This window comes from Agrobacterium sp. 16-172Ci (assembly GCF_053522725.1).
Window position 1 is genome coordinate 1 of record NZ_JBNWBW010000005.1, and the last position, 115343, is coordinate 115343.

Annotated in this window: 100 protein-coding genes and 2 pseudogenes (1 of these 102 running past the window's edge); 31 read left to right on the forward strand and 71 right to left on the reverse strand. The window is 59.2% G+C overall.

The window, feature by feature from the left end:
• Positions 1 to 224: 224 nt before the first annotated feature.
• From ACQZ40_RS07470 to ACQZ40_RS07520, 11 genes are all read right to left on the reverse strand, one after another.
• Entirely contained in the window at positions 225 to 1352 is a 1128-nt protein-coding gene (locus tag ACQZ40_RS07470; protein ID WP_080857916.1) for a Gfo/Idh/MocA family protein, read from the reverse strand.
• Between the two features lie 235 nt (positions 1353 to 1587).
• Positions 1588 to 2400, reverse strand: a complete 813-nt coding sequence (iolB, locus tag ACQZ40_RS07475) for a 5-deoxy-glucuronate isomerase (protein WP_080857918.1) — start codon at positions 2398 to 2400, stop codon at positions 1588 to 1590.
• Between the two features lie 190 nt (positions 2401 to 2590).
• A complete protein-coding gene (gene iolE, locus ACQZ40_RS07480) occupies positions 2591 to 3499 on the reverse strand; it encodes a myo-inosose-2 dehydratase (protein WP_080857919.1) in 909 nt (302 codons plus the stop codon).
• Between the two features lies 1 nt (position 3500).
• Positions 3501 to 5327 (reverse strand): 3D-(3,5/4)-trihydroxycyclohexane-1,2-dione acylhydrolase (decyclizing), encoded by a 1827-nt coding sequence (iolD, locus tag ACQZ40_RS07485; protein ID WP_448747679.1) that lies wholly within the window; start codon positions 5325 to 5327, stop codon positions 3501 to 3503.
• Entirely contained in the window at positions 5324 to 7240 is a 1917-nt protein-coding gene (locus ACQZ40_RS07490) for a bifunctional 5-dehydro-2-deoxygluconokinase/5-dehydro-2-deoxyphosphogluconate aldolase (RefSeq protein ID WP_448747680.1), read from the reverse strand. Before ACQZ40_RS07490 ends, iolD begins: the two co-directional genes overlap by 4 nt.
• A gap of 208 nt (positions 7241 to 7448) precedes the next feature.
• A complete protein-coding gene (locus tag ACQZ40_RS07495) occupies positions 7449 to 8264 on the reverse strand; it encodes a MurR/RpiR family transcriptional regulator (RefSeq protein WP_142845203.1) in 816 nt (271 codons plus the stop codon).
• A 273-nt stretch (positions 8265 to 8537) separates the two neighbouring features.
• Positions 8538 to 9254, reverse strand: a complete 717-nt coding sequence (locus ACQZ40_RS07500) for an ABC transporter ATP-binding protein (RefSeq protein WP_020809642.1) — start codon at positions 9252 to 9254, stop codon at positions 8538 to 8540.
• Positions 9235 to 9999 carry an ABC transporter ATP-binding protein gene (locus ACQZ40_RS07505; protein WP_338808803.1) on the reverse strand — a complete coding sequence of 255 codons (765 nt, stop codon included), beginning with the start codon at positions 9997 to 9999 and terminating at the stop codon, positions 9235 to 9237. The genes ACQZ40_RS07500 and ACQZ40_RS07505 overlap by 20 nt, the downstream gene beginning before the upstream one ends.
• Positions 9996 to 11003 (reverse strand): branched-chain amino acid ABC transporter permease, encoded by a 1008-nt coding sequence (locus tag ACQZ40_RS07510; protein WP_448747681.1) that lies wholly within the window; start codon positions 11001 to 11003, stop codon positions 9996 to 9998. Before ACQZ40_RS07510 ends, ACQZ40_RS07505 begins: the two co-directional genes overlap by 4 nt.
• A 1-nt stretch (position 11004) precedes the next feature.
• Positions 11005 to 11868, reverse strand: coding sequence for a branched-chain amino acid ABC transporter permease (locus ACQZ40_RS07515; protein ID WP_065655352.1), 864 nt, complete (start codon positions 11866 to 11868; stop codon positions 11005 to 11007).
• 90 nt (positions 11869 to 11958) lie between these two features.
• Positions 11959 to 13131, reverse strand: coding sequence for an ABC transporter substrate-binding protein (locus ACQZ40_RS07520; RefSeq protein ID WP_448747682.1), 1173 nt, complete (start codon positions 13129 to 13131; stop codon positions 11959 to 11961).
• A 377-nt stretch (positions 13132 to 13508) separates the two neighbouring features.
• Between ACQZ40_RS07520 and ACQZ40_RS07525 the strand changes: the two genes are divergently transcribed.
• On the forward strand, positions 13509 to 13880 hold the full coding sequence (locus ACQZ40_RS07525; protein WP_174040501.1) for a hypothetical protein: 372 nt from the start codon (positions 13509 to 13511) through the stop codon (positions 13878 to 13880).
• A gap of 27 nt (positions 13881 to 13907) precedes the next feature.
• Here the strand turns inward: ACQZ40_RS07525 and ACQZ40_RS07530 are convergent, their stop codons facing one another.
• From ACQZ40_RS07530 to ACQZ40_RS07560, 7 genes are all read right to left on the reverse strand, one after another.
• Positions 13908 to 15641, reverse strand: coding sequence for a M14 family metallopeptidase (locus ACQZ40_RS07530; RefSeq protein WP_448747683.1), 1734 nt, complete (start codon positions 15639 to 15641; stop codon positions 13908 to 13910).
• 5 nt (positions 15642 to 15646) lie between these two features.
• Positions 15647 to 16495 carry an ABC transporter permease gene (locus ACQZ40_RS07535; protein ID WP_020811984.1) on the reverse strand — a complete coding sequence of 283 codons (849 nt, stop codon included), beginning with the start codon at positions 16493 to 16495 and terminating at the stop codon, positions 15647 to 15649.
• A gap of 6 nt (positions 16496 to 16501) precedes the next feature.
• Positions 16502 to 17425 (reverse strand): ABC transporter permease, encoded by a 924-nt coding sequence (locus tag ACQZ40_RS07540; RefSeq protein ID WP_448747684.1) that lies wholly within the window; start codon positions 17423 to 17425, stop codon positions 16502 to 16504.
• A 75-nt stretch (positions 17426 to 17500) separates the two neighbouring features.
• Positions 17501 to 19036: an ABC transporter substrate-binding protein gene (locus ACQZ40_RS07545; protein ID WP_433822792.1), complete on the reverse strand. Its 1536-nt coding sequence runs from the start codon at positions 19034 to 19036 to the stop codon at positions 17501 to 17503.
• Positions 19037 to 19077: 41 nt separating this feature from the next.
• Entirely contained in the window at positions 19078 to 20898 is a 1821-nt protein-coding gene (locus ACQZ40_RS07550; RefSeq protein ID WP_448747685.1) for an ABC transporter ATP-binding protein, read from the reverse strand.
• On the reverse strand, positions 20895 to 21065 hold the full coding sequence (locus ACQZ40_RS07555; protein ID WP_448747686.1) for a hypothetical protein: 171 nt from the start codon (positions 21063 to 21065) through the stop codon (positions 20895 to 20897). The genes ACQZ40_RS07550 and ACQZ40_RS07555 overlap by 4 nt, the downstream gene beginning before the upstream one ends.
• Positions 21066 to 21540: 475 nt before the next feature.
• Positions 21541 to 23442: a bifunctional sugar phosphate isomerase/epimerase/4-hydroxyphenylpyruvate dioxygenase family protein gene (locus ACQZ40_RS07560; RefSeq protein WP_174046438.1), complete on the reverse strand. Its 1902-nt coding sequence runs from the start codon at positions 23440 to 23442 to the stop codon at positions 21541 to 21543.
• Between the two features lie 124 nt (positions 23443 to 23566).
• Here ACQZ40_RS07560 and ACQZ40_RS07565 point away from each other — a divergent pair, with 124 nt between their 5' ends.
• Positions 23567 to 24259, forward strand: a complete 693-nt coding sequence (locus ACQZ40_RS07565; RefSeq protein WP_448747687.1) for a TetR family transcriptional regulator — start codon at positions 23567 to 23569, stop codon at positions 24257 to 24259.
• On the opposite strand, the gene aroQ is transcribed toward ACQZ40_RS07565, so the two are convergent.
• From aroQ to pcaD, 11 genes are all read right to left on the reverse strand, one after another.
• Positions 24234 to 24677 (reverse strand): type II 3-dehydroquinate dehydratase, encoded by a 444-nt coding sequence (aroQ, locus tag ACQZ40_RS07570; protein ID WP_125146046.1) that lies wholly within the window; start codon positions 24675 to 24677, stop codon positions 24234 to 24236. The genes ACQZ40_RS07565 and aroQ overlap by 26 nt on opposite strands.
• Positions 24674 to 25543 carry a shikimate dehydrogenase gene (locus ACQZ40_RS07575; RefSeq protein WP_142845197.1) on the reverse strand — a complete coding sequence of 290 codons (870 nt, stop codon included), beginning with the start codon at positions 25541 to 25543 and terminating at the stop codon, positions 24674 to 24676. The genes aroQ and ACQZ40_RS07575 overlap by 4 nt, the downstream gene beginning before the upstream one ends.
• Positions 25544 to 25615: 72 nt before the next feature.
• Positions 25616 to 26374 carry an amino acid ABC transporter ATP-binding protein gene (locus ACQZ40_RS07580; RefSeq protein WP_078053225.1) on the reverse strand — a complete coding sequence of 253 codons (759 nt, stop codon included), beginning with the start codon at positions 26372 to 26374 and terminating at the stop codon, positions 25616 to 25618.
• A 204-nt stretch (positions 26375 to 26578) separates the two neighbouring features.
• Positions 26579 to 27418, reverse strand: a complete 840-nt coding sequence (locus ACQZ40_RS07585; protein ID WP_078053175.1) for a transporter substrate-binding domain-containing protein — start codon at positions 27416 to 27418, stop codon at positions 26579 to 26581.
• A gap of 41 nt (positions 27419 to 27459) precedes the next feature.
• Positions 27460 to 28110: an amino acid ABC transporter permease gene (locus ACQZ40_RS07590; RefSeq protein ID WP_035262651.1), complete on the reverse strand. Its 651-nt coding sequence runs from the start codon at positions 28108 to 28110 to the stop codon at positions 27460 to 27462.
• A 10-nt stretch (positions 28111 to 28120) separates the two neighbouring features.
• Positions 28121 to 28789, reverse strand: coding sequence for an amino acid ABC transporter permease (locus tag ACQZ40_RS07595; protein ID WP_059758436.1), 669 nt, complete (start codon positions 28787 to 28789; stop codon positions 28121 to 28123).
• A 369-nt stretch (positions 28790 to 29158) separates the two neighbouring features.
• Positions 29159 to 30220 carry a 3-carboxy-cis,cis-muconate cycloisomerase gene (locus tag ACQZ40_RS07600; RefSeq protein ID WP_448747688.1) on the reverse strand — a complete coding sequence of 354 codons (1062 nt, stop codon included), beginning with the start codon at positions 30218 to 30220 and terminating at the stop codon, positions 29159 to 29161.
• A 32-nt stretch (positions 30221 to 30252) separates the two neighbouring features.
• On the reverse strand, positions 30253 to 30873 hold the full coding sequence (pcaG, locus tag ACQZ40_RS07605; RefSeq protein ID WP_065655341.1) for a protocatechuate 3,4-dioxygenase subunit alpha: 621 nt from the start codon (positions 30871 to 30873) through the stop codon (positions 30253 to 30255).
• A gap of 2 nt (positions 30874 to 30875) precedes the next feature.
• A complete protein-coding gene (pcaH, locus tag ACQZ40_RS07610) occupies positions 30876 to 31616 on the reverse strand; it encodes a protocatechuate 3,4-dioxygenase subunit beta (RefSeq protein WP_448747689.1) in 741 nt (246 codons plus the stop codon).
• On the reverse strand, positions 31613 to 32032 hold the full coding sequence (gene pcaC, locus ACQZ40_RS07615) for a 4-carboxymuconolactone decarboxylase (RefSeq protein WP_065655339.1): 420 nt from the start codon (positions 32030 to 32032) through the stop codon (positions 31613 to 31615). The genes pcaH and pcaC overlap by 4 nt, the downstream gene beginning before the upstream one ends.
• A gap of 3 nt (positions 32033 to 32035) precedes the next feature.
• Positions 32036 to 32833, reverse strand: a complete 798-nt coding sequence (pcaD, locus tag ACQZ40_RS07620; RefSeq protein WP_220319375.1) for a 3-oxoadipate enol-lactonase — start codon at positions 32831 to 32833, stop codon at positions 32036 to 32038.
• A 94-nt stretch (positions 32834 to 32927) separates the two neighbouring features.
• Between pcaD and pcaQ the strand changes: the two genes are divergently transcribed.
• The gene (pcaQ, locus tag ACQZ40_RS07625; protein WP_065655337.1) at positions 32928 to 33869 is read left to right on the forward strand and encodes a pca operon transcription factor PcaQ; all 942 of its coding nucleotides are present in this window, start codon (positions 32928 to 32930) and stop codon (positions 33867 to 33869) included.
• A 198-nt stretch (positions 33870 to 34067) separates the two neighbouring features.
• On the opposite strand, the gene pobA is transcribed toward pcaQ, so the two are convergent.
• Positions 34068 to 35240, reverse strand: coding sequence for a 4-hydroxybenzoate 3-monooxygenase (gene pobA / locus ACQZ40_RS07630; RefSeq protein WP_448747690.1), 1173 nt, complete (start codon positions 35238 to 35240; stop codon positions 34068 to 34070).
• Positions 35241 to 35357: 117 nt separating this feature from the next.
• On the opposite strand from pobA, the gene ACQZ40_RS07635 reads away from it, so the two are divergent.
• Complete coding sequence (locus ACQZ40_RS07635; RefSeq protein WP_448747691.1) at positions 35358 to 36281, forward strand: helix-turn-helix domain-containing protein; 924 nt, start codon at positions 35358 to 35360, stop codon at positions 36279 to 36281.
• Here the strand turns inward: ACQZ40_RS07635 and ACQZ40_RS07640 are convergent.
• Positions 36251 to 37012 (reverse strand): IclR family transcriptional regulator, encoded by a 762-nt coding sequence (locus ACQZ40_RS07640; protein ID WP_220319371.1) that lies wholly within the window; start codon positions 37010 to 37012, stop codon positions 36251 to 36253. The genes ACQZ40_RS07635 and ACQZ40_RS07640 overlap by 31 nt on opposite strands.
• Before the next feature lie 136 nt (positions 37013 to 37148).
• Here ACQZ40_RS07640 and ACQZ40_RS07645 point away from each other — a divergent pair, with 136 nt between their 5' ends.
• From ACQZ40_RS07645 to ACQZ40_RS07690, 10 genes are all read left to right on the forward strand, one after another.
• Positions 37149 to 37856, forward strand: a complete 708-nt coding sequence (locus tag ACQZ40_RS07645) for a 3-oxoacid CoA-transferase subunit A (RefSeq protein ID WP_262530911.1) — start codon at positions 37149 to 37151, stop codon at positions 37854 to 37856.
• Positions 37853 to 38548 carry a CoA transferase subunit B gene (locus ACQZ40_RS07650; protein ID WP_059758412.1) on the forward strand — a complete coding sequence of 232 codons (696 nt, stop codon included), beginning with the start codon at positions 37853 to 37855 and terminating at the stop codon, positions 38546 to 38548. The genes ACQZ40_RS07645 and ACQZ40_RS07650 overlap by 4 nt, the downstream gene beginning before the upstream one ends.
• Positions 38549 to 38558: 10 nt before the next feature.
• The gene (gene pcaF / locus ACQZ40_RS07655; RefSeq protein ID WP_448747692.1) at positions 38559 to 39764 is read left to right on the forward strand and encodes a 3-oxoadipyl-CoA thiolase; all 1206 of its coding nucleotides are present in this window, start codon (positions 38559 to 38561) and stop codon (positions 39762 to 39764) included.
• Between the two features lie 400 nt (positions 39765 to 40164).
• Positions 40165 to 41193, forward strand: a complete 1029-nt coding sequence (locus ACQZ40_RS07660; RefSeq protein WP_448747693.1) for a LacI family DNA-binding transcriptional regulator — start codon at positions 40165 to 40167, stop codon at positions 41191 to 41193.
• A gap of 279 nt (positions 41194 to 41472) precedes the next feature.
• Positions 41473 to 42414 (forward strand): sugar ABC transporter substrate-binding protein, encoded by a 942-nt coding sequence (locus ACQZ40_RS07665; RefSeq protein ID WP_080857939.1) that lies wholly within the window; start codon positions 41473 to 41475, stop codon positions 42412 to 42414.
• Between the two features lie 136 nt (positions 42415 to 42550).
• The gene (locus tag ACQZ40_RS07670) at positions 42551 to 43459 is read left to right on the forward strand and encodes a sugar ABC transporter substrate-binding protein (protein WP_448747748.1); all 909 of its coding nucleotides are present in this window, start codon (positions 42551 to 42553) and stop codon (positions 43457 to 43459) included.
• A 46-nt stretch (positions 43460 to 43505) separates the two neighbouring features.
• A complete protein-coding gene (locus ACQZ40_RS07675) occupies positions 43506 to 44402 on the forward strand; it encodes a sugar phosphate isomerase/epimerase family protein (RefSeq protein ID WP_078053164.1) in 897 nt (298 codons plus the stop codon).
• 10 nt (positions 44403 to 44412) lie between these two features.
• Positions 44413 to 45423, forward strand: a complete 1011-nt coding sequence (locus ACQZ40_RS07680; protein WP_020808847.1) for a Gfo/Idh/MocA family protein — start codon at positions 44413 to 44415, stop codon at positions 45421 to 45423.
• A gap of 8 nt (positions 45424 to 45431) precedes the next feature.
• Positions 45432 to 46217 carry a TIM barrel protein gene (locus tag ACQZ40_RS07685; protein ID WP_448747694.1) on the forward strand — a complete coding sequence of 262 codons (786 nt, stop codon included), beginning with the start codon at positions 45432 to 45434 and terminating at the stop codon, positions 46215 to 46217.
• Between the two features lie 206 nt (positions 46218 to 46423).
• A complete protein-coding gene (locus tag ACQZ40_RS07690; RefSeq protein ID WP_020808845.1) occupies positions 46424 to 47470 on the forward strand; it encodes a LacI family DNA-binding transcriptional regulator in 1047 nt (348 codons plus the stop codon).
• 9 nt (positions 47471 to 47479) lie between these two features.
• Here ACQZ40_RS07690 and ACQZ40_RS07695 read toward each other — a convergent pair whose 3' ends face one another.
• Genes ACQZ40_RS07695 through ACQZ40_RS07720 form a run of 6 tightly spaced genes read right to left on the reverse strand, consistent with a single transcriptional unit; the run spans position 47480 to position 55623 of the window.
• Complete coding sequence (locus tag ACQZ40_RS07695) at positions 47480 to 48529, reverse strand: carbohydrate ABC transporter permease (RefSeq protein WP_448747695.1); 1050 nt, start codon at positions 48527 to 48529, stop codon at positions 47480 to 47482.
• Between the two features lie 2 nt (positions 48530 to 48531).
• A complete protein-coding gene (locus tag ACQZ40_RS07700; protein ID WP_020808843.1) occupies positions 48532 to 49527 on the reverse strand; it encodes a carbohydrate ABC transporter permease in 996 nt (331 codons plus the stop codon).
• A gap of 1 nt (position 49528) precedes the next feature.
• Positions 49529 to 50635, reverse strand: a complete 1107-nt coding sequence (locus ACQZ40_RS07705) for an ABC transporter ATP-binding protein (protein ID WP_448747696.1) — start codon at positions 50633 to 50635, stop codon at positions 49529 to 49531.
• A complete protein-coding gene (pglB, locus tag ACQZ40_RS07710; protein ID WP_448747697.1) occupies positions 50635 to 51987 on the reverse strand; it encodes a polygalacturonase PglB in 1353 nt (450 codons plus the stop codon). Before pglB ends, ACQZ40_RS07705 begins: the two co-directional genes overlap by 1 nt.
• Positions 51988 to 51992: 5 nt before the next feature.
• Entirely contained in the window at positions 51993 to 53087 is a 1095-nt protein-coding gene (gene bglB, locus ACQZ40_RS07715; protein WP_065655324.1) for a beta-galactosidase BglB, read from the reverse strand.
• A gap of 13 nt (positions 53088 to 53100) precedes the next feature.
• On the reverse strand, positions 53101 to 55623 hold the full coding sequence (locus ACQZ40_RS07720) for a hypothetical protein (RefSeq protein WP_448747698.1): 2523 nt from the start codon (positions 55621 to 55623) through the stop codon (positions 53101 to 53103).
• Between the two features lie 194 nt (positions 55624 to 55817).
• On the opposite strand from ACQZ40_RS07720, the gene ACQZ40_RS07725 reads away from it, so the two are divergent.
• Both ACQZ40_RS07725 and ACQZ40_RS07730 read left to right on the forward strand, forming a co-directional pair.
• On the forward strand, positions 55818 to 57098 hold the full coding sequence (locus tag ACQZ40_RS07725) for an ABC transporter substrate-binding protein (RefSeq protein ID WP_031233411.1): 1281 nt from the start codon (positions 55818 to 55820) through the stop codon (positions 57096 to 57098).
• Positions 57099 to 57351: 253 nt separating this feature from the next.
• Positions 57352 to 59334 carry a phosphatase PAP2 family protein gene (locus ACQZ40_RS07730; protein WP_448747699.1) on the forward strand — a complete coding sequence of 661 codons (1983 nt, stop codon included), beginning with the start codon at positions 57352 to 57354 and terminating at the stop codon, positions 59332 to 59334.
• Between the two features lie 56 nt (positions 59335 to 59390).
• On the opposite strand, the gene ACQZ40_RS07735 is transcribed toward ACQZ40_RS07730, so the two are convergent.
• The 5 genes from ACQZ40_RS07735 to ACQZ40_RS07755 all read right to left on the reverse strand — a co-directional run bounded on the left by ACQZ40_RS07735 (position 59391) and on the right by ACQZ40_RS07755 (position 66057).
• Positions 59391 to 60614, reverse strand: a complete 1224-nt coding sequence (locus ACQZ40_RS07735; RefSeq protein ID WP_174046411.1) for an MFS transporter — start codon at positions 60612 to 60614, stop codon at positions 59391 to 59393.
• Positions 60614 to 63043, reverse strand: a complete 2430-nt coding sequence (locus ACQZ40_RS07740) for a TonB-dependent siderophore receptor (RefSeq protein WP_448747700.1) — start codon at positions 63041 to 63043, stop codon at positions 60614 to 60616. Before ACQZ40_RS07740 ends, ACQZ40_RS07735 begins: the two co-directional genes overlap by 1 nt.
• A 108-nt stretch (positions 63044 to 63151) precedes the next feature.
• Positions 63152 to 64120: a FecR family protein gene (locus ACQZ40_RS07745; RefSeq protein WP_174000572.1), complete on the reverse strand. Its 969-nt coding sequence runs from the start codon at positions 64118 to 64120 to the stop codon at positions 63152 to 63154.
• Between the two features lie 84 nt (positions 64121 to 64204).
• The gene (locus ACQZ40_RS07750; RefSeq protein WP_020808834.1) at positions 64205 to 64711 is read right to left on the reverse strand and encodes a sigma-70 family RNA polymerase sigma factor; all 507 of its coding nucleotides are present in this window, start codon (positions 64709 to 64711) and stop codon (positions 64205 to 64207) included.
• Positions 64712 to 64908: 197 nt separating this feature from the next.
• Positions 64909 to 66057, reverse strand: coding sequence for an ROK family protein (locus tag ACQZ40_RS07755; RefSeq protein ID WP_448747701.1), 1149 nt, complete (start codon positions 66055 to 66057; stop codon positions 64909 to 64911).
• Positions 66058 to 66269: 212 nt separating this feature from the next.
• Here ACQZ40_RS07755 and ACQZ40_RS07760 point away from each other — a divergent pair, with 212 nt between their 5' ends.
• Positions 66270 to 67166 (forward strand): glycerophosphodiester phosphodiesterase family protein, encoded by an 897-nt coding sequence (locus ACQZ40_RS07760; protein WP_448747702.1) that lies wholly within the window; start codon positions 66270 to 66272, stop codon positions 67164 to 67166.
• Between the two features lie 133 nt (positions 67167 to 67299).
• Here ACQZ40_RS07760 and ACQZ40_RS07765 read toward each other — a convergent pair.
• Positions 67300 to 67467 (reverse strand): annotated as a pseudogene (locus ACQZ40_RS07765) (short-chain dehydrogenase/reductase); the annotation flags it as partial.
• Between ACQZ40_RS07765 and ACQZ40_RS07770 the strand changes: the two are divergent.
• Positions 67466 to 67696: pseudogene (locus ACQZ40_RS07770) on the forward strand (helix-turn-helix transcriptional regulator); the annotation flags it as partial. The pseudogenes ACQZ40_RS07765 and ACQZ40_RS07770 sit on opposite strands and share 2 nt — an antisense overlap.
• A gap of 59 nt (positions 67697 to 67755) precedes the next feature.
• Here ACQZ40_RS07770 and ACQZ40_RS07775 read toward each other — a convergent pair.
• From ACQZ40_RS07775 to ACQZ40_RS07785, 3 genes are all read right to left on the reverse strand, one after another.
• Positions 67756 to 68325, reverse strand: a complete 570-nt coding sequence (locus ACQZ40_RS07775) for a flavin reductase family protein (RefSeq protein WP_448747703.1) — start codon at positions 68323 to 68325, stop codon at positions 67756 to 67758.
• Between the two features lie 11 nt (positions 68326 to 68336).
• Entirely contained in the window at positions 68337 to 68672 is a 336-nt protein-coding gene (gene fdxA, locus ACQZ40_RS07780) for a ferredoxin FdxA (protein WP_065655313.1), read from the reverse strand.
• Positions 68673 to 68776: 104 nt separating this feature from the next.
• A complete protein-coding gene (locus tag ACQZ40_RS07785) occupies positions 68777 to 69376 on the reverse strand; it encodes a superoxide dismutase (RefSeq protein WP_448747704.1) in 600 nt (199 codons plus the stop codon).
• Between the two features lie 293 nt (positions 69377 to 69669).
• On the opposite strand from ACQZ40_RS07785, the gene ACQZ40_RS07790 reads away from it, so the two are divergent.
• Positions 69670 to 70029 (forward strand): VOC family protein, encoded by a 360-nt coding sequence (locus tag ACQZ40_RS07790; protein WP_078053147.1) that lies wholly within the window; start codon positions 69670 to 69672, stop codon positions 70027 to 70029.
• Positions 70030 to 70249: 220 nt separating this feature from the next.
• On the opposite strand, the gene ACQZ40_RS07795 is transcribed toward ACQZ40_RS07790, so the two are convergent.
• Positions 70250 to 71317 carry a linear amide C-N hydrolase gene (locus ACQZ40_RS07795; RefSeq protein WP_065655310.1) on the reverse strand — a complete coding sequence of 356 codons (1068 nt, stop codon included), beginning with the start codon at positions 71315 to 71317 and terminating at the stop codon, positions 70250 to 70252.
• Positions 71318 to 71456: 139 nt separating this feature from the next.
• Between ACQZ40_RS07795 and ACQZ40_RS07800 the strand changes: the two genes are divergently transcribed.
• Together ACQZ40_RS07800 and ACQZ40_RS07805 are read left to right on the forward strand one after the other, a co-directional pair.
• Entirely contained in the window at positions 71457 to 72257 is an 801-nt protein-coding gene (locus tag ACQZ40_RS07800; RefSeq protein ID WP_443406454.1) for a hypothetical protein, read from the forward strand.
• 80 nt (positions 72258 to 72337) lie between these two features.
• Positions 72338 to 73288: a bile acid:sodium symporter family protein gene (locus tag ACQZ40_RS07805; RefSeq protein ID WP_006697363.1), complete on the forward strand. Its 951-nt coding sequence runs from the start codon at positions 72338 to 72340 to the stop codon at positions 73286 to 73288.
• Between the two features lie 49 nt (positions 73289 to 73337).
• Here ACQZ40_RS07805 and ACQZ40_RS07810 read toward each other — a convergent pair whose 3' ends face one another.
• Positions 73338 to 74393, reverse strand: coding sequence for an aldo/keto reductase (locus ACQZ40_RS07810; protein ID WP_448747705.1), 1056 nt, complete (start codon positions 74391 to 74393; stop codon positions 73338 to 73340).
• A gap of 185 nt (positions 74394 to 74578) precedes the next feature.
• Here ACQZ40_RS07810 and ACQZ40_RS07815 point away from each other — a divergent pair, with 185 nt between their 5' ends.
• The gene (locus ACQZ40_RS07815) at positions 74579 to 75484 is read left to right on the forward strand and encodes a LysR family transcriptional regulator (RefSeq protein WP_448747706.1); all 906 of its coding nucleotides are present in this window, start codon (positions 74579 to 74581) and stop codon (positions 75482 to 75484) included.
• 81 nt (positions 75485 to 75565) lie between these two features.
• Here ACQZ40_RS07815 and ACQZ40_RS07820 read toward each other — a convergent pair whose 3' ends face one another.
• Both ACQZ40_RS07820 and ACQZ40_RS07825 read right to left on the reverse strand, forming a co-directional pair.
• On the reverse strand, positions 75566 to 76348 hold the full coding sequence (locus ACQZ40_RS07820; protein WP_448747707.1) for a 2-keto-4-pentenoate hydratase: 783 nt from the start codon (positions 76346 to 76348) through the stop codon (positions 75566 to 75568).
• A gap of 352 nt (positions 76349 to 76700) precedes the next feature.
• Entirely contained in the window at positions 76701 to 78464 is a 1764-nt protein-coding gene (locus ACQZ40_RS07825; protein ID WP_443406457.1) for an ABC transporter ATP-binding protein, read from the reverse strand.
• Positions 78465 to 78846: 382 nt separating this feature from the next.
• Between ACQZ40_RS07825 and ACQZ40_RS07830 the strand changes: the two genes are divergently transcribed.
• A complete protein-coding gene (locus ACQZ40_RS07830) occupies positions 78847 to 79968 on the forward strand; it encodes an FkbM family methyltransferase (protein ID WP_443406458.1) in 1122 nt (373 codons plus the stop codon).
• Positions 79969 to 80223: 255 nt separating this feature from the next.
• On the opposite strand, the gene ACQZ40_RS07835 is transcribed toward ACQZ40_RS07830, so the two are convergent.
• From ACQZ40_RS07835 to ACQZ40_RS07845, 3 genes are read right to left on the reverse strand one after another with little or no spacing between them, the layout of a single operon-like run.
• Entirely contained in the window at positions 80224 to 81369 is a 1146-nt protein-coding gene (locus ACQZ40_RS07835; RefSeq protein ID WP_443406459.1) for a DegT/DnrJ/EryC1/StrS family aminotransferase, read from the reverse strand.
• 58 nt (positions 81370 to 81427) lie between these two features.
• On the reverse strand, positions 81428 to 82510 hold the full coding sequence (locus ACQZ40_RS07840; protein ID WP_443406460.1) for a Gfo/Idh/MocA family protein: 1083 nt from the start codon (positions 82508 to 82510) through the stop codon (positions 81428 to 81430).
• Positions 82511 to 82551: 41 nt separating this feature from the next.
• Positions 82552 to 83778: a hypothetical protein gene (locus ACQZ40_RS07845; RefSeq protein ID WP_443406461.1), complete on the reverse strand. Its 1227-nt coding sequence runs from the start codon at positions 83776 to 83778 to the stop codon at positions 82552 to 82554.
• A gap of 397 nt (positions 83779 to 84175) precedes the next feature.
• On the opposite strand from ACQZ40_RS07845, the gene ACQZ40_RS07850 reads away from it, so the two are divergent.
• Complete coding sequence (locus ACQZ40_RS07850; protein ID WP_448747708.1) at positions 84176 to 85315, forward strand: ATP-grasp domain-containing protein; 1140 nt, start codon at positions 84176 to 84178, stop codon at positions 85313 to 85315.
• 52 nt (positions 85316 to 85367) lie between these two features.
• On the opposite strand, the gene ACQZ40_RS07855 is transcribed toward ACQZ40_RS07850, so the two are convergent.
• Complete coding sequence (locus ACQZ40_RS07855) at positions 85368 to 86312, reverse strand: FkbM family methyltransferase (RefSeq protein WP_448747709.1); 945 nt, start codon at positions 86310 to 86312, stop codon at positions 85368 to 85370.
• A 315-nt stretch (positions 86313 to 86627) separates the two neighbouring features.
• Between ACQZ40_RS07855 and ACQZ40_RS07860 the strand changes: the two genes are divergently transcribed.
• On the forward strand, positions 86628 to 87524 hold the full coding sequence (locus tag ACQZ40_RS07860) for an FkbM family methyltransferase (RefSeq protein WP_448747710.1): 897 nt from the start codon (positions 86628 to 86630) through the stop codon (positions 87522 to 87524).
• A gap of 101 nt (positions 87525 to 87625) precedes the next feature.
• Here the strand turns inward: ACQZ40_RS07860 and ACQZ40_RS07865 are convergent, their stop codons facing one another.
• The 12 genes from ACQZ40_RS07865 to ACQZ40_RS07920 form a co-directional block, all read right to left on the reverse strand.
• Positions 87626 to 89485, reverse strand: coding sequence for a rhamnan synthesis F family protein (locus tag ACQZ40_RS07865; RefSeq protein ID WP_448747711.1), 1860 nt, complete (start codon positions 89483 to 89485; stop codon positions 87626 to 87628).
• Positions 89482 to 90327 (reverse strand): glycosyltransferase family 2 protein, encoded by an 846-nt coding sequence (locus ACQZ40_RS07870; RefSeq protein WP_448747712.1) that lies wholly within the window; start codon positions 90325 to 90327, stop codon positions 89482 to 89484. Before ACQZ40_RS07870 ends, ACQZ40_RS07865 begins: the two co-directional genes overlap by 4 nt.
• A gap of 2 nt (positions 90328 to 90329) precedes the next feature.
• On the reverse strand, positions 90330 to 91595 hold the full coding sequence (locus ACQZ40_RS07875; RefSeq protein ID WP_448747713.1) for a rhamnan synthesis F family protein: 1266 nt from the start codon (positions 91593 to 91595) through the stop codon (positions 90330 to 90332).
• A 180-nt stretch (positions 91596 to 91775) separates the two neighbouring features.
• Positions 91776 to 92642, reverse strand: a complete 867-nt coding sequence (gene rfbA / locus ACQZ40_RS07880) for a glucose-1-phosphate thymidylyltransferase RfbA (RefSeq protein WP_443406468.1) — start codon at positions 92640 to 92642, stop codon at positions 91776 to 91778.
• Positions 92639 to 93532 (reverse strand): dTDP-4-dehydrorhamnose reductase, encoded by an 894-nt coding sequence (gene rfbD / locus ACQZ40_RS07885; protein WP_448747714.1) that lies wholly within the window; start codon positions 93530 to 93532, stop codon positions 92639 to 92641. The genes rfbA and rfbD overlap by 4 nt, the downstream gene beginning before the upstream one ends.
• 4 nt (positions 93533 to 93536) lie before the next feature.
• Positions 93537 to 94592, reverse strand: coding sequence for a dTDP-glucose 4,6-dehydratase (gene rfbB / locus ACQZ40_RS07890; RefSeq protein ID WP_448747715.1), 1056 nt, complete (start codon positions 94590 to 94592; stop codon positions 93537 to 93539).
• Positions 94593 to 94594: 2 nt separating this feature from the next.
• On the reverse strand, positions 94595 to 95164 hold the full coding sequence (gene rfbC, locus ACQZ40_RS07895) for a dTDP-4-dehydrorhamnose 3,5-epimerase (protein ID WP_174037814.1): 570 nt from the start codon (positions 95162 to 95164) through the stop codon (positions 94595 to 94597).
• A gap of 184 nt (positions 95165 to 95348) precedes the next feature.
• Positions 95349 to 96245: a MurR/RpiR family transcriptional regulator gene (locus tag ACQZ40_RS07900; RefSeq protein WP_448747749.1), complete on the reverse strand. Its 897-nt coding sequence runs from the start codon at positions 96243 to 96245 to the stop codon at positions 95349 to 95351.
• Between the two features lie 97 nt (positions 96246 to 96342).
• Positions 96343 to 97305 (reverse strand): ABC transporter substrate-binding protein, encoded by a 963-nt coding sequence (locus ACQZ40_RS07905; RefSeq protein WP_448747716.1) that lies wholly within the window; start codon positions 97303 to 97305, stop codon positions 96343 to 96345.
• Between the two features lie 7 nt (positions 97306 to 97312).
• Positions 97313 to 98353 carry a FecCD family ABC transporter permease gene (locus ACQZ40_RS07910; protein ID WP_448747717.1) on the reverse strand — a complete coding sequence of 347 codons (1041 nt, stop codon included), beginning with the start codon at positions 98351 to 98353 and terminating at the stop codon, positions 97313 to 97315.
• A complete protein-coding gene (locus ACQZ40_RS07915) occupies positions 98350 to 99393 on the reverse strand; it encodes a FecCD family ABC transporter permease (protein ID WP_448747718.1) in 1044 nt (347 codons plus the stop codon). The genes ACQZ40_RS07910 and ACQZ40_RS07915 overlap by 4 nt, the downstream gene beginning before the upstream one ends.
• Positions 99390 to 100202 carry an ABC transporter ATP-binding protein gene (locus ACQZ40_RS07920; protein WP_448747719.1) on the reverse strand — a complete coding sequence of 271 codons (813 nt, stop codon included), beginning with the start codon at positions 100200 to 100202 and terminating at the stop codon, positions 99390 to 99392. Before ACQZ40_RS07920 ends, ACQZ40_RS07915 begins: the two co-directional genes overlap by 4 nt.
• A 282-nt stretch (positions 100203 to 100484) precedes the next feature.
• On the opposite strand from ACQZ40_RS07920, the gene ACQZ40_RS07925 reads away from it, so the two are divergent.
• Complete coding sequence (locus ACQZ40_RS07925; protein WP_448747720.1) at positions 100485 to 102656, forward strand: TonB-dependent siderophore receptor; 2172 nt, start codon at positions 100485 to 100487, stop codon at positions 102654 to 102656.
• Between the two features lie 38 nt (positions 102657 to 102694).
• On the opposite strand, the gene ACQZ40_RS07930 is transcribed toward ACQZ40_RS07925, so the two are convergent.
• The 5 genes from ACQZ40_RS07930 to ACQZ40_RS07950 form a co-directional block, all read right to left on the reverse strand.
• Positions 102695 to 104761, reverse strand: a complete 2067-nt coding sequence (locus ACQZ40_RS07930) for an ATP-dependent helicase (RefSeq protein ID WP_448747721.1) — start codon at positions 104759 to 104761, stop codon at positions 102695 to 102697.
• 325 nt (positions 104762 to 105086) lie between these two features.
• Positions 105087 to 105824 (reverse strand): ABC transporter ATP-binding protein, encoded by a 738-nt coding sequence (locus tag ACQZ40_RS07935; RefSeq protein ID WP_020809290.1) that lies wholly within the window; start codon positions 105822 to 105824, stop codon positions 105087 to 105089.
• Entirely contained in the window at positions 105821 to 106666 is an 846-nt protein-coding gene (locus ACQZ40_RS07940; protein WP_448747722.1) for an ABC transporter ATP-binding protein, read from the reverse strand. Before ACQZ40_RS07940 ends, ACQZ40_RS07935 begins: the two co-directional genes overlap by 4 nt.
• The gene (locus ACQZ40_RS07945; protein ID WP_080818987.1) at positions 106653 to 107552 is read right to left on the reverse strand and encodes an ABC transporter permease; all 900 of its coding nucleotides are present in this window, start codon (positions 107550 to 107552) and stop codon (positions 106653 to 106655) included. Before ACQZ40_RS07945 ends, ACQZ40_RS07940 begins: the two co-directional genes overlap by 14 nt.
• Complete coding sequence (locus ACQZ40_RS07950) at positions 107549 to 108577, reverse strand: ABC transporter permease (protein WP_003521789.1); 1029 nt, start codon at positions 108575 to 108577, stop codon at positions 107549 to 107551. Before ACQZ40_RS07950 ends, ACQZ40_RS07945 begins: the two co-directional genes overlap by 4 nt.
• A gap of 206 nt (positions 108578 to 108783) precedes the next feature.
• On the opposite strand from ACQZ40_RS07950, the gene ACQZ40_RS07955 reads away from it, so the two are divergent.
• The 5 genes from ACQZ40_RS07955 to ACQZ40_RS07975 all read left to right on the forward strand — a co-directional run.
• Positions 108784 to 109497 carry a FadR/GntR family transcriptional regulator gene (locus tag ACQZ40_RS07955; protein WP_003521787.1) on the forward strand — a complete coding sequence of 238 codons (714 nt, stop codon included), beginning with the start codon at positions 108784 to 108786 and terminating at the stop codon, positions 109495 to 109497.
• Positions 109498 to 109564: 67 nt separating this feature from the next.
• The gene (locus tag ACQZ40_RS07960) at positions 109565 to 110545 is read left to right on the forward strand and encodes a mannonate dehydratase (protein ID WP_080858007.1); all 981 of its coding nucleotides are present in this window, start codon (positions 109565 to 109567) and stop codon (positions 110543 to 110545) included.
• A gap of 126 nt (positions 110546 to 110671) precedes the next feature.
• On the forward strand, positions 110672 to 112210 hold the full coding sequence (locus ACQZ40_RS07965; protein ID WP_448747750.1) for an ABC transporter substrate-binding protein: 1539 nt from the start codon (positions 110672 to 110674) through the stop codon (positions 112208 to 112210).
• A gap of 279 nt (positions 112211 to 112489) precedes the next feature.
• Positions 112490 to 113593, forward strand: a complete 1104-nt coding sequence (locus ACQZ40_RS07970; RefSeq protein ID WP_448747751.1) for a hypothetical protein — start codon at positions 112490 to 112492, stop codon at positions 113591 to 113593.
• Positions 113594 to 113782: 189 nt separating this feature from the next.
• Positions 113783 to 115343, forward strand: partial view of a bifunctional diguanylate cyclase/phosphodiesterase gene (locus tag ACQZ40_RS07975; RefSeq protein ID WP_338808851.1) — the 5' portion only. The gene runs 779 nt beyond the window's last position; only the first 1561 of its 2340 coding nucleotides appear in the window; the start codon lies at positions 113783 to 113785; its stop codon lies off the right edge, out of view.

A 115343-nucleotide genomic window follows, 5' to 3' on the forward strand; every position in this document is an offset into this window, starting at 1 on the left:
AAACTAGCCATCGTCGCAACAATCCGGAAGCTCGTCACTATCCTCAACGCCATCGCAAGGACAGATCCAGCATTTGCTTGATCATCCACGGTTGCTTGATCCGGGTCCAGCATGATCAAGTCTTTGATCGCGAAATACTCCTCTCACGGCGCAGACGCGCCGTGGCTGGATACCGGCTCAAGGCCGGTATGACGGAGGAGACGTTTTCGCCCTTTGTGGGCGTTCTATTCCGCAATCTCCGCGCTTCCCACCCATCGCCCTTCGGCAAACGACCGGGCCATGGCATGAATGCTGCGCTCGATCTTCAGCCCTTCCTCGAAATCGATGATATGGGCCTTTTTCCCCTCGATTGCCGCGATCAGTTCCCGGCATTCGATCACCTTCAGATCGTTGAAGCCGAGGCCGTGGCCGGGGGCGGGGATGAAGCGGTCGTAGGGCTTGTGGTGCGGTGCGGTGAGAATTGTTCTGAAACCCTGCTCTTCCGGGCGTCCATCCGTGGTGTAGAGCTGGAACTCGTTCATCCGCTCCTGATCGAACAGGATCGAGCCGGTGGAACCATAAATCTGGATGGCGATGCGGCCCTTGCGGCCCCAGGCGGAACGGTTGGCAATGAGCACGGCGGAAATGCCGCCTTCGAGCTTCAGCAGCACGCTGGCGAGGTCATGTGTTTCGACGGCGCGTTCGCCACCGCCGGCAAGCGGCCGGGTTTCATAAGGCTTCACCATGTCGGTGATGGCGCTTTCGGCATGGCCGAAGAGGGCGAAGAGCAGGGACAGAGGGTGCACGGCAAAATCGTCCAGCGCGCCGTAACCGGAGGAAGATTCGCTCTTCCAGTAGAAGGGCTGGGTGGCATCCGCCATGAAGTCCTCGTCCATTTCGGCGCGGACGTGATAGACCCTGCCGATGGCGCCTTCGTCGATCAGACGGCGGATATGGCGGATGACGGGGTTCTGAATATAGTTGTAACCCATCGCTGCCGCCTTGCCGGAGCGGCGGGCCGCATCGCGCATCTTCACCGCGTCAGCAAAAGCGGGCGCCATCGGCTTTTCACACCAGACATGTTTGCCGGCCTCAAGGGCGGCAATGGCCATTTCCGGGTGGAAGGCGTTGGGCGTGGTGACCGAGATCACGTCGATCTCGGGGTCGGAAAGCAGGTCGCGCCAGTTGCCCGTCGAACGGGTAAAACCGAACTCGGCGGCTTTCTTCGCGGCAAGCTCGGGGTTAACTTCCGCGAGCGTCACGAGGCGGGGGCGTTCCACATCGCCGAAGACGCTGGTGACGTTGTTCCACGCCAGCGCGTGGCATTTGCCCATGTAACCGGTGCCGATAAGGCCCACGCCAAGAGCGGCCATGCTATTCTCCTCCCGAAATTATTTGAATTAATTCAATTGTTTGGATGCGTTGGTTCAGCTCCAACGCAGAGTCGAGACGTACCTCCGCAGACCCCTCATTCCTGTGCTTGTCACAGGAATCCAACCGACGCGCGTCGCGCGACGGAAAGACTCTTTTCAGCCCAAGGACTTGGGCTGGCTGGATCCCTGTGACAAGCACAGGGATGAGGAGGCGGCGGTGTTTGCCTGAAATGCCTTACGGATTATCCCGCTTGAAAATCCAGTCGTGATCCGGGTGGTTCTTGAAGCGCCATTTGCGCATCGGCCCCGCCATCACGTTCAGATAATACATCTCATAACCATAGGGCGCGCCGCAGGGGTGGTGGCCTTTGGGCACCAGCACGACATCGCCGTCCGACACCGCCATGGTCTCATCCAGCGAACCGTCTTCGGTGAAGACGCGCTGGAAGCCGAAACCCTGCGCCGGGTTGAGGCGATGATAATAGGTCTCCTCCAGATAGGTCATATCGGGATAGTTATCCTCATCATGCCGGTGCGGCGGATAGGATGACCAGTTGCCCGACGGCGTGAAGACCTCCGTTACCAGCAGGCTGTCGGCCACATCGCGCTCTTCCATGGCGATGGGGAAGATGTAACGCGTATTGGCGCCCTTGCCACGCTCGGTGAGCTGCACGCCATTGGGGCCGATCTGCTGCGCCTCGCGGCTGCCTTTTTCGCCGGGTGCGGTGCAGACGCCGATGGTGCAATCCGTTGTGGCGGTCAGCGACCATTCGGAGCCGGCCGGAACATAAACGCAATGCGGCGGCTTGCGCTCGAACACATTCATGCGGTCGCCGAGTTCACCGAAGTCCTTACCGCCTGCGGAAATCGTCGCCTTGCCTTCCACCAGCACGAGGATGACTTCCGTATCGCCGGTGTTTTCCGCCGCCGTCTCGCCCGGCTTCAGGCGGTAGAGGCCGAAACCGACATAACCCCAATCCGCGCTTTGGGGCGTGATATCGTGCACCTTGCCGCTGGTCGCGACCGGCTTGCGCAGAAGTGAGGTCATGGTGGTTTTCCTTTTTGGTCAGTCGTTCGTCGGTTCTTGCCGTCTCGTCACCCCGGCCTTGAGCCGGGGTCCAGCCGACGCGCGTCTGCGCGGCGGGGACAACTCTTTTCAGCCCAAGGACTTGGGCTGGCTGGATATCGGCTCAAGGCCGGTATGACGGGCGGGGTATGCCGCCCGTTATCGGTTCAGCTCAAGCAGCCTGAGCCTTGTCCAGCCCTGCCTCGCGCGCAAAAGCCTTCAGCGATTTCAGCCCGAGGCTCTGATATTCGAACGGGTTGCGCACGTCGGGGTCCTGCTCGGCCTCGATCACCAGCCAGCCGCTGTAACCATGCTCGGCCGCCACCTTCAGCACCGGCGGAAAGTTCACGCCGCCTTCGCTGTCGCCGGGAACGGTGAACACGCCGCGGCGCACGCCTTCGAGGAAGGAGAGCCGCTCACCCCGAACCTGATCGGCAATGGCAGGGCGCACATTCTTGGCATGGATATGGCCGACACGACCCATGTATTTCTGCGCAACGCGCACAGGATCGCCGCCGCCGAACAGGCAATGGCCGGTATCGAGCAGGAGATGCGTCTTCGGGCCGGTGTGCTTCATCAGGAGATCGATTTCCTCTTCGCTCTCGACCACCGTTCCCATGTGGTGGTGATAAACGAGGGTGATACCCTGTTCTGCGGCAAAGGCGGCCAGGGCCTCGACGCCCGCGCCGAATTTCGCCCAGTCCCCGGCCGCAAGGCGCGGACGGTCGACCAGCGCCTTGTTGTCATCGCCATGGATGGCGTTGGAGGTCTCGCAGACGATGATGACCTTCGAGCCCATGGCTTTCAGCAGGTCAAGCGCCGGCTGCATCGCCTTCTTTTCGGATTCGATGTCGTCGGTCAGAAGGTTCAGCGAATGCCAGCCGGAGACGAAGGAGAGGCCGCGCGGCGAAAGCACGCCCTTCAGGCCTTCCGCCTCAGTCGGGAACTTGTGGCCCTTCTCGATGCCGTCAAAACCGATCTTGGCGGTTTCATCGAGGCATTGTTCGAGGCTGATATGCGCGCCCAGCGTGCGGTCGTCGTCGTTGGACCAGGCAATCGGGTTGGTTCCGTAACGGATCATCTTACTGTCTTTCCTTGACATGGTTTTCATAACGGACGCGGGCCGGGCCGATTTCGGCGCGGTCGGAAACTTCAGGCACCGCGACATCCCACCAGTGACCGCCGGCCTGCGGCGTCGGGTAAGGGTCGGTATCGATAACGATGACGGTGGTGCGGCTGGAGGCACGGGCTGCCGCAAGCGCCTCTTCCAGCTCGGTAATGGTGGAAACCTTGCGCGCATCCGCCCCCATCGAGCCTGCATGGGCCACGAAATCGATGGCGATCGGGTTGACGTTGGTGTGGGCGTAGAGATTGTTGAACTCCGCGCCGCCGGTTTCCATCTGCAGCCGGTTGATGCAGCCGTAACCGCGATTGTCGGTGATGACGAGCGTGATCTTCACGCCCATGGCAACCGAGGTCGCAAGCTCGGAATTCATCATCATGTAGGAACCGTCGCCGACCATGACGATCACGTCGCGGTCCGGTTCCGCCATCTTGATGCCGAGGCCGCCGGCCACTTCATAACCCATGCAGGAGAAGCCGTATTCCATGTGATAGGAGAGCGGCAGCTTGGATTTCCACAGCTGGTGAAGCTCGCCCGGCATGGTGCCGGCCGCGCACATGACGACGGTATTGTCGCGCGACTGGCGCTGCACCGCGCCGATGACCTGCATGTCGGTGGGCAGGCTGTTGGCGTTGTCTTCGCCCGGCGCTGCCGTATCGGCATCGGCCTTTTTAAACCATGCAGCCTTGAGACCGGCATCCGGCGCGGCAAAACGGTGGCTGCCGAGTGCTGCGGAGAGTTTCTCAAGCCCGATCTTCGCATCCGCCGTCAGGCTGATCGCATCGTGCTTGGCGCTGTCATAGGGCTGAACGTTAAGCGCCAGGATTTTGCGGTTCGGGTTCTTGAACAGCGCCCAGGAGCCGGTGGTGAAATCCTGAAAACGGGTGCCGACACCGAAGACAAGATCGGCCTTTTCGCTGATGATATTGGCGCTCTCCGCTCCGGTCACGCCAACGGGGCCGAAATTCAGATCATGGTCCCAGGCGAGGGCCGATTTACCGGCCTGCGTTTCGACGACGGGAATGGAATGGGTTTCGGCAAAGCGCTTCAGCGTTTCGGTTGCGCCGGCAAAATGCACGCCGCCGCCAGCAACGATGATCGGGTTCTTCGCCGCCTTGAGCGCAGCGACGGCCTCTTCGAATTCCACCACATCCGGCTCGGGGCGGCGCTGGCGCCAGACACGCTTTTCGAAGAAGCTGACAGGGTAATCATAGGCCTCCGCCTGCACATCCTGGCAGAAGGCGAGCGTGACGGGGCCGCAATCGGCAGGGTCCGTCATGGTGCGCATGGCGCGGGGAAGGGCTGTCAGCAATTGTTCCGGCCGCATGATGCGGTCGAAATAACGGCTGACGGGGCGGAAGCAGTCATTCACCGTCATCGTGCCATCGCCGAAATCTTCGAGCTGCTGCAAGACCGGATCGGGCCCACGATTGGCGAAGACGTCGCCGGGGATCAACAGCACGGGAAGGCGGTTGACATGGGCAAGGGCGGCGGCCGTCACCATGTTTGCCGCACCCGGGCCGATGGAGGAGGTGACCGCCATGGCGCGGCGGCGGCGCAGCTGCTTCGAATAGGCGATGGCCGCATGGGCCATGGATTGCTCGTTCTGGCCGCGATAGGTCGGCAGTTCGTCGCGGATACCATAAAGCGCCTCGCCGATGCCGGCGACATTGCCATGGCCGAAAATGGCCCACATGCCGGCGATGTAGGTTTCGCCATGTTCATTCATCTGCGCTGCCAGGTAACGAACCATGGCCTGCGCAGCCGTCAATCTGATTGTCTTCACGCTGCCTCTCCCTTTTTGGCGCGCGCCTCATCCCAAATGCGGCACAGGCTGGTATAGCGCTGCGCCATATCCCTGACCGCTTCCTCATCGGTCATCTTGCCACCGAGCCAGCTGCGGGCGGCATCCGCGAAAATCGTGCGGCCAACGGCGAAACCTTTGACCAGATCGAAACCGGCGGCAAGGCGGAAGCTCTCCTCTAGTTCGCTTTGCGGCGCGTCGAGACCGAGAACGACGATGCCCCGCACGTAAGGATCGTTGCGGTGCACGGCGTCGCAGGCGTTTTTCCACGCAGCACGGGTCTTCATCGGCTCCAGCTTCCACCAGTCGGGATAGACCCCGATCTCGTAAAAGCGCTCGATGATGCGGGCGGCGGTCAAATCGTCGGTCGGGCCGACCTTGGAGGGAATGACCTCCAGCAGCATTTCCAGCCGGTTGCGGCGTGTCGCCTGGAACAGGCGCATGACCGTCTCTTCCTGCGCGGCGCGCATCTCATCCGTATCGTCGGGATGATAGAAACACAGAACCTTGACGACATTTTCAAGCGGCCATTCAGAAAGACCGCCGAAATCCTTGCCGAGATCGGGTTCCAGCGTCAGCGGGCGCGAGCCCGGCCACTCCACGGGACGGCCGATCCAGAGGCCCGAGCCGCTGGCGGCAAACAGGGCGTCACGTCCGAGACGGCCATCGCAGAGAATGCCGTAACCCGGCCTGTCGCCGGCAACATGCTGTGCGGCCTGAAGGCAGAGTTTCTTGAAAGCGCCGATCTGCTCGTGCTTGACGCCAAGCTCGTCGGCGATGGCTTCCAGCTGCATGCGGTGATCGAAGGCGAAGACGCGCATCGTGTCCCAGTCGCCCTTGCGGTTGGTCGACCAATGCACCTGCTCCAGCGCCTCGTCCTTGCGAAGCGCCTTGTTGCGAATGCCTGCCTTGAAGAAATATTGCAGCTCTTCCCAGCTTGGATAGGCGGGCGTGCAGCCATGGCGGGAGACGGCGAAGGCGCCGCAGGCATTGGCATATTTCAGCGTCGTCGGCCAGTCTTCGCCGCGCAGCCAGCCGCGGAACAGCCCAGCCATGAAGCCATCGCCGGCCCCTAGAACATTGAAGACCTCGATCGGGAAACCCTCGCCAGTCTCGCCATCGTCGAGGCTGGCAGGAATGTCGCCGGCGAAAACCGAAGCACCCATCGGGCCGCGCTTGCATACCAGCGTCGCATTCGAGACCTTGCGCACGGCGTTCAGCGCGGTCAGCGTATCGGTGGAGCCGCCGGCAATGTGGAATTCCTCTTCCGTGCCGACGATCAGGTCGAAGAGATGCAGGGTGGATTGCAGCTTGGCGGTGACCTTCTGCGATTCGACGAAACGGCTCTCGCCATCGCCGTGGCCGGCCACACCCCAGAGATTGGGGCGGTAATCGATATCGAGCGCGGTCTTTGCGCCATTTTCGCGGGCGAGTTTCAGCGCCTTCAGCACGGCCGCTTCCGTCTTCGGATGCGACAGATGCGTGCCGGTGGCGCAGACGCAGCCTGCCTCGGCAATGAAGGCGGGATCGATATCGTCTTCGCTGAGCGCCATGTCGGCGCAGTTTTCGCGATAGAAGATCAGCGGGAACTGGTTCTGGTCGCGAATGCCGAGCAGCACCAGCGCGGTCAGCCGCTCCGGGTCCGTCTTCACACCGCGCACATCGACGCCTTCGCGCACCAGCTGTTCGCGGATAAAGCGGCCCATATGCTCATCGCCGACACGGGTGATGACGGCGCTGTTGAGCCCGAGGCGTGCAGCGCCGGCTGCGATATTGGTGGGAGAGCCGCCGATATATTTGGCAAAGGAGGCCATGTCCTCCAGACGGCCGCCGACCTGCGAACCGTACAGATCGACAGACGAGCGCCCGATCGTGATGAGATCAAGTTTTTTCAAAAGGTTCCTCCTTAGCACCGCACCTCGGTACGGTCTGCCTCACATGTCTGGAGCGGCATTCAGGCGACGATCGCCCGCATCTTTCGCCATCCCGCTCCGATGAGCCTCCTCCGCTCATTTTCGTTCGTCACGAGACGGACGATTATGGAATGCCCGTTTCATGGATTTGGATCATAAATTCTATTTTTTCCGTTTTCAATAAAAATATTCAGGCTGTTTTGCGCGTTCCCACAGCCACGGCCAGCGTAATGGCCAGACAGAGCGTGGCGGAAAGCGAGCGGAACGCGCCGAAATCGATCTCGGTGACGGTCAGCAGCGTCGCGCCGGATTTGCGCAGCGGATTGACGGCGGAATCGGAGAGCGCCACGACCGGAATACCGTTGGCGCGGGCGTTTTCCGCCAGCTCCAGCGTTTCTGCGGAATAGGGGGAAAAGGTGATCGCGATCAGCGCGTCGTCACGGGAAATGGCGCTGATATTGCCGAGCCCGCCGACCGCACTGTGCAGAACCGCCGGCACCTTCATCTTCTCGAAGGCGTAAGCGAGATAGCTGGCAATGGGGAAGGACCGCCGCAGACCGATGATATGCACGGTGCGCGCCTTCGCCAGCGCCGAAACCGCCTCGTCAAGCTGGCGGGTATCGACCGATTTCAGCAGCATTTCCAGCGAGGAACGGCCGGCCTCCACGAATTCGGCAAGCAGGCTGGAAGCGCTTTCATCGCCCTTCTCCCGCAGATGGTCGAGTCGCGTGGCATAATCCGGCCAGCCGCCGACGTAGGAATCACGGAACAGCCGCTGCATTTCCGAAAAGCCGGAAAAACCCATGATCTGGCAAAAACGCATGAAGGCCGAGGGCTGCACGCCGGCCCCTTCCGCCATTTCGGCGACGGTGGAAACGGCGATGCGATCCTGATTGGAAGCGACATAATCGGCGCATTGCCGCAATCGTTTCGGCAAACCCTCCGCGACCTGGAGCAGCCGCTCCTCAAAAGCCTTTACGGATTCTGGCGCCTCGATTGCCGTCATTGTCGTTCCTTTGTGCAGACTGAAATCGTGTGCACTTTAACTGCAGTGGAATTTTTATTCCATTGGGTTTTTTGAGGAAGAGCAAATGAGACGGCGGGCGCTTTGTGTGATCGGTCACCCTCCGTCATTCCGGCCTTGAGCCGGAATCCAGCCGGCGCGCGTCTGCGCGGCGCGAAGTGTCTTTTCACCCCAAGGACTTGGGGTGGCTGGATACCGGCTCAAGGCCGGTATGACGAGATTATATATGTGAACGCGCAACGGCGATGCGTTGGCTCAATGCAGCCCGCCAACCCCAAGATGCGTATCGATAATATCCGGGTTCTCCGCAAGGTCGCTCGACGGCCCTTCCCAGACGATGCGGCCGCGTTCCATGATGATGGCGTGGTCGGCGAAGTCGATGGCCATCTGGATGCGCTGTTCGACGAGGAGGATGGTCATTTCGCCCGATTGCGCCAGTTTGGAGAAGGCGGCCATCAGCTCCTCGCAGATGACGGGGGCGAGGCCTTCGAGCGGCTCGTCGAGAAGCAGCACGCGCGGTTGGCCGAGAATCGTGCGGGCGGTGGAGAGCATCTGCTGTTCGCCGCCCGAAAGTTGCGAGCCGAGATTGCGGCGGCGCTCTTTCAGGCGCGGAAACAGCGTGTAGGCTTCCTCGATGGCCGATTTCGGCCGGGTCTTGAGACCGACGAAGAGATTTTCCTCGACGGTGAGGGTGGGAAACACATCCCGCGTCTGCGGCACGTAGCCGAGGCCGGCTTTGGCGCGGGCGGCGCTCGGAAGGGCGGCGATGTCCTGCCCGCCGATGCGGATATCGCCGGCGAAGCGTTTCGTCTGGCCGGCCAGCGTGGCGAAGAGGCTGGTCTTGCCGACGCCGTTGCGGCCGAGAACCGCGAAACGCGAGCCCGACGGCACGGAAAGCGACAGGCCCTCGATGACGCGGGTAGGGCCATAACCGGCGGTGAGGTTGACGATTTCAAGCGGCGCTGCGGGCATCGGCGTAACTTCCCAGATAGGCTTGGCGGACTTCCGCATTGCTGGTGACGTCTTCAGGTGAACCGTCGAAGATGACGGCGCCTGCGGCGAGTACCACCACACGTTTGGCGAAACGGAAGACCAGATCCATGTCGTGCTCGATCATCAGGATCGCGAGATCGGCCGGCAGCCGGTCGAGCGCCTGTTCGATGCGCGCGGTTTCCGTGGAAGGCACGCCGGCGGCCGGTTCGTCGAGCAGCAGGATTTTAGGGCGAAGCGCCATGGCAAGCGCGATCTCGATCAGCCGCTGCTGGCCATAGGCGATTTCACGCACCCTTGTTTCGGCAAGCCCAAGAAGGCCGAGCGTGCCGAGAATGTCGCGGGCTTCGCTCATCACCGCAGGCATGGCGCGGTAACGGCCGAAAATTCGGCCCGTCCTGCCTTCGCGCTGGAGAATGGCGAGCGCCACATGTTCCTCCGGCGTCATGTCCTGAAACAGCCGCGTGACCTGGAAGGAGCGCACAAGGCCGCGCTTCACCCGCTGGCTGGCGCTGAGGCCGGTCACGTCCTCGCCGGCGATGCGCACCGTGCCGGCCGAGGGCTTGATATTGCCGGTGACGAGATTGACGAAGGTGGTCTTGCCGGCGCCATTGGGGCCGATCAGCACCGTGCGGTCCCCCGGCGAAAGCGACAGCGAGACATTGTTGGTGACGACGAGGCCGCCGAAATTTTTCTTGAGGCCGGAGACTTCGAAAATGGCGCTCATTTGCGACCTCCACGGATGCGCGCAATGATCTGCTCACCCGCGCCATAAAGCCCGCGCGGCGCAAAAAGCACGACGGCAATCAGCAGCAGGCCGACAATGGTGAGCCAGTGGAACGGATTGGCGGCGGAAACGACATCCTCGAACCACATGAAGGTGACGGCGCCGATCAGCGCGCCGTAAAGCGAACCCGCGCCGCCGAGCACCAGCATGACCAGCGCTTCGGCCGAAAGCGTGAAGCTGAGGCTATCGAGACCGACGACCTGGGTGGAGATGGCGTTGAGCGCACCGCCAATGCCGGCGACGACGCCCGATATGACGAACATCTTCAAAATCGTGCCGTTGACGGCGCCGCCCATGGCCTGAATGCGGATGCTGTCCTGCTTGACGCCGCGGCACAACATGCCGAAGGGCGAATTGACCACGACCCTGAGGCCGAGGAAGACGACGAGCAGCAGACAGACGCCGTAAATATAGGCGGTGCGGCCGAAAAGGTCGAATTCGAAGGTGCCGAACAGGGCGTCCGGGGAAACGCCGGCAAGACCGTCGCTGCCGCCCGTCCAGCCCGATGCCTTGTTGGCCGCCTCATGAAACAGGTGGATGACGGCGATGGAAAGAACGAGCTGCGGCAGGCCGTGGGCGCGCAAGAGAACCGTGCCGGAGACCAGCCCGGCAACGCCGCCCGCGCCTGCGCCGATCACGGTCATCAGCAGCGGATCGGTAATCTCGAAATGGGCGGCGGCGATGCCGGCGGCATAGGCGCCTGCGCCGAACAGCGCGGCGTGGCCGAGCGTGGCGACGCCGCAATAGCCGGTAACGAGATCGATCGACAGCACGAGAAGCGCGATGGCGATGATACGGGTCAGAAGCGCCAGATTATCCGGAAACAGGTAATAACCGGCAATGGCGGCGATAATGATGAGGAGCGGCCCCGCAAGCGCGCGCAGCGGCGAGCGCGCCTTCGGGATTTCTGCCGTTTCAGTCACGTCGTTCATGAGCACCGCCATCTCATTTCGCCCTTCCGAGAAGGCCGCGCGGGAACAGCGTGATGATCACGATGACCGCCAGGTAAAAGAAGAATTCGCCATATTCGGGCGCGAGATACCGCCCGGTCGTATCGATGGCGCCGAGCAGCAGGCAGGCGATCAGTGCGCCGGGAATGGAGCCCGCGCCACCGACCGAGACCACCACGAGGAAGGTCACCATATAACGCAGCGCATAATAGGGTTCGACCGGCAGCAATTCCGCGCCGATGACGCCGCCCATGGCGGCAAGGCCGACGGCGATGGCGAAACTGACGGCATAGATGACCTCGGTGCGAACGCCGAGTGCGGCCGCCATGGCGGCGTTATCGACAGCAGCGCGCAGCTTGATGCCGAAGGCGGTCTTTTCGAAGGTGAACCACAATGCACCGGCAACGGCCAGACCGCAGGCAATGGCGAAGATGCGGTGGGTGGCGATGGTGCGGAAGCCGAGATCGGTGGGGCCGGCCAGCTGCTGCGGCAGCGGAATGGTCTTCAGCGTCGGGCCGAAGACGAAATTGGCGATGCCGATGATGCAAAACGTGATGCCGATGGTCATCAGCACCTGTGTCAGCTCCGGCGCGCCATAGATGCGGCGATAGAGAAAACGCTCAAGCGGAATGGCGATGACGATGGTGCCGACAATGGCGACGAGGATCGCCAGGGCATAACCGAGGCCGAGGCCATGGGCGGCATAGGAGGCGAGATAACCGCCGATCATGGCGAAGGCGCCATGCGCCAGATTGACCACCCGCATCAGCCCCATCGTCACCGAAAGGCCGATGGAGATGATGAACAGGACCATGCCATAGGCGAGCGCATCGACAAGGATGCTGAAGACCGTCTGCATGCTGAAAAATTCCTCCCGGTGCTGCAATGCCCATCCGGGCCCGAGACGGGCCGCTATTGGCGGCCCGACAACGTCTTTTAAAAGCTGCCGTTACTTCGCGGCGGCGAGGCCCGGATCGCCCTGTTTTTCGAAGGTCTGGACTTCCTTGTTGTAATAATTGCCGTCATCGCCCTTGGCCACTTCGCGCAGATAGATGTTCTGCGTGATGTGGCGGCTTTCCGGATCGATGCTGACAGGGCCGCGCGGGCTTGTCCAGGAAAGACCCTTCACCGCGTTCACCGCCTTTTCCGCATCCTGTTTGCCGCCGGTAGCCTCGATCATCTTGCTGATGACATACATACCGTCAAAAGCGCCGACGGAAGGGAAGGAGAGCTCCTTCGGATTGCCGATCGCCTTGGCGGCCGCTTCCACGAAGGTCTTGTTCTCAGGGGAATCATGCGAGACGGCGTAATGGAAGGTCGTCTGCATGCCGAGCGCGGCTTCCCCGAGCGCCGGCAGGTCGGATTCCTGCGTCAGATCGCCCGGCGCGAAGAGCTTGACGCCTGCGGATTTCAGGCCGTTATCGTTGAAGGCCTTGACGAAGCCGAGCGTGGTCGGGCCTGACGGCAGGAAAGCGAAGACGCCTTGCGCGCCGGAATCCTTCACGCGCTGCATGATCGGGCTGAAATCATTGGTGGAAAGCGGCATGCGGATGCTTTCGACAACCTCGCCGCCGGCGGCGTTGAAGGCCGCCTTGAAGGCGTTTTCGGCATCGACGCCCGGGCCATAATCGCTGACCAGCGAGATGACCTTCTTCACGCCGCCATCAAAGGCCACCTTGGCGATGGGGGTGGAGGTCTGCCAGGTGGTGAACGAGGTGCGCACCACATAGGGGCTCTTGGTCACGATGGCCGAAGTGGCGGCATTCATGATGACCATCGGCACATTGCCCTGCTTCAGCAAAGGCGTGACGGCCATGGCGTCGGGGGTGAAATAGAAGCCGGCGAGATATTGTACGCCTTCCTTCACCACCAGTTCCTGCGCCAGCGCCTTGGATTGCGCCGGATCGGCCTGCGGCACATCGCGATAGACGACCTCTACCGTATCGTCGCCGACCTTGTTGCCGTGCAACGCGAACCAGGCATCGATGCCGGCCTTGAAGTTCTTGCCCTGCAGCGCGAAGGGGCCGGAGAACGGACCGACCACGCCCACCTTGATTGTATCGGCATAAGCGGCAGTACTGAAGCAGATGGCCGCGATGGCGGCGGTGATCCGTAATTTCATGATTTCCTCCCAATTGATCCGTGGCTCCCATCCACCGATCCAGACTGCCAGATTGATGAGTGCGGTGGCCAAAGTAAAATGAAATAAGGGGGGTGATAAATAACCTGACGGTTATCAATACCCGTCTCGCCGGGTTTGTCTCATGTAAGATCGCACAATAGTGATCATCCCGTGATTCTCAATGTATAGCGCCGCCGCAGCCATCACGACCGGTGTTTTCGCGGCACGTGGTATCGAAATGCTTCGTCATGAAAACCAGCTTTTGTGACATGTTTCGAAAATGACGGTCATACCCGCGCAAGCCTCGTGCCTTAACCAGTTCTAAGGGGATTGTTTGTAGCCTCGCGAAGCATATTGTGAACTTTATTTGGTGTCTGATGGGCGAATATCAAAATAGAGTTGTTGAGTTGATGCGAGATCGCCTTGGCGAAAGTATACTCAACAATAAGATCGAGCGCCGCGAAGCATTTCTTCGCAAGGCGCTGGCGCTGTATCACGTCATGGGCGGAGACGCGCAAGGCATGCACGCTGCGGTGGAGGATGTGATCAACCTGCAAAAGCCGAGTGTCGATGTCGCTATTGGCGACGTGATGCATGAACTGGCAGCAATCGGTCACGTCGCCGATCTCGATATTATTCAGGCCGGGTACAACAAGCTTGATGCCGCTAATCTGCATATTCTAAGCAAGGGCAAGAGGCTTTTGCAGAAGCAGCGGGACCAAAAACTCGCGAGCACGGCGGGAAAATAGGCCGCCCACCGAGGGCGGCCCGCAATATCAGGCCACTTCCCCGACGAGAATCTCCTGCCAGGCATCATAGGCGGAGAGAACCGTTTCCATCTGTGCGGTGTGGCCGGTGATGAAGTCGTTGCCGTAGATCGTCTCGTCGGGGTATTCGGTGATCAGCGTCATCGGCACGGTGTGGCGGTCGTCGACGGAAGACAGGCACGGGAAGCCGTTGATGATGCGGAAACCGGTTTCGCCGGCGTGGATTTCATAAAGAGCGATCTGTCGGTTGTTGTAGTCGAGCAGGCCGGGAATGGCGCCGAGATGGCGGGTCACCCGGTCGAGCAGGGCTTCGGCCTGCCTTTCCCAGTCCGCATGGTGGCGGATCATGAGGAAGAACCCTTTCGGCAGCGTCCACATGGCGAAATTGCGCGGTACATAGCCGGAAAGCGGCCGGGTCCATTCATGGGATGGATAACCGTGCAGGTTCACATGCAGGCTGGCGCCGCTCATTTCCTGCGCCTTGAAACGGATTGCCTTCTCGTTGAGATGGACACCCGAATTCTCCCGCGTGCGATATTCGAGATCGTCGCCGAGCGCCGTGTAACGCGCCGCGTGATGCATGTGGCGCGGATTGTCGGCTCTCAGCCGTTGATGCAGGGCGTAACCGTCCGGATTTTCCAGCGGCGAAATGGTGAAATGTGCGCCCCTGCGCTCGGCAAGTTTACGGGCAGCGCGGATCGCGCCGACGATGCCTGTGGTCTCGTTGGGATGCTGGCCGCCGCTGATCATCACCGCGGCATCGCTGCCGGTGACATAACGGGCGGCAAGAATACGGCCGGAACGGGAGCGGGCCTCGAAGGCCTCGCCGCCGATTTCTTCAAGCAGCTTCGCGAGCTGGCCTGCCGCGACCGGTTCGCTGGCCGTATCGATCGGCTGCTCACGGCCATCGAGAAAGGCGGTGGTGAGCGTGCGGGCTTCGATGCGGACGGAGACTTCACCTTGGCTTTTGACAATTTCCGGCACGATCTGGCCGGGCTTCAGGCCCCGGTCACCCAGCGGCCGGCCGGATTTCTTCTGGAAGAATTCTAGCAGCGAGAAATAGAAATCCTCATGCAGGGCTTCGCGCAGGCTGACGACCTCATCGCCGAGGGCAAGTGGCAAATCTTCGGCCGGATGCGCAACGCGGATGTTCAGTTCCTCGAAATAGGGCTCTTCATCGCCCCAGCCATGGTTGGCGACGGCATGGATCGCCGCTTCGAAAAGCCGTTCGTAATCCGTCTCCAGCCGCTCACCCACAGCATCGCCGGCAAGCCGGAACCAGCCCGTGGGTGAAACATTGGTTTCGCCGACGATATCCGTGTGCACCCGGTTTGGCGCCGGAATCTTCAGGGTTTCCTTCTTGCCGTTGCGGCTCAGGGTAACATCATAATGGAAGGCGTCGTCTTTTCGGGCGACGAAGTCGATCTTCGCATCGCCCACCAGCGCGGCCAGCGGATAGGCTTCCAGCCGGAAACGATTGGCGGGGGCGTTTGCGTGTACGGGGTAACGCACCTCGATGGTGTCGACGCCATCCAGATTGATCTCTTCCATAAAGGTGAAGAGAAGCGGTTTGTAGGCGCTGCGGATGCGGGCGCTGACGCCTTTTTTCTTCAGCCGGTTTTCGGCTTCGCGGCGGCTTTTGGCATCATCGAAGCTCCATGCCTCGAAGGACTGGCCGGGTTCGGCATTGGCGAGAAGCGCATCCAGCGTGCGTTCGAAAGTCTGGTCGAAAATCTGGCTCATCGCTGTTACCTCGAGGTTCTGCCGGTGGGGTCGAGGCTATCGCGCAGCCAGTCGCCGAGAAGGTTGAGGCCAAGCACCGTCAGAAGGATGGCAAGACCCGGGAAGACGCTGACCCACCATGCGGTCTGCAGATAGGTACGCCCATCCGCCAGCATGCCGCCCCAGCTCGGAATCGTCGGATCGACGCCGAGACCGAGGAAGGTGAGGCTGCTTTCAAGCAGGATGTTGTTGGCGACATTGAGCGTCATCAGCACGATGACCGGGCCGATAAGGTTCGGCAGCAGGTGCTGAAGAATGATGCGCCAGTCTTTCACGCCGATGGCGCGGGCGGAAAGGATGAATTCCCGCTCCCGCAGCGTCAGCACCGAGCCGCGCACGAGGCGGGCATATTGCACCCATTGCGAGACGATCAGGAGGATGATGGTGTTGGTGAGGCTGCCGCCGACAATGGCGATGAAGGTGATGGCGAGCAGAATGAAGGGCATGGCGAGCTGGATATCGGCAAAGCGCATGACCAGCATATCCCAGAAGCCGCGATAATAACCCGCCACCAGTCCGACCGCGACGCCGAAGATGACCGCGCCGATAACCGAGGTGAAACCGACAAGCAGCGAAATCTTGCCGCCGGCGACGACACGGGCGAGCACGTCACGACCCAGCGGATCGGTGCCGAGCGGATGGGCGGCATTGGCGAAGGGCTTGGCAAGGCGCGCCATCAGGTCGATCTTGTCAGCCCCGCCCGGAAACAGCACGTCGGAAAAGACGACGGCAAGGCAGATGACTGTCGTGAGGAACGCGCCGAGGACGAATTCTAGATTGGTGAAGCGCGCGAGACGCGAGGTTTTGGCAGCCATCGTCACTTACTCCGTGCGGATGCGCGGATCGACAAGCCCATAGGCGATATCGACCAGAAGGTTGATGCCGACGATCATCAGCGACAGCACGGTGATGACGGCCTGAAGCACGGAATAATCGCGCGCGCCGACCGCATCGAAAGCCAGCGTGCCGAGGCCCGGCCAGTTGAAGACGCGTTCGATGACGACGATGCCGCCGAGCAGCCCACCAAATTGCAGGCCGAAATAGGTGATGAGCGGAATGGCGCAGTTGCGCAGCGCGTGTTTGTAGAGAACCTTGTTTTCGCTGAGGCCCTTGGCGCGCGCTACCATGATATATTGCGAGCGCAGCGTATCGAGCATTGCGGTGCGCACCAGGCGCACATTGGTGGCGGTGAGGATGACGCCCATCGTCACGGCGGGCATGATGTAGCTGGCAAAGCCACCCATGCCGCTTGGCGGCAGCCAGCCGAGCGTGATGGAGAACAACAGCACCAGCATGGTTGCCAGCCAGAAATTAGGGAAGGACAGGCCGACGAGCGAAAAGATGCGGATCACCTGATCGGCCGTCTTGCCGCGCGAGGTCGCCGCCTTGATGCCGAGCGGAATGGAAAGGGCAATCGACACCGCCATAGAGATGAAGGCGAGAAGCAGCGTTGCGGGCAGGGCATCGGCAATGAGGCGCGAGACCGGCGTGCTGCCGGTGAAGCTGCGGCCGAAATCGAGCGTCACGAGGCCCTTCAGGAAGCTGAAATATTGCACGAAGAACGGCCGGTCGGTGCCGAGCGCCGCACGGATGCGCGCCAGATCATCTTCCGTCATGCTGCCGCCGCCCTGGAACATGGTGACGGCGGGGTCACCCGTCAGGCGGATGGCGAAAGAAACGAGAAGGGTGATGGCTATGACGACAAAAATCGCCTGCAGCAATCGCTTGATGAGGAAACCGGCCACGTTTTTTACCTTGAAGAGAAGTTCTGCCTTGCCCGCGCGTGGCGGGCAAGGCGACTTATGAGAGGATTAACCAGCTTATTCGACGGTGACGTCGGTCAGCTTCAGGCGGTTGTCCGGCGGTGCGACGAAACCCTTGACCCGCTTGTTGATGCCGTAAATGGCATTGGTGTTGTAAAGCGGAATTTCCAGCGCGCGTTCGGCGGTATAGCTGCCGATTTCCTTGAGGATCTTTTCGCGCGCGGCACGGTCGGTCAGCGGACGCTGGGATTCCAGCAGCTTGTCCAGCTTCTCGTCCTTGTCATAGGGGTTCCACTTTTCACCCGAGTGATACATGGAATAGGCCGTGTTGTCGTAATCGAAGGTCCAGCCGCCCCATTTCTGCTGGAACATCGCGCCGGTCTTGCCCTGCGGTATGATGTCGTTCAGCAGCACGTTGGTTTCATAGGGCTTGATGGTGGCGGTGATGCCGACCATGGAGAGGTAGCTGGAAATAACCTGCGCCACTTCGTTCATCGTCGCGTCATTACCGCGGATATCGATCTGCAACGCCGCACCCGGCTTGACACCGGCTTCCGCGAGCAGCTTCTTGGCTCCTTCCGGATCGTAGGGCAGCGGCTTCAGTTCCGGGTCGTAACCGAAGGACAGCGCGCTCTGGAAGCTCGCGATTTCCGATGCCTGACCGGCGAGGATCGACTTGACGATGGTGCCGCGGTCGACCGCCATGATGATGGCCTTGCGCACCTTCGGATCGGCGGTGATGCCATCACGAGTGTTGAAACGCAGCGCATCGACCGTCGGGCCGGGAACGCTGACGATCTCAAGCTTGGAATCGCCTTGGATAACCGGGATCATGCCAATCGGGATGGTGGGCGGAATGACGAGATCGACGCGGCCTGCCTGCAATTCGGCAACGGCGGTCGCCGGCTCGGCGATGAAGCGATATTCAAGCTCGGAAAGTTTTGGCGCGCCGCCCCAATAATCCGGGTTGGCTTCGAGCTTGATATTGGTCTTCGGCGCGTAGGAAACGAATTTGAATGCGCCGGTGCCGACGGGGTTGAGGTTGAAATTGTCCTCGCCCTTTTCCTGAATATATTTCGGCGGAACGATCATGCCGCCATAACCGGCAAGCTTGGTCAGCAGCACAGGATCCGGCGCCTTCAGCTTCATGTCGACGGTGTAATCGTCGATGACATCGACGCTTTCGATGGCGACGTAGTTGGAACGCTGCGGGCCCTTGGCACCCTGTTCGCCGAGAAGGCGCTCGAAGGTGAACTTGACGGCGGCGGCGTTGAAGGGCTCGCCATTGTGGAACTTGACGTTCTGGCGCAGCTTGAAACGGATGCGCTTGCCCTCATCCAGCTCTTCCCAGGATTCGGCGAGGCCGGGCACGACCTTCAGGTCCGGGCCGCGATAGGTGAGGCCATCGAAGATGTTGGTGGCGACGGCCGCCCATTGCACGAGGAAGGTGTCGATCGGATCCCAGCTGCCCGGATCCTGTGGGCTGGAAATGGTCATCTTGCCGGCGGCAAGAGCCGGTGCGGCGGTCAAGGCCGTTGCGGCCATGGCAAGCGCGACGAACGTTGTCGTCATCCCCTTCTTGATTATTGTCATCTACCTGTTCCTCTTCAGATGGTTGTGGTTCTGGTTGTTATTCAGGCGCTCTTCGCGATGAAGTGGCCCGGATTGATTTCCTCATGGGCGAGAATGGCCGGCTCATCGCCGACACGGCGCACGGGATTGGGTATTTCTCCTTCGATCATCGCGATGCGGCGCTCGATGGTCGGATCGGCCACCGGCACGGCCGAAAGCAGGCGGCGGGTATAATCATGCGTCGGCGTTTCGAAGACCTGCCGGCGGCTGCCCATTTCCATGATCTGGCCAAGATAAAGCACGGCGACGCGGTGGCTCATCTTTTCCACCACCGCCATGTCATGGCTGATGAAGAGATAGGCGAGCCCGCGTTCGGCCTGCAAATCCATGAACAGATTGATGATCTGCGCCTGAATGGAGACGTCGAGCGCCGACAGCGCCTCGTCCGCGATGATGAGCTTCGGATCGGAAGCGAGCGCGCGGGCAATGCAGACACGCTGGCGCTGGCCACCGGAAAACTCGTGCGGATACCGCGCGGCGTGCTCGGAGGAGAGGCCCACACGCTCCAGCAATTCATCCACCCGTCGCTTTACGGCCTTCTGATCATTGATCAAACCATGGGTGTTGATCGGCTCGGCAATCGAAAAACCGACCGTCTTGCGCGGATCGAGCGAGGCGAAGGGGTCCTGGAAGATATATTGCACTTCCTGGCGCATGCGGAAACGCTCCGCCGCCGACATCTCAGAATAGCTGCGACCATTGAAGGCAATTTCGCCCGAGATGGCCGTCTGCAATTGCTGGATGGTGCGGCCGATGGTGGATTTACCGGAACCGGATTCGCCCACCAGCGCCAGCGTTTCGCCGGCGTGAATATCGAAGCTCACCTTCTGCACGGCGCTGAGGCGGTGCGTCGCCTTGCCGAACAGGTTCTTGCGGATATCGAAGCGGACAAACAGGTCCTTGACCGACAAAAGCGGCTTCGCGTCGTATTTCGCGGTGTTTTGCACGCGCTCCTCGCCGACCACGACCGGCTGGCCGTCCTGCAACACGGTGAGCGGCAGGCGCTTGGGAAACTCTTCGCCTTCCATGCTGCCGAGGCGCGGAACGGCGGAAAGCAGGGTGCGCGTGTAAGGGTGCTGCGGATTGGCGAAGATATCTTTTACAGGACCTTCCTCCACCTTCTTGCCCTTCCACATGACGACCACGTCATCGGCCATTTCCGCCACCACGCCCATATCATGGGTGATGAAGACCATGCCCATGCCGAGCTTCTTTTGCAGGTCGCGCATGATGTTGAGGATCTGCGCCTGAATGGTCACGTCGAGCGCCGTTGTCGGTTCGTCTGCAATGAGAAGCTTCGGCCGACAGGCGAGCGCCATGGCGATCATCACGCGCTGGCGCATGCCGCCGGAAAGCTGGTGCGGATACCGCTTCAGAAGCTCGGCGGCATCGGGCAGGCGCACCATTTCGAGCAGCGTCTGTGCTTCTGCCATCGCTGCCTGCTTGCTCATCTTCTCATGCAGGACAAGCACTTCGCAGATCTGGTCGCCGATGGTGAAGACCGGGTTGAGCGAGGTCATCGGCTCCTGGAAGATCATGGCGATCTCCTTGCCGCGGATCGCGCGCATCTCTTTCTGAGACGCCTTCAGCAAGTCCTTGCCTTCAAACAGGATTTTGCCGGTGGGGTAGGTCGCGCCCATCATGTCGGCAAGGCGCATGGTGGAAAGCGAGGTGACCGATTTTCCCGAACCGGATTCGCCGACGACCGCGACAGTGCGGCCCGGCTCGACGCTGAAGGAGATATCGTCCACGACGCGGCTATTGCCGAACTCGACGCTCAGGCCTTCGACCGAGAGGAGGGCTTTTGCGGGTGCGGCAGTCATGTCAGCGTCTCCGGCGTGGCCTGCGCGGCAAAGTGGGCGCGGCCATGTGAAAGTGAGGAAGGGGCAAATGTCTCAGGCAGGCGCGTGCTGGGCGACGCCACGGGCAGGTACGGGGATTTCGCGAAGAACTGCATGTCTTCAGGCCGCTTTGCCAGCGGAACGCGCATTGGCCGTCGCCCGCGGACACGGCACATTCGATGTCACCGAAGCGCCGCAGGCAACCTCATCGGTACCGGCCGGATGATTTGCGTCGGCCGCAGATTCGACGATGCGCATGTAACTCTAATTCCCCACCCTTGTTTTGCTTAAAAAGCTAACAAAACCGAACAATCATGTCCAGAGTGTTGAACAATTTTTGTGTACTGCTCTACAAATACGCAATGTGCATTTTAATTTGGCGCTTATTCGTCCGGGATGGGACCAAACAGCGAGCAGTGGTTCGTTGCACTCACCTCCCTCATCTCTGTGCTTGTCACAGAGATCCAGTCAGCCCAAGTCTTTCGGTTGAAAAGATTCTTCCCGCCGCGCAGACGCGCATCGGCTGGATCCCTGTGACAAGCACAGGGATGAGGAGGGGGAAGGTGGCGGCAGGCTGAAAGGAGCACCCTCTTAGCTCAATGCCACCCGGTTTCATGCAGGCTGTTATTCCTTCGGCATGCCGACCGGCGGCGCAAGCCGTCTTTGTGCGGCAATGCGGAAGGGAGCGTTCATTGCGCCATAACCGCCATAGGCTCCGCGCCTTTCGATGATTTCGAAGAAGAAACCCTCGCCGAAGGTGCGGCTGTAGATCTGGAAATATTCGCCATTGTCGTCGCGGTCATAAAGAATGCTCGCGGCCCGGAGCGCATCGGAAAACTCCGGCTCCAGCCCGAAACGGGCTTCCAGATCGTCGTAATAATTGCGCGAGATCGGCAGGGCGTGGAAACCGCGCGCCTGCAGGGCTTTTGCTGTGGCGAAGATATCGTCGGTGGCAAACGCGATGTGCTGGATGCTGGTGCCGAAGCCCTCGGCCAGAAATTTGCCGGCGAAAGTCTTGCGATTGTCCGCACCGTTCATGGTCAGACGGAAATGCGGCGAGGGCACGCTTTCAATCGCCTGGCTGCGCACCAGCCCGCCCGGATCGACCACATCGACCATCGGTGTGCGCCGCGTCGCAAACAGCGAGGTGTAGAATAAAAGCCAGGTCAGCATTTCATCGTAATGCGTTGTTTGCGCAAGATGATCGATCCGCCTGAGGCCGGCGTCGCCTTCCGGCGTTCGGCCTTCCGTCGGCACGAATTCATTGTCCCAGATGGCGGAAAGCTCTGGTGAACCGTCAAGGAAATAGATGACGCCGTTGCCCACGCCCTGAATGGCGGGAACGGCGACTTCGCCTGACTTGCGCGGTTCGGCGAAGGTGGGCGCGCCGAGCGCTTCCGCTCGGGCAAGGGCCGCCCCGGCATCATCCACCTTCAGCCCGAAGGCATAGGCATTGGTGCCGTGGATGGAATAGGACGCTCCCGCGAAACTGTCGCCGCCATCGCTGGTATTGATGACGATGCGAATATCGCCCTGCGTATAAAGATCGACATCGCGATTGCGGTGCCGGGCGGTGTTTTCAAAGCCGAGCGTGGCGAGAAGGGCTTCCAGATTGGGTTTTTCTTCCGGTGCCGTGGTGAATTCGACGAACTCCACGCCTTCCGTCTGCACCCGTTCCGGCATGGCCGGCACATCGATGCGGATATCTGGTTCGAGACGGCGCACCTGGTCCATCAGGTTGATGAGCGAGCGGTGGCCGTCTTCGGCCAGCAGCCTCGCCGAGCCGCCGCGGAACTGGTCGTTGAAGATTTCGAGCGACAGCGGCCCACTATAGCCGGTTGCGGCGACGGCGCGCATGAAATCCACGACCGGCAAATCGCCTTCGCCCGGCATGTTGCGGAAGTGGCGGCTCCAGTAAAGCAGGTCCATGTCGATCAGCGGCGCATCGGCAAGCTGCACGATGAAGATTTTGTCGCCGGGAATGGAGCGGATCGAATTGGGGTCGATCTTGCGCGACAGCGTGTGGAAACTATCGAGGATGATGCCGACATTGGCGTGATCGGCGCGGCGCACCACCTCCCAGGCATCGCGGTGATCGCTGATATGGCGGCCCCAGGCCAGCGCCTCGTAACCGACGCGCACGCCATGTTTTGCCGCAAGCTCGCCTAGCTGATGGAAATCGGCGGCGGCGCGGTCGATGCCGCCGAGCGAGACCGGCGAGACATTCGAGCAGATCAGCATCAGGTCGGTGCCGAGTTCGCCCATGATGTCGAATTTGCGCTGAGCACGCTCGAAGGCGCGGGCACGGTGGGGTTCCGGCATGCCCTCGAAGTCGCGGAAGGGCTGGAAGAGGGTAATCTCAAGGCCGTGATCGGCGGCCAGCGCCTTCACCTCGCGCGGCGAAGCATCATAGGTCAGGAAGTCGTTTTCAAAAATCTCAACGCCCGAAAAGCCTGCCTTGGCAATCGCCGCCAGTTTTTCGGGGAATTCGCCACTGATCGATACGGTTGCAATGGATGTGCGCATTGGCATGCCGTGTCCTGCTGTGTCATAGCTCGCCATATTGCCTTCCTTTTCAGCCTTATGTACTGATTGGTTAATAATACGGGCGTGGGCGGTAACCGCAAGCCCAAGGGTGGATTGATCGACCATGACGAAAACCGCGACTTCCAAAGGCACAGCAGAAATCAAGCCGGCGAAACGGGACCCGGAGGGTGTGCGGCGCGATATTCTGTCCGTGGCGATGGAGGAGTTTTCGCAAAACGGTCTGTCGGGAGCGCGGATCGATGAAATCGCCGCGCGCACGCGCACGTCCAAGCGCATGATCTATTATTACTTCACCGACAAGGAGAGCCTTTATCAGCACGTGCTGGAAGAGGCATATGCCAAGGTACGCGGTGGGGAAAGCGATCTGGGCCTGGATGAGCTGGAGCCTGTGGCGGCACTCGAGAAGCTCTGTCGGTTCACGTTCGATCACCACCGGCGTAACCCGGCCTTCATCCGAATGGTGATGATCGAGAATATTCACCACGGGCGGCACATGCAGTCTTCCGGGACGATACGCGAGTTGAACCGCACCGCCATCGAGGCGCTGGAGAGCGTGCTGGTGCGCGGCCAGCAGAGCGGCATCTTTCGGCAGGGTATCGACGCCTTGGAATTGCACTGGCAGATCAGCGCCCTGTCGTTTTTCAACGTCTCTAATGTCGCGACGTTCTCGTTTATCTTTGGCGACAGCCTGTTTACCGATGAAGGCCAGGAGACCTTGTCGCGGCACGCCAGCGACATGGTGCTGCGTTATGTGCTGGCGCCCGCCCATCTCACGAAGATCGTGAAAGACGCTTGATAAGGTGGCTGAGAGCCACCTCGTATCCTTCGATACCCAACCCAGCGATCACGCCCTCTGCACGGGGCGAAATGTAGGAGTGGTGCCGGAAGGCCTCGCGCTTGTGAATGTTCGAGATGTGCACCTCGATGACGGGAGCCTCGAAGGTATTCAGGGCATCGAGGATCGCTACAGACGTGTGTGTGAAAGCACCGGGATTGATGACGATGCCCGCGGACTTGCCGCGGGCTTCATGGATCCAGTCGATGATCTCATATTCCCGGTTGCTCTGGGCAAAAAACAGCGTGTGGCCAGCAGCGTCGGTGATGGCGCGGCAGTTTGCTTCGACGTCGGCAAGCGTTTCATAGCCATAGATTTCCGGCTGGCGCTGGCCAAGCAGGTTGAGATTGGGACCGTTGAGGACCGTGAAGAGGCTCATGCGACGCCCTCCGCCATACAAAGCTCGGTGAAATGCGCCGTCATGCGCCCGGCATCCGGCTCGCGGCCGCAGAATAGGCGGAATGCGCCGACGGCCTGAAACACCGTCATGCCGCCGCCTGGCAAGGTGCGGCAACCCTTCTGTGCCGCGGTGGCCAAAAGCTCTGTCACAAGCGGCATGTAGACAATGTCGGCCACCCAATGTCGCTGTTCGATGAGATCGGCGGCAACAGGCATGCCGGGATGCGCTGGCATGCCCATCGGCGTGGCGTGAATCAGGCCATCTGCATAGGGCAGGGACGCGGCCGGGTCCTTCACCGCAAAGGCGCGACCCTCGCCAAAACGGCCGTTGAGGTCCTGCGCCAGGCGTTCGGCCCTTGCCAAATCCCGATCAAAAATATCAAGGCGGGCAATGTCGAGCTTCAACGCCGCGTGTGCGACGGCAACCCCGGCGCCACCCGCGCCGACCAGCAGTGCCCGATCGCGTTTTGCATCCGGCAGGCCACGGACAAAGCTTTCGTGAAAGCCGTACCAGTCCGTATTATGGCCGATCCGTCGCCCATCGCGAAAAACCACCGTATTGACCGCGCCCAGCATCCGGGCGTCGTCCGACAGTTCATGCAGATGCGGGATGACCGCCTGCTTGAACGGATGGGTAATGTTGGTGCCGGCAAACCCGCGTGCTTCGAGCTCGGAAAGAAGCTCCGGAAGCGCCGTTTCCGGCAGTTTGCGGGCGGTGACATCCACAAGCTCATAGGAATAATCGAGACCATGGGCCGCGCCCTCGCGCATATGCAGAGCAGGCGATTTCGATAGCTGGATGTCGGCGCCTATCAGGCCGACCTTGAAGGATGTTTTTTCTGTCATGATCACGTGTCGCTCATCGGACGGTGTGGGAGAGGCGGGATTATTCCCGCCTGTCTTAAGAGCGCGCGAACCTCAGTGGTGGGCGAGAATTTCGCCGAGGAACGTGCGCGTGCGCTGGTGCTTGGGATCGCGGAAGAATTCTTCCGGCGGGCCTTCCTCGATGATCTCGCCGTCCGACATGAAGATCACCCGGTCGGCCACCTGCCGTGCAAAGCCCATTTCATGGGTCACGCAGATCATCGTCATGCCGTCGCGGGCAAGGCCGATCATGGTGTCGAGCACTTCCTTGACCATTTCCGGGTCGAGCGCCGAGGTCGGCTCATCGAACAGCATTGCCTTCGGCTCCATGCACAGCGCCCGGGCGATGGCCGCACGCTGCTGCTGGCCGCCGGAAAGCTGGGCCGGGTACTTGTCTGCCTGGTTGAGAATACGCACGCGCTCCAGATATTTGCGCGCCGTCGCCTCCGCATCGGCTTTCGACAGGCCTTTCACCCGCATGGGCGCGAGCGTGCAGTTTTCCATGATGGTCTTGTGCGGGAAGAGATTGAAGCTCTGGAACACCATGCCCACTTCGCGGCGAACCGCATCGATGGCGCGGCTGGAATCCGACAGCGTCGTTCCCTCGACCGTGATCTTGCCCTCCTGGATTTCCTCCAGATGGTTGATACAGCGGATGAGCGTGGATTTGCCCGAACCGGACGGCCCGCAAAGAACGATTTTTTCACCCTTGCGAACCGTCATGTTGACGTTTTTCAGCGCGTGGAAGGCTCCGTACCACTTTCCAACCCCTTCAAGGGCGATCAGCGGAGCCTGTTCGGCAGATTGCGGCATGGAACGTTCCTTCATGCTAAGCAGGAGTTTCAGTTGACGATGCAGGGGGACGTCGTCTTCAAATGTTCTGGCACTTGCACTCGCAGGCGTCAGGATTGGCAGCAAGCTGCCAGTCCTGACGCCAAGCGCAGTGCGCATACTGTCTCTTGTCTGAAGATTCCCATCGGTTTCCCGATATTTCGATCTTGCACCGCGGGTGAAGGGTCACTTCACGGTGAACGGGATATCAGGCAGGCTTTCCGGGAATGCAGGCACTTCGCGCTTCATCCACTTGTCGTAGATCTTGGCGAGCTGGCCATCCGACTTGATCTTGTCGAGGAAGGCGTTGATGGTTTCATTCCAGTCCTTTTCACCCGGGCGGGTGCCGGCGCCATTGTAAAGCGTCGTCAGGTCGAACTTCGATTCGTATTTTCCATCAGCAGCCTTGTTCAGGCGGTCACCGTAGAACTGGTTGCCGCCGACGACTTCAACCTGGCCGGAAATGAGCGCCTGGATGTTGGCGGCGTCGTCGTCAAAACGCAGAATGTTGGCCTTGGAGCCGGCGCCGGCGGTGATAGCAGTGTCCATGGCGCTCGACTTCGGAACGCCGACGGCAACGCCGGTCAGATCGTCGTAACCAGCAATCTTCTTGTCCTTGGGACCATAGACGGAGAGCACGTTACCGGCATAGGGCTTGGAATACTGGATGGTCTTGGCGCGCTCTGCAGTCATGCCCATGGTTGCGAAGAGGACATCGACCTTGCCGGTCAGCAGTGCCGGGATGCGGTTGGCCACGGCGAGCGGGACGAACTCAACCTTGACGCCGAGATAATCGGCAAAGGCCTTGCCGATATCGGCATCGAGGCCATCCTGCACACCGCTGGAATTGACGAAGCCCCACGGCGAGTTGTCGCCCTGAATGCCGATGACGACCTTGCCCTTGGCCTTGGCCTCTTCCACCGTGCCGGCGAAAGCATCGACCGGTGCGACGAAGGGCAGGGCAACGGTTGCCGCGGCGAGCGCGAGCAGGGCGCGGCGAGAGAATTTCATGCTGGTGGTTTTCATCTTTTGCTCCTCCTTACAAAGCTGATGAGATCTTCATGGACTTAGCGGGTTGCGGTCTGCAGCCGCTTTTCAACGCTGGCGCCCCACAGGGAAAGCGGCCAGCAGATCAGGAAATAAATGACGCCGACGAGGGCGAAGACGGTGAGTGGGCGGAACGTCTGGTTGGAGACGATCTGGCCGGCGCGCGACAGCTCGACGAAGCCGACAATGGCTGCAAGCGAGGTGCCCTTGATGAGCTGCACGAGGAAACCGATGGTGGCCGGCAGCGAAATCTTGAAGGCCTGCGGCAGAACCACGTCCTTCATGCGCGAGATGTAATGCAGGCCGAGCGCATTGGCGGCTTCCGTCTGGCCCTTCGGCACCGCCTGGATGCCCCCGCGCCAGATTTCGCCGAGGAAGGCGCTGGCATGCAGCGTAAAAGCGATGGCGACCGCAATCCAGGCATCGACATTGAGGCCCGCAAGCGCCACGCCGTAATAGACCACGAAAAGCTGCATCAGGAGCGGCGTGCCCTGAAAGACGGCGATGTAACCGGTGCTGGCGCGCTGGATCGCCGGGCTGTCCGCGACGCGGGCAAGCGCCACGCAAAGGCCGAAGACGCCGCCGCCGATAAAGCCGATGATGGTCAGCGCAAGCGTCCATTTCAGGCCTTGCAGCAGGAAGAAGAGTTCGTTGGGACCGATGGATGCCATTGTCTTTTCCTCACTTGACCGGATAGCTGAAGGATGCGCGGGAGATGAGCGAGAAAATGCCCATCATCAGCGAGGAAATGACCAGATAAAGCAGCGTGATCGAGAAATAGACCTCGAAGGACCGGAAGGTATCCGCCTCGATCTTCTGCGCCACCGAGGTCAGCTCGTAAGCGGCGATCGAGGTGCAGACCGAGGTGGTCAGCGTCAGCATGATGAACTGGCTGGTGAGCGAGGGATAGACCGCCCGCAGCGCCGGCTTCAGGATGATGTGCCGGAAGATTTGCGCGCGGTGAAGGCCGAGCGCAAGCCCCGCCTCGACCTGGCCCTTGGGAATGGAATCGACCCCGCCGCGAATGATTTCAATCGCATAGGCGCCGCCGTTCAGAGCCAGCGCGATGATGGCCGTTACCGTCGGGTTGAGCTTGATGCCGATCTGCGGCAGGGCGAAGAAGATGAAGAATATCTGCACCAGAAACGGCGTGTTGCGGATTGTTTCCACAAAACCGATGACGAGGCCGCGCAGCAGCTTGAACCGCGAGCGGCGGGCGACGACGCCCAGAACGCCGATGACGGTGGCGAGCGACATGCCGGCAATCGCAAGGCCGATCGTCGCCAGACAGGCTAAAAGCAGCTCGGGAAGGCGGTCTATGACCGCCGAAAAATCGAGACTGTAAGACATTCTTCCTCCCAACCCGTTCGGGTCCGGACAGGCGTTTCGCCTTGTCCGCATTGCTTTGGAAACCTTGCGGCGCCAAAGCCCTCCATTTGTCGTTCACTGTCGCCGCAGGCTTCAAAACCCTTGTTGGCGGCAGGCTGTTAATTATAATGTTTGTACCAGTTAGTTCATTTTTGTGTCAAGCGGCATGTCCGGTTAAAAAGCAGCTTTCATGCTGTTTTTTCATTTTCTGGATTTCTGAATAAAGTCTTTTTTATCAATGACTAATGCGGAAAAGTACAATCACTTCCCGCGCGTCGTCGCATCGTCTCCGGCTGCTGTTCGGCAGTGCCCGAAAACCAAGTTTGCACACGAAATCGACCGGCCTTGCGGCTAGTTTTCGCCTTTGCCCAGCCTGTCTATCTGCTCGGCCAATCGCCCGGCGATCAGCAGCGAGGCGCCGGTTGCCGTCACCATTTGCGGCAGCGACAGCCATTCCAGCATCCAGCCCGCGCCAGATCGTTCCTGTTCGTGCACGAGCGACTGGTGCAGGGCGGATATCTGCACGGCATTGAAGCGTGCGAGCGTCACCAGCGTTTCGGCATTGACCGGGTTCTGTTTGTGCGGCATGGCCGAGGAGCCGCCGCCGCCGGAGAGGTGGATTTCCGCACCGAGCTCTGCCATCAGCGCGATATCCTGCCCGAACTTGCCGAGCGCGCCGGTGATCAGCGAGAGCAGATTGGCGAATTCGGCGATGCTGTCGCGCTGGCTTTGCCATTGCGGCCTGTCGGCAAGGCCGAGCCGTTTTGCGAGATCGGCTCGCACCGCTGCGGCATTGTCGCCAAGCTTTTCCAGCGTACCGGCCGCCCCGCCGAATTGCAGGGCGAAGCCGCTCTGCGTAAAACTTTCGAGCCGCAGCAGGTGGCGCTCCAGCGGTGCAGTCCAGCTCGCCGCACGGTCGGCGACGGTGATGCCGATGGCGGCCTGCATGCGGGTATAGCCCGTCAGTGGGTTGTGGCCGTCGCGGGAGGCAAGGTCTCCCAGCGTATCGATTAGGCGGCCGAGCCGGGCGGAGATGATTTCCGTCGCAGCCTTCAGCCGCAGCATCAGGCTGGTATCGATGACATCCTGGCTGGTGGCGCCGAAATGCACCCTTTCCGCCGCCTGGCCGGCGACCGCCGCGCGCATCTGCCGGATGAGTTCGGGAACCACGACGCCGTCCTTCGCGACGCCATGGCGAAGCGCGGTCATATCGGCGGCAAAGTCCGAAAGCCGCGAAACGATTGCTTCTGCCGCATCCTCGGGGATGATGCCGGCCTGCGCTTCCGCCTGCGCCAGCCCCGTCTCGAAACGGACCATGGCGTCGATATCCGCTCTTGCCGAAAACAGCTCGACGATCTCGCTGTCGCCGAAGAGGCCTGACAAAAACGGATGTTCGAAGGGGGAAAGGCTCATCTTCCGTCTCGCTTTCTTTTGCGCGATATGCGTCAGATATCGAAAAACACGGTTTCGCCTTCGCCCTGAAGGCGGATATCGAAACGATAGACGTTGCCTTCCTCTTTTTTGGCGACAAGCGTGGCGATGCGGCTTTTCTGCTCGATGCGGGCAAGAACCGGGTCGGCGGCATTGGCCTCCTGTTCTTCCGGGAAATACATGCGGGTCTGCAGGCCGATATTGATGCCGCGTGCGACGATCCAGAAGGTGATGTGCGGCGCCATCGGCCGGCCATCGCGGAACGGCACCTTGCCGGGCTTGATGGTTTCGAAGACGAACTCACCCGTATCCATGTCGCCGGGCGAGCGGCCCCAGCCGATGAAATTCGGATCGGCCTTGCCCCGCGTTTCGCTGGGGCTGTTGTAATAACCGTCGGTATCGGCCTGCCAGATTTCGATCAGCGCATCCTTCAGCGCCATGCCCGCACCGTCATAGACCGTGCCGCGCACGCTGATGCGTTCGCCGCGGGCCTTGTCGTTATAAAGCGGACCGGAGCCGAGATCCTTCTCGAACACGCCCTCGATGCCGACGAAATTCGGCGTGCAGCCGATATGCACGTAAGGGCCGGCCGTCTGCGAGGCGGTTTCCTTGAGATAGTTGAGCGGCTGCACCATGGTCAGTTGCCCTCCATGCGGTTTTCGAAAAGGGTCGAGCGGCGCCCGCGCAGAACGATATCGAACTTGTAAGCCAGCATGTCCATCGGCAGCGTCGCATTCATGTCCAGCGGCGCGATCAGCCTTCTGATCGCATCCTCATCCGGAATGGTCTTGACGATCGGACATTTCCAGATGAGCGGGTCGCCTTCGAAATACATCTGGGTGATGAGCCGCTGGGCGAACCCGTGGCCGAAGACCGAGAAGTGAATATGGGCCGGCCGCCAGTCATTGACGCCGTTCGGCCAGGGATAAGCGCCGGGCTGGATGGTCTTGAACCAGTAATAGCCGTTCTCATCCGTGATCGTGCGGCCGACGCCGCCGAAATTCGGATCGATGGCGGCGAGGTAGCTTTCCTTCTTGTGGCGGTAGCGTCCGCCGGCATTGGCCTGCCAGAATTCCACCAGCGCGCCATCCACGCCGCGGCCGCGCTCGTCCAGCACCCGGCCGTGCACCAGAATGCGCGGCCCGACCGGCATTTCGCCAGGGCGGGCATAGTTGAGGATGAGGTCATTATCCAGCGGGTTCAGCATGCCATGGCCGAAGACCGGGCCGGTGATCTCGCTCCTGGTGCCTTCCAGCGAAATCAGCGCGCGCTGCGGCGAACGCAGGATCGAGGTTTTGTATCCGGGCGCATGGGCGAGCGGATGAATGTCGCGGTTGCGTGCGAAGAACGGTCCGGTTTCCGGCGGCTGGTTGCTCATTTCGTCTCCTCCTCGCTGGAACTATCGGCTTTCATGCTGGCTAGGGCAAGCTTGGCGATTTTGAAAGCGTGGTTGGCGGCGGGCACGCCCGCATAGATCGCCACATGCAGCAGGGCCTCGCGAATATCCGCCTCGGTGGCGCCGGTATTGGCGGTGGCGCGCACATGCATGGCCAGCTCTTCGTCCTGCCCGAGTGCGGCGAGCAGGGCGATGGTCACCATCGAGCGCTCGCGCTTCGTCCAGTGGTTGCCGGACCACACCGTTCCCCAGGCGGCTTCGGTGATGAGCTGCTGGAAAGGCTGGTCGAAACCGGACGTCATGGTTTGCGCCCGGTCCACATGGGCGTCGCCGAGCACGGAGCGGCGGGTTTTCATGCCCTGTTCGAAACGTTCGTTCTTGTCGATATGGTCCGCCATCGGTCAGTGCTCCGGCAAGGTCTTGAGAAAAATGCACGCCGCCTGCGCGTACGTGAGCGGCTGTTCAAGGCAGGGAATATGGCCACAGCCGGCAATGGTGACAAAGCGGCTTGCGGGAATGAGACCGGCCAGCGATTGCACCAGCTCCGGCGGTGTTGAGCCATCCTGATCGCCCGCGACACAAAGCGTCGGCACGGCGATGCGCCCGGCCTCTTCGGTAAAATCCGCATCGCGGATGGCGGCGCAGGTGCCGCTGTAACCGGCTTCCGGCTGTTGCGAAAGCATGTTGCGCGCGCCGGCATAGGCGGCATTGTCGGGCTTGCGAAAGGCGGGTGTGAACCAGCGCTCCATGACGGGATCGACCAGCGAGACGAGGCCGTCTGCGGCGATCTTGTCGATGCGGGCGTTCCACATCTCGGCCGTGCCGATCCTGTGGGCGGTGTTGCTGAGTATGAGCGCGCGCACCAGATCGGGACGGCGGGCATAAAGCCCCTGCGCAATCAGGCCGCCCACCGACAGGCCCCAGATGATCGCGCTCTTCACGCCAAGATGATCGAGCAGCGCGATCAGATCGCCGGCATGATCGTCGATGGAATAGGGAGCGTGCCCGATATCGGAGAGCCCGTGGCCGCGCTTGTCGTGCAGCACATAGGCATAATCATCGCCGAGCGCTTCGATCACCGCATCCCATATGCGGAAATCGGTGCCGAGCGAATTGATGAAGGCGATGACCGGCTTGCCTGTGTCCAATCCCCTGACGCGGTAATGGATCACGGTCTCGCCGCAGCGCAGAAAATGCATGATGTGCTCCTCCTGCCGGGGATATTGCAAGCGGGTTCCGGTTAAGTAAAATGACATTATCGATGAAAATCATAACCTGTGGATTATATGAGCGATGGTCGATCAACGTATCAAGTTCCGCCACCTGCAGACTTTCGTGGAGGTGGCGCGGCAGAAAAGCGTCATCCGGGCTGCGGAAATCCTGCATGTCAGCCAGCCGGCCGTGACGAAGACGATCCGTGAACTGGAAGATATTCTCGGCGTCTCGCTGTTCGACCGGGAGGGGCGCGGCATCCGCATCAGCCGTTATGGCGAGGTGTTCCTGCGCCACGCCGGCGCGACGATGACGGCGCTCAGGCAGGCGGTCGATTCGGTATCGCAGGAGGCGGCGCGTGCCGGTCCGCCGGTGCGGGTCGGCGCTCTGCCCACGGTGTCTGTTCGCATCATGCCGAAGGCGATGGCCGGTTTTCTCGCGGAAAAGACCGGCAGCCCGGTAAAGATCGTGACGGGCGAAAACGCCGTGCTGCTGGAACAATTGCGCGTCGGCGATCTCGATCTTGTTGTCGGCCGTCTGGCCGCGCCGCAGAAAATGGCGGGCTTTTCCTTCGAGCATCTCTATTCGGAAAAGGTCCGCTTCGTGGTGCGCGCCGGGCACCCGCTGTTGTCCCCCGGCCTTTCGGTGTTCGATCACCTGCATGAATATCCCGTGCTGATGCCGACACGCCAATCGGTCATCGGCCCTGTCGTCGAGCAGTTTTTGATCGCCAACGGCGTGCCGGCCCTGCCGATCCGCATCGAAACCGTGTCCGACGCCTTCGGCCGCGCCTTCCTGCGCACCAGCGATGCGATCTGGATCATCTCGGAAGGCGTGGTGGCGGCGGATGTGGCGGATGGTGTTCTGGCTATCCTGCCCGTCGAGACCGGCGATACCAGCGGCCCGGTGGGGCTGACGGTGAGGGCCGATACGCAGCCCTCGCTGCCGCTGTCGCTGCTGATGCAGGCTATTCGCGAGGCGGCGGGCGAGTTGCTGGATGGGAGGCCGGAGGCCGGTTATTGAGATGAGAGTGAGAGCCGGAAAAGTCTGAGAACCTCTCCTCCGTCATTCCGGCCTTGAGCCGGAATCCAGCCACCGCGCGTCTGCGCCGTGAAAAGAGTCTTTTGCGATCAATGACTTGATCGCGCTGGACCCCGGATCAGGTCCGGGGTGACGGGTGTGAAAACGGTAGAGATAAAAGCCGCGTGTCTGGGGCAGCCCCTAATAGGGAAGCCCCACATAATTCTCTGCAAGCGCGGTGGAAGCGGCGCGCGATTGCACGAGGTAGTCCAGTTCCGCTTCCTGAATGCGCTGGCCGAAATCTCCTGTGTCAGGGAAGCGATGCATCATCGTCGTCATCCACCAGGAGAAACGCACGGCCTTCCAGACCCGGGAAAGCGCCTTCTGCGAATAGCCGTCGATGCCGGCCTCGGAACGGTCGCGATAAAATTCGATCAGCGCCTCGCTCAGATAATGCACATCGCTGGCGGCGAGGTTGAGACCCTTCGCGCCCGTCGGCGGCACGATGTGGGCGGCGTCTCCGGCCAGAAACAGCCTTCCGAACCGCATCGGTTCACAGACGAAGGACCGAAGCGGCGCGATGGATTTTTCGAAGGACGGGCCGGTGACCATGGCATCCGCATGGTTTTCCGGCAGGCGGCGGCGGATTTCGTCCCAGAAACGCTCGTCGCTCCAGTCCTCCGGCCGGTCCTCCAGCGAACACTGAATGTAATAACGACTGCGCGTGTGCGAGCGCATGGAACAGAGCGCAAAACCGCGCGGGTGGTTGGCATAGATGAGTTCATGGTTGACGGGCGGCACATCGGCCAGAATGCCGAGCCAGCCGAAAGGATAGACCTTCTCGAATTCCTTGATGGCGCCCTGCGGCACGGATTTGCGGCTCACCCCGTGGAAGCCGTCGCAGCCGGCGATGAAATCGCAATCGATCCGGTGGCTTACGCCATCTTTCTGATAGGTGACATAGGGGCTTGCGCCATCGAAATCATGCGGTTCGACATTGCCGGCGTCGTAGATGGTCACAAGGTTTGCCGCTTCGCGCACATCCATCAGATCATGGGTCACCTCGGTCTGGCCATAGACCATCACGTGGCTGCCGCCGGTCAGGTCGAAGAGATCGATACGGTGGTCGCGGCCGTCGAAGGTCAGCGAAAATCCGTCATGCGGCAGGCCTTCCCGGCGCAGGCGTTTATCCGCGCCGACCTTTTCCATGAGCTGCACCGTGCCTTCTTCCAGCACGCCGGCGCGGACACGGCCGAGAATGTAGTCCTTGCTGACCCGGTCGAGAATGACGGTCTCGACGCCTTCTCTGGCCAGAAGCTGGCCAAGCAGAAGCCCCGAGGGGCCGGAGCCGATGATGACGACCTGGGTGCGCATTGTTTCCTCCCGAACTTGTCTCCTATCAAGAAATTGACCAAGGGATGCGGCAAGCTCAATGGACTTTCTGATCGGCAAATTGCACAATCCGACCATTTTGCGGAGGAGCGAGGGAACATGCGGCTTGCTGCGAGTGAGGGTTTGTATGGCGAAGAAGCGGTGCAAGGCACTGATTTCCGCTTTCATTGCGAGACGCTTTTTTCCAGAAGCAGCCTTCACCGCTTTGAAATCGGCCTGCACCGTCACGCTGCCTTTCAGCAAATCTTGTACATTTGGGGCGGCGAGGGCGATGCGCTGCTGGATGGCCGCATCGAGGCGATCCGCCCGCCGGTCGCCATTGTCGTGCCGCCGGGTTTCGAACACGGCTTCCGGTTTTCACGCGATATTGGCGGGGTGATCGTTACCGTGCTGCCGGGCGCCCTGCCGGCATCGGTGCAGGCGCTGTTGCTGCGGAATTTCCACCGGCCTGTCCTGTTGCCGTTGCGGGATTTTACCGATGGCGAACGCCTGCGCAGCGGGTTCGAACAGATTTCCGCAGAATATGAAACACGTGAGACAGGCCGGGATGCCATCATCGAAGGTCAGTTGGCCATCGTGACGGCGCTTCTGGCGCGGGCGGCGCGGCCGCTCCTGGAAGGCACCGGCGAAGGTCTTGCGGAACAGCGTTTCGAACTTTTGCTGTCACTGATTGCACGCCATATTCGCGAGCCGCAAAAGGCGGAGTTTTACGCGAAGAAGCTCGGTCTTTCCGAGACCCATCTCAATCGTCTGGTCCGCTCCGTTTCCGGCCTCAGCCTGCAGCGGCTGATCGCTAAACGTCAGATCGAGATCGCCCAGCAGGAGCTGATCTTTACCGTTTCCAGCGTGCAGATGATTGCGGAGGGGCTGGGTTTTGCCGATCCGGCCTATTTCAACCGCTTCTTCAAGCGCGAGACCGGCATGACCCCGCGCGCCTGGCGGCTGGCGGAGCAGCGGAAAATGGGGGATTCCGGGGCGCGGCAGGTGCCGCTTCAGACCAGCATTCTTGCCAGTTCCCCTTGAACGGCAAGAAGCGCGGGCAGGTATCGCTCCACGAGGTCCTCCATCGAGGCGACCGAGGCGGCGAGCCCGACATTGAGGGCGGCAACCGTCTGCCCGCGCACGGTTTTCAGCGGTACTGCAATGGAGCGAAGGCCGATCTCGACCTCCTGATCGATCAGCGCATAACCGCGATGGCCGGTGGCCTCGATTTCGGCGAGCAGAGCGTCCATGCTGGTAATGGTCTTTTCCGTGCGGCCGACCAGCTTCGAGGCTTCGAGAATGTCGCGCTGCCGCTCGGCAGTCTGCGCCGAAAGAAGAACCCGGCCCATGGAGGTGCAATAGGCGGGCAGGCGCGAACCCGGCATCAGCGCAATCGACATGACCCGCTGCTGCGCGGCGCGGGCGACATAAACGATCTCGGTCTCATCCAGAATGGAAACGGAGGTGCTCTGTCCGATCTCTTCGGAAAGGCGGTCGAGCAGCGGTTGCACGATGCGCGGCAGCGGCATGGTGGCCAGACAGCCGGTGCCGAGGCGCAGCACCTTCGGCGTCACGGTAAAGAACTTGCCGTCATAAGCGGCATAACCGAGTTCCGAAAGCGTCAGCAGACAGCGCCGCGTCGTGGCGCGGTCCAGCCCGGCAATCTCGGCGGCATCGGAAATCGACAGGCGCGGCCGCTCGGCGCTGAAGGCCTCGATCACCCGCAATCCCTTGGCGAGACCGCCCATCATATCTCTTTCGCTGACAGCCATATCGCGGCTCCATTTGTGCGATATACGAACAAAAATCATATAGCGCACAAAATCCTTGCCGTCGAGCTGGTTTCGGATTTACCTCACGCTCAGGCAGCCTTGCGGGTTCCATCCGTCCGGCTGGATGGAGGTTTTCATGGACAAGACAATCAAGAGTGCGGAAGAGGCGCTTTCCGGCATCGGTGACGGTGCAACCATCATGATCGGCGGTTTCGGCGGCTCCGGCGCGCCCATCGAGTTGATCCATGCGCTGATCGACAAGGGCCCGAAGAACCTGACGGTCATCAACAACAATGCCGGCAACGGCCGCATCGGCATCGCCGCGATGATCGACGCCGGCATGGTCAGGAAGATGATCTGCTCCTTCCCGCGCTCTTCCGATCCGCGAGCCTTTACCGACAGATATCTGGCCGGCGAAATCGAGCTGGAACTGGTGCCGCAGGGCACGCTTGCCGAGCGCATCCGCGCCGGCGGTGCCGGCATTCCGGCCTTCTACACCCCCACCGGCTTCGGCACGGAACTGGCTGAAGGCAAGGTGATCGCCGAATTCGACGGCCGCTCTTACGTTCAGGAACGCTGGCTGAAGGCGGATTTCGCCATCGTCAAGGCCGAGCTTGGCGATACCTATGGCAACCTCACCTACAACAAGGCGGGCCGCAATTTTAACCCGCTGATGTGCATGGCCGCAAAGACCACCATCGCGCAGGTCTCGAAGATCGTGGCCGCCGGGGAGATCGATCCGGAGCATGTCGTCACGCCCGGCATTTTCGTGAACGGCGTCGTGGAAATCCCCGATCCGCAACAGGAAGAAGTTCTCATTCGTGCGGGAGTAGCCTACGCATGACCCAGACCATCGACACCCGCGAAGACATCAAGCTTTCCAACGCCCAGATCGCATGGCGCGCGGCGCAGGACATCGAGGATGGCGCTTACGTCAACCTCGGCATAGGCTTTCCGGAGATGGTGGCGCGCTACCAGCCGCCCGGCCGTCAGGCGATCTTCCATACCGAAAACGGTATCCTGAATTTTGGCGAAGCGCCGCCGGAAGGCGAAGAGGACTGGAACCTCATCAATGCCGGCAAGAAGGCTGTGACGCTGAAGCCGGGTGCGGCCTTCTTCCACCATGCCGACAGCTTCGCCATGGTGCGCGGCGGGCATCTGGATGTGGCGATCCTCGGAGCCTATCAGGTGGCGCAGAATGGCGATCTCGCCAATTGGCGCGTTGGCTCCAAGGGCGTGCCGGCCGTCGGCGGCGCCATGGATCTGGTGCATGGCGCCAAGCAGGTCTTCGTCATCACCGAACATGTGACCAAGAACGGCGAACCGAAGCTCGTTGAAAAATGCGCTTTTCCGCTGACCGGTGTTGGCTGCATCACCCGCATTTATACCAGCCATGCTGTCATTGACGTGGTGGATGGCCGTTTCGTGCTGCGTGAAAAACTGCCGGCGATGACCTTCGATGAATTGCAGGCCATGACCGGCGCGCCTTTGGCGGTCGATGGCGAGGTTGCCGATCTCGTCGCCCCGGAACTTTGAGGAGAAACCGATGACCGATGCATTCATCTGTGACTATATCCGCACGCCCATCGGCCGCTTCGGCGGCGCGCTTTCTTCGGTGCGGGCCGACGATCTCGGCGCGGTGCCGCTGAAGGCGCTCGTCGAGCGCAACCCGTCCGTCGACTGGGAAGCCGTCGAGGATGTGATCTTCGGTTGCGCCAACCAGGCGGGCGAAGATAACCGCAACGTCGCACGCATGTCGCTGCTGCTCGCCGGCCTGCCAGTTTCGGTGACCGGAACGACGATCAACCGGCTGTGCGGTTCGGGCATGGATGCCCTCATCGCAGCCGCCCGCGCCGTGAAATCGGGCGAAGCGGAGCTGATGGTCGCCGGCGGCGTGGAAAGCATGAGCCGAGCGCCCTTCGTTCTGCCGAAGGCGGAGAGCGCCTTTTCGCGCAATGCCGAAATCTACGACACCACCATCGGCTGGCGTTTCGTCAACCCGCTGATGAAGGCGCAATATGGCGTCGATTCCATGCCGGAAACCGGTGATAACGTCGCCATTGACTATCAGGTCTCCCGTGAGGATCAGGACGCCTTCGCCGTTCGCAGCCAGCAGAAGGCGGCTGACGCGCAGGCCAATGGTCGCCTCGACAGGGAAATCGTGTCCGTGACCATCCCGCAGCGCAAGGGCGATCCGCTGGTGGTGTCGAAGGATGAACACCCGCGCGCCACGAGCCTTGAAGCGCTGACGAAGCTGAAGCCGGTCAACAGGCGCGAGGGCGCAACGGTGACGGCGGGCAATGCGTCCGGCGTCAATGACGGCGCGGCCGCACTCATCGTCGCATCGGCGGAGGCCGCGAAGAAATACGGTCTGACGCCGATTGCCCGCATTCTCGGCGGTGCCGCCGCCGGCGTGCCGCCGCGCGTCATGGGCATCGGCCCGGCCCCGGCCTCCGCAAAGCTGCTGGCCCGGCTCGGGCTGAAGCAGGAGCAGCTCGACGTGATCGAGGTGAATGAGGCTTTCGCCAGCCAGGGCCTTGCGACGCTGAGGCAGCTCGGCATTGCGGATGACGATGCGCGGGTGAATGCCAATGGCGGCGCCATCGCGCTCGGCCATCCGCTCGGCATGTCCGGCGCGCGCATTGCCGGCACGGCGGCGCTCGAACTTTCGCTGACCGGCAAGCGTCTTGCTCTCGCTACCATGTGCATCGGCGTCGGGCAGGGTATCGCCGTGGCGCTGGAACGGGTCTGATTGTCTGGCGGCATTCGGCATCGCCAAAACGGTGCGAATGCCGCTGCCTCGATTTCTTCTGGAGCGACTTCTGCTCGTCCGGCACTCGGTTAGCGATTCTTTCGCCTTGGTACCTCCCTCATTCCTGTGCTTGTCACAGGGATCCAGCCGGCGGGCGTCTGCGCGGCGGAAGGACTCCTTTCAGCCCAAGGATTTGGGCTGGCTGGATCTCTGTGACAAGGACAGAGATAAGGGGAGGGGTGCTGGACCACGCAAGTCGGCCTTGCGGCGCAGCTCTGGCCTGATTATTCCCTGATGAAGCACTCCATGCCATATCCCTTTACGCATGTTGGATTCCATCATGATCCATGACATGTTTTGCGAGATATGACGGGAATCTTTCCGTCTACGGGGTGCCCGCATGAAACGTCCGACCATCACAGATGTTGCGACAGCCGCCGGCGTCAGCGTCGCCACCGTCGACCGGGTGCTGAACGGTCGCCTGCCGGTGCGGGAGGAAACCTCCCGGCGGGTGTTCGGGGCGGCGGAGAAGATCGGTTTTCACGCCACCAATATCATTCGCCAGCGCATGCTGGCCGATCTGCCCTCCTATAGTCTCGGCATCATCCTGCGCAAGGAACGGCACGCCTTCTACCAGACCTTCGCCGACGAGCTGGAGCTTGCGGCGCGCAACGTCCGGGATCGCCATCTCAATCTGCGTATCGAGTTTGCCCAGTCGGGCGAGCCGAGCGAGCTTGCGGCCCTTCTGACGGGCATGAAGGGCCGCGTGCAGGCCGTGGCGGCCACCGGGCCGGACCATCACGATGTCACCGCCGCCGTCGAGGCCCTGAAGGCGAAGGGCATTCCGACATTTTCGCTGCTTTCGGATTTCGCGCAGGGGGTGCGGGAAGCTTATCTCGGCGCCAACAACATGAAAGTCGGGCGCACGGCGGCCTGGATGATCTCGCGGCTGGCGCGCAGCAGGGGCAAGGTGCTTCTGCTGCTCGGCGGGCACCGTTTTCACGGTCATTCGCTGCGCGAGACCGGCTTTCGCAGCTATATGCGGGAATATGCGCCGGAATTCGAGGTGATGGATGCGCTAATCACGCTGGAAACCCGGCGGCTGACCTATGAGCTGGTGATGGACACCATCGCCAAGCACAAGGATCTGGTCGGCATCTATTGCATCGGCGGCGGCATGGAAGGCGTCATCGAGGCCCTGCAGCAGGAAAACCGGCAGGAGGCCATCGTCTGTCTTGTGAATGAACTGACGCCCGAATCCCGTCAGGCGCTGCTGGAAAAGCGTATCAGCGGCATATTCCAGACGCCGCTCCGTGAATTATGCACGGACCTCATCGCCACCATGGTTCACAGCATCGAACATGGCATGGCGGAAACGCCGGGACAGCGGTTTGTACCCGCCCATCTGTGGGTTCCTGAAAGCCTTTGATGGCTTGATAGATTCTATCATAAATTCGGAGTCTCTTTCTATCAGCCTTGATGGTTTCGGTTGCCGCTGACCCGTTGACGCCGGGCCGGGACTGGGAAATCTTGCCTGCGTGTGGAGCGGGCAGGAGGCTGATCCACGATAATAACGATGTTTCGGATTGCTTCAGGCTGCGGACTTGTCTTCGCGGCGACGGGTACTTTTTTGCCGGCAAACGGTGGCGGCGCGATGGGCGCTGGACCGTGCAACCGGTTCTTTTCAAGGGTTTTGGAGGAGAACGACATGAAAAGACATTTCGCGATTGCAGCGCTCGCCACCATGCTGGCGACGACCGCCTCGGCGGAAACCATCGGCGTTTCGATGGCCCTGTTCGACGATAATTTCCTGACCGTGCTGCGCAACGGCATGATCGATTATTCCAAGGGCATGAGCGGCGTTTCGCTGCAGATCGAGGATGCGCAGAACGATGTCGGCAAGCAGTTGAGCCAGGTGCAGAACTTCGTCGCCGCCGGCGTCGACGCCATCATCGTCAACCCGGTGGATACGGATGCGACCGTGGCGCTTTCGCAGGCTGCCGCTGCCGCCGGCATTCCGCTCGTCTATGTCAACCGCCAGCCGGTCAACCTCGACAGCCTGCCGGAAAAACAGGCCTTCGTTGCCTCCGATGAAAAGCAGTCCGGCACCCTGCAGACGCAGGAAGTCTGCCGCCTGCTGAAGGCCGCCGGCAAGGCGGAAGCGAAGGCGGTGGTGATGATGGGCGAGCTTTCCAACCAGGCGGCCCGCATGCGCACGCAGGATATCAAGGATGTGGTGGCGACGCCCGATTGCAGCTTCATCAAGCTTGTCGAGGAACAATCCGCCAACTGGTCGCGCACGCAAGGCTCGGACCTGATGACCAACTGGCTTTCGGCCGGGGTGCAGTTCGATGCGGTGATTTCCAACAATGACGAAATGGCCATTGGCGCGATACAGTCGCTGAAGGCGGCCGGCCGGTCGATGGATGACGTCATCATCGCCGGCATCGACGCCACGCAGGACGCGCTGGCCGCCATGGCGGCGGGTGAGCTGGATGTGAGCGTTTTCCAGAATGCCGCCGGCCAGGGCAAGGGCGCGGTTGATACGGCGCTGAAACTGGCAAAGGGGGATGCGGTGGACAAGAAGGTTTTCGTACCCTTCGAACTGGTCACACCCGCAAACCTCAAGGACTATCAGGCCAAGAACTGAGATCGTTCGGGCCTGACAAGATGTAACAGACCGAAGACGCTGGAGGCGGGGGGAGGATATTCCGGCTTCAGCGATATCAGTGCGATTGAACCAGCGGAGGTTTTCCGCGGGAGGAAAGACTTTGAAAAACCTGTTGATGGCGACTGCGCTCTGCATTTTCGCAACGCCTGCCCTTGCCGAGACCCGTGTTGCGGTCTCCATGACATCGTTCGACAATCCGTTCCTGACGATTTTGCTGAACGGTATCAGGGCTGAGGCCGGGCGTGACAAGAACATCGAGCTTCTGGTGGAGGACGCCCAGCTCGATCCTTCGAAACAGCTCAATCAGGTGCAGAATTTCATCGCCAACGGTGTCGATGCGATCATCGTCAATGCCGTGGATGGCGATGCCACCTCGGCGATCACCAAGGCCGCATCCGCCGCAAAAATCCCGCTCGTCTACGTCAATCATCCGCCGGCAGAACTGGAAACCGGCCTGCCTGATGGCACGGCCTTCGTCGGTTCCAACGAACTCGATTCCGGCACCATGGAGGCGGAAGCCGCCTGCAAGCTGATGGGCGGCAAGGGCAAGGCCGTGATCCTGATGGGACCTTTGGAAAACCATGCGGCGCTGGTGCGCACCAAGGATGTGGAAACGGTGTTTGCCCGGCCGGACTGCAAGATCGAAATCCTCGAAAAGCAGACGGCGAACTGGAGCCGCACGCAGGCGCAGGACCTCGTTTCCTCCTGGCTGACGGCGGGCATCCAGTTCGATGCCGTCATCGCCAATAATGATGAAATGGCGATCGGCGCCGCGCAGGCGCTGAAGGCGGGGGGCGTTTCCATGAAGGATGTGGTCATCGCCGGCATCGACGCCACGCCGGACGGCCTTGCCGCCATGCAGGCCGGCGATCTCGACATTACCGTCTACCAGAACGCGACGAAGCAGGGCGAGGTCTCGGTTCAGACGGCGGTGAGGGCCGCTGCCGGGCAAGGCACCGAGAAGACGCTTTGGGTGCCCTTTGAACTCGTGACCCCGGAAAACATGTCCGCCTACGCCAAATAAGCGGGGGCTTCGACCCGGTCCATCTATCACTCCACTGGAAACAGCCATGAAACATACGCTCGACCCCCACATGTTCCGACACCTTTCGCTGGCCGAGACCTGCCGCAAGGTTGCCGATCTCGGCTATGATTACGTCGAACTTTCACCCCGTCCGGATTTCCTGTCCTGGTGGACCCGGCCGAAGGTCTATCCCGAACGCGTCGCCGAATTCAAAAAGGCGCTGAAGGACCATGGTGTCGGCCTTGCGACGCTGCAGCCCATGTATCGCTGGGCAAGCCCCTATCCGGACGAATGGGAGGTCGCGATCGACAACTGGAAACGCGCCATCGAGATTGCCGTTGAGATGGAATGCCCGATGTTCGTTTCGGAATTCGGCCGCGGCGGTTCGCCGGATCGCAGCCTTAACGACCGTTCCGGCCTGCATCGCCCGGAAACCTGCGAAGCGCAGTTCTTCCGCGCCATGGATATTCTGGTGCCGATCCTTGAACGGGAAGGTCTGATGCTGTCGCTGGAGGCCCATCCCGAAGACTGGATCGAGGAGATCGCGCCTGCCATCGACATTATCAAGACCATCAATTCCAAGGCGGTAAAGGCCTCCTTCATCGCGCCGCACACGTTCTTTTACGGGCCGGACATGGTGGCTAACCTGCGTGCGACCGAGGGCCATCTGGTGCATGTGCGCCTTGCCGATACCTATGATCACAACAAGTCGTCGCAGCTGCGCTACATCGTCAATCCCCCCGGTTCCAAGGTCAGGGTGCACCAGCACACCGATTTCGGCCAGGGCGAGATCGACTGGGAGACCTTCTTTGCGACGCTCGCCGACATGAAATTCGACGGCGTGCTCTCGAACTGCGTGTTTGCCTGGGAAGATCGTGTCGATGAAAGCGCGCGGTTCATGCTCAGCGAAACCCGGCGATACGTCGCCAAATACTGGAAATGAGGTTTTTCAAATGACTGTCAGAATTGGTGTCGTCGGCACCGGCGCAATCGGGCGTGATCATGCCCGCCGTATCAACAAGGTTCTGGGCGGCGCGAAGATCGTTGCGCTGAGCGACGTCAACCGCGCCTCGGCCGAGGCGGTCAAAAACGACATCGCCCCGGATGCCGTCGTTTTCGCCACCGGTGAAGAGCTGATCGCATCGCCGGATGTGGATGCCGTGCTCGTCACCTCCTGGGGCGCAACCCATGAGCAATATGTGCTGGCGGCAATCGCCGCCGGCAAGCCGTGCTTTTGCGAAAAACCGCTGGCAACAACGGCGGAAGGCGCAAGACGCATCGTCGACGCCGAGGTGGCGCATGGCAGGCGGCTGGTTCAGGTGGGCTTCATGCGCCGATATGACGCCGGTTACGTGGCGCTGAAACAGGCCGTCGATAGCAGGATCGGCGCGCCGATCATGGTGCACGCCGCCCACCGCAACCCGGCGGTTCCGGAGCAATACGTCACGCCCATGGCGATCCATGACACGATGATCCATGAGATCGACGTGCTGCGCTGGCTGCTTGACGATGACTATGTTTCGGCGCGGGTTCTCTTTCCCCGTTCGGCGGCCAGAAGCCATGCGCGGCTGAAGGACCCGCAGATCGTCATTCTGGAGACGGCGAAGGGCACGATCATCGACGTCGAAATCTTCGTCAATTGCCATTATGGCTACGATATCCAGTGCCAGGTGGTGGGCGAGGACGGCATTGCCAGCCTGCCGGAGCCGATGTCGGTGCAGACCCGCCTTGGCGCCAAGCTGCAGAACGATATCCTGACCGACTGGAAAGACCGGTTCATCGCCAGCTACGATGTGGAATTGCAGGACTTCATCCATGCGGCGGCGAAGGGCACGGCATCGGGACCCAACTCCTGGGACGGCTACGTGGCCGCCATCACCTCCGACGCCTGCGTGGCCGCGCAGGAAACGGACGGGGCAGCAGTTGAAATCAAGCTTCCCACCCGTCCCGCCCTTTATCAGTGAGGTCTTTCATGCGTTTTGCCATCAACCACATTACCGCGCCGAAGCTTTCCCTTGAGGCGTTCTTTGCGACGGCCCGCGAACTCGGCCTTACCGAAGTCGAAATCCGCAACGACCTGCCTGATATCGTCGGCACGGTGGAGCCGGCCGAGGTAAAGGCGGCGGCCGAAAAGGCCGGTGTGACGATTATCTCGATCAATGCGCTTTATCCCTTCAACGTCTGGTCGGGCGATCTGCCTGCGCGGGCCGTCGCCATGGCCGATTATGCGGCGGCAAGCGGTGCGAAAGCGCTGGTCATGTGCCCGCTCAACGACGGTACGCCGGTGTCTTTTGACGATCTCGTCACGGCGCTGAAGGCCATGAAGCCGATCCTTAAGGAACGCGGCCTGATCGGTTTCGTTGAGCCGCTCGGTTTCCCGGTCTCTTCGCTGCGCACCAAGGCCGAAGCGATCAGGGCCATCGATGCGGCCGGTGGCGGCGATGTCTACAGGCTGGTGCACGACACCTTCCACCACCATCTCGCAGGCGAGACGGAGTTCTTCCCCGACCGCACCGGCCTCGTGCATATTTCCGGCGTGATCGATCCTGCCGTCTCCGTCGCTGACATGCTCGATGCCCACCGCGTTCTGGTGGATGGTGACGACCGGCTGGAAAATATCACCCAGATCAGGACGCTCGAGGCGGCCGGTTACAAGGGACCTTACAGCTTCGAACCCTTCGCGACGGAAGTGCACGAGCTGAAGGATCCGGCCGCTGCCGTAAAGAGCAGCATCGACCATATCTCCCAGGCGCTCTGACGGCCTTGCCGCCCGCGGTTCGCTGCGGGCGGCGTTTCTTACGGGGGATTAAAAACCCAGAGAAATCAATTCCGCATTTACGGATGATGCTGTAGTCTTCGAGCGACGAGAGAGCAGCAAACAGGCACGGGTATTCTTCAGATCGACTGCGTGAGGCAGGCTTTCTGCCCGCACCGTCCGAAGTAGAGTGGTTGAATTTCCCCTTTATGAAAATAGACAGGAAAACGACGCTTAAGGACGTGGCGCGGGAGGCGAATGTTTCGCTGAGCACGGCTTCGCACGCCATCAACGGCACAGCACCCTTGACCACGCAGGTGCGCGAGCGGGTGCTGGAGGCGGCACGCGCACTCGGTTATCTCGAAAACCGGCGACAGAAGGCGACGATCGCCACTTTGCGTGTCGTGCTTCTGGCCATGACCAATGATGCAGCACCGCAGAGCGACCTCAACATGGTCAGCTGGACGATGCTGAACGGCTTCAGGCGCGAATGCGAGCGGCGCGGTATTCGCATCGTTCCTTATGTCAGCACAACGAGCCGGCTCGACCCGGTTGCGGTGGCGGCGGCGGCGGATGCCGACAATGTCGACGGTATCGTGATCCTGAACGATGACAGGCCGCAACTGGTCGAGGCGCTGTCTGCGCTTTCGCGGCCGGTGGTGCTGATCAATGGCGAGGACCCGGCCATGATCGTCGATACGGTGACCGCCGAGAACCGTTTTGGCGCGCGGCTCGGTATCGAACATCTGCTGTCGCTCGGGCATCGCAATATTCTGCACATCACCTGGAAAGGGCGCACGACGATCCGCCGCCGATATGACGGTTATAGCGACGCGTATCTCGCGGCGGGTCTCTCTATTCCCGCCGATATGGTCATCGAGGTGGAGAGCTATGAGCCGGAATGGGGTGAGGCCGCCACCCGCCGCCTGCTGGCCGAGGAAAAACCGCTCAGAAACGCCACGGCGATCTTCTGCGCCGCCGATAATCTGGCGCTCGGTTGCCTGAAGGCCCTGACAGAAGCCGGAATCCGGGTGCCGGACGATGTTTCGGTATTGGGGTTTGACGATATCATGCCGGCGGCCTTCAGTGCGCCGCCGCTCAGTACCATCCAGTTGCCCGCCGACAGGCTGGGCGGCGCGGCGCTTGCGCTGCTGGAGCAGCGGCTTGTGGCGGCCGATCCCACCCGCCCGGCGCACCGGCTGGAACTCGGTTGTCGCCTTGTGCTGAGGGGCAGCATCGCGCCGCCCCCCAAATGATTTGTCGTTTTATTTCATCCCCGTGCCGGCAATCCCTGTCGTGATATAGCGCTGCAGGAACAGGAACACGACGGTGACAGGTGCGAGGCTGAGGAAGGTCATGGCGAGGATATAGTGCCATTGCACCGAGAACTCGCCCTGGAAGGCGTTCAGCCCCACCTGCAGCGTGAAGTTTTCGCGACTGCTGAGAACGATCAGCGGCCAGAGGAAGTCGTTCCAGCGCCAAAGCACCGAAAAGATGGCGAGAACCGCAAGCGCCGGCGCCGTCAGCGGCAGGATGATGCGCCAGAAGATACGGAATTCGCTTGCCGCATCGACGCGGGCCGCCTCGATCAGCTCATCGGGAATGGTCAGCATATATTGCCGCAGCAGGAACACGCCGGTCGGCGTCGCCACCGTCGGGATGATGACACCCCAGAGATTGTCGACGAGGCCGACGCCGACGATGACCAGATAGGCCGGCACCATGACGACGGTGAGCGGGATCATCAGGGTAGAGATGATCAGCACGAAGATCGCCTTCTCGCCGCGGAAGCGGTATTTCGAGAGCGCAAAGGCGGCCATGGCATTGACGATCAGCGTCAGGACGGTTGCGACGAAGGTGACGAAGACCGAGTTCTTGAGGAAGGTCAGGAAGCTGAACCGGGTGAGCGGATCGGTGAAGTTCTCCGTCGCGATAGTCAGTTTCTGGACGGGCGTTATTTCCCGGGTGTCAACGCTGACGGGCGGGCCGGGATTGGCGGGATCGACCATCTGGGCTTTCAGCCCGATGCGGCGGACCATGGCCATTTCCCGCTCGATGCCGTCAATGGGGGCTTTCCAGAGGCTGAGAGGTTTGTCGTAACCCTGCACGTCCACCTGCAAGGCGGCGCGTGGCAGAAGGCTGGGCGGAAACCGGGTGATTTCGGCCTCCGGTTTCAGCGATGACATGGCGGCCCAGACGACCGGGATGAGGACGGCGAGCGTGCCGCCGATGAGCCAGACCCATGACAGTATATCGGTGAGGCCGATCCGGCCGGGGCGGCGGGTGCGCGTGAGGAAGGAGACGGCGTTGGACATGGTCAGGACTCCATCTTTTTGCCGAGGCGCAGTTGCACGAGCGTCAGCGCGAGAAGCACAAGGCCCATCAGAACCGATGCGGCGGACGCAAGGCCGAACAGCCTCAGATCGCTGCCGAAGGCCATCTGGTAGATATATTGCACGACGAATGTATTGGCCGTGCCCGGTCCACCGCCATTGGTCAGAACCCATGCCTCATCAAAGATTTGCACCGAGCGGATCATCAGGAGGATGAGCACGACGAGCAGGTTGGGGCCGAGAAGCGGCAGGGTGATGCGGAAAAGCGTGCGCCGGGGCGAGGCGGCGTCGATGGCGGCGGCTTCATAAAGGTCCTTCGGGATGGCCTGAAGGCCGGCCAGCAGGATCAGCGTATAAAAGCCCATGTGGAACCAGACCGAGACCACCACGACGAAGAAACGCGACCAGCCGACATCCAGCAGGAAGATTTCCGGCGGCACGCCGAGCATCTGGAAAAAGGCGTTGAGCAGGCCGTTCCGGTCGAGGAACCATTTCCAGATGAGGCCGATGACGACGGGCGACAGCAGCACCGGATAAAAGAACATGGCGCGGAAGAAACCGCGCGCGGCAATCGCCCGGTTGAGGATGAGGGCGGTGATGAGCGCGACCAGAAGCGTGGCGACGACGTTGAAGCCGACAAACCACAGCGTGTTCCAGATCGCCGTCCAGAACAGCGATTCCCGGCAGCTTCCGGGGTCCATGTAGCTCTGGCAATCCAGCAGCTTGCCGAAATTTTCCAGCCCGACGAAGGGGCGGTCGGTGATGAGAAGTTCGGTGCCGCCGGTGAAGGCGTAACCGACGGCAATGGCAATCGGCAGGAAGGTGAAGATGCCGAAGAGAACGAGGTTCGGCATCAGGAAAATATAGGGCATGCGCCTTTTGCCGATCAGCCGCTCGATGAAGTTGAGCGGCACTTCGGCAATCGCCATCACGGCATCGAGCGCACGGTCGGACAGTCTCGCAAGCGTCGGATTGGCCATGCTAACTTCTCCCTTCGCTGTTCAGGCGCGGCAACGCCAGTTCGGTGGCGGGATCGAAGACATGCACCTTTTCCCGTGCCGGCATGATCCTCAGCACCGAGCCGGAAGCGGGGGCGAAATGGCCCGCCTGATGCACGATGATCTGCTCTTTCTCGCCCTGGAGATTGCCGTAGAGATAGGTCTCGGTGCCGAGGCTTTCGTGATACTGCACCTCGAAGGGCAAGCCGGCATTGTCGGAGATGGTGAAATGCGAGGGGCGAATGCCCGCGAGAACCGCCTGCCCGGAGCTGACGGCTGCCGGATCGACAAGGCAGGGGAGTGACACACCGTAGCCGGCGTCGATGGCGATGCTACCGTCGCTGCCCTTGGTGATCGTGCCCTTCAGCATGTTCATGCGCGGCGAGCCGAGGAAACCGGCGACGAAGAGATTGCGCGGATTGTCGAAAAGCTCAAGCGGGCTGCCCACCTGCTCGATGCGCCCGGCGCGCAGCACCACGATCTTGTCGGCCATGGTCATGGCTTCCACCTGATCGTGGGTGACATAGATCATCGTCGTCTTGATATCGCGATGCAGGCGGGTGATTTCGGCACGCGTCTGCACGCGCAGCGCCGCATCGAGGTTGGAAAGCGGCTCATCGAACAGGAAGATATCCGGCTCGCGCACGATGGCGCGGCCGATGGCGACGCGCTGGCGCTGGCCGCCGGAAAGCTGTTTCGGCTTGCGGTCGAGATAGGGCTCGATGGCCAGCATCCGGGCCGCCTCGTTGATGCGGCTTTCGATTTCCGCCCGCTTGAAACGCAGGTTTTCCAGGCCGAAGGCAAGGTTCTTGCGCACGCTCATATGCGGGTAAAGCGCGTAGGACTGGAAGACCATGGCGATCTTGCGCTCGGCCGGGGACAGCGCGCTGACATCGCGCCCGCCGATAGCGATTGTGCCGGAGGTGACGTCCTCGAGTCCGGCGATGATGCGCAGCAGCGTCGATTTTCCGCAGCCCGAAGGGCCGACGAAAACGACGAATTCGCCGTTCTCGATCTGAAGATCGATGTCATGCAGCACATGAACGGCGCCGAACGCCTTGTTGAGGTTTTCGAGTTTCAGACTTCCCATCACCTGCTCCCTTCGGGCAAGTTCGTCGTCGCGACGATCTCTTGGCTGTTCCAGCCCTCGGGCAAGGGCGTCGTTCTTTTGATGGCGACATCGCGGGCCGCAAATCCTTCCACGCCGGCAAGATAGACCGCCGGCATTCCGCCGGGATAATCCTCCATTCCGACGATCCTGCCCTCAGCATCCTGCGTCCAGGCATTGGCGCGGCCGGCGGCATGGGGGCTTGGCGCAATATCTGCATTGGTTGGGCGCAGATCGTATTGCAGGCCGGTGCCAAGCTTGCCGGGTTGCTGCGACAGCGTGATGCGCTCCAACCGGACATTGTGAATGCCGGCCTTCGATGTGGCGACGAGGTTGATCGCGCCTTCCATGGAGCCGCTCAAGTCTTCCACGACCAGATTGTCGACGCTGCCGGCCTGACGCTCGGGGCGGCGGTCGACGACGGTCACGGTGACCGCTTCGCCCGAACCCCAGAAGCCGCCCGGCGTTTCGTGGCATTCGGTCTCGATACGTGAAAAGCGGATGTTGCGCATCGCGCCGCCATCGCGGGAAAACAGGCCGACGCCGCGATTGGACTGGACGATTTTGCAATCCTCGAACACGACATCGGTGAAATCGCCGAAGGATTCCGTGCCGAGCTTCAGCGCGCAGCTCATGCTGGAAACGGTGCAGCGGCGAACGGTGATATCGGCGCAGGCTCCGACGGCCTTGCCGTCCGGCCCGGCGCTGGTCTTCAGGCAGATGCCGTCATCGGCGGTCGAGATGAAGCAATCCTCGATCAGGGCGCGCCGGCAGGCATCGAGCACAACGCCATCGGTATTGGGCAGGCGGCGGTCGTTTTCGATGCGCAGATTGCGGAAATGAAGGTTTTCGCAATCGACCATATGCAGCGTCCACATCGGCGAACCACTGACGGAGAGGTTTTCGAGGCGCACGTTGTGGCAGCTTTCCAGCACCATCACGCGTGGGCGCTTTTTCGCCGGGACATAGGTGCCCATGGCCTTGTCGTCGCCGACGATGAAGTTTTCACCGCCAGCCTCGATACGGCCGGGGCCGGTGACGGCGATGTCATGCGCCCCCCTGGCGATGATCATGCCGCGATCGGAGTCTTCGGCAATCACCGAAACCCGGGTGAGGGCATAGGCGTCGTAATCGGAAACGGGGGCAAGCACCGCATCTTCGGCAAGGTGCAGTTCCACGCCGCTTTTGAGATGGAGGCCGGCGCTGACATGACGCCCGGCCGAGAGAGACACGCGCCCGCCGCCTGCGGCTGAAACGCTGTCGATAGCCTGCTGGATGGCCGCCGTGGCATCGAGGCCACCCGCCGCGACTGTGATGTCCTGACTGATGTTCATGATGCTCACGATGCCTTTGGCCTTTTCAGAAAAACGTCGATCAGAAGCAGCATGGTCAGCGCCTGCCCGTAGGGTGTGGGCAGATTGGGAATGCGGCGGTAGAAGTCGAGATCGTGGCCCATCGGCGTGCCGTCGGAGACACCGTGGACGACGCCTTCATCGTCGATATTGCCAAGCACCGCCTTCAGCGCGCGCTCCGCATGCGGGCGGTTTTCTTCGCCGAGAATGCCGGCCTCTATGCCGCGCAGAATGCCATAGGCGATGCCGGCCGTCGCCGATGTTTCCACCGGCGAGGTCGGGTCATCGAGCAGCGTGTGGAACATGCCGTCCTCGCGCTGATACTGCCTGAGCGACCGCACCTGGCTTGCCAGCACATTGGCGAGGAAACGCCTGTCCTTTTCGCCAAGCGTCGGCACCAGTTCGAAAAGCTCGGGAATGGCGACGGTGATCCAGGAATTGCCGCGCGCCCAGAAGGCGTCAGCGAAATTATGACGTCCGTTGAAGGTCCAGCCGTGATACCAGAGCCCGGTGACGGGGTCCGACAGATAACGCGTATGGATCATGAACTGGTAGACCGCCTCGTCGATCCAGTCCTGGCGTTTGCAGACGACGCCGGCGCGGGCGAGGAACAGACATGCCATGAACAGCGTGTCGTCCCAGAGTTCGCCCTCATTCAGCCGCTCCTTGACGACATGCTGGAAGCCGCCATCTTCGGTTTTCGGCAATTGATGCACCAGCCAGTCGGCCCAGTCTTCCACCAGCGCCCGGAAATCCGGCCGGTCGACATGTTCGGTGAGGATGACAAGCGGCAGCATCGGCGCGGAACTGTTGATCTGGCGCGGCGGCAGGCCACGGTCGATCTGCCAGCCGTACCATGTCACGAGGTCATCCAATGCCTTCTGGTCGTTGGCGGCGAGCGCCCGGCGCAGGAAGCCGTAAAGGCCCACACCCACTTCCCAGTCCCATTCGTCGAACTGGATCTTGCCATCGGAACTGCCGCTGACCAGACCTTCCTGAATGCCCTTGAGGCGGCTGAAGGCGGCGGCGACATTGTCGATCGTCGTCCTGAGAGTGTCTTTTTCCATGCTTGGCTGGTTCATCTGTCAATTCCGCTTAGGAGTAGAAGGGTTTTGCAGCGCTGCCCGAAGCTGGGTCGGCGCTGTCGAAGGTGATTTTTGGTTGCGGGTGGTCATGGTCGAAGGCCATGGCCTGTCCGCCGATGGTGAAGGCGCCGTCCCAGTTGAGAGTAAGTTCTGGCCCGCCCGGTGGCGTGACTGAGAGCAGCCGGCTTTCGGCATCGAAGGTGATCTGCGTGGCGAGGATTTTTTCCCGAAAACGGGAGAAGGCTTCCATATCCCCGCAGCCGATGATGCCGACCCAGCCGGCGCGGCGGCCGGGCGATCTGATCTCGCGACTGGCGGTGGCGCCGGTGGTGATGGGCTGAAGCCCGTTGGTCGCATAAAGTGCGGCAAAGCCACGGCCCGAGCGGGTGATGAGCCAGCTGCCCTCCACCAGCACCTCGTCCAGCCCGTCGCGGCCGAGATAGGCATGGGTCCAGTCGTTGCGGTGATCCTGCGTATCGAAGATCAGCATCGCCAGATCGCGATGTTGCGCCACGCGCGGCAGGATGCCGCTTCCCGCCCAATAGGAGGGGCGCTGGGTGCCCCACGGATCGTCTTCGCCCGGATGATTGACCCAGAGCCGCGCCATCGGGTGGCCGGCAAGCTTGATGTCCATGACGTGCTGCTGATGGCCCTTGCGGCCGGTCTTGTGATCGACAACGGTGGAAAGCTGGGCGGCCTCGTTCTTGAAGAGCACGAGCTTGCCGGGCTCCAGACCCTGCGCATAACGCGCCTCGACCATGCGGCCGCCTGTCAGTTGGGAAAGGGAGGCGAGATGCGCCGGTGGCAGGTAATCGCCGCAGCAGAACATCGGCAGCGAGGCAACGCCATTGTTCAGCCAGCCCTGACCGAAGGCGACCTGCGCAAAGGGCGCCAGTTCCGTCAGCGGCCCGGCGCGCAGCTCCTTGTCATAAGCCCGCCCTTGCGAACCGGAGGGAACGCCGCCGAGCGTGTGCAACGCGATCATTTCGAAGATGAGATCGATCTGGTGGCGCGCGCGGGCGGCGAGCTCCGGTCCCGCCCAATGTTCGATGGCGAGAAGGCCGATGAAATCCACCGGATAATAGGCGGCCGAATTCCATTCGGCGAGGCCATGCGCCTCGACGCTGTCGAACCAGCGCTCCAGCCGCTCAGTGGCCAGCGCCGCCTGTTCTCTGCCGGTGCGGCCGGAGGCGGTGAATACGGCATCCGGCAGATATTCGCCAGCCAATAGCTGACTGGTGTGGAAGCAGAGAACATGGTTCTCGCTCCAGAACCACATGACGTCATTGCCCGGTTCGTCCACCCAGTAACGATAGCCGAGGATCGAGGCGTCGATCCGCGCCCGCATCTCGGCCGGCAGGCGGTCCCCATAGGCGCGCACCAGCCACAGAAGCGGGATCATGACGAAATCGGAGCAGTCTTCCCGCCGATCAATGGAATGCAGCGTCGCATCGACGATACCGCCGATCGTCTCGATGTCATCGCTGCCGGTGGCGACCATCGCCAGCGCGCGGCCGATGCGCCAGGCACCGAAACGGGCGCTGAAGGAGAGAGCGGCTTTTTTTCGCTCGTTGATATCGGCATCGGATGCTTCCGGCGCGATATCATGCATGAACGCCGCGTCGATGACGCGGGTTACCGTTCCCGCTCCCGAACCCATGGTGATTTTGACACCGTGATATCCGTCCGAAATGCCTGTCGTTTCAGGGATCGTCAGCGAGGATTGCCCGGCCCTCAGCACCGTATCCACTTCCGCAAGCGAAGCGCGCTCATGCCCATGGCTTTTGACGGCGATGTGCACCGGCAGGTCGCTCGCAGGCGCCGCCCCGAAGACCAGTTCGAGGGCTGTGGCGGAAAACACGTCACGCGCCGGGCGAACATCGCGCACCAGCGCGGCGAGACGCTTCGTTTCCTCCCGGTCGAGCGGCACGGGCAGCACGACGGTCAGCGGTGTGGCGTCGACGACCTCAAGCTCGAAGAACCAGATGATGTCGCGTTCCGCCAGATCCTCGCAGAGCAGCAGCACCTCGTTATCGCCGGCTGCGAGATCGAGCGTGATGTCACGGCTGCTTTCGACATTGCGGATGAAAGGTTCGAAACGGACCTGTTCGACGCCGCCCACCCAGATGCGGACGCCGCCGCAGGTGCGCAGCCGAAAATGCGCCTGTCTTGCCGCATCGCTGCGGAAGGTGCCCTTCAGCCAGCGCTGCACATGGGTGGGAACGTGCCAGAAACCGGTGAATTCGACGCGGCGATTGGAGCCCGGCAGATTGAGGTGCGATACCGGCCAGCTGGTATCGGGTGCGATATCGCGGCCGATCATGGTCTGCTGGAAGGCCTTGCGGCAGGGCAGGTCGCCCACATCCACGAAACCGTTGATGAAGCGATAGTTCACGCGGTCTTCGGCGGGGGCTGCGGTGCCGGGGAACGACGTCTCCACCAGATCGGAGACGATCCAGGCGGTCACCGTTTCGCCGTTTGCGACGGTATATGTCGGCTGCGACGCGTTCGCCGCAAATGGTCCATCCGTCATAATGGATCGCCTCCCGTCGATCTTTATGAAATTATTTTCACAATCCGATTTTCGCTTTTCCGCGTCGATTTGTGCGATTTATGCAAAACAAACAGCTTGACGTTTATTCTGTCAAGCCGCAAAACATTATAAATCGAATTAAGCAGAGGAGCTTCCGTTCGATTTATGAAAATATTTTCATTGGGAGGATGAGCATGATGAAATTGTTTTCGGGCGTCAGCGCCCTTGTGGTGGCCTCTGTCGCCGGTCTTGCGACGGCCCAGGCCGAGACCCGCACGATTACTTTCCTTTTTACGGATGACGACCAGGGTTATGTGCAGCGCATGTCGGAACTCAGCAAGGAGTTCGAGACGGCCAATCCGGGTGTGAAGATCAATTTCGTGTCTTCGGGTTATGACGCGGTTTCCAAGCAACTGCCGGTGCAGCTGGCGGTGGGCGAAGGTCCTGATATAGCCAAGATCACCGACTGGCAGCTTGCGCCCTATTATCTCGACATGCGCCCCTATATGAAGGATGCGGAAGCCTTCGCGAAGCTGCACGGTTCCAGCCTCAACCAGCTTCGCCTGCCGAATGTCAACGATCCGCAGTCGATCAACGGTTACATGGCGTCGCAGACGCTCAATCTGCCCTTCGTCAACAAGACGCTGTTCGAGCAGGCGGGCGAACCCTTGCCCGGCCCGACCGCAAAGTTCAGCGAGATCGTCGAGGCTTCCGCCCGTGTCGCCAAGGCGACCGGCGTGCAGATTCCCTTCACCATGGACCGTTCCGGCCACCGCTTCTCCGGCGGCGCCTTCGCTTATGGCGCGACCTATGTGAAGGACGGCAAGTTCAGCTTCCCGGACGATGCGGCGAAAAAATATATCGCCGATATCTATTCATGGACGCAGAATGGCAGCTTCCCAAAAGAGATGTGGGGTGCGGCCGGCGGTTCGCAGTACAAGAACATGGGTGACGAGTTCGTCAACGGCAATGTCGTGACCTATCTGGCCGGCAACTGGATGGTGAATCCGTTCCAGAACAAGATCGGCGACAGTTTCGAATGGACGGCGATCAATGCGCCCTGCGGCGAGGCCGGATGCTACGCCATGCCCGGCGGCACCGCCATTGTCGGCTTCAAGCGCACCAAGTATCCCGAAGATGTGGCTCACTTCATCGAATTCCTCGGGTCTGAAAAGGTGCAGCGGGAAATCGCCGAGAACTACGTCATCCTGACCGGCGCGGAGATCGTCGATCCGCAATACAAGCTGAAGAGCGAAGACGCCAAGGCGGCGATGAAGGTCTTCCTCGACAACAAGAAGAACGTGCCGCAGGCCGCCCGTGAGTTCGAGCGCGCCAAGGGCGGCAGCGCCATGTATCAGCAGATTGTGCAGCGCATGAGCCAGCTCATCGTCGGCGAGTTGACGCTCGACCAGACCTACAAGGTTCTGGAGGATGACGTCGCCAAGATCAACGAGGCCGTCGCGGTCAAGAAATAACGGCCCGACCGTCCGCCTCCGGCGGAACGATGAAGTTCTCGAACGATATGCCCGGAGTGGCGCTCCGGGCATATCGCGCCGTTTCTTTCCGAAGGCGGCGCATTTTCGCTGGAGGAATTGCCGCAGGGAGCCGTTACCGGCAACCCATCGAAAAAATGAAATACGCTCCGTTTAAACCTGACGATGAGGCGCGCGGAACGCCGCGCCGCCTGTTTTCGTCACGCGTCACTCGCTGAAAATCATAGGATTCGTCATGGCCAGACTGAAGATGTCGTCTTTCTTTTCCGCTCGCTCGAGCCTGCTCGCCTCCGTCGCATTGCTGGTTCTGGTTCCGGGCGCGCAGGCGTTCGATCGCACCGGGCCGGCAGGACAGGGTTATGCCATAACGGTGCCGGAACCGGCGGCAACATATCCGCTGCCGCTTGCCGACAATTATCGCAACCAGACCGGCAAGAACGAGAAGGGCGAGGCGGTTCGCGCCTATGATGACCGGGACAACCCGATCATTGAAATCCTCACCGGTTTCAACCGCATCTGGACGCTTGGCGATGAAAAATGGGCGGATGGCGGCGCCAATGGCGATGGCCCGGCGGATTTCAGCCATGTGAAGATCGTCGATCCCACGATATGGCAGGAAAACATGCGTTACGTGCTGTCCGTGACGGGTGAAAACCGCACCCGCGCTGCCGCTTTCGAAGCCTATATGAATGACCGCCGTTCGCAGGGTTACAGCGTCATCGACGGCATGGGGCCGCTTGCCGCCTGGTATCGCGAAGGGGCGGGCGCAACGACGACGATCAATCATACGCTGGCGGATTTCGACCCGAACGAGGTCATCACCCGCAAGGAAGACGACAAGGGCACAGAGGCAGGTGCCGCCGATAGCGAACTGAAGGATTTCGTCGCCTTCATGAAGGTGATACGCGGCCCGGAGGGCACGACGTCGCCGGCGAAGTATTTCTATTCCTCACCACGGCCCTGGCGCATGAACGACAAAGGCGAGGTGATCGAAACCGGCAAGGAAACGATTGGCGACCGCAGCTTCGAAAGCCATGACAGCGATCCGGGCGTCATCGTGCCGGCGCTGAAATATGCGCGGGAAAATCGCGGGCGCGGCAAGGATGGCGGTTTTCCGAGCGGGCACACCAATGCCGCCTATCTGGCCGCCATCGCCTATGCCTATGCCGTGCCGGAGCGCTTTTCCGAATTGCTGACGGCTGCCTCCGAACTCGGCGAGAGCCGCATCGTCGCCGGCATGCATTCGCCGCTCGACGTGATCGGCGGCCGCATCACCGCAACCGCGATGGCCGCGGCCATGTTGCAGGACCCGAAAAATGCCGAGGTGAAGAAGGCCGCGCATGCGGCCTTGCAGGCCTATTTCACTAAGCGCCTGCCGCAGGGCCAGTCGCTCATCGATTTCGCCCATGGCGCAAAGCCGGATGTCGACCAATTTGCCGACGCGGCGAAGAACGGGGCGGATTATCGCAGGCGCATGACCTATTCCTTCAGCCGCGACAGGGCCGCAGGCGATGCGCCGATGGTGGTGCCGAAGGGGGCGGAGGTCCTGCTGGAGACACGTTTGCCCTATCTCGATGCCGCCCAGCGCCGCGCCGTGCTGTTTTCCACCGGCATCGAGGCCGGTTATCCGCTGCTGGATGACAGCAATGGCTGGGGCCGCATCAATCTGGTCGCTGCCGCCAGCGGTTACGGCGCGTTTGACGGCGATGTCGAGGTGACGATGGACGCTGCCGCCGGCGGGTTCAATGCGGCGGACAGATGGACGAACGATATTGCCGGGGCAGGGCGTCTCGTCAAATCCGGCAGCGGAGCGCTGACGCTTGGCGGCCATAACAGTTATGGCGGCGGCACCATTCTCAGGGAGGGAACGCTGGTGGCGTCATCCGCCGATGCGCTTGGAACCGGCGGCGTGCTGGTCAGCGGCGGCACGCTTTCGCTTGTAGGAGGGACGGATCTTGTCATCGGCGGCGATTATACGCAGTCGGGCGGCACGCTGGCGGTCGACCCGCAGAAGGCTGCGCTTCGGATCAAGGGCAATGCGGTGCTGGACGGCGCGACGCTGAAGCTCGCTTTCGATGGCGGCGCGCCGGCCGCCGGCACGCGGCTCGACGTGATCTCCGCCAACGGCCTGACCGGGACATTCGCCACGATAGATGCGGGCAGCGTGAAGCTGCGGCCGGTCTATACCGGTTCGGCACTGTCGGTGGTGGTCGAATAGGCCGATGCAGGAGGCCTGCCGGGCCCGGTTTAAGCCGCCGCGCCCGGGGCTTCGGTTCATGAATTCTGCCGTCGCATCAGCAGGAAGATGACCGGTGCGGCGAGCACCGAAACGATGGCGGCAATGATGAAGGAGGCCTGATAGCCGAATTTTTCGGCGATCGCGCCTGCGCCCAACCCGCCGATCATGCCGACAACGCCATCCATGCACTGGAACAGGGTGAAATCGACCCCGGCCTGCCGGGGGTCCGACCAGCCCATGAAGCAGGCGTAAAGCGCGACGAAGCCGATGGACATGATGCCCGACGAGCTAGCCACCGCAACCGCCATGACGACCCATTGCGAAATATCGCGATGAACGCTGAAATAGGCGAAAAGGCACAACAGCGCCGTCTGCACGAAGATGGCGATGAGCAGGATTCGTGACGCCCCGTAGAGGCGTACCAGCGTGCCGCCGAGCAGCGCGCCGGCGAAACCGACGATCATACTGCCCACGCCATTCAGCGCGCCGATGGTGGCGAGGTCGAAACCGTAATCGACCAGGAACGGGCCGAGCATTGCCAGACCCCATTTCTGCGCGGCGACATAAACGGCCGCGACCAGAAGGCCGGTGCGGACTTCCCGTCGCTTGAGCGCGTTTTTGATCGATGGCAGGTGGTCCCGTGTTTGCGTGACCGTTCTTGCCGCCGGGCCGAACAGGAAGGGGAGCGCGAGCAGGATGACCAGCCCGGCCATGACCAGCGTGGCGCTCGTCCAGCCGGCGCGCTCCACCAGCACCAGAAACAGGCCGGCGCCGATGGCGGAGCCGAGATAGGAGCCGCCGACCTGTGCGGCATTGCCCCAGCCATGATGCTCTTCCGCCAGCGTTTCGACCGCATAGCCGTCGCAGGCGATGTCGACTGTCGCCGTCACCAGCGCGATCACCGACAGGATGGCGATTGCGACGGAAACCGGCGACGGGCCGGTGAATGCAAGAACAGCGAGGCCGCAGGCGCAGGCGGCGATGCCCGTGCCGACGATCACCCGCGACCGGTTCCTGCCGACGGGCGGCAGCCGGTAACGCTCCACATGCGGCGACCAGAGGAATTTCAGCGCCCAGGGCAGAACGACGAGATAAAGCAGGCCGATCTGGTCCAGCGGCAGTCCGGCGGTTCTGAGCACCGCCGGTAGGCCGAGAAAGGTCAGCCCGCCAATCACGCTCTGGCCGACATAAAGCCCGCCGACCGCCACGAAGACGGCGGCCGGCGACGGCTTGGTTGTGGCAGGGTTCTGCTGCAGCATCAGAAGCGATACCGGATGCTGCCGACGACCTTGCGGCCTTCGTCATAATAGCAGAAGCCCGTGGTGCAGACCTGTTTCACCTCGTCGAGAAGGTTGGTGGCGTTGATCTGCAGTTTCACGCCTTCCAGCGAGGGCAGGGCCTTGCCGAGATCGTAGCGCAGCGAGGCGTCGACGAAGGTGCGGGCCTCGTTGTCGAGAATGGGCGTGTGCTGGTTGTCGCCGAAGCTCGATCCGACATAACGCAGCCCCGCGCCGATGCCGAGGCCTTCGAGCGCACCGCTCTGGAACTCGTAATCGGCCCACAGCGAGAAGGTGTGATAGGGCGATGAATTGAGCTGCTTGCCCACCGTTTCCGACGTCAGTTTGGTGATTTCAACGTCGTTATAGGAATAGGAGCCGATGAGGCTCCAGCCATTGTCGAGCGAGGCCGTGGCTTCGAGTTCCACGCCGCGCGAGCGCAGGTCGAGCTGGCGCAGCAGGTTGATGCCGGACGAGGTCTCATAGACCGTCGCATTGTCCTGATCGAGATTGAAGAAGGCGGCGCTTAGCAGGGCGTTATATTGCGGCAGGGCATATTTCACGCCGAGTTCATATTGCTTGCCGACAGTCGGCTGCGCCTGTCCCGTTACCGTGCCCGTGGTGATGATGACGCCCGGATTGGCGACGAAGGAGGTGCCGTAGCTGACATAGGGCATCACACCGCTGTCAAAGACATAACCGAGGCTGGCGCGGCCGGTCGTCTTGGTTTCATCGCCGTCATAGGTGGGAGCCGTTGCGCCTCCGACGGTCTGGGCCTGATATTCGGTATCCAGCCAGTCGTGACGAATGCCGGCCGTCAGGCGCCAGCGGTCGATTTCGACCTGATCCTGCGCATAGATGCCGAGCGTGTTCATCCGCTGCTTCAGTATCAGCGACACATCAGGCACATAGGTGAAGGTGTCGGTGAAGGGGCTGGTGCCATTGCCCTGTTTCGAGGTGTAGGACATGTGGCTGAAGTCGATACCGGTCAGCAGCGTATGTTTCGCAGGGCCTGTGTCGAATTCGGTCTTCAGGTAATTGTCGGCGGAGACGCCTTCATTGTCCTCGATGGTGATGCCTGGATAGTTGGCGAAGACCCATTGCTGGTCGGCCGAAAGGGCCGAATAACGCGCCTTGCTGTAGAAGGTGACGTTGTCGTTGATTTCATGCTCGAACTCATAGCCGATACGCCATTGTTTCTGCTCGAAATCATTAAAACGGGAATCGCCGCCATAAACCGGCGTCGCGCCGATCGACTTGCCGTCGCTGCCGTAATTGTTGATGTATCCCCAGGTGCCGCCGGTGGTGCTGTCCATATATTCGCCGAGCAGCGTCAGCTTGGTGCCGGCATCCGGCTGGAAGGTGAAGGCCGGCGCGATGAACAGCCGGTCGTCCTTGATGGCGCTGATTTCGTTGCGGCCGTCGCGGGCCACCCCGGTCAGGCGGTAAAGCATGGTCTTTTCGTCATCGACGGCGCCGGAAAGATCGAAAGCGCCCTGCACGCGACCGAAGGAGCCATATTGCAGCTCCACCTCGCGCAGCGTCTCTTCGGTCGGGCGTTTCGAGATGATATCGACGATGCCGCCGGAGCTGCTGGCACCATAGATGGAGGCGGCCGGGCCGCGCAGGATGGAAACCGCTTCCACGCCATAGGGCTCAAGCCGGGCGCTGCCGTTCTGGCTGCTGACCTGCCGCAGGCCGTCGCGGAAGATGCCGGTGGTGCTGAGATCGGTGCCGCGCACCTTGAAGGCGTCGAAACGCGGCTCCGCGCCATATTGGCCAATGCGCGCGCCGGGCGTGTAGTTCAGTGCTTCCGAGAGGTTCTGCGGCTTCAGGTCATCGAGCTGCTTGCGGCTGACCGTGGTGATCGACTGGGCGGTTTCGGCGACCGGCGTATCGGTCTTGGTGGCGGTGCGGCCGGATTTTCCGACATAGCCATTGCTCTCGATGATGCCCCTGGCGCCTTCAAGGCCGGTGCCCTGCACGGTGATCGGCGCAAGCAGGGTGCTGCCGGCGGCAGCCGAACCGCCGCCTTCGCCGGTCTGGCTGGCGGGATCGAAAATGCGGACGGTATTGCCGCCGGCCAATGCGTAGTTCAGTCCCGATCCGGCCAGAAGCCCGCTGACGGCCGCCGATACGCTGAGCGTGCCCTTGACGCCGGCGGTGCTGCGACCCCTGGTGATCGCGGAGGGGTAAACCATGCGCAGATTGGCCTGACGGCCGAAGCTGAGGATGGCGTTTTCCAGCGGCCCTGCGGGAATGGAGACGGTGACGGTGGCGGGTGCGCCGCTTGCGGCGGGCGGTGTCTGCGCGCTAGCGGCCGTGGCGCCCGGACCTGCGGCGACGATACCCCCGATGATCGCCGTCGTCGTCAGCCAGAACCAGCCGCGTGCCTGCTTGCCCAAATTCATGTCATTCCCTCTCACTCGTGATCTCATGCCCCCGCTGAAACGGGTCCTGATTGTCTAGAGTGAAAAGGCGGGCCGACTCCTGACGTCGGATTCGCGAAAAAAGTTATTTTATCGCGAGCGGACGAAAACCAGCATTCCGGAAAGCCGCGATACCGAAACGGGAAGGCTCTCTTCGAGAATGGTGAGGGCCTGATCCGTGTCCTTGAGGTCGAAGATGCCGGAGACGTGCTGCCTCGCCGCCGCCTCATCGAGGATGACGATGCGGCCCCGGCGATATTGCGAGAGAATATCGAGAACCTCGCGCAGCGGCTGGCCGGAAAAGACGAGCTTGCCTTCGCGCCAGGCCATGCTGTTGGCGACATCCTTGCGAGCGCGCACCAGCCTGCCGTCGCCGCCAAGGGTCACGGCCTCTCCGGGCGTCAGCACGGCGATCTCGCCGCCTGTGGTCACTTCCACCCGGCCTTCCTCCACCTGCACCTCCTGCGGCAGCGCGCCATTGCCGGTGCGCACCGAATAATGGGTGCCGAGCGCTTTTGCTGTCAGCGCTCCATCCTCGACAATGAAAGGCCGCTCCGGGTTTTTGGCGACATCGAAATAGGCTTCGCCGCGAAGAAGGGTGATGCGCCGTTCCTTTTGCGAGTAATGAACGGCAATCGCGGTATCGGTGTTCAGGCTGATGCGGCTGCCGTCTTCCAGCGAAAGCAGGCGTGTTTCGCCGATTTCGGTGTAATAATCCGCCTGCCAGCGGTCCTTCAATCCGCTTTTCTCCGCAAACAGCGCTGCAAGCCCGATGAGGCAGAGACCGGCAACACCCGCCAGCATTGCCCGGCGAGGTCCGCGCCGTTTTCGCTGCTCGACCGGCGCAAGCTCGATATCGCCAAGCTCACCCCAGAGGCTCTGCATGTCCTCATAGGCGCTGGCATGGGCGGCATCGGCCCGCAGCCAGACATGAAACGCCTCGCGCTCCGCTTCCGTCGCGTCTGCCGATTGCATGCGCGCCACCCACAGCGCGGCCTCTTCGGCCAGACCGTCATCGGTCAAGCCGTTATCCTTCAGACCGTCCGGGCGCTTGTTCATGTCCTGATCTGCCGTTCGTTGCGTGCTGAGATGTGGTCCTTTTCCCTTATAGAGTGAAAAAGGATGCGAACACCTGATGCCGGTCTACATTTTTATTTGCGCGCGGACCTGACGGCAGTGCAGCAGCGCCTTGATGATGTGTTTTTCCACCATGTTGCGGGAAATGCCGAGACGGGCGGCGATTTCGCCATTGGAATGGCCATGCAGGCGGCTGAGCACGAAGACCTGCTGGCAACGCTTGGGCAGGGCCTCGATGGCCCGCGCCATTAAAATAAGGTGCTGCCGCCCGGCGACGATCCGCTCCTGCCCCGGCTCTTCGCAGGCAACGGCAAAGCCCGCTTCGTAAGGTGCGAATAACGGCCGCTCTCGTGATTGGCGAATGGCCGTCAGGCGGGCGACGGACCGGGCGATCTGGAAGAGATAGGCCTGTGGATTGTCGATCAGCGTCGCATGAGAAACCTCAAGCGCCCGCAGCAGGGTTTCCTGCATGGCGTCGGCGGCGTCTTCCCGGTTCTGCAGGCGCCGGCGGAAAAACCGCATCAGTCGGCTTTCCTCCTCGGCATCGAGAACCTGTAACAGGGCTTTGCTCATCAATCGACCCGGTGACGTATTGGCTTGGCGCATGAAGCAGCCGGATATGCTGCGTCATGTCGCGATAAACATGATATTTCTAATCATATTTATCGCCTTCGGATGCAAGCTGCCAACCAGTAAAAAACCGGGGGCGAAATCAGGCTCACGTTTCCGTGATGATTGTTGCGGGATTACATCAGCCCGCTTGGGCTGAGCTACAGGAAATAGCGCACCCTGAGCGGCAGCAGCGCCGCACCGATGGCGGATGGATCGCCCTTTGTTTCGCTGAGAACCAGCTTCGCCTCCTTCGGGCCGACACCGTAACGATGTGCGCGCCGGGAGGGCATGTGCGTGCGTTCGATCATCATCCGGCCAAGCGCACGCGGCAATTGCCCGCCAAAGACGATAGCCTGCGGATCGAGAACCGCGATCAGGCTTGCGATCAGCCGGTCCACCTGCGGCATCGTCTCGGTGAGCCACTCCTCGACGCCCGGCCATGCGGGGTCGAATTGCTGGTAGAGCGCTTCGATGGAATGGATATCGACCCCGTTTTTCTGCAAGGTGGCGATCAGATATTGCATCGCCGGCCGCTTGGGCGATTCATCCGTGCTATATATGCCGCTGAATTCGCCGGCATTGCCGTGAAAGCCGTGAAACGGCTGGCCACCGAGGATCAACCCGCCGCCGAAACCGTAGTTGAACGACAAGTACGCAAAAGTCTCACACCATGATCCGACACCGCGAAGGCTCTCGCCGATCGCCCCCGTGGTGGCATTGTTTTCCAGCCAGACCGGCAGGCGGAACCGTTTCTCAAGGATTGGCTTCAGGTCCATCAGCGACCAGTCGCGCAGGGGCTCCGGCGCATTGAAGGCGCGGTCCTCAGACACGAAAAAGCCGGACATGGAAAAACCGAGGCCAAGCAGACGCTCGCGCGGGACGCCATGTTCCGAGAGCAGCCGTTCGAGGGCCTGCGACAAGGCCGCAAGCGTCTCCTCCCTATCCTCCGGAAGCATCTTCAGCTTTTCCTCGAAAATCACGTCGCAGCGGAAATCGGCGATGCAGATCACCACGGAATCTGTGTTGATGGAAATGCCAAGCGAATAGGCCGCTTCCGGCACCAGTTCGATGGTGGGGCTAGGCTGGCCGCGCGTGCCCTTGAGCGGCGCGCCGGTTCGCAGAAGCCCGCGCTCCAGCAGACCTTCGATCAGCCGGTGCACGGATTGCTGCGTAAGGTTGGTGTGGCCGGTGATCGATGCGCGGGCGATGGGGCCGTGGCGGCGGATGATGTCCAGAATAAGACGCTCGTTTTCGCTGGCAAGCGGTTGGCGGTCGAAACTCTGGGGCTGGGTCTGATCCATGGTCATCGCTCTGGATAATGGCTGTGCGGGACGGCTGCAATGCGGACAACCATGGCTGACATAACTTTTCATGGATCCTGTTATAAATATTACACTATGAGTGTATTAAATCCAGATGGTCAACAACCGGTTCGCAGGAGCCGTCTCGGCGGCGGGCATGGGGAAAGTCTGACCCCGGCAACCAGCGCCGGTAAACACAACGTCTGAAAGCGAAAATCATGCATCAAACCCTTGCCGCCTCCCGAAATACCTCCAGCCCCTGCAATGTCCTTGCGCTCTGCTCGCGCGATAATCCGGCCATCCTGACCGTTGCCCATCGCGGTTTCTGGACCGCCACCGCCGAAAATTCGCTGGCTTCCGTCCGTGCCGCGGTTGCGGCGGGGGTAGAGATGATCGAGATCGACACGCAGGCGACGGCCGATGGCCGGCTCGTCGTCATTCACGACGGCACACTCGACCGCACGACGACGGGGAAGGGCATCGTGAATGCGCTGCCCTTCGAGGTGGTCCGCGCGGCAAGGCTGAAGGCCGGCGCGGGTGGCGATGCGGCTGAGGTGACCGATGAATGCGTGCCGACGCTGGAAGAATTGCTGGAGGAGGCGCGCGGCAGGATCACCGTCAATATCGACACCAAATTCGCCCGCGATCTGCCGCTGGTCATGGAAACCGTGCTGCGGCTCGATATTCAGGATCAGGTGCTGGTGAAGACCGATATCGACCCGGAAGCCGCCCGTTTCGAGGTGCTGGATGCGCACTGGTTCGGCAAGATCCCGCATATGCCGATGTTCCCGGTGCGGAAGGGCAAGTTTGCGGAGGATTTGCGCCGTATCGAGGCGTTACGTGCGCCGATGATCGAGGTGAAATTCACCGATATAGCCGATCTGGCTGAAGGTCGTGCCGAAATGGAGCGCCAGAACATCCGTCTCTGGATCAACACGCTCGACGTCGCCCATTGCCTCGATTTCAATGACACGCGCGCGCTGGCGGACCCTGAAGCCGTGTGGGGCGCTCTCGCCGAGGCCGGCGTCGGAGCGATCCAGACGGATGAGGTCGAAGCTTTCACCGGCTGGCTGAAGACGGCCCCCGGCGCGACGGGTAGAGCATGGGCAAGATGAGCAAGCGTCTCGACGCGCCGTCGCCATCGTCCTGGTAAAGTCGATGGCAGATGTGTTGAAACATCTGCCATCTGCATATCAGCCGGCTGAAACGCCGCAACCGAGCAATGTCCGGTCAGGCCGCCATCGGTCGTCAGTTCGCCCGAGACAGCGCAATTGCATCAGGACCTGCGGGAAAACGAAGCTGGCCGGATAGGTCATGGACGGCGCTCCAGATCGCTTCGGCGACATCGTCTTCGCTGGTCGTCATGGCCGGTTTGGCGAAGCCTTCAAGGATTGGTCCTGCAAAATCCATGTAGTCGGCCTTCGCGGCGCGTTTTCATGAAATGCTCGGCTGCGCGCCGATTGAATATCTGGCCCGCTGGCGGATGGCGCTTGCCAGGGACGCGCTGATGCGCGGGGTGAAGTCGCTCGACGATATTGCGGATGAGATCGGTTATGAATCCGCCAGCGCATTCAGCACCGCTTTCCGCAGGAGAACGGGTGTCGCTCCGGGCAGCTTTGCCCGTGCGAACAGCGACAGGCACTGACTGCGCGGATTTTCTGCAGCCGTGCCGGTCATGGCGGCGGCGGGAGCTTTTCGGACCATCTAGAGAGAGTGACGTTGATCCGTGCCGGTATAGGCGCGCTCGCTCCAGAGCAGGGCTCTGCGCAGCCGGTCCGATATTGCTTCGATTATGGCGCCCACGAACAGGATATGGTCTGCGGCATCGATGGAACCGACAAGTTCGCAGTCCATGGACAGAAGCGCATCGGCAAGTCTGGGGCTTCCTGACGGCCAGACATCCCAGTCGCCGATGCTGAACCGGTCCGGGTGATTTCCCTTGCCCGCAAAGACATCGGCAATCTCCTCCTGTCCTCTGGCCAGTGCCGCAACGGAGAAGCGTCGGCTCGCTGCGATGAGATCGACCATGCGGCTGCTGGCGTCGATGGAGATCATCAGAAGCGGCGGTTCCGCGCTGAGCGGCATGAAGGAGGTGATGGTGCGCCCAACCCGCTCTCCGCCATGGCAGGTCGTGGCCACCGCCACGGTGAAGGTTAGGCCGGCCATTGAATCCTTGAATTCACGCGGGGAGATCATCGGAGCGGCGCAAGCTTTCAGCGGAACATGTGCGTGATTGACCACACCGCCATCGATCAGCCTGAGATTATGAGACATGACATGCCGGGCTAACCGCCCGCTCCCGGATTTTTCGAAAAAATGGACATTTTTGCTGCAGCGCCATTCATGATGTCGGCATTGTCAGGCGGTGACTTTTTCTCGTGCACGCGCGGCCAGATACCGGAATAGTGGCGATTGAGGTCGAGCCAGACATGCAGCCCCGCTTCGGTATCCGGCCGGATCGCGGCGGCGGGACATTCGCCCTCGCAAATCCCGCAGTCGATACATTGATCGGGGTGAATGACGAGCATGTTCTCGCCTTCATAGAAACATTCGACCGGACAGACTTCCACGCAGTCCATGTATTTGCAGGCGATGCAGTTTTCGGTGACGACATAGGGCATTGAGACGCTCGAAGAGAGTTGCAGCCGGACGGCGGCTGTCCGGCTGCGCCTGATCCGGCCGGCCGCCCAGGGCAGCGGGACCGGCCGGATCGGTGGGGCTCAAATCAAAGGCGGGCGGCGACCGCCTGCCAGTTCACCAGATTGTCGAGGAAGTTTTCGAGGTAAGCGGGGCGCTTGTTGCGGAAATCGATGTAATAGCTGTGTTCCCACACATCGCAGCCAAGAAGCGCCTTCTGCCCGAAGCAGAGCGGATTGACCCCGTTTTCGGTGCGGGTGATCTTCAGCGAGCCGTCGGTATCCACCACCAGCCACGCCCAGCCCGAACCGAACTGGGAGGCGCCGGAGAGGGCGAAATTCTGCTTGAACAGCGCGACCGAGCCGAAGGACTGCGTCAGCGCATCTTCCAGCACCTTGGGGATCGCATGATTTTCCGGCCCCATGATTTCCCAGAAGAGATTGTGGTTCCAGTGCTGGGAGGCATTGTTGAAGATGCCGGATTGCGCCACCGCACCCGTCTCATAGGTGCCCCGGACGATCTCTTCGAGGCTCCTGTTTTCCCATTCGGTGCCGACGATCGCCTTGTTGAGATTATCGACATAGGCCTTGTGGTGAAGATCGTGATGGAACTTCAGCGTCTCCTCGGACATGCCCGAGGGGGCGAGCGCATCATAGGCATAGGGGAGGTCGGGAAGCTGGAAAGCCATGGGGTATCCTTTGTCAACTGTTCGCTCAAGAGCATGGAAAGAGCCTTGCGAAAACAAGGTGACAGTACTTCTAGGACCTCAACCATGGTTCAGGTCAAGAGGTTTTTTTAAAGGCCACGCGACGCTGACGGGCAAGCGGGAAGAAAGCGCTTTTGGATCCGGTAGAGCGGCTCCGGCAGAGCAGAGCCACTATGCTCCACCGGTCTTAATAGCCTCTAAGACTGCCGTTCTGCTTGATATTTTGGCAGCGACTGCGCAGCATGCTTTCCGTTATCGAGGAGAGGGAGAAAGTCTTGGCCAGAGCCGTTGGAATTGGTGGCGTATTCTTCAGGGCAGCAGATGCTGCCGGTCTGGCCGAATGGTATGAAAAACATCTCGGCATCGACGATCTGCATAAATCCGTGTGGCATCAGGAGGCCGGAATGACGATTTTTGGGCCTTTCGACAGAAATAGCGAATACTTCGGTCGTGCTGAACAGCAATGGATGATCAATTTCCGGGTGGATGATCTCGATGCTCTTATCGTGAAGCTGACGGCAGACGGCATCGAGGTTGAAACCCGCGCCGAATGGGATTCGGAGGTGGGACGCTTCGCAAGGATACATGATCCGGAAGGTAATCCGGTGGAATTGTGGGAGCCCGCTCGGAGCTGACGATATTTGTGCCCCGCCGGATCGCCTCGAAGGTGAGTGCTTTACCTCGCGCCAGGGTTGACGCCGGATCGGTGACCGCGCTGTTTCGACATGGGCTTCCGAGGGGGCGGTCGCTCAGATTGCGATAAGCACAAGTCTGACTGACAGATTCTGATCTCTGTCCGGCGCGTCATGCCTTCTCAATCAATCGCTCATATGCCTTGCGGCACGATCGGCGCCCTCAAAGCCCGAGGAACTTGAAGGGTTTGGTGTCCTTCAGGCTCTCATTCGCCATACCCGAATAGATATGGATCTGATTGGGGCCGAGATCGAGTTTCTTGACCGCACCGGTTTCTTTCGAGAGATCGAGTTTCGTCATGTCGATCCAGAAGATATTCGGCGTCAGAGCCGATTCGAAGAAATAGAGTTTGCGTTTGTGATCTATCACCGTGCGCCAGCGGGTTGAGGAAATATTCGGCTGGTCTGGTGTGGTAATGCCGTAGGGAACGGAGACGTTGCGGATCACGCTGAAGACGCTCGCGATGGCTTCGACAGGGTTCTCGCTCTTTGGAATGGCGTTGGCGTAGAAAGAGGCGCGGGCAAACCGGTCCGATGCGCGGTTGGTGCCCGGCAGCATGACAGTGCCGCCGATCTGCTGCCAATATTCGTTGAGCGCCAGCTGGTGGTCGAAGGTCGGCGAATTGGTCATCACCTGAAACTGACGCCCGTGATGGATGACCTGCTTGCCATCGATATATTCAACGATCGCGCTGTCGCCGCTCGCATCCGAAAGGGAAAGGTGCAAAGTTGCCAGACGCTCTTCGCCGGGCACATTGTCGGTCACGATTGTGAAGGGGTTTTTCTCGAGCGCAGCGACTGCCTCTCCCACCGTCGCGAAATTGTCGAGTGCATATTGCGCCCAGGCCGCGATAGACAGACCCGGCGATTTGCCGTCATAGGCGGGATAGCTCGACTCAACCAGCCAGAGGACGTTTGCAGCAAGCCCCGCCTCATTCATGCCGTCCGTCGTGGAAATATCATAGCCCGATGCAATGACGCTGCCGTATTTCGAAGTCCATTTGACCGAATTCGGCCCAGCCTCGCCAGAGCGCTCCATGCCGCGGGGGAAGACCCAGATATTGGTTCCTACATCCGTTTTCCAATCCATCGACCGGGCCGTCATCACCTGATCATTTTCGCCCAGATAGACGAACCGCGTGCAGGCCTGCGCGACAGAGGTTGTGAGCGTCGCGATGGAAAAGATCGCGGCGGTGCAGGCGGACATAAACGGAAGGGTGCTCTGGCGCATGGGAACGTCTCCGGGTCTCGCGGTACAAATACAGCGTATGATAGAAGATCGGACTTGTTGGGGCGTGTCAAATAGGTTTAGCTGCAGGCGATCGGTTGGGGAGAAGTCATTGCTAAAATTACCATCTTTTGCGGCCCTTATGGCTTTTTTTGCAAGCGCGGCCTCAGCCGCGGATCAACCGGGCTCCCTGCCCGCGAGGGTTGACGGCGCCGATTGGGCGTTTCAGGCAACGGGTTATCTGTGGGCGACGGGTTTGAACGGCAACATTTCGCCCTTCCGTCGCGCACCAACGCTGCATGTGGAAAAATCCTTCTCCGACGTCATGGACGACCTCAACTTCGGCGGGTTCTTGAACATCTGGGGCCGTTATGACCGCTTCGTCCTGTCCGGCGATCTAATGTATGTCGACACCACGGACAGCAAGGCGGCTGGGCCGCTGCCGGCGCTGCAAATCCCGGGTTTACCCACCCTTCCGGCTGGCGCCGCAATCGATGCGAACGTCGATACGCAGGAATTCATGGCGACATTACAGGCCGGTTACCGGATCGTGGATGCAGATGGATTTTCGCTCGACGCCTTGGCGGGAGCCCGCTTCTGGCATATCTCCAACGCGGTGGCGGTCACTGCCAGCCATCCCCTGATCGGCAGCGTATCCGCCACGTATAAGGAAAGCTTCGGGTGGGTTGATCCCGTGATCGGCGCGCGCGCCTTTTTCAACCTCACGGATAAACTCTCCTTGCAGGGACAGGTCGATATCGGCGGCTTTGGAGCGGGATCGGATCTCACCTGGTCTGCGCTCGCGACGGTGAACTACATCTTCACGGACACACTGTCCGTCTCGGCAGGTTACAAGGTGCTCGACGTGGATTATTCAGACGACGGTTACGTTTTTGATTCGAGGCTGAGCGGGCCGGTGGTCGGTCTGACCTATCGGTTCTGACCCTTTTTCCCCCACTATGACCTTGACACGACACCCTTGCAGTCTAGACGGGGTCGCATGATCATATTGGGAGTATAGACATGAAAACACTGGCAGCCGTTTCGGCTTTTGTAGGCAAGACCTTTGCCGCCTGGGTCATCCTGTTTGCCGTGCTCGGCTTCTTTTTTCCGGATACGTTCAAGCAGATTGCGCCGTGGATCGTCACGCTTCTGTCGATCATCATGTTCGGGATGGGCCTCACACTTTCGGTCGATGACTTCAGGGAGGTCGTAAAAAGGCCGTTCGATGTGACGATCGGCGTGCTCGGCCAGTTTCTCATCATGCCGCTTCTGGCGGTGCTGCTCACCCGGATCATTCCCATGCCGCCGGAAGTCGCGGCGGGTGTCATTCTGGTCGGCTGCTGCCCTGGCGGCACATCGTCCAATGTCATGACCTATCTCTCCAAGGGCGATGTCGCCTTGTCCGTTGCCTGCACCTCGGTCACCACGCTTGCCGCGCCGCTGGTGACGCCGTTCCTCGTCTGGCTGTTTGCGAGCCAGTTCCTGCCGGTCGATGGCTGGGCCATGTTCCTCAGCATCGTCAAGGTCGTTCTGGTTCCGCTCGCTCTCGGCGCCGCCCTGCAGAAGCTGCTGCCCGGTCTCGTCAAGACCGCCGTTCCGGCATTGCCGCTGGTGAGCGTCATCGGCATCGTCCTCATCGTTTCGGCGGTGGTGGGAGGATCCAAGGCGTCTATCGCCCAGTCCGGACTGATGATTTTTGCCGTCGTCGTCCTGCATAACGGGCTTGGCTATCTCCTCGGTTACCTCGCGGCGAAGGCAACGGGCCTGTCGCTTGCCAAGCGCAAGGCCATTGCGATCGAGGTCGGCATGCAGAATTCGGGCCTTGGCGCGGCGCTTGCAACGGCTTATTTCTCGCCTCTCGCTGCGGTTCCGAGCGCCATTTTCAGCGTCTGGCACAATATTTCCGGTGCAATCCTGGCAAACTGGTTTTCCGGCCGTGTGGACGCAGGCTCCGCCAACAAAGCCGCCTGAAGCTCACCATCTGTCAGGCCGCCTGTCGTTCAGGCGGCCTGACCCTGCCTTAGAACGGCATGGTCTGGCGTGTTACGGCCGGCGGATTGAGCCGCGCAAACCCCTCCTGGCGCTGATACGGGAAATGCGGATAGGGAGCAGTCGTCGCGCTTGCCTCGTCCAGCTGCGCTACCTGTGCGGACGTCAGTTCCCATCCCACGGCATCGAGGTTCTGGCGAAGCTGTTCCTCATTGCGCGCGCCGATGATGACCGTGGAAACAGTGGGGCGTCTGAGCAGCCAGTTGAGGGCGACCTGCGGCACCGTCCTGCCGGTTTCTTGCGCGACAGCGTCGAGCGCATCGATTACGCGGTAGAGATGTTCATCATTAACCGGCGGGCCGAAGCTGGCGGTCTCATGCAGGCGGCTACCTTCAGGCAGCGGTGTGCCGCGGCGGATTTTTCCCGTCAACCGCCCCCAGCCAAGCGGGCTCCAGACCATTGCGCCAAGGCCCTGATCCGCGCCGAGCGGCATCAGATCCCACTCGTAATCCCGGCCGATCAGGGAATAGTAGACCTGATTGACCGCATAACGCGGCCAGCCATATCGGTCCGCGACGGCAAGCGATTTCATGATCTGCCAGCCTGAAAAATTTGAGACGCCGGTATATCGCACCTTGCCGGAGCGGACGAGCGTATCGAGCGTCGACAGCACCTCCTCGACCGGTGTGAAGGCATCGAAGGCATGGAGTTGCAGGATGTCGATATAGTCGGTCTTTAGTCGGCGCAGGGCGTCATCCACCGCGCGCAACAGCCGGAAGCGGGACGAGCCCGCCTCGTTCGGCCCGTCGCCCATCGGCAGGCTGGTCTTGGTTGAGATCAGAACGCTGTCGCGCCTTCCCTTGACGGCTTCGCCGAGCACTTCCTCCGATGCGCCATTGGAATAGACATCGGCGGTATCGAACAGGTTGACGCCGGCTTCCAGACAAATATCGATCAGGCGCCGGGCTTCGGTGGCGTCTGAATTGCCCCAGTTGCTGAAGAGCGGGCCTGCGCCGCCGAAGGTTCCGGTGCCGAAACTCAAGACCGGCACTTTCAGGCCGGATTGGCCGAGATGGCGATATTCCATGGGGCGTTCCTTTGTTGCTTCGAAATGGTCGCGGGCGGGGCTCTGGCAGCGCCGCGCTCTGTCCATCCCGTCATGATCTGGCAGATGAAGATTGCGATGCGTTTCAATCGCCGCCTGAAGATAGACGCTCGCTCTTAAATGAAATAGAATGCCGAAAATACTATCACTTGTGAGATGAAGTCATCATGGCGCGACTGGAGATCAACCGGGCAGGGGAGATGGAAATCTTCGTGCGGGTCGTCGAACTCGGCGGTTTTTCCCGCGCGGCAGCGGCGGCGAACATGACGCCTTCGGCGGTGAGCAAGCTGATCGCACGGTTGGAAGGCCGCCTGGGCGCGCGCCTGCTCAACCGTTCCACCCGACAGCTTCAGATCACGTCGGAGGGCTGCGCCTTCTATGAAAGGGCCACCCGCATCCTCGCCGATCTCGAAGAGGCCGAACGCGCCGCCGGTGAGGGCGAGCAGCCTGTCGGCCGCGTGCGGATCAACACCAGCGCTTCTTATGCAACGCATATTCTTGCGCCCATCCTGCCACGGTTTCTGGCGCTTCATCCGGGCATCACGCTCGATATCGTCCAGACGGATATGGTGGTTGATCTTCTTGCGGAACGCATGGATGTCGCGGTGCGCGCCGGGCCGCTCAAAAGCTCAACTCTCGTTGCCCGGAAACTCGGTGAGACACGGATGATCATTGCTGCCGCCCCGGATTATCTGGAGCGCTGCGGCGTGCCGCAAACCATCGCAGATCTGGAACATCACAATCGGCTCGGATTCGGTTACGCCCGGTCAGTCGATGGATGGCCGTTGCGGGATGCCGGAAAGACCGTCGTCATTCCGGCGACGGGGCGCGTGCAGGTCAGCGACGGCGAAGGCCTTCGCCGTCTTGCCCTTGCCGGTGTCGGGCTGGTTCGCCTTGCCGCCTTCACCGTGCGGGAGGATATCGCCGCCGGCCGGCTCATACCGGTCCTCGATCACCTCGATACGGGTGAGACGGAGATGTTTCATGCCGTTTATGTCGGCCAGCGCGGGCCGCTTCCCGCCCGCATCCGGGCCCTGCTCGATTTTCTCGGCGAGCACGGGCGAGTGAAATGACTTTCCGATGGCATCGGAAGTCGCGGCGGGGATGAAGACGGCAGGAGGCTGAAAAAAAAGAGCGTCCGGCGGACCGGACGCCTATGGTCTCGGACCGGACAGCGTGAAGGCGCCAACCGATTTCAGCGCTAGGTGCGTCTCGCCGGCAAGTGTGCTCGGTATCGCGCCGCAAAGGCTGCCAGTCGTCACGACATTGCCCGCCTTAAGCATCTCGCCGGTGTTGAATGCCGCATTGGCAAAGGCGACCAGCGGCGCGAGCGGATCACTATTCGGATGTTTTACCCTGGCATCGAACAGCGATACCGACCCCTCGGTAACGGTAAGCTGCGGCAGGTTCTCGCCATTTCCGGCAAAGACATCCACGATGTGCTTATCGACTTCCGGGCCGATGACGAAACCGTGGTTGGCGAGGCGATCCGCGAGAAAAAGCGGAAACGGCACCTGATTTTTCTCCACCAGCCTGTAGCGGAGAAGTTCAGCACCAAGGTGGACCTTGTCGATAAATCCTATGAGGTCCTCCCTGGTCAGCGGTCCCGCCGCCGCGGGAATATCCGCCGAAAGCGTAAAGCAGATCTCAACCTCGATGCCTTCGGTGCCGTCATGCGGAAAAGAAGCGGCATTGGCTTCATCGACCCGCACACAATCGAACATGGGCGCCCCTATGGCCTCGCCACCCGCGCGGATAGCAAGTTTCCAGCCGGCAACCGGTTCTGCCCGGCTTTCAGCAAAAGCCCGCTGGACCGCCATAGCCTCTCCAAGCGTAGCAGGAATGAGACCCTCCGCCTGCACCGCCGCCAGAGAAATCTTCGCCCCCTCGCGGCTCGCTGTGATTAAGCTTTTCGCCAGTTTTTCGATTGCCACCATTGCGTCCATGATCTCCGTTGTTCTCGAACGCCAAAACGTTGTCACGATTTGGCGCTCGCTGCCAAGGCCATCAATGCCGGGTACGGTTCCGATTTTGGGTTGGGATTCTGGAGCACGGCAGCGGAAAAGCTGCCCCCTCTTGTCACGGAGAAAAGGATGCGATCGGCCAATCAGCCTTCCTGTGATCTGATAGGGATGGCCGGTTAAGGCATGTCGGAGATTGGCCACTTTCGAGGTGGGACATGCGTGATTTGGAAACCGCTTAGCGGCGACACTGCTTCCAAATCCGCTTGCGCTTTAGGAGGGCAAAAAGTCAATTCGGGCGGCATTGCCGCCCGAATTCATTCGCTGATCAGGCGACGTCCGCATCGAACTGAATGCTGTGAAGGCGCTTGTAAAGACCGTCATTGGCCAGCAATTCGCGGCGACTGCCTTGTTCGGCCACTTCGCCATTATCCATCACGACGATCTTGTCGGCGCGGTTAATGGTTGAGAGGCGATGGGCGATGACGATGGAGGTCTTGTTGAGTGTCAGACGCTCCAGCGCATCGCGCACCAGCGACTCGGATTCCGAATCAAGCGCACTCGTTGCTTCATCGAGGATCAGAATATCTGCATCTCTGAGCATCGCGCGCGCAATGGCGATACGCTGGCGTTGGCCACCTGAGAGGCCCGAGCCGTTCTCACCGAGTTTCGTGTCGTACCCATGCGGCATCTTCATGACAAAATCATGCGCATTGGCGGCCTTTGCGGCAGCAACGATTTCCTCGTCAGTCGCATTGTCGCGGCCGACGGAGATATTGTGCTTAATGGTTCCTGAGAAGAGGAATGTCTCCTGGCCGACATAAGAAACATGTTCACGAAGGCTGGCAAATGAAACATCGCGCAGGTCCATGCCATTGATTTCAACGGAGCCGTTCTGCGGATCGTAAAGGCGCATCATGAGATTGATGATGGTCGATTTGCCGCTGCCAGAGGGCCCCACCAGTGCTGTCATCTTGCCGCCTTCGAACAGAACGCTGACGTCCTTCAGAACTGGCTGACCCGAAACGTACTCGAAGCTGACATTCTTCAGTTCCACGTCACCGCTCGCCTTGATAAGAGGGACGGCATCCTTTTTCTCGGCAAGTGTCAGCGGAGCATCCAGAACCTCGAACATCATACGTACGCCGATCATGCCGCTTTCAATCTGTACACGCATGCGCGCCAAGCGCTTTGCTGGCTCATAGGCTAAAAGCAGCGCCGTGATAAACGCCATTAGGTCGCCGGGAGAGCCACCCTTCTCCAGGACGGTATAGCCAGAAACTGCAATCACAACAGCGATTGCAAGGCCGGACAAAGTTTCCATGATTGGACTTGTTGCGGCTTCGAGTTTGGCAATACCATTCGATCGCTGCTCCACATCCGAAACGGCCTTATTCATACGTTGGCGCATCAGATTTTCGAGTGAGAACGCCTTTATGACCCGAACGCCGATGCTCGTTTCCTGTACGACATTGACGATTTCGCCGATAGAAGCCAGCTCGGCCTCCATGATTTTGCGTACGCGCCGCAACACCAAACGGACGCTGAAAATGGCGAGCGGACCTACGATCATGGAGATCGCACTCAAAAGGAAATTCTGAGCGAACATGACAATGATCAGCCCTAAAAGGGAAAACAGATCTCTTACAAAAGACGTGACGATCGTATCAATCACGCTGCGGGCTGCTTGAGCGTTATAGGTTACGCGCACAAGCAACTCGGAAGAGGGCATGTTCTGGAAAAAAGACACGCCTTGCTTCAATAAGCGATCGTATATTTTGCGCTGTTGTTCGGCAACAATGCTGTTGCCTGCTTTGCTCAAATAAAAGCTTTGAACAAAGGTGGCGAAGCCTTTGACGATGAAAATCATCGCAACGGCAAACGCTATCTCCAGCACAACGTCGAATCCGCGTTTCAGATAAACGCTGTTCACAATATCGCGCATGATCCAAGCGCTGAGCGATGTCGTTAGCGCGACCACCAACATTGCGGCGATGGCGACAGAATACCAGCCAACATGTTTTTTAAAATTCTCTTTAAATAGTCGCGCCAGCAACTTCTTGTCGTTCGGCGACAAAAACGATCCGATCACGGAAAAATCCTTATTTAGGGTCGACGCTTGTGATAGCCCGACGATGCATATACCGCCATCAAGAGGTGCGATTTTCGCTGCCCTCACTCGCTAGTTAATATACATACCTCTTATTGCGGTGCCACACGGGCTTTCATCTTGAGTTCATCCGCATCGCGTTTTCTCTCGTCGCGGCTAGCAAATAGTGCGGTGGGGACAGGCTGTCAATATTTTGCTTGGAGGTGTTGGGAAACCTTAGGGGAAATCGGCCGGAGACATGCACCTTTGGTGATAGAGAAATCTGCAGTCGCAAATTGTTTTTTCAATCAAAGCAATATGCGGTTGTCGGAAAGGGTTTTCCTAATATACGAATAAGGCATATTTGTTGGGAGGACTAAACGGGATGCGCAATCCTCATCGGGTATACGAAACGAATTTTCACAATTTCCCCAGGGAGGCTGGACGTAGTACGTTCATTCATGACTTCACGAAATTTGTGGAGGATGCATTGGCGAATCCCAGGGGGCAGGTGGACCCTCGAAAAGCCGCTGGCATGGCGCCGGAACCTTACAGGCACAATAGCGACGTTACTTCTAACATTCAGGTTTTAAAAAAATATGCTCTTGGCATGATTGAGCCACAAATCGATAAGTGGGAATGGCTATATGAAACGCTAGATGACAGGGATTCCCGAGACCTGCTTATATCGGTGGTGGCCTATAGGGCCATTGGCTGGAACTACGTGAAGCTCCCGCTAGATAATCTAGAATTTGTCAAAGCAGTGGATGAACTCGAAAATCTTGCGTCTGACCTCGACGTCCCTGACCATGTCAAGGAGAAGGGGATGAAACGCTTCCATCTTCGTACGATAGGGAAGGATCTGAGCGTTTTCAGTGAGGCCTTTGGCATCTTTAACGAATTTGTTTACCCGCAGTATTCTTATCGAGGATATCACAGAGTTTTCACGGCGGAACAAGGAGATTACGTTCTGGATTGTGGTGCTTGCTATGGCGGAACAACATTGAATTTTGCTCATGATGTCGGGCCGGAGGGACGCGTCTACAGCTTTGAGTTCATGCCTGAGAATACAGCTGTCTATCGGTCAAATGTCCACGAGAATGTTAATCTCGTTAACCGGATTTGTCTGATTGAGCGTCCTGTCTACTCGCAATCGGATTTAACTATGTCGATTACGGGAAGAGGTCCTGCTACTCAGGTCCATCTTGGAGACATTGAAGGCGCCGAGAAAGTACAATCGATAAAATTGGACGACTTCGTCGCCAATAGCGGCTTGCCTCGGGTAAATCTCATCAAAATGGACATTGAGGGCGCCGAGATGGAGGCCCTAAAGGGTGCAACTGCCACGATTGAGAAATTCAAGCCCAAAATGGCAATTTGTGTTTATCACGGGCTTTCTGATTTTTACGAGGTTCCGAGATTGCTAAAAGGTATCCGAGACGACTACCGTATATTTTTCGGACATAGTACCACGCATGGTGATGAGTCGGTGATTTTCGCAGTTTAAACTGATATATCCACCAAGTTACTATTTGTATTCTGATGCCCAATAATTGAATTATTGGGCATCAGAGCAATTTTGAAAATGGATCGTCATTACTTCTCTAAGTAGCCCGGTGGTGAAAAACGTCTACATAGGTGCTTACTAAAAATCCATTTGGGCGAGTGACTTGATTTCCGAATTTCTTCTGGAAGAATTGATAGTGATCGCGGGAAACTCTACCGCAAACCTCCAAATCCACGCGGTGCCTCGAAGCTAAAATCACCGGCGGAAAACATCTTCCATTATTCTGAGATGACTATCGCTTACTGAAGAGTGGAAAGGCAAGCAAAGAACTTGCTGCTTAGCTGTCTCTGCGTAAGGCACATGCCTTGTCGTAATGATTGAGCTATCGCGGTAAGGCACGTAATCGGTGCAAAGAGGGTAGAAGTATTTGCGGCAATGTATCTTATACGAGTCCAGCTCTTTCTTAATATCATCCCTGTGACGACCGAATTTCTCAGCAGCGATCCTGACCAGGAAATATTGTTCCGACTGGGTTGCATTTTGTCCAACGTCTTGAACCAGAACGCCATCCAAACCGGACAAAAGCTCTTTATACTTCCTTCTCAAAGTGGATCGTGCTGTTCTTTCCCGTTCAAAAATCTCAAGATTAAGCAGGCCGATCGCAGCCTGCATTTCATTCATTTTTCCGTTGAGGCCTATGGATACGACCTCTTCTTCATTTTTTATACCGAAGTTCCGCAGCAAATAAATGCTTTCCCGATCCGCCGGATCTGGAGTAGTTACGAGCCCGCCTTCAATAGTGTTGTATAGCTTCGTGGCATGGAACGAGAAAATTGAGGCGTCGCCTAGGGTCGCGACCGAACGCCCGTCAAGGCGTGATCCGAATGCGTGTGCAGCATCGTATATCAATTTCAGATTGTGCTTTTTCGCGATCGCCTGCAAAGCATCATGATCGCAGATGCAGCCGTAGGAATGTACGGCGAGAATAGCGGATGTATTCGGGGTGACTGCGGCTTCCACTGCGGCCGGATCAATCGTGAGGTCAGATTCCCTGATATCAGCAAATACAGGTCGCAAGTTATTCCATGCGATCGAATGAGCGGTGGCAGCAAAAGTCATGGGGGTCGTGATAACTTCACTACCTGCCGGCAAATTAAAGTGTTTGAGGGCAACCAATATTCCGGACGTACCGTTATTGAAGAGCATCGCGGTGGGTGCTTCTAGGAACTGTGCCAGCCGATCCTCAAGTTGCAGGCTCAACGGACCATGATTGGTGACATGTCCGGAGGCCCAAATTCGGGCCATATATTCATTGACTTGGTTGAGGTCAGGCAGCAGCGGCTTGCTGACGAAGAGAGGCTCTGCGACGCTCTTTTGGTCAATGGAGGAGATCGAATTCATGACTTTAGTCCTGCGTATTAAGATTTCGCGGTCGTCGAGTATGCGAATCTTGTCTAAATCAACTCTTGGTATCCAATGGTACGCTTTCGATATTAACCACGGAGCCCGTTTTGCTAGCAAGTATAACCGCTTCAAGGACGCGCATATTTGCCAGGCCGTCTTCGGCTGATACGAGAGGCCGGGACTTGCCAGCGATCACATCTTCAAAATGTGCGAGCTGCTCTGCCAGGGGATCCACACTAGGTGTGTCCAACACTTCTGTGTCGAACGGTTTCCACCATGAGGGAATATCGCTCTTGTTATAGGTGCGAGCCCGCATTGTCGGGAAATCCAGCGACCCGCGTGTTCCCGCGAAATGGTAACAGTCTGCGTCATCAAAGCGAGGATATGCTTTATTCTCGCCGCTCGTCATCTCCCAGCTTCTGTTACTTGCTGCGATATCGGACAATATAAACGTTCCCAGAGCGCCATTCTCAAAGACAATGGTAACTGCCACGGTGTCCTCGACCGCGAACTTGCGACGCTCATTGCTGGCATAAGCTGAAACCGATGCGATTTCGCCGCAAAGATATCGCAAAATGCCGATATCATGAATGAGATTGATAAGGATTGGTCCTCCCCCAGGGAGGGAACGCCAGGGGCCTTCGTCAAAATAATGCTCGGGTTTCCTGAAAAGCGCGGAACCTCGCACGGCAACAAGATCACCGAACGAATCGGAATTTATGAACTCTTTAGCAGCGGAAAGGTAGCTACTATAGGTTCTGTGGTGGCCCACCAGCACCGGAACATTATGTCGCTTCGCGGCCGCGCAAATCTGGGTACCTTCCTGGAGCGTTACCGCCAGTGGTTTTTCAACGAAGACCGGAATGCCTCGCTCGATGCAGCAGAGCGCCTGCTCAGTGTGGACGGCATTTGGAGAGGCGATTATGACTCCATCGATTTCCATAGCACCGAGCGCTTCTTCAATGCTGTTGAACATCGGAACGCCGTGTTCGCTGCAAAACACAGCGTTATGATCGTGGTTCGGCGCAACAATCGCAACAAGCTCGCTGTTTTTCGATTGCTCCAAAAGTTCCACGTGCCGTTTCCCGATCAAACCAGGGCCGGACAGAAGGATTTTGTTCGGTTTTACCGCGCTCAATATTATTCCCCAAATTCCTATGTTAGTCCTTGAGATGATGATCAGAGCCTGATGGACGCCGCTTCTGTAAAGGCCGATAGCGGGCGCAATTCAAAATCTCTGTTGATCAGCATTTCTATTCTGCGAATGTAATCCGCTCGCGAATACAGTTTGTCATACAGTTCAATCATACGCATATTCGTTTTTTGATAAAACTGAGGCTCGCTTTCCAAAGCGCGTATGCGCCGGCTTATCCCGTTTATCATTTCATCGGATGAAGCGAAAATATTGTCGAACTGTAAAAGTTCCTTCGTTGGGAAAAATTCATCATTATAAACCGCAAAACCCACGCCGCCTTGATGGATAGGCTGAGCGAGGTAGCCGTCAAATCCTTCTCCAAAAGTTATCGAAAACCTGCAACGCGTTGCGAGGTCCATAAACCGATCGAAGGTGATTCCGCGAATTTCCCGTAGCGTGTAGTCAGGGAGCTCCTGTTGAAGCTTCTCCAGCACTGCACTCTTATATGGAGCGTCGTCCGGTGAGTATATGATGAGCTTCTCTTTTTCCTCATAGTCTATCGGCTCATAGTTGCTGAGGTCCGTATAGGCCGGAAGAAGAAGTGTCGGCAAATTATACCGTTCAGCAAACTGCTGACCGAAATATGCGTGATGGGCGACGGATTGCGTAATTTCCGTTGATATCGCGCGAAGGTCTTCGAACTCCTCCTTTTCGGGCATTATATCTGTTTTTTGATTGAGTATATTTACAAAGAATTTTTCTCTTGATTTCAGATAGGCCAGCTGCTCCGGCCCAAGGTTCTTGACGAAATCGACGGATGCATATTCAGGAATTTGTAGATAGATTGTTTTAGCCGCCTTACAGCGTGTAATTTGGTTAAAACGAAAAACATCTTCGCTATTGCGAAAATTACGCTGCCTGTTGTACGTCAAATCCATCGTATTTGGTCTGGTCATAACCAGCACAAAATAGTCGTGCTTATGACGGAGATTATAAGCAGATTTTGCAATAGAGAAGAAGGAATATATTCCTCCGCTCATCTCGTTGTGCTCGGGAACGAGTATAACGAGAATATTCTCTGCCTTCTCTGCCTCTAACGGGAAGTTCTGGTCCTGTACATAGTGAGCAGCACGAGCGACAAACGAATCTCCTGAGAAAGGTAGATCAGGAACACCGGACGATGCCTTAAGTAATCGTCCTTCCTGTCTTCCATATTTTAAATAATGTACGAAAGGGTTAATGCCTGACTGGAAGACGTCAGGATTCTGCATGAGGTAACCATTGGTACTAAAATCCGGTGTAGGGTCCCGCCCTTCCTTCCAGCCATACTTTATATAGTGCAGTACCGGGTCAATGTTTCCATTTCGCAAATCGCGATTTGTATTAAGATAGTAACTTGTGTCAAAAGCGTTCCGAATAAAATTCGCATCTCTTGACATTCGAAAGCGCTTAGATAGCTGCTTAACTAACCGAAACTTCAAGTTATACCACCCTCTACATGCAAATTTGCGCCATCAATATAAAATTCAACCGTGAGATACCAGTTAACTTCCTCAGTATCAACCGCTGCTGGTTCTTCCGTGATTGATATATTTGTGGCATTAGCTGCCTGTCAATAAACATATGTCATCCATTCGTTGTGTGTATGACACCAGGCTGGAGATAAACGTGACTAAAAGGGTTCTGTTGCTTGATACCGCATTTGCGGCTGTTCCGATCCATAGTTGGCTTATTGCCAAGGGAATGGAGGTTTGGACCATGGGAAACAGGGCGTATGATCCGCTCGTGCTGGCGGCACCGGAACGTTGGATTGAAGGCAACTACGGGGATGCGAATTTTGTTGCATCTGTTTTGTCAAAGAGGCTTTTTGACGCCGTTATTCCCGGATGCACTGACGTCTCCATGGATACGTTTGTGCGATTGAATTTTCATAATTTTTATAAATTATCGCATGAAACTGATCAGACGTTGAACAATAAGCAGTTATTCCGAAAAACATGTGAGGAACTTGACTTGCCGGCGCCTCGCGTTTTTTCGCCCGCATCGCTACCGTCGTCTGGAAAAATCATTTGCAAACCCGTGGACAGCTTTAGCGGTCGAGGTGTGAGCGTTTTTGCTGCAGATGATGTTGTGGCGAGCGCGATCGCGATTGAAAACGCGCGCAAACATAGTCCGGTCGGGAACATCATCTGCGAGGAATTCGTGGAAGGCGAGTTGCGCAGTTACAGTGCTTTTTTGAAGTCAGGCAGGGTACGCGTAGCTTTTTCAGTCCGAGAGGGGTCCCGTTACGATCCTTTCGCGGTTGACACGAGCTATCTGATGGATGAAAGGGATGCTCCCGAACGCGTGGAGCTTCAGATGTCAGTGGAAAAACTCGCTCGCCATCTGGATTTGTGCGATGGGCTGCTCCACGTCCAGTATATTTGTGGTAATTCGAGAATCGCTATCGTTGAAGCAACCCGTCGATGCCCAGGTGATCTCTATTCGATGCTGGTAGAATATAGTAGCGGATTTCCGTTTGCTTCGAATTACGCTGCTGCGTTTGTTGGAGAAGCTGTGGATGACTCTCCGCCAATGCGGCGGCGGATTTTGCGTCATACGGTAAAACAAAGCGGCGCTTCGACGTTTAACGGCCTGGAATTCACGGGTCTCGAAAACATCTTTAGAATTGTTCCTGTTCGGCGACTTGGAGAAGCAATGAACTCTCAGGTTCTGGAACGAACGGCCTTGGTTTTTATGGACTATCAAGATGGCAATGCATTGAAACTGGCATATGAGCAGCGCTTGAATTCACGGCAGAATTGGTAACGAACAACGGCCTCGCCAGGTAAACACCGGCGAGGCCACCTGCCATTCGTTATTAATTCAGATTCAGCTTGGCGGCCTTGTCCTCGGGAACATAGAAGCCATCGACCCCAGAAAACTCACGCAGGACCTGACGGTAACCGTTGCGTCCCATCAGGTCTATCAAATGAGCCTCTTCCGTGTCCTTTCTGTGCTCTAGGCTAATGAACTCGAAGCGATAATTTGAGAAGGGGAAGCTTTCAAGTATGACGGCTTCGGATCCCTCCACGTCCATAGACAAATAGTCTATTGTCGATGGCGCTTTATGCTCGGACAGGAGATCCTCAAGCGAAATAGTATTCACATCATATGAGGAGCGGACTTGCTGCTCGCCTTCTTCCAGGACAGCTGATGACTCAAGTGCGTCTTCTGTTTCTGTAAAGTTCAGCACCTCGTTGCTTCTACTCCATACACAACGGGTATCGATGATCGACGTCCGATTTTTGAACAAGGATTCGTGCCACGTTGTGGCAGGTTCCGCGAGAATACCTTTCCAACCGAACTGACGCTCGAGCAATAGAGTATTGCTTATAGCCAGACCATCACAGGCGCCGAACTCGACAAAATAACCATCTCTTTTTCCGCCACTGAGAAGAAGGCAGAAAATATCCTGATAAAACTGTGTTTCTGTATTCTCAACGGAACATAGCAAATCCGCAACAAAGCTTGCACTTGCGTGATGGAGCGAGCGACTCGCAAGCTCAAATATCTTAAACAGCCTTTTTCGCTGCATAATCAGCTGACGGACCGAAAAAGCATGCCATTCGAGCTCGGTTTTTATCTTATCGACATCGCTGCTGTTTTGGATGTTGGTTTTCGTTACGAATTCGGAAATCGTAGAACGAATTTCACTCAATTTTGTCTGGAGCGCCAAAGTAGCATCGGCATCATTCCCGAGTTCTGAAACCAGACGATCAAGACGCCCGACCTCCTCTAGTAGGTCATTAAATTCCCTTGGCATGTTTTCGCAGCATCCTTCCCAATGTCGGTATCTTAGTCGGCACAGTGGCGCAAACCGTTACAAATCCTCGCTTATCATGCAACAGCTTTTTTAAGTAGGCGCTGAGATGCTAAACTAACGCGCTTGAAATTAGCTCTGCCTTCGATCCGTGGAAAATGATGGGGCACACAGTACCTGCCGGGGCAACTTGCCTTCGCTCTCCAAGAGTGTCATTTACCTAGCCGCGCCACGGCCGCTGACCTTGCCGCTTTTTTTGAATTGGTCGTTTTAGGTGACGCCCGTGATTTTGAGCGGGACATACAGATGGAGGTGGTAATGTTGACCGAAGAGGACAAGGCAGATCGTTTTAATCTCAGAACCTTGTTCGAAAAGAGACAGTCGAATGAAGCGACGAAGGCTGGCTTCTTCTATTTCGAAGACCAGAAATTTATGATCGCCCAAGGGAAAGAAACCTATGTCGTAGTCACGGGTGACATGGCTGTCGGCTATCCTCTGTTCATGCAAGGCGAAAGCGATTTTTCGAAGTTCGCTGATGCAGTTTCGCTTCTTCGCGACGCGAAGGGTAGGAATTGCGATGTCCTGTGGGACATTGGTGCCAATATTGGATCAATATGCATTCCAGCTCTTACACGTAATTTTGTTAAAAAAGCTGTGGCATTTGAGCCGGAAAATCAACTTTTCAAGCTGCTTCGAGCTAACACGATTTTGAATGGAGTCGATGAGCGTATTCAGTGCCACAATACGGCGCTCGGTGATTTTCGCGGATCGGTGGAACTAACGATGTCGCAGGGAAATACTGGTGACTATCGAATAGCTGGCCTCTTGCTGGAGGATGATGCGATGGGCGAGTCATCCAGGCAAAAGCAATCTGTAAAAATAAGTCCTTTGGACGATTTCAGAGAGAGTTTTGAGGATAACTCAACGTTTATATTCATGGATGTTCAGGGGTATGAAGGTTTGATCCTTAGCGGCGCAACGCAGATTTTATCGAAGTCGCCCCCACTCGTTGCGGAGTTTTGGCCTTACGCCATGAAGAGATTGGAAACCTATAAGGTTTTTCGCGATATAGTGTGTTCCGGCATATATTCGGAGTTTGCTGTTCTTTCCGAAACTGAGAATCGTTTTCTCCCTCTCAATGCCCAGGCGCTTGACGGCCTGTATGAGAAAGTGGGGGAGCATCACGACTCTTTTACGGACTTGTTATTTGTCTGAATGTAGGAATGCGGGCCAGCATTTGACGTGCTGGCCTTCGAGACGGTCGCTGTTGACCCGTGATCAAATCAAAAAATGCGTGATGATTTCTCTATCGCGGACTATTTCTGACCAGGTATAAGATTTTGCTGGAAACCTTCTTCAATGAGAAAATTGACGACTTCCGGTATACTCCCGTCAGCAGTTGCATCCTTGATAATTTGAGTTTTTACAAAAGGAAATCCTCTTTTGATTAACTCTCTCCAACAGTGGATTGAAGGATTGTGATGCCAATTCCCACGGCTGCCGTCAGTTTCATAGAGAGGGCCACATTTTAGTCCCGCATGGATTAATTTGCTCGTCATCCCAATTTCATACAAAGCGATAATGCGGCTTTTATCTTGCCATGCGAGAACTGAATCCCAGAATCTGCGGACTGTTTGAGACTTCAAGGCTTTTTGGTTGAGATGGATAAAATAGCTCTGCAGGTGACGTCTGCCGATTGTGCTATCAGTCAATCCAGTAACATCGTAAGGAGAGGCAGATAGTTGGCTGAAAAGCGGCTTCAGGGAAGGCTGTTTCGGTATCATGCTGTCATTGGCAAAAAGTAGCGTTTCTGCCTGCCAAATTTCGGGGCGTTTCCGCAGCGCGGCTGCCCAGAGGGCGAAATCATGACCGTCATTTGCTCGAGCGGCAAAGCCATCACAGAATTCCTCTCCAGGGTCTTTGCCATCTTTTGGAGACGTGAGGCTCACGCCAAGACCATAAATGTGAAACCCCTGCTCCTTAAGTGCCCGCATGTAAGCCAGCGCGTGAGGCGCGAACCGACCATCCTCTCGGAGCAGTCCGACGAATAGACAGCAGTTCTTGTTCGCTGGATTTGCAAGTGGGCGATGCTCCACCCATTCGGCTTGCACGACGGAGTGGCCAATAATTTGGTCGCCAGCATTTACAGGTATGGAACTTCTTGCGAAACCTGCTTTCTCAACGATGGCCGGCATGAGCTTAAGTAATGTGTCGGCGTCATAGACGCCACTATCGACATCGGCAGACTCGATATTCATAGTTTTTAACCAAATAAGCGCGGATTTGCGCACTAGACACACTGCCGGAAAGGAAGGGCGGTTATCTATCTCTGCTAGATCGAGATTCAAGAGTTGCGCGAGCCGCCTGGTTTTTCTTTCGTTTTTCTTTCCGCTTCGACTACTGTCGTCGACGTCCCAGGTCAAAAGCCCAATTCCAGGATTGCTCCGCATAAAATTCCATGCGGGGCCTAGTTGAGAGTGGACTTTACCAAAACGCTGCTCGAGTAAATATTGAATCGCGGGTCGGCTGGCTTCAGAAAATTTCTTTTCATTCGCCAGAAAAACGAATTCGCCATCGTCGCTATTAATTTCGTCAAGGAGGTCTTTTAGCACGGCAGCGGAAAAGAAATTGTCTTTTACCGGGGTGAATGGCAAAGAACCATTAACTCCTTTTGCCAGTCGAAAGTTATGAAACGCCAACCGTTCTATATTGGAGGCCGCCTGGATCATAAATCGCCCGAAGGTTATTTCACGTAGCTGCACTCCCGTAGAGGTTCGGACGTCTGGCCAATAAGTACCTTGTTTGCGCCGTATGTCGTCGAACATCTCTCTTAACTTTATCCCGATCGGGCGGCGCTTCCTATTTCTCGGTATAGTAAATACGTCAATAGGAAAGGTGGACGTAAATTTAAGCGTATTGCTTCCATTGATAGTTCTTACCACAAAATACGATTTTTCTTTTTGTAAATTCAGTAAGTATGCTTCTTTTTTTCCGCCCGCGTCGATCTCTACAGCGCATAGGCCGACTCCTCGCGTTTTTACCACAAAATAGTGCTTGTTTATTGTTGATATCGTAATTTGTTTTGTAAACATCAATATTCTTCGCTCGCTACATTCGCTCTTATCTTGTCTTCTATTTTTTGCTACGCTTTGAGGGAGGCGCGGTATTTTCTTCATGTCGCCTTGCGATATGTGCTGATGATACCCTGGAAGAATCCTAGGGCTTTAGCGCGACGCCGAGGTGAAAAAAGCATTGCAGGCGAAAGAAACAAAAATACGGCTTGGCAGAGTGTCGACAAAAACGGGAAAGGTCGCTTGTGCTTTTTTCCCGTATAAATTCTCGATCTAGCCATATGGTAAGCTTTGAAACGAGCAATTTCGGGTGAGCGACCTGACGAGTGTCCGCTAGTATGCACTATGAGTGCATCCCGAATAAACATAAGCGGCCCAATTTTCGCGAGCCTGAGCGAAAGATCATCATCCTCATGGTACAGGAAGATATTTGGGTCGAATCCTTTGGAATCGTCAAATATCGCTCTCGAAACGAAAATCGCTGCTCCGCTCAATGTAAAAACAGGCCCGTCTTGAGCAGGCCAACCCCGGGGCATATATTGCCGGCGTGTTAGGAGCCAAGAGCGCCGTTTAAAGTAAGGTGTAGAGTCACTATTCGCAATTCGAGGATTGAAGGCAGAAGCAGCCGGGTAGCGTTCGGCTGCGATTAGCAAGGCCTCAATAGCGCCCTTGGTTAACCTTGCATCTGGATTTAGAAACAATAACCAAGGCGTGGTCGCGGCCTGTGCGCCGGCATTGCATCCGCGCCCAAATCCTTCGTTTTTATCAAGTTTTATGACACGTATGTTGCGGTTCTCAGGAAAATTATGGAGCCGACTATTCCCGCCGTTATCCACGAGTATGACAGGTGTCAACTCAGGAACGGACGCAATCATTTCGCGGACAACATCCTCGCTTCTATAGCACACCGAAATCACAGTTACATCTGCCGCGGATAAATTTGGCACTCTCAAATAAACTCCACCATCGATGTTGTTCCGTTGCGCAGTGTTGGCTGTGTTGCTGCGACTTTGTAGCCTGCTTGCTTGACAATAGCTGAAAAGGTACGTTCCAAACCATGTTGGAGCGTCCCCTTCTTGGCTCCGTTTTCCGGCTGGAAATCTTTGATACCTATATTGGCACGGTCGAGCAGCTTGAATGCTGCCGGGCGAAACCAAAACATCGTTCCCACAAAGAATTGCGTGTCCTGAGGGTCGAAGGTCACATCCGCTCGTTTAAATACCTCGCGCATGTGACCCAATTCGTTCTTTATGTATTGCGATACAGGTTTACCTCCAAGCGGCAAACTCAAGTTTCGTGGGCCCACGAGGCCCAGTTCGGGATTTTCGGAAAAGCACTTTAGTATATGTGTGCCGGCACCATCCGCTAAAAGACAGGCAAGCGTATATCGCCGAATTCGGTGTCCGGAGATAGTTTCGTTGCCATTCTTTCGGGACAGCTTACCGTGAATTTTGCAAACGGCGTCGTAGTTCTCGAAAGCTCCCTGCTTCAAAAGCTCCATGAACGGGCCGACATCCCGGCCGCGATTTTCCATGTGGATGATCCGGGCGTTTGGAAATGCCGTAAGCACGTCGTCCTGAAAATTAAAATCTTCCGCCGTCACGCTGATGACGACGTCCATGTGCATCGCATTTTGAAGAAGGTTGGACTTAATTTCGGGCCATGTTTCCATATAGTGGAGATGAACATAAACACAGGCCCGCACAGGTGGATGCGACAGAGCGTTTTCAGCAAAGCCTGTTAGCGGCCATCCCGCATCTAACCAATCCCACCCGTTGTGCTCTTTCGATAAATCATCAAGCCCATATAAACGCAGAGCGCGATATTCCACATTGGCGAATGCCGCTGATTCCGCCGCCTGTTGATCACCAGAAAGACAAAGAAGCTTCTCTCCGGGGCCGAAATTTTGAAGTCTATGGCGCTGAATGGCTGCCCAAGCTTTTTGTAGTGAAAAGAATTTCTTGGAGACAGGTATAAAGTCGATACTTGTTTCCTCTTCGACGGGCTTGTTAGCTAGAAAACGAACATTTGCGGCTTCGACGGGTTTCTTTAAATTCAGGGCGTAGCGCAATTGGCCGTTGCTTAAATCCAGTCTGCAACACCTTTCAACATCATCCGTATCGAGAAGTTCAATCGCTCGGACTTCAGGATCAACATTCTGAAACGAGAGTTTGTAATATCCGGGTTCAAGAGAAATTTTCTTCACTTGAGGCATCTGACAGTCCATCTCAAAGTGCCGTTTAGTCAAAAAAGAACGGGCGGAACGGAATGCGTCCGAACGTTTTGGCGATCTTTATCTGGATAAGCATGTGTCGACGTTCATGCTCTTGATGCAACCTCAGTTGAGTTGGGTAGGGAGCGCGCCCTCCTAGTGGTTTGATGCAGCGAAAGCAGATCATACATGCGCAAGTTTACGCAAGTAAACGCCATAATCGCCCTTGCCCGCTTTTTCGGCGATTTCGACAAATTGCGCCTTAGAAATGAAGCCTTTGCTCAAGGCGATTTCTTCCGGGCATGCAATCTTGAAACCCTGTCGCTTCTCCAGCGTCCGCACGAATTCACCGGCTTCAAGAAGACTCTCTGGCGTGCCAGTATCAAGCCACGCGTAACCGCGCCCCATGATGGATACTTTCAGCTTGCCACGCTCGAGATAGGTTCGATTTACATCCGTAATCTCGTATTCGCCGCGCGCGGACGGTTTGAGATTGGCGGCGATATCGACCACGTCGGCATCGTAAAAATAAAGACCGGTGACCGCCCAGTTGGATTTGGGTTTCGCCGGTTTTTCCTCGATGGAGAGGGCGCGCATTTCACTATCGAAATCGACCACGCCATAACGTTCGGGATCGTTCACATGATAGGCGAAGACCGTAGCGCCGTCGTTAACGCTTGTACCAGCCTGCAGAAGTTCTGGTAATCCATGGCCGTAATATATGTTGTCACCCAGGATAAGGCAGGACGGCGAACCCGCCACGAAGTCCGCGCCGATCATATAGGCCTGCGCCAGCCCATCCGGGCTCGGCTGGACCGCATATTCAATGGAGAGACCCCATTTTGAACCATCACCCAGAAGAGACTGGAAAAGCGGCATGTCATGGGGTGTCGAGATAATCAAAATCTCGCGAATGCCGGCCAACATCAGCGTGGTCAGCGGGTAGTAGATCATCGGCTTGTCGTAGACCGGCAGGATCTGCTTCGAGACCGCCAATGTCATCGGATGCAGGCGCGTGCCGCTGCCTCCGGCCAGAATAATACCCTTCATGGCATTTCCTTTTTGCTCTGCGCAAGAGCGGTGACTACCGCGCGCGTTGATGTTTGCCAGCTCGGCAGTTTTATGCCGTAAACCTCTTCCAGCTTGCTGCAATCAAGCCGCGAGTTTGCCGGGCGCCGGGCCGGGGTAGGGTATTGCTCAGTCGTGATATCGTTGACGACAATGGACTTTCCGCCGTTTTCCGAGGAAAGGGCCAATATCTGTTTCGCGAAATTCGCCCAATTCGTTTCACCGGTTCCAGACAGATGAAAAACCCCCCGAAGAGGGGCCGAGGCATCTTCCACGAGCTTTCTGGCGATTGTCACGACCGCGGCAGCGATATCGTTGGCCGAAGTAGGGCATCCGAACTGGTCGGCAACGACGTTAATTTCGTCGCGATTTTCGCTCAGCCGGAGCATGGTCTTCACGAAGTTGTTGCCATACTCCGAATAGACCCATGCGGTCCGCAGAACCACATAATTGTCGGTGGCCTCCGAAACGGCTCGTTCGCCTTCGAGCTTCGAGCGGCCGTAGACGGAAGTGGGGCCTGTCGGATCACTTTCGACATAAGCGGTGTCCTTGGTGCCGTCGAAAACATAATCCGTAGAAAGATGAATGACGGGAATGCCGATGTCACTTGCCGCTTGTGCAACAGCCCTTGCTCCATCCCGATTAACGGCAAAAGCGATATCCTGCTCGCTTTCTGCCTTGTCGACGGCTGTATAGGCTGCAGCCGATACCACGACATCGGGTTTTACCTCGCGTAGCGCCTTCAAAACAGTTTCAGGCTGTGCAAGGTCGAGTTCCGGCCGACCAAGAGCCACGATTTCCAGCTCGTCACTCGCCAATGCCTGGAGGGCGCTGACGACCTGACCATTTTTGCCCGTAACTGCCAGCCGCATTCGCTCAGCCCTTTGTCAGAACGCCGAGGCGTTCTCCGGCGTAAACACCCTCGCGAAGCGGCTGCCACCACCACGCATTGTCGAGATACCATTCCACCGTCTTGCGGATACCGGTAGCGAAGTTCTCCTGCGCTTTCCAGCCGAGTTCGGTTTCGAGCTTGGTCGCATCGATGGCATAGCGAGCATCGTGGCCGGGACGATCCGTCACATATTTGATAAGCTCGGCATAGGGCTTAGATTGTGGGCGCAACTCATCGAGAATGGAGCAGATGCAGTTGACTACATCGATGTTCTTCTGCTCGTTTCTGCCGCCGACATTGTACTTCTCGCCGGCAAGACCTTTCTGGACGATGAGCCACAGGGCGCGGGCATGATCCTCCACATAAAGCCAGTCGCGGATGTTCGCGCCGTTTCCATAGACCGGCAGAGGCTTGCCTTCCAGCGCGTTGAGAATGATCAGGGGAATTAGTTTTTCCGGGAAATGGAATGGTCCGTAATTGTTGGAGCAATTGGAAATGACGACCGGCAGCCCATAAGTACGCTGCCAGGCCGTAGCAAGATGATCGCTTGCGGCTTTCGAGGCGGAGTATGGCGATGAAGGGTCGTAGGGGGTTGTTTCTTCAAACAGGCCGTTGTCCCCGAGTGAGCCATAGACCTCGTCGGTTGACACGTGGAGCATGCGGAAATTCGCCTTGGCGTCTTCCGCAAGGCCGCTCCAATATTGGCGCGCCGCCTCCAGCATCGTGAAAGTGCCGTTGATATTGGTTTGAATAAAATCGGCGGCGCCGGTTATGGAGCGGTCGACATGGCTTTCAGCGGCCAGATGCATCACGTAGTCCGGCTGAAATGCCGCGAATGCCTCATTCATGGCAGCTCGGTCACATATGTCGGCCTGAAGAAAGCGGTGGTTCGGCGCATTTTCGATCGGCTTGAGGGACGCCAGATTTCCTGCGTATGTCAGCTTGTCGACAGTGAGAACATCCGCGCCAACCTCGCTAACGAGATAACGTACGAGGGCTGAGCCGATAAATCCGGCGCCGCCGGTAACTAGAACGCGCATCATCAGTTCCCAGTGTTTTGGTAAGTGAAATATTCAGGCAATTCCGACAGAAGCGGCTGCTTTGCATCCTTGTCGGAAAGGACGCAGCCTTCCAGCTTCGGCCAGTTGATGCCGATGGCGGGATCATCCCATTTGACGCCGCGGTCATTGGCTGCACTGTAAGGGGCCGTCACCTTGTATGAGATGACCGTGTTGTCAACGAGCGTCATGAAGCCGTGGGCAAATCCCGCCGGAACCCATAGCTGCTCGCCATTTTCGGGTGATAGCTCGACAGCCGCCCATTGTCCGAAGGTGGGCGAACCTGTTCTGATATCGACAGCGACATCCAGCAGCCGTCCCCGAATGCAGCGAACGAGCTTGCCCTGTGCAAAAGGCTCTGTCTGGAAATGAAGCCCTCGTACGGTTCCGGCCTGCGCGGAGAGGGATTCATTGTCCTGCACGAACTCCACATCCGCTACATTTTCGCGAAACCAATCCCTCTTGAAAACCTCGCTGAAGTACCCCCTGCTGTCGCCGAAACGCGCCGGAGTTATCTTTTTCAAGCCTGATATCGAGAATGCTTCTAGTTGCACTATGCGGATCCTGTCTGGTCTGCCTACTCAGGGTGATATGGCTTTATCGGTAAGGACAGTCAATAACGCTTTATTGATCGCCCACACAAGAGCGCCGGAAACTCCATCGAACAGTATCCAGAAAGCTTGTTTGATTACCGCCTACTTTTTCGTCTGGATAGGGGTGGGGAAGAGTTCCAGAAAGCTAAACCCGCTTATGCGGCCTGATCGACGTCCGCAGTTCCACCAGCCGCTCTAGCGTCTCAAGGCTTCGCTCGGGGCAGGCGGCGGAGAGGGCCAGGGCCATGGTTTCCATGGCGATGAAGGTGGGGGCGTGGAGCGCCACGCCTTCGTTTTTGGCGCGGGGCAGGAAGAGGCTGGCGTTGGCGTGTTTTTTGAGCACGCTGTCTTCCTGGCCGAGCAGCATGATGATCGGGATGTCGAGGCGACCGGCTTCGGCTATGGCGGTCTGGGCTTCGCGGTGGGCGCGGCCGTGCAGGAGCATGATGAGGACGTGGCCGTTTTCAAGCTCGAGCAACTGTTCGGCAAGTGCGATGCCGGTGGCGTTGAGCGCATAGGAATGCACGCCTGAGCGTTGGAATAGCCTTGCCGCATAGGTGGCGATGATGCCGGAGGCGCCGATGCCGAGCACGCCGATGCCGCGCGCTTGCGAGAGAAGCCGCACGGCCGCCGCCATGGCTTCGCGGTTTTCTGCGCTTGAAAGCATCTCCAGCGTGTTCTTCTGATTGTCGAGCACGAAATCTATTGCCGCATCGCAGTTGCCGGATATGGATTTTGTCGTCGCCGCCATTTTTTCGACGGGCGAATCCGTCACGCCCAGATAGGCCTCCAGCGTTTCCTTGAGATCGACCAGCCCCTGAAAGCCGAGCGCCTGTATGGCGCGGATGACGGTCGCATCGGATGTATTGGTCTCGAAGCCGATTTCCAGTGCCGATTTGGCGAGAACGGCATGGCGGTGGCCGTCAATATATTCGGCAACGGCAAGCAGGCCCGGCGACAGGCGGTCGCGGCGCTTGCGCAGCTGCTCGCCGAAGCGGTCGGTGCGCCGAAGCCTTGATATGTGCGTTTCGCCAGCCGGCATGAATTCTTCCGTGAAGCTGAGTTTTCTACTCTTCTTCACGAATTAGCAGCGCGCCACGCCGGCAGGCAAGCGCTTTTGTCCTTAGTGATCGTCGCCGTCACTTTTCGTGTGCTGGCCGCACCGTCAAATGGGACTGGACGGCGGAGACCATGAGGCTGAGCGCGGCATAGGAGTTGGAAATCGCTTCCTCGCGCGGCAGGAGGATGTAACGGCCGTTGCGGCAGGCCTGAAGAAAATTGCAGAAACCCGGCATCACGGCTTCCATCATGTCGATTTCCGCCTGCGGCGAAGCGCCGGTATCGGAACGATAGGGATCGAAGATGATATCGGCATCGAGTTCCGGCAGGCGTTCGGCGCTGATCTCGATACGGTCGCCTTCCGGAATGGCGTCGATGATGGCGGGGAAACGAAACCCCGCGTCCCGCAGCACGCGCCCGAGTGCGCGATAGGTGTGGTAGACGCTGATCTTGCCGTTGAGCGGCTGGAACACCGAAACGGTGATGGCGCCGGTATCGACCGATGCCTTCAGCGCCTCGATCTGCGCGCGGTAGCGCCGGTCCAGCACGGCAAGACGCGCCTGCGTACCCGTCAGCTCTGCCAGTACTTTGTAAATATGCGGCGCGCCGTCCTTGGTATTGTCGATGGCGACGGTGGGGGCGATCTGCGCCAGTTTTTCAACGGGGGTGGGGCGATCCGGTTCGGTCAGTATGAGATCGGGCTTGAGGGCGATGATCGCCTCCAGATCGGCATTGATGGAGCCGATATAGGCAATGTCGCTATTGTCGAAATCAACACCGGTCAGAATGGCGCTGGAGCGCAGATAGGGTTTGCCGTCCGCCCCCATGCGGCCATGGCTGCCCACAGGCGTCACGCCCAGCTCGATCAGCGGAATGGTGAGGTCGATATCGTGCAGCGTCACGATACGTTTCGGCTTTGCCGGAATGGAAACGCTGCGGCCGAGGTCGTCGGTAAAGCTTCGGCTGGTCTCCTCGGCTTGAGCGGTGACTGTGCCGAGGAGAAAAGCGGCGGCCGGGAGAAGGGCGAGAAGTGTTTTGCGCATGGAGGACCTATAGGCGATGCCGGTGGAACCAGAGAAGGGCGAGGAGCGTGGGTGCGCCGACGGTGGAAAGAACGAGGCCGGTTGGCAGCTCCAGCGGTGAAAAGGCGGTTCGGGCGATGGTATCGGACGCTGCGACCAGAATTGCGCCAGTCAGGCCAGCGCCCAAGACAAGCCCGGGATAGGAGCCGCCGGGTAACAGAAGCCGGGCGATATGCGGCCCGATCAGGCCGACAAAACCGATGCTGCCGGTGAATGAAACGCAGGATGCGGTGAGGCTGACGGCAAGCGTGACATGAAGCACCGAAAGGAGGCGGCTATGGACGCCAAGCGCCGTCGCCGCATGATCGCCCAGCGCCTGTACGTCGGCGGCGCGCGCCGTTAACAGCAGCAGGCCCAGGGCAATGACGAGGATGACGGAGAGGATTGAAACGGCGGTCCAGCTTGCGCCCTGCAGGTTGCCAGCCATCCAGATCATCGCTGTCTGCAAATTGCGAATATCGAGCGATGCCATGAGGATAAGCAGCAAAGCTGATAAAAACCATGAAAAGCCGATGCCGGTCAGCACGAAGCGCAGGCGCGAGGTGGCGCCGGAGAGCGTGAGAACGATTATGGCACTTGCCATGCCGCCGGCAATACCTGCAACGGGGCGCAACATGACCGGCAGGGAAGGCAGCAGGAACAGGCAGCCCAACACGGCAAGGGATGCGCCTTCGCGCACGCCGAGCAGGCCGGGATCGGCAAGGCCGTTGCGGGTCGTAGCCTGCATGATGGCGCCGGCAATGCCGAGCATGGCGCCGGCCACCATCGCAAGCGCCAGACGCGAGAGCCGGAAGTCGAGAACCACGAGTGCGTCGGTCATGGCGGCATCGGTATTGGCTGGGGTGAAAAGCGACCACAGGGCGGAGGTGGGAATATGCCGGCTCCCGGCGGTGAGCGACCAGAGGGCGACAAGCATGAGGCAGAGGAAAAGCGCCAGCAGAATGGCGAGCCGCGACGGCATGACGCGGACGGAAAAGCGCCCCAGTCGGAGAACCCGGTAACGGTTCATTTCAGCACCCTGCGCACCAGCCAGAGAAAGACCGGCGCGCCGACAAGGCCGGTCATCGCGCCGGTGGGCAGTTCTTTCGGCAGGAGAATGAGGCGGGCGGCGAGATCGGCGGCGATCAACAAAACCGCGCCGCCGAGTGCAGCGATGGGTATGGCAAGCAGAAGCCGACCCGTTTTCAGGCGTGCGACGAGTGGCGGCACCACCAGGCCGACGAAGCCGATGGGACCGACGACGGCGATGGCCGCGCCGCAGAACAACGATATGGAGACAAGCGCCAGAATCCGCGTCGAACGGATCGGCACGCCGAGCGCTGCGGCAGCGCTCTCGCCCAGCCCCAGAAGATCGAGCCGGGGAGCGACGGCGAAAGCTAGGATAAGCGCGATCGCGGCCGCGGGCAGGGCGGCGGCGATGGTTGTGATCGAAACGCCGGCCGTATCGCCCACCAGCCAGAAACGCATCTGCTGCAATGTTTCCTCATTGAGAATGAGGATGGCGGAGGTGACGGTTGCGGCAAGCGCGGAAAGCGCAATGCCGCAAAAGACGAGTTTTGCCGGCGTCAGCCCCTGCCGCCCGGCGGAAGCAAGGAGAAGCACGAGCGAGAAGCTGATGCCCGCGCCCGTCGCCGCCAGCAATGGGCGGAACAGCGGCGTTGCGATCAACCCGAGCGGCAGCACTGTCGCCAGAACTACAGCGAGGCTTGCCCCGGCATTCAAGCCCAGAATATGCGGCTCGCCGAGCGGATTTCGAAGCAGGGTTTGCAGCAGAAGCCCCGCTGTTCCAAGGCAGGCCCCGGCCTGCATCGCAGCCAGCAGACGCGGCAGGCGCAGGCGCATCAAAACCTGCTGGTCGAAATTGCGGGCGTCATAAGCGAATATCAGGTCGTGCAGAACGTTCGGCGCAATGGGGCGCGGGCCGGTGGCCATATGCGCCAGCACCAGAAGCAGCATGGTGAGCAGCAGGAGAAGTGCTGCCGCGAGCGTGCGGCCATAGGCTCGCTCTCTAAGGGCAAGGGTGCGTCCGCTGGTTCCGTTGGGCATCATACAGCGCTGGCCCGTCCGGGCAGGGGAAGAAATACCGGCCGCGCCGTCACCGGATGTGTGAGCTGGGCAACTGCCATGTCGAAGACATCGGCAATGATGCCGGCATCGCACGCCGCCGCTGTTTCCAGCCGGTGCCGCAGCCGCCCGTCCTTCAGGAAAATCAGGTGATCGGCATATTGCAGGGCAAGATTGATGTCGTGGAGCACCGCCACGATCGTGCGGTTGTGGCGGGTGACGAGGCCGGCCAGCATGTCCAGCACCTCTATCTGGTGGTGCAGATCGAGAAAGGTCGTAGGCTCGTCGAGAAGAATTATATCCGTCTGCTGCGCCAGCGCCATGGCGATCCAGGCGCGCTGGCGCTGGCCGCCTGAAAGGCTGTCGACCGCTCTTTCCGCCAGCTCGGACATTCCCGTCACCGAAAGCGCCTCTTCCACTGCGCGGGCGTCTTCCTCGCTCCATTGCTTCAGAAATCCCTGATGCGGGTAACGGCCGCGGGAGACGAGATCGAAAACCGAAAGCCCCTCCGGCGTATGGTTCTGCTGCGCCAGCATGCCGAGCTTCTTCGCCACCTCCTTGGTCGGGTGGCGGAAGATATCGCTGCCGTTGAGAAGAATATGGCCCCGCGCGGGCCGGTGCAGGCGGGCAAGCGCGGAGAGAAGTGTGGATTTTCCAGAACCGTTCGGGCCAAGCAGAACGGTGAAGCGGTTCGGCGTGATATCGATGGACATATCCGCAAGCACCGGCGTGTCGCCATAGGCAAGCTCGATTGCCTGCGCCGCAAGGCCTGTATCCGTGCTTATGGGTCTCATGCCGTCGTTCAAATTCGTCACCGTCTGAATGCGTTGCCACCAGAATTATTGATGACTGTAGTAGTCAAGTATATAGCGTTCGAAAAAGCGGTTTTTGCCGGTCGATTTGAACAAAAAGCGGCTGTCATGGGCTGAAATGACACGCCAGGAAGCGCGAATGCGACCTTCAGCACCGACGTTTTGCCGTGCTGAAGCGGAAATAAAGTTGACTACTACATTCATCAATTGAAAGAGCGGTGCATCGTCGCGATGACGATTTGGGACAGCCGGGGACAAGACAGGATGCATGACGGTTCGATGATCATTGGGGTGCGCTCGCGGGCGCTGCTGGCGTTTCTTCTGGCCGGGGTCGCCCTGCCTGCTTATGCGCAGGAGGGTGCAGCACCGAAGAAAAATGCTGATGGGACGACCGTGCTCGAAACCATAACCGTCAATGCGGATGTCAAAAAAGGTGCGCGCGGTTATCAGCCGGTGACGACGGGCACGGCGACACGCACCGAAACACCGCTCCTCGATATTCCGCAATCTGTCAATGTGGTGACGTCCGAGGTGCTGCGCGATCAGCAGGCGCGCTCGCTGGACGATGCGCTGGCCAATGTCAGCGGCGTCACCCAGGCAAATACGCTCGGCGGTACGCAGGATGCCGTGATCCGCCGTGGTTTCGGCGATAATCGCGACGGGTCCATCCTCGTCAACGGGCTGAAGACGGCGCTGCCGCATTCCTTCAACGATACGGTCGAGCGGGTGGAAGTGCTGAAAGGCCCGGCCTCCACGCTTTACGGCATTCTCGATCCCGGCGGCATGGTGAATGTCGTGACGAAGAAGCCGGAAGACACGTTCACGGCGCAGGCCTATTCGCGCTTTTCCGCTTATGGGGCGGGCAAGTATGGCACATCGGGCGGTTTCGATGTCACCGGCCCGATTGCGGGCACGGATTTTTCCTATCGCCTGATCGGCGAAGGGGAAAACAGCGATTACTGGCGTAATTTCGGTGAGAAAAAGAACTGGCTGATCGCACCTTCGCTGAAATGGAGCGGCGAGGACACCGATATTACGGTTTCCTATATGCATGAGGACTACAGCGTGCCGTTCGATCGCGGCACGATCTTCAATCCGGCGACCGGCAAGGCGATCAATGTCAGCCGCCGCCTGCGCCTCGATGAAGCTTATAACATCACCGACGGTAAATCCGATCTGGCGAGCATCGCCATAGACCGCCAACTCTCCGATGACTGGAAGCTGTCGCTGAATTACGCCTATAGCCGCAACGAATATTCGGACAATCAGGCGCGCGTGATGGGTTATAATTCCCGCACCGGGCAGGTGACGCGACGGGCCGATGCGACGCAATATTCGACGATCTACAATCACGCGCTGCGGGCGGATCTGACGGGCGAGGCCGAAATCGGCGGGCTGCGCAACGATCTGCTGTTCGGCGCGTCTTACGATTACAGCGATACCCTGCGCACCGACATGCTGCGATGCGCGAATTCCACGAATTTCAACATCAACAATCCGGTTTATGGCCGCCTGCCGGTCTGCACCACGGTAAGGGCGGTCGACAGCGACCAGACGGAACAGCTCTCCACCGCCTCGATCTATATGCAGGACGCCCTGCACCTTAACGATCAATGGATCGCGGTCGGCGGTTTGCGTTACCAGTATTACGACATCTATGCCGGCAAGGGCCGTCCCTTCGTCGTCAATACCGAGAAGCATGGCGGCGAGCTCATTCCCAATGCCGGCCTCGTCTACAAGCTCACTCCGAATGCCTCGCTCTATGCCAATGTGGCCAAGACCTTCCGTCCGCAATCATCCATCGGCGCCTATTATGGCGGGCTCGATCCGGAAGAGGGCATTTCCTACGAAGTGGGCGCGAAGTTCGATCTTTTCGCCGGGCTGAACGCCAATATCGCCCTGTTCAATGCCCGCAAGCGCAATGTCGCCTATTCGGAAGATGTCGGCGGCGTCTCCACGGTGAAGGCCGCCGGCCTCGTCCGTTCGCGCGGTGTGGAGGTCGATATTGCCGGCAGCCTGACCGACGATCTCGATCTCATCGCAAGCTATGCCTATACGGATGCGCTGGTGCTCGAAGATCCCACCTATGCCGGCAAGCGCCTGCCGAATGTGGCGCGCCACACCGGCTCGCTCTTCCTTGCCTATGATGTCGGCGAGGTCGGTCCGAACGGTAATACGCTGCGCATCGGCGGCGGTGTGCGGGCGGTGGGTGAGCGCGCCGGCATCAACGACAATTCCTATAATCTGCCGGGCTATGCGGTCTTCGACGCCTTCGCCACCTACACGCTTCAGTTCGAAAAGCCGGTGACGCTGCAGCTCAATCTGAAGAACATCTTCGACAAGACCTATTACACCTCGTCCATCGGCTCCACCAGCTATGCCAATGCCGTAGGCGAGCCCTTCAATGTCAGCCTGACGGCCAGCGTGAAGTTCTGACATCGCCAGTCATGAGAGCGGGGTGAACGCTCCGCTTTTTACTTCCACATGGCCCGCATCCGCGCACCCACATCGATTCGGATCTGCTGCGCGCTGCGCTCCAAAGCGGCGGCCGACACCAGTGGCCAGGTTGCCGTTTCAAAGAATTGCAGCAATGTCGCCGGGATGAAGCGGGTTCTTGCGGCGTAAACATGCCGGTCGCCCTGCTGGTTCTGCCCGCCGGTGAAGAAACGTTGCGGCGTGATCAGCGACAGGCTGTCCTTGGCGCGCGTCATGGCGACATAAAGCAGCCGGCGTTCTTCCTCCAGTTCCTGCGTGGTGCCGACCCCGAGATCAGAGGGAATGCAGCCGTCGACCACATTCAGAATGAAGACGGAGCGCCATTCCTGGCCTTTTGCCGAATGGATGGTGGAGAGGCTGAGATAATCCTCGTCAAGCAGCGGCACGCCGGCCTGATCGCTGGTGGCGTCGGGCGGATCGAGCGTCAGCTCGGTCAGGAAGCGCTCGCGTGAGGGGTAGCCGCCGGCGATCTGCTCGAGCTGGAGCAAATCGGCCTTGCGGGTGTCCGCATCCTCATGGATGCGTTCCAGATGCGGTTCGTACCACAGTCGCGCCTGCCCGATCTGGCCCGGCCAGTCGTTCGGCGCCTGTCGCAGGCCCACCAGCATTTGCGTGAAGGTCGTCCAGTCGTCGCCGGTCTTCGGCGGCGGCGGAATTTCGGCAAGGGCAAGCAGCGGCTCGGGGTCTGTCGCAATCGCATCGAGAATATTGCCGGCCTTCTTCGGGCCGATGCCGGGCAGCATATGTAGCAGCCGAAAACCGGCGACGCGGTCGCGCGGGTTCTGCGCGAAACGCAGCACGGCCAGCATGTCCTTCACATGGGCGCTGTCGAGGAATTTCAGGCCGCCGAATTTGACGAAGGGGATGTTGCGGCGGGTCAGTTCCACCTCGAGCGGGCCGCTATGGCTGGAGGTGCGGAACAGCACGGCCTGCTGTTTCAGCGTCATGCCGGTTTCGCGGTTGGCGAGAATCTGGTCGATGATGAAATTCGCCTGTTCGGTCTCGTCCTTCACCGTCACAAGCTTCGGGCGCTCCAGCGACTGCCGCTCGGTCCAGAGGTTCTTGGTGAACCGCTCGCGCGCCAGATCGATGACGCCGTTGGCGGCCGCCAGGATCGGCTGCGTCGAGCGATAGTTGCGGTCAAGCGTGATGATGTCGGCGGCAGGGCTGAAGGAAGCCGGAAAATCGAGGATGTTTCGCACCGTCGCCGCCCGAAAGGAATAGATCGATTGCGCATCGTCACCCACCACGGTCAACCCGCGGCCACCGGGCTTGAGCGCCATCAGCACCGAAGCCTGAAGCCGGTTGGTATCCTGATATTCGTCGACCATCACATGGTCGAAGCGGTTGCCGATATCGTCTGCAAGAACGGGGTCGCTGACCATCTGGGCCCAGTAGAGCAGAAGATCGTCGTAATCGAGCACGTTCTGGACCTGCTTGGCCTCGACATAGGCTGCAAACAGCTCTTTCAGTTCACTCTCCCAGTTGGCGACCCAGGGATAATGCTGGCGCAATATCTCCTTGAGCGGCGTCTGGGAATTCACCACGCGCGAATAGATCGCAAGACACGTACCCTTCGTTGGAAAGCGGCTTTCGGTTTTGGAAAAGCCCAGCTCATGCCGTGCGAGGTTCATCAGGTCGGCGCTATCCTCGCGGTCGTGGATGGTGAAATCGATGTTAAGCCCGATCTGCTCGGCATAGATGCGCAACAGGCGCGCGCCGATGCCGTGAAACGTACCGGACCAGGCCAGCGCGTCTGTCATGATTGCCGAATTCGCCCCGATAACGTGTTTGCAGATACGCTCGACCCGTCGCGACATTTCCGTGGCGGCACGTCTGGAAAACGTCATCAGCAGGATGCGGCGGGGATCGGCGCCATTCACAATCAGATGCGCAACACGGTGGGCGAGCGTATTGGTCTTGCCCGAACCGGCCCCGGCGATGATCAGCAGCGGCCCAGCCGTGTGCCCGTCTGCCAGCCCAACGCCATGCTCCACCGCCCTGCGCTGCTGTTCGTTGAGCTTTTCCAGATAGGCAACCGCCATGCCAGCAATCCTTAGATAACCTGCCTGTCCTCACCGGTGAGAACCTTCTTGTTCAGAGATGGCAGTCGTCGGAATGTCCGGCCATTGTCTGCCCTGTCGTCGCAATGATTAGCAAAGACTCAAACAGCAATCCAGAACAAATGCTGAACGCATTGTTCCGGTGGTTTGCGCGCAGTCGGTGGTGAGATTTGTCGGCCCAAAAGGTCGCCCGTCCCCTGCCTGCGATTGGCCGCTGCCGGGCAGGCGAAATCCCCGAAATTGCGCCACGGGAGAAGGCGGGGCGGCCGTGGATGGGCCGCCCGGTGTTGCCGTCGGGCGGTGATCGTTACAGGAAACTGCTTTCGAACAGCTCGCCTGAATAGGCCGAATGGGTAACGCCTGCTTCAAGATCGGCCTTGGTCAGCTCATCGACAAAATCGCCGTTCTGCATGACCAGCACCCGGTCGCACATATGGGCGATGACCGCGAGGTCGTGGCTGACGAGAACGAAGGTGAGGTCGCGTTCTTCGCGCTGGTCGGCAAGCAGGTTCAGGATTTCCGCCTGGATGGAGACGTCGAGCGCGGATGTCGGCTCGTCGAGCAGCAGGATCGGCGGTTCGAGGATCAGCGCGCGGGCGATTGCCACGCGCTGGCGCTGGCCGCCGGAAAGTTCATGCGGGAAGCGCTCGGCGAAATGTGCGGGCAAGCCCACCTGTTGCAGGGCGGCAGGCACTTTCGACCAGCCATCGCCAAGTCCCATGGCGCGGATCGGTTCGGCGAGAGCCCGGCCGATGCGGTGGCGCGGGTGCAGCGAACCGTAGGGGTCCTGAAACACCATCTGCGCCAGTTTCAGTTCGTCGCGACTGCGGGTCTTGCCGACCGGTTTACCGTTAAAGCTGATGGAGCCGGTCCAGCCGGCCTCCAGCCCCGCCAGCGACCGCAACAAGGTCGACTTGCCGCAGCCGCTTTCGCCGACGATGCCGAGCGTTTCACCCCTGTTGACCGTGAGGCTGACGCCGCGCACGACGTGATTGCGGTTTTCCTTTGCGCCATAGACGACGTCGAGCTTGTCTACCGTGATCATCGCATCACCTCCGCATCGATGGCCTGACGGTCCAGCACCTTAAGACGCCGCACCGGATTGCGGGGATCGGGCATCGCCGCGATCAGGCCCCGCGTATAGGGATGTTGCGCATCCTCCAGCTTCGTCAGCGTTTCCACGACGCGCCCGCCATACATGACCAGCACGCGCTCGCAGAAGGCCGCGACCATGCGGATGTCATGGCTGATGAGGATCAGGCCGGAATTATTCTCCCGCACCATCTCGTCCAGAAGCAAAAGCACATCCTTGCGAACGCTGACATCGAGGGCCGAGGTCGGTTCGTCGGCAATGACCAGCTTGGGCTTTGCGAGCAGCATCATGGCGATCATCACGCGCTGGCCCATGCCGCCCGATATCTGGTGCGGATAAAGCGCCATCACGCGGTCGGGATCGTTGATGCGCACGCGCAGCAACATGTCGCGTGCTGCATTCCTGGCCGCCTTTCCGGTCAGCGCCAGATGCAGTTCGGCGGCCTCCGCCACCTGCTTTCCGATGGGCAGCACCGGGTTCAGCGAATAACGCGGGTCCTGCATGATAAGCGCCATCTCGCTGCCGCGGATCGCGCCCATCTGCCGCTCGGATTTTTCGAGCAGCGGCTCGGACAGGAAATCCATCCGCTCCGCTGTCACCGTGGCGCTTTTCGGCAGGAGCCGCATGGCGGCCCGGCCGGTGGTGGATTTTCCCGAGCCGGACTCACCGACGATGCCGACCCTTTCGCGCCCGACGTCGAAATTGACGTTGGACACGGCCGGGATGGTGTTGCGGCCGAAACGGACATTGAGGTCGCGGACCGAAAGGATGGGGGAGCTATCAGGAACGGGCATGACGCGGATCCAGAAGGTCGCGCAGCGTATCGCCGGCGATGTTGAAGGCAAGGCTCGTCAGCAGGATGGCGATACCGGGCATGACGGCGACCCACCAGTAGTCGAGCATGAACTTGCGGCCGCTGGAGATCATCGCGCCCCATTCCGGCAGCGGCGGCTGGGCTCCGAGACCAAGGAAGCCGAGTGAAGCGGCCGTCAGGATGATGCCGGCCATGTTCAGCGTCAGGCGAACGATGACCGAGGGAATGCACATCGGCGCAATGTACAGAAACAGGATGCGCAGCGGCGAGGCGCCATAGAGACGGGCGGCGGCGACGTAGTCTGTATTGCGCACGACAAGCGCTTCCGCACGGGCAAGACGCGCAATCGGCGGCCATGCCGTCAGCGAGATCGCGATGATCGCCGTACCGAGGCCGGCGCCCATGGCGGCCGCAAAGGCAAGCGCCAGCACGAGCGAGGGGAAGGACAGGACGATATCGGTCGCGCGCATCAGGATCGCGTCGGTTCGTCCGCCGAAGAAACCGGCCATCACGCCAATGGCAAGGCCGATAGGACCGACGATGACCGAGACCGACAGTACGGTCTGGATGGTGATGCGGGTGCCGTATACGAGGCGGCTGAAAATGTCGCGGCCGAATTCGTCGGTTCCGGCGAGATGCGCCCAGCTGGGAGGCTGAAGCGCGTTTTCCAGAGCCTGGCGCGCAGGATCGTAAGGCGCAATGAGCGGTGCGAAAATGGCGACCAGAACCAGAATGGCCAGAATGGCAAAGCCGAACATTCCAAGCGGTTCGTCCGCGAGCTTTCGAAGTGTCCGCGCGGTGGTAGTCGAGATGCGCGACAGGGCGCTGGGACGATCAACGGTATTGTTGTGCGCGATATCGGTCATCGTGCGGCCTCCCGTGTACGGGGATCGAGCGTGGTGTAGGCCAGATCGGCGAGGAAGTTGAGCAACATGAAAATGAAGCCGATGACGATTGTGGCGGCCAGAATCGCATTCATGTCGCCGATGAGCAGTGCATTCGTCATATATTGGCCGATGCCTGGCCAGGAGAAGACGATCTCCGTGACCACGGCGCCTTCCAGCAGGTTGCCATAGGAGATCGCCAGAACGGTGATGAGCTGCACGGCGATGTTGGGCAGCACATGGCGGGTGATGGTGCGCGCGGGGCTGACACCCTTGGCCCGCGCCGCGATGACATAATCCTGGCTGAGCTGTTCGAGGGTGAAGGCCCTCGTCATGCGGGTAATATAGGCCATGGCCATATAGGCGAGGATGATCGCCGGCAGGATGATGTGTCCAAGCGCGTTCCAGAAGATTTCCGTCTCGCCCGCAAGGAGGGTGTCGACGAGCATCAATCCCGTCTTAGGCTCAACGAGACCTTCGTAAAAGACATCGACCCGGCCGGGGCCGGCGACAAGGTTGAGATTCGCGTAGAAAATCACCAGCCCGACGATGCCGAACCAGAAGACCGGTATCGAATGTCCCACCAGCGCAAACACGCGCGCGAACTTGTCGATGAAGGTGTCGCGGAAGAGGGCGGCGGCGAGACCTAGTGGGACGCCGACGACCGTCGAGATGATGATCGCCAGCGTGGCGAGTTCGAAAGTGGCGGGGAAAGCCTGCGCCAGATCGCGGGTAACGGGGTTGCCGGTCAGGATTGCAATGCCGAAATCGCCATGCAGCAGCCCGCGCAGATAGATGAAGAATTGCTGGTAAAGCGGCAGGTCGAGCCCCAGCCGCGCTCGCATGGCCTCATAGGCCTTGGGATCGGCAAGTTCACCGACGATTGCCCCGACCGGATCACTCGGCATAACCCGGCCGATGATGAAGGTGATGCAGAGCAGGATGAAAAGGCTGACGATCAGTTGCAGAAAACGATGTCCAAGCCCGCGCAGTGAGATTTCCGTCATTGCTGGCCGCACTTCCCTGTGAGAACGCCGTCAGCGGCCGAGGCCTTGCGCGCTGCTCGCGGCAGACGCGCAATTCTTCTTTGCAAAAACTCTTGATGGTACTTCATCCCAACTCCTCCCTGAGCTAACATGAAAACATATGATGTGCGGCTATGTCATAATATGAGTAGCGAAGGGATTCGCATTCTGCAAGAGGGAAGAGTGGCATGATGGGCGACAAAGCAAGGCCGCGGGAGAGGCGGGCACAACAGATCATCGATAATCTCAGCGCAGAAATTCGCAGTGGAAAACTGAAAAACGGTGATCAACTTCCCACCGAACCGGAGCTTGAACGCAGCTACGGCGTGAGCCGCACCGTGGTTCGCGAGGCGATCGCGGATTTGCGTTCCGCCGGCTATGTCGTTCCCATCCAGGGCAAGGGTGTTTTCGTCAGCAATGCCAGCGAATGGGCCGGCGTGAAACTGACGCAATCCGAAGTCGGAACCATTGCCGAAACGCTGGAAATGCTGGAGTTCCGGCTTGCGACGGAAGGGGAGGCGGCGGCAATCGCCGCCTATCGCCGCACCGCCCAGCAGGAGGCCGCAATCTCTGCGGCGCATCGGAAAATGGCCCGCGCCATCGATGCGCGTGAAACCACCGTCGATGCCGATTACGAGTTTCACACGGCCATCGCGATCGCCACGAATAACCGCTTTTATCTGGAGGCTCTGCGTCAGTTCGGCTCGCGCTCCATACCGCGCGGGCAGTTCCCGACGCTGCCGGAAACCGGCGATGCGAATTATCTTCGCAAAGTGCAGGCCGAGCACGAGGCAATTCTGCGCGCCATCGTCGAGCAGGATCCGGAAGCGGCACGAAAAGCCATGCGCGAACATATGCTTGCGAGCCAGCGCCGATACAGGTTGCTGTCAGAAGCGCAATAGCATCTCGACACTCATCTTATTTCATGCGATGTCATATGATGACTTGCATGGAGAGAGGAGAGAATCGATGTATGTCGGCACCCAGGTTGCTGCGCGCGATGACGAGGATTTTAAGGTTTGGGCGCAGCTCGGCGTCAAAAATATCAACGCGGATCCGCCCGGAAAGCCCGCGAGCTGGACTTTCGAGGACTTTGAGCGCCACCGTGACAAGGTCGAAAGCTTTGGCCTTGTTCTCGACATGGTGCAATTGCCGCTGCCGTCGCGGCCCATCGAACAGGCGTCGTATCCCGATATCCTGCTTGCCGGCCCTGATCGCGACCGGCAGATCGATGCCGTCTGCACAATGATAGAGAATATCGCCAGGGCCGGAATCCCTGCTGCGAAATACAATCTCAACCTCATCGGCATTCCGCGCACCGAAATGGAGCGCGGCCGTGGCGGCTCGCTCAATGAGGCCTGGCGCTGGGACAAGGCGGACCATGATGCGGCACCGGGTCTCGCGGGCGTTCTTTCCGAAGACGAGAACTGGGAACGCATCGACTATTTCCTCGAGCGTGTAGTGCCGGTTGCCGAAAGCAACCGCGTGCGCCTGGCATGCCATCCGCATGATCCCTATACGCCGCCGGGCTACCGGGGCGTTACCCGTGTTCTCGGCACGGTCGACGGGCTGAAGAAATTCGTGCAGATGCGCGAGAGCCCCTATCATGGCCTGAATTTCTGCCAGGGGTCGATCGGCGAGATGCTCGACAATCCGCGCGAGGAAATCGACGACATCATCAGGTGGTTCGGCAGCCGCGACAAGATCTTCAATGTCCACTTCCGCAATATCAGCGGCGGCAAACTCTCCTTCATGGAGACGTTCCCCGATGAGGGCGACATGGACATGGTGCGTTCGCTGAAACTCTATCACGAACTCGGTTATCGCTACATGATCATGCCAGACCATGTGCCGACGATTGCCGGGCGCGATGCCGTCGGTGTCGCTTTCGCCTTCTGCTACGGCTACATCGCCGCCTTGATAGAAGCGCTTGATAACAAACATCTTTGACCGTTCTGGCCCGCGACGCCCCGCTGCGTCGCGGGCTTTTTCCCAAACGTGAATTACCGATCTGTAGGAGGAGCAGGTATGAGAAAATCATTGATCCGTCTCGCACTCACCACGGCCCTTGGCGCCATGCTGGTGCAGGCAGCGCCAGCCGTGGCCAAAACACCGAATGACCAGCTTGTCATCGGAACCTCGCTGGCTCAGGTGCTGTCGCTTGATCCGCATCAGGCCACCGAAGGAAAAGCCAACGAAATCATGTCCAACCTCTATGACCGTCTTATTTCGGTCGATGGTTCGGGCAAGGTTTCACCGCAGCTTGCCGAGCGCTGGGAGATAGATGACAAGGGCATCACCTTCCATCTTCGCGAGGCCAATTTCGCCTCGGGCAATCCGGTAACCTCGGCAGATGTCGTCTATTCGCTCAGCCGGCTGTTGAAGATGAACCAGGCGGCCGCAGCCAACCTCAAGCGCGTTGGTTATAATGCCGATAACGTCGACAAGCTGGTGAGCGCGCCGGATGAAAAAACGGTACGCATCGATCTTTCCGGCGAAACGACGTCCGAGCTGCTTCTTTACCGTTTGGCCATGGTCATCGCCAGCGTCGTCGACAGCAAGGAACTCAAGTCGCATGAAAGCAATGGCGACTGGGGCAATGGCTGGCTGAGAACCAATTCCGCCGGTTCCGGTCCCTTTACGCTCAATCGCTGGTCACCGAATGAGATCATTATTCTCGAGGCCAACAAGAATTATGTGGCCGGCAGCCCGAAAATGCGCCGCGTCATCGTGCGGCATGTGCCGGAAAGCCAGGTGGAGCGCCTGATGCTGGAGCGTGGCGATATCGACATCGCCAGTGCGCTGACGGCTGCCGACCTTGCAACCTTCAACAACAAGGAAGGCTTCCAGATCCAGCGCGTGCCGACGGGCGGCTTTTACGTCCTGTCCATGAATGCCGGCAAGGAACCTTTGTCCAACCCCAAGGTCCGCGAAGCGATTGCCTATGGCATCGACTACAAGGGCATGGAAAAGACTATCATGGGCCCCTATGGCCGGGCGCGCACGGTGCCGGTGCCGGAAAACTTCGAATACGCCATTCCGAGCCCGGACTGGAAGCTCGATGTGGAGAAGGCGAAGGCGCTCCTCAAGGATGCCGGTTATGAGAACGGCTTCACGCTTAATCTGAAGACGATCGCGCAGACGCCGCGTATCGATCTCGCCACCGCGATCCAGGCCTCACTCAGCCAGATCGGCATCAAGGTCAATATCCAGCAGGGTAACGGTTCGGACGTGATTGCCGCCCACCGCGCGCGGGATTTCGATCTGCTCATTCCGCAGACCGGCGCCTATATGCCGAATGTGCTGGGCTCGATGGAGCAATTCTCCAGCAACCCCGACAATTCGGTGGCCGCCAACAACGCCGGCAATTTCGTCTGGCGCTCGGCCTGGGACATTCCGGAACTGACGGCGCTCACGGCAAAGGCTTCGCTGGAGCCGGACGCCAAGAAGCGCGGAGAAATCTACACCCAGATGCAGGAAATGTTCGTCGCCCAGAAGCCGGCGGTGCTGCCGATGTTCGAGAGGTTCGAGCCGATCGTGCTGAATGCGCGCGTGAAGGATTATGTGGGCCATCCCAGCCAGACGACCCGGCTGGAAAAGGTCACGAAGGACTAAGGGCGAACTATAGTCTTTGGAACCTGCGACGGGCGGTTTTACCGCCCGTTTTTTTATCGGCGGTTAGGTCCGTACCCCTGAAAGCGTCCTCCATGACGCTCCTCCGGCTCTTCGCGGACAGGAAACTAGTCGCAGCAGGTGGCTGTCGCACGCCATCCAGTAATTTCAGGGGGTTTTCTCAAGGACTTCATCGGTTTAGACCGACCGATGACTATTCCTTCCATCGGGCGAGAGTCGTGAACTCCGCTCACCCACCTCCCGAAGAATGCGTTGATGACCATGAACCTTGCACAGATAAAACTTCCGTCTCGGCCGCTGAGCCTCAAACGTGGCGTCATTTCAGTGCCGGCAGCCTATTATTTTTCCGTTCCGGTGCTTCTGGTCATCACGGCCGTCATGCTCGTCGCCGAAGGTCCGGGCATATTGCGCGACTATCAGATCAGCAAAGATCCGCTGGAGATTGAAAACGGCGATATCAGCGGTAGCTGCAAGACGCGCAAGGCGATCTTCACGACCTGTGAGGCGGACCTTTCCTATGACCATGCGGGCGTGAGCTACAAGAAGGATGTCGAGGTCATGTTCGTCGATTTCCATTCCGGCGATTATGAAACCGGACTGGTCATCTCCGCGAAGAACCCGGAGCTCGCAACGATTTCGCTGGGCCTCGACATGCTCTGGAACCGCATCATCACACTTGGGGTGTTCGTTGCCCTGCTCGGCTTCGGCAGTTTGGCGATGCTGTTCACGCTTATCCGGGTCCTGCGGGTTCGCCTGGAGCTGCGCAAGCCCGCACCGTTGACCCTCATTCCGGTGGCGCTGACGGCGGTTGCCGAAAAACGCAGCCGTCTCTTTGTCACCTATGCCGATACGGTCAGAGAAGACAAGACCAAGCGGCAGTCCTTCACCCATCTGGAGAGGGGGCGAATCCCGGTCGTCGTTGGCCATAACGGAAAACACGATGTTGCGCTGGCAGTCTGGCACGGCAAGACCGCGCTGCCGGTTCTGCTCGACGACCGGCTGGAGCGGATCGAGCTATCGGAGCAGGAAAGGGCGGAGGCTCTCGCATCGCTTGCCCCGATGCTTGCGAACCAGACACCGGAGGGCGCCTCGGCTCCGGGTGCGACGAGTGCGAAAGGGCCGAGCCTCCTGCGCAGACTGGGGACTTTCGTTGCCATCGTGGCCGTCATCGTCGTCGCGGTTATCGGTTACTGGCTGTGGTACGTCACCAGCGCCCCGTCGCAGTTCAACTCGCCCGGCATGGACCTCAACAACATGATGCCCGCAGCAATTAACGAGTGGGGATGCGCCCGTCTGCAGGAGCGTTTCGCCGATGGCCCGGCGCCTTTCGGATGCACCGCAGCCGATTATCGAAGCTGGAAATAAACGGCTTTTCCTATAGTCCCGGCCGGGCCGCGCGCGAAAAAGCTTACGGGCTGCCGCGTGCGGCCCGTTCCTTTCTGTACGTTGCAGGACAGATCGTTCCATTTATCAATAGTTGCATTAGAGATTTATAAATAAACCACTCCCATAGTGCCACCGTGAGCGGTTCTTCAGAGGCTGGGAGAGTGCGTCATGTTCACGGTTCTGGAATGCGTTGTCGTACAACACGACCGGGCGGTCGTGCTTCTTGCGGCTGTTATCTGCCTACTTGGCATGTTTGCTTTTTTTCATCTTTTATTGCGTGCGGAGGAAAGTCCGGCTGGCCGCAAGCCCTATTGGGTGCTGGTTGCCGCCTTTGCCGGAGGGCTCAGCGTCTGGGCCACGCATTTCGTCGCCATGCTCGCCTATAAGGGCGCGGTCCCGATCGGTTATGATTTCGCCTTCACGGCGTTTTCGGCGGTTCTTGCAGTTTTCGGTTTCTGGCTGGCGCTCACCAGCCGTTCGCAGGCCGCTTACAGCCCTGCGATTGCCGGCACGCTGGTCACGCTGTCGGTTGCTGTCATGCATTTCGTCGGCATGGCGGGAATGGATGTCGCCGCCACGATCAGCTATCGGTGGGGGCCGGTGCTGGGTGGTTTTGCGGTTGCCTGGGCGTTTTTTCTGCTGGCCTTTTTCCTTTTTCGCCGCCTCGGCTCCTGGCAGCGCATCGCCGCGCCGGCTGGATCGGCGATTTTCGCGATCTGCGCGCTGCATTTCACGGCCATGTCGGCCACGGTGCTTTCGCCGGATCCTTCCGTATCCGGGCCTGATCCCGACAATGTCGCCCGGCTGATCATGATCTGCGCCATTTCCGGCGTCACGTTCCTGATCCTGTCCACCACTGCTGCGGCTGCTCTTGTGGATCGTTACCTTGTCGATCTCAAGGGTCTTGTGGATGCGACGCTCGATGGTCTCGCCGTCGTTCGCGATGGGCGGATCGTGGAGCTTAACACCCGTTTTGCCGGCCTTCTGGGCCGGGAAGAAGCGTCGCTGGTCGGACAAAACCCCGACGATCTCTTCAAGGCCATCGACGGACAACCCGCCTATCTGCCGCGCCATGCACCGGTGGAGGCGGTGCACGAGCGCGCCGGGCAGGCGCAGATATTCGAACTCGGCGTACGAACGATCGAATATCGCGGCCGCCCCTGCGAGGTGATGGCCATTCGCGACCTGACGGAAAAGCGCGAAGCGCAGCGGGAAATCGAATATCTCGCCCGCCACGACGTCCTGACGGGCCTTTCCAACCGCACCATGTTTCAAACCCGTCTTCACCAGCAGATCGAGCATTGCGACGAGGAGGACGAATTCGCGCTGCTGGCGCTCGACCTCGACCGGTTCAAGGCGGTCAACGACATATTCGGCCATGCCGAGGGGGATCGCGTTCTGAAAAAGGTCGCCGCCATTCTCGATGAATGCGCAAGGGCAGGGGATGTTGTCGCCCGTCTCGGCGGCGATGAATTCGTCATCCTGACTACCCGGCATACAAGGGCGGAAGAGGCGCGCCTGCTCGCCGAGACGATCCTTGGCATGTTTGCGCTGAAGATGAATGTTGCCAACGATCCGACCTCCGTTGGCGTCAGCATAGGCATCGCCGTCTTCCCGCGGGACGGGAAGGACGATGAAAGCATCATGCACGCCGCCGATCTGGCGCTCTACCGCGCCAAGATGGGCGGGCGTGGCATATTGGCTTTCTACGATCCGGTGATGGATCAGG

Excerpts from the sequence above, each read along its gene's own strand:
- ACQZ40_RS07470 (WP_080857916.1), bottom strand. The coding sequence starts at position 1,352 with ATGGCCGCTCTTGGCGTGGGCCTTATCGGCACCGGTTACATGGGCAAA.
- iolB (WP_080857918.1), bottom strand. The coding sequence starts at position 2,400 with ATGACCTCACTTCTGCGCAAGCCGGTCGCGACCAGCGGCAAGGTGCAC.
- iolE (WP_080857919.1), bottom strand. The coding sequence starts at position 3,499 with ATGATCCGTTACGGAACCAACCCGATTGCCTGGTCCAACGACGACGAC.
- ACQZ40_RS07495 (WP_142845203.1), bottom strand. The coding sequence starts at position 8,264 with ATGACGGCAATCGAGGCGCCAGAATCCGTAAAGGCTTTTGAGGAGCGG.
- ACQZ40_RS07500 (WP_020809642.1), bottom strand. The coding sequence starts at position 9,254 with ATGCCCGCAGCGCCGCTTGAAATCGTCAACCTCACCGCCGGTTATGGC.
- ACQZ40_RS07505 (WP_338808803.1), bottom strand. The coding sequence starts at position 9,999 with ATGAGCGCCATTTTCGAAGTCTCCGGCCTCAAGAAAAATTTCGGCGGC.
- ACQZ40_RS07510 (WP_448747681.1), bottom strand. The coding sequence starts at position 11,003 with ATGGCGGTGCTCATGAACGACGTGACTGAAACGGCAGAAATCCCGAAG.
- ACQZ40_RS07515 (WP_065655352.1), bottom strand. The coding sequence starts at position 11,868 with ATGCAGACGGTCTTCAGCATCCTTGTCGATGCGCTCGCCTATGGCATG.
- ACQZ40_RS07520 (WP_448747682.1), bottom strand. The coding sequence starts at position 13,131 with ATGAAATTACGGATCACCGCCGCCATCGCGGCCATCTGCTTCAGTACT.
- ACQZ40_RS07525 (WP_174040501.1), top strand. The coding sequence starts at position 13,509 with ATGGGCGAATATCAAAATAGAGTTGTTGAGTTGATGCGAGATCGCCTT.
- ACQZ40_RS07530 (WP_448747683.1), bottom strand. The coding sequence starts at position 15,641 with ATGAGCCAGATTTTCGACCAGACTTTCGAACGCACGCTGGATGCGCTT.
- ACQZ40_RS07535 (WP_020811984.1), bottom strand. The coding sequence starts at position 16,495 with ATGGCTGCCAAAACCTCGCGTCTCGCGCGCTTCACCAATCTAGAATTC.
- ACQZ40_RS07545 (WP_433822792.1), bottom strand. The coding sequence starts at position 19,036 with ATGACAATAATCAAGAAGGGGATGACGACAACGTTCGTCGCGCTTGCC.
- ACQZ40_RS07550 (WP_448747685.1), bottom strand. The coding sequence starts at position 20,898 with ATGACTGCCGCACCCGCAAAAGCCCTCCTCTCGGTCGAAGGCCTGAGC.
- ACQZ40_RS07555 (WP_448747686.1), bottom strand. The coding sequence starts at position 21,065 with ATGCGCGTTCCGCTGGCAAAGCGGCCTGAAGACATGCAGTTCTTCGCG.
- ACQZ40_RS07560 (WP_174046438.1), bottom strand. The coding sequence starts at position 23,442 with ATGCGCACATCCATTGCAACCGTATCGATCAGTGGCGAATTCCCCGAA.
- ACQZ40_RS07565 (WP_448747687.1), top strand. The coding sequence starts at position 23,567 with ATGACGAAAACCGCGACTTCCAAAGGCACAGCAGAAATCAAGCCGGCG.
- aroQ (WP_125146046.1), bottom strand. The coding sequence starts at position 24,677 with ATGAGCCTCTTCACGGTCCTCAACGGTCCCAATCTCAACCTGCTTGGC.
- ACQZ40_RS07575 (WP_142845197.1), bottom strand. The coding sequence starts at position 25,543 with ATGACAGAAAAAACATCCTTCAAGGTCGGCCTGATAGGCGCCGACATC.
- ACQZ40_RS07580 (WP_078053225.1), bottom strand. The coding sequence starts at position 26,374 with ATGCCGCAATCTGCCGAACAGGCTCCGCTGATCGCCCTTGAAGGGGTT.
- ACQZ40_RS07585 (WP_078053175.1), bottom strand. The coding sequence starts at position 27,418 with ATGAAAACCACCAGCATGAAATTCTCTCGCCGCGCCCTGCTCGCGCTC.
- ACQZ40_RS07590 (WP_035262651.1), bottom strand. The coding sequence starts at position 28,110 with ATGGCATCCATCGGTCCCAACGAACTCTTCTTCCTGCTGCAAGGCCTG.
- ACQZ40_RS07595 (WP_059758436.1), bottom strand. The coding sequence starts at position 28,789 with ATGTCTTACAGTCTCGATTTTTCGGCGGTCATAGACCGCCTTCCCGAG.
- ACQZ40_RS07600 (WP_448747688.1), bottom strand. The coding sequence starts at position 30,220 with ATGAGCCTTTCCCCCTTCGAACATCCGTTTTTGTCAGGCCTCTTCGGC.
- pcaG (WP_065655341.1), bottom strand. The coding sequence starts at position 30,873 with ATGGTGCAGCCGCTCAACTATCTCAAGGAAACCGCCTCGCAGACGGCC.
- pcaH (WP_448747689.1), bottom strand. The coding sequence starts at position 31,616 with ATGAGCAACCAGCCGCCGGAAACCGGACCGTTCTTCGCACGCAACCGC.
- pcaC (WP_065655339.1), bottom strand. The coding sequence starts at position 32,032 with ATGGCGGACCATATCGACAAGAACGAACGTTTCGAACAGGGCATGAAA.
- pcaD (WP_220319375.1), bottom strand. The coding sequence starts at position 32,833 with ATGCATTTTCTGCGCTGCGGCGAGACCGTGATCCATTACCGCGTCAGG.
- pcaQ (WP_065655337.1), top strand. The coding sequence starts at position 32,928 with ATGGTCGATCAACGTATCAAGTTCCGCCACCTGCAGACTTTCGTGGAG.
- pobA (WP_448747690.1), bottom strand. The coding sequence starts at position 35,240 with ATGCGCACCCAGGTCGTCATCATCGGCTCCGGCCCCTCGGGGCTTCTG.
- ACQZ40_RS07635 (WP_448747691.1), top strand. The coding sequence starts at position 35,358 with ATGCGGCTTGCTGCGAGTGAGGGTTTGTATGGCGAAGAAGCGGTGCAA.
- ACQZ40_RS07640 (WP_220319371.1), bottom strand. The coding sequence starts at position 37,012 with ATGGCTGTCAGCGAAAGAGATATGATGGGCGGTCTCGCCAAGGGATTG.
- ACQZ40_RS07645 (WP_262530911.1), top strand. The coding sequence starts at position 37,149 with ATGGACAAGACAATCAAGAGTGCGGAAGAGGCGCTTTCCGGCATCGGT.
- ACQZ40_RS07650 (WP_059758412.1), top strand. The coding sequence starts at position 37,853 with ATGACCCAGACCATCGACACCCGCGAAGACATCAAGCTTTCCAACGCC.
- pcaF (WP_448747692.1), top strand. The coding sequence starts at position 38,559 with ATGACCGATGCATTCATCTGTGACTATATCCGCACGCCCATCGGCCGC.
- ACQZ40_RS07660 (WP_448747693.1), top strand. The coding sequence starts at position 40,165 with ATGAAACGTCCGACCATCACAGATGTTGCGACAGCCGCCGGCGTCAGC.
- ACQZ40_RS07665 (WP_080857939.1), top strand. The coding sequence starts at position 41,473 with ATGAAAAGACATTTCGCGATTGCAGCGCTCGCCACCATGCTGGCGACG.
- ACQZ40_RS07670 (WP_448747748.1), top strand. The coding sequence starts at position 42,551 with ATGGCGACTGCGCTCTGCATTTTCGCAACGCCTGCCCTTGCCGAGACC.
- ACQZ40_RS07675 (WP_078053164.1), top strand. The coding sequence starts at position 43,506 with ATGAAACATACGCTCGACCCCCACATGTTCCGACACCTTTCGCTGGCC.
- ACQZ40_RS07680 (WP_020808847.1), top strand. The coding sequence starts at position 44,413 with ATGACTGTCAGAATTGGTGTCGTCGGCACCGGCGCAATCGGGCGTGAT.
- ACQZ40_RS07685 (WP_448747694.1), top strand. The coding sequence starts at position 45,432 with ATGCGTTTTGCCATCAACCACATTACCGCGCCGAAGCTTTCCCTTGAG.
- ACQZ40_RS07690 (WP_020808845.1), top strand. The coding sequence starts at position 46,424 with ATGAAAATAGACAGGAAAACGACGCTTAAGGACGTGGCGCGGGAGGCG.
- ACQZ40_RS07695 (WP_448747695.1), bottom strand. The coding sequence starts at position 48,529 with ATGTCCAACGCCGTCTCCTTCCTCACGCGCACCCGCCGCCCCGGCCGG.
- ACQZ40_RS07700 (WP_020808843.1), bottom strand. The coding sequence starts at position 49,527 with ATGGCCAATCCGACGCTTGCGAGACTGTCCGACCGTGCGCTCGATGCC.
- ACQZ40_RS07705 (WP_448747696.1), bottom strand. The coding sequence starts at position 50,635 with ATGGGAAGTCTGAAACTCGAAAACCTCAACAAGGCGTTCGGCGCCGTT.
- pglB (WP_448747697.1), bottom strand. The coding sequence starts at position 51,987 with ATGAACATCAGTCAGGACATCACAGTCGCGGCGGGTGGCCTCGATGCC.
- bglB (WP_065655324.1), bottom strand. The coding sequence starts at position 53,087 with ATGAACCAGCCAAGCATGGAAAAAGACACTCTCAGGACGACGATCGAC.
- ACQZ40_RS07720 (WP_448747698.1), bottom strand. The coding sequence starts at position 55,623 with ATGACGGATGGACCATTTGCGGCGAACGCGTCGCAGCCGACATATACC.
- ACQZ40_RS07725 (WP_031233411.1), top strand. The coding sequence starts at position 55,818 with ATGATGAAATTGTTTTCGGGCGTCAGCGCCCTTGTGGTGGCCTCTGTC.
- ACQZ40_RS07730 (WP_448747699.1), top strand. The coding sequence starts at position 57,352 with ATGGCCAGACTGAAGATGTCGTCTTTCTTTTCCGCTCGCTCGAGCCTG.
- ACQZ40_RS07735 (WP_174046411.1), bottom strand. The coding sequence starts at position 60,614 with ATGCTGCAGCAGAACCCTGCCACAACCAAGCCGTCGCCGGCCGCCGTC.
- ACQZ40_RS07740 (WP_448747700.1), bottom strand. The coding sequence starts at position 63,043 with ATGAATTTGGGCAAGCAGGCACGCGGCTGGTTCTGGCTGACGACGACG.
- ACQZ40_RS07745 (WP_174000572.1), bottom strand. The coding sequence starts at position 64,120 with ATGAACAAGCGCCCGGACGGTCTGAAGGATAACGGCTTGACCGATGAC.
- ACQZ40_RS07750 (WP_020808834.1), bottom strand. The coding sequence starts at position 64,711 with ATGAGCAAAGCCCTGTTACAGGTTCTCGATGCCGAGGAGGAAAGCCGA.
- ACQZ40_RS07755 (WP_448747701.1), bottom strand. The coding sequence starts at position 66,057 with ATGACCATGGATCAGACCCAGCCCCAGAGTTTCGACCGCCAACCGCTT.
- ACQZ40_RS07760 (WP_448747702.1), top strand. The coding sequence starts at position 66,270 with ATGCATCAAACCCTTGCCGCCTCCCGAAATACCTCCAGCCCCTGCAAT.
- ACQZ40_RS07775 (WP_448747703.1), bottom strand. The coding sequence starts at position 68,325 with ATGTCTCATAATCTCAGGCTGATCGATGGCGGTGTGGTCAATCACGCA.
- fdxA (WP_065655313.1), bottom strand. The coding sequence starts at position 68,672 with ATGCCCTATGTCGTCACCGAAAACTGCATCGCCTGCAAATACATGGAC.
- ACQZ40_RS07785 (WP_448747704.1), bottom strand. The coding sequence starts at position 69,376 with ATGGCTTTCCAGCTTCCCGACCTCCCCTATGCCTATGATGCGCTCGCC.
- ACQZ40_RS07795 (WP_065655310.1), bottom strand. The coding sequence starts at position 71,317 with ATGCGCCAGAGCACCCTTCCGTTTATGTCCGCCTGCACCGCCGCGATC.
- ACQZ40_RS07800 (WP_443406454.1), top strand. The coding sequence starts at position 71,457 with ATGGCTTTTTTTGCAAGCGCGGCCTCAGCCGCGGATCAACCGGGCTCC.
- ACQZ40_RS07805 (WP_006697363.1), top strand. The coding sequence starts at position 72,338 with ATGAAAACACTGGCAGCCGTTTCGGCTTTTGTAGGCAAGACCTTTGCC.
- ACQZ40_RS07810 (WP_448747705.1), bottom strand. The coding sequence starts at position 74,393 with ATGGAATATCGCCATCTCGGCCAATCCGGCCTGAAAGTGCCGGTCTTG.
- ACQZ40_RS07815 (WP_448747706.1), top strand. The coding sequence starts at position 74,579 with ATGGCGCGACTGGAGATCAACCGGGCAGGGGAGATGGAAATCTTCGTG.
- ACQZ40_RS07820 (WP_448747707.1), bottom strand. The coding sequence starts at position 76,348 with ATGGTGGCAATCGAAAAACTGGCGAAAAGCTTAATCACAGCGAGCCGC.
- ACQZ40_RS07830 (WP_443406458.1), top strand. The coding sequence starts at position 78,847 with ATGCGCAATCCTCATCGGGTATACGAAACGAATTTTCACAATTTCCCC.
- ACQZ40_RS07835 (WP_443406459.1), bottom strand. The coding sequence starts at position 81,369 with ATGAATTCGATCTCCTCCATTGACCAAAAGAGCGTCGCAGAGCCTCTC.
- ACQZ40_RS07845 (WP_443406461.1), bottom strand. The coding sequence starts at position 83,778 with ATGCAGAATCCTGACGTCTTCCAGTCAGGCATTAACCCTTTCGTACAT.
- ACQZ40_RS07855 (WP_448747709.1), bottom strand. The coding sequence starts at position 86,312 with ATGCCAAGGGAATTTAATGACCTACTAGAGGAGGTCGGGCGTCTTGAT.
- ACQZ40_RS07860 (WP_448747710.1), top strand. The coding sequence starts at position 86,628 with ATGTTGACCGAAGAGGACAAGGCAGATCGTTTTAATCTCAGAACCTTG.
- ACQZ40_RS07865 (WP_448747711.1), bottom strand. The coding sequence starts at position 89,485 with ATGAAGAAAATACCGCGCCTCCCTCAAAGCGTAGCAAAAAATAGAAGA.
- ACQZ40_RS07875 (WP_448747713.1), bottom strand. The coding sequence starts at position 91,595 with ATGCCTCAAGTGAAGAAAATTTCTCTTGAACCCGGATATTACAAACTC.
- rfbA (WP_443406468.1), bottom strand. The coding sequence starts at position 92,642 with ATGAAGGGTATTATTCTGGCCGGAGGCAGCGGCACGCGCCTGCATCCG.
- rfbD (WP_448747714.1), bottom strand. The coding sequence starts at position 93,532 with ATGCGGCTGGCAGTTACGGGCAAAAATGGTCAGGTCGTCAGCGCCCTC.
- rfbB (WP_448747715.1), bottom strand. The coding sequence starts at position 94,592 with ATGCGCGTTCTAGTTACCGGCGGCGCCGGATTTATCGGCTCAGCCCTC.
- ACQZ40_RS07900 (WP_448747749.1), bottom strand. The coding sequence starts at position 96,245 with ATGCCGGCTGGCGAAACGCACATATCAAGGCTTCGGCGCACCGACCGC.
- ACQZ40_RS07905 (WP_448747716.1), bottom strand. The coding sequence starts at position 97,305 with ATGCGCAAAACACTTCTCGCCCTTCTCCCGGCCGCCGCTTTTCTCCTC.
- ACQZ40_RS07910 (WP_448747717.1), bottom strand. The coding sequence starts at position 98,353 with ATGAACCGTTACCGGGTTCTCCGACTGGGGCGCTTTTCCGTCCGCGTC.
- ACQZ40_RS07915 (WP_448747718.1), bottom strand. The coding sequence starts at position 99,393 with ATGATGCCCAACGGAACCAGCGGACGCACCCTTGCCCTTAGAGAGCGA.
- ACQZ40_RS07920 (WP_448747719.1), bottom strand. The coding sequence starts at position 100,202 with ATGAGACCCATAAGCACGGATACAGGCCTTGCGGCGCAGGCAATCGAG.
- ACQZ40_RS07925 (WP_448747720.1), top strand. The coding sequence starts at position 100,485 with ATGCATGACGGTTCGATGATCATTGGGGTGCGCTCGCGGGCGCTGCTG.
- ACQZ40_RS07930 (WP_448747721.1), bottom strand. The coding sequence starts at position 104,761 with ATGGCGGTTGCCTATCTGGAAAAGCTCAACGAACAGCAGCGCAGGGCG.
- ACQZ40_RS07935 (WP_020809290.1), bottom strand. The coding sequence starts at position 105,824 with ATGATCACGGTAGACAAGCTCGACGTCGTCTATGGCGCAAAGGAAAAC.
- ACQZ40_RS07940 (WP_448747722.1), bottom strand. The coding sequence starts at position 106,666 with ATGCCCGTTCCTGATAGCTCCCCCATCCTTTCGGTCCGCGACCTCAAT.
- ACQZ40_RS07945 (WP_080818987.1), bottom strand. The coding sequence starts at position 107,552 with ATGACCGATATCGCGCACAACAATACCGTTGATCGTCCCAGCGCCCTG.
- ACQZ40_RS07950 (WP_003521789.1), bottom strand. The coding sequence starts at position 108,577 with ATGACGGAAATCTCACTGCGCGGGCTTGGACATCGTTTTCTGCAACTG.
- ACQZ40_RS07955 (WP_003521787.1), top strand. The coding sequence starts at position 108,784 with ATGATGGGCGACAAAGCAAGGCCGCGGGAGAGGCGGGCACAACAGATC.
- ACQZ40_RS07960 (WP_080858007.1), top strand. The coding sequence starts at position 109,565 with ATGTATGTCGGCACCCAGGTTGCTGCGCGCGATGACGAGGATTTTAAG.
- ACQZ40_RS07965 (WP_448747750.1), top strand. The coding sequence starts at position 110,672 with ATGCTGGTGCAGGCAGCGCCAGCCGTGGCCAAAACACCGAATGACCAG.
- ACQZ40_RS07970 (WP_448747751.1), top strand. The coding sequence starts at position 112,490 with ATGAACCTTGCACAGATAAAACTTCCGTCTCGGCCGCTGAGCCTCAAA.